Genomic DNA, 115,343 nt, shown 5'->3' on the forward strand with positions numbered 1-115,343 from the left:
AACGGCCCGGAATTACCGGGCCGTCGTCACTCTCGCAGCCATCGTTCTGTGGATGCGCTAGTGTCCACACCACCTAGGCGGTGTTGCCGGCGTCCACCGTCAGCACAGTGCCGGTGATGTTCCGGCCGCCTTCGCCCAGGAGATACTCGACCATGGAAGCGATGTCGTCGGCCTCGGGCAGTCGGCGCAACGCGCTGCGGCCGGCGATCCGCCGGCGACCGTCGTCGTCCAGGGTCTTGGTCAATTCGGTGTCGACGAAGCCGGGCGCAATCGCGTTCACGGTGATGCCGAGCTTGCCGACCTCGCGGGACAGCGAACGGGTGAATCCGCCCGCCGCTGCCTTGGACGCGGCGTAGACGGACAGGCCGTTGTAGCCGGTCGAGGCGATGATGGAGGAGATGTTGACGATGCGCCCGGCGCCGTCGGCCATCATATGGCGCACCACGTATTTGGTCAGAACGATCGGCGACAGCACGTTCAGGCGGATCAACGCCTCGATCTCGGAATTGCGCGTGTTGGCCAGCAGCCCTTCGGCGCTGATCCCGGCATTGTTGACGAGGCCGTAGATCGCGCCGAAGGCGTCGCGCAGCTCCTTCACGAAGGCGGGAATCTTGTCGGTCTGCCCGAGATCGAACGCCCTGAAGTGCAGACGGTCCGCTCCCGCCTCGCGGATGGCCCGTCCCAGCTCCTCGCTCTCGCGGCGCGCGACCGCCACCACGTTGTAGTCGCCGGATGCGGCAAGCCTGCGCGCAATCGCAAGCCCGATGCCGCGGCTGCCGCCAGTGACGAGGACGTTATGCATCGGCGCGCGTCAGTTTGCCGGCTGCCGTGAGGTCCAGCCGCTCGACGAAGCGGATCACGGCAGGCACCTTGTATGCTGCCAGCGAGTCGTTGCACCGGCTGAGAATCTCCGTACGGATCGTCTCGTGGCGAGCCGCGTCGGTGCCGTCGGCGAGGACGATGTCGGCGACCACGATGGCGCCAGTGATCGGGCTTCTGCGTGACCGCGCGCGCGACATTCGAACGGACTCGTGTCGATTGATCACGGTCTCGACCTCCTCGGGATGGACCTTCAGCCCGCCGATGTTGATGATGCCGGTGCGCCGGCCGACAAAGTAGTAGCGCTCGTCGCGCAGTTCGACCAAGTCACCGGTGTCGACGAAGCCCTCGGCGTCGGTGAGCTGCGGCGCGCCGGTGCCGACATAGGAGCGCGCCGTGCGGTGAGAGCGGATCCGAAGCGAGCCGTCGACGACCTTCATCTCGACACCGTCGCGGTTCCGCCCGATCAGGTCGGCGGGAAAACCCTCGCGCCCGTCGTTGACCGCGAAACCAACGCCGGCCTCGGTCGAAGCATAGGCATGGCCGATCGACGCATGTGGAAACGCCCGGGCGAGGCCGTCGAGCACCGCCTGGTCGGCGATTTCGCCGGACAGGCGGACATAGCGTGGCGAGAAGTCCGCGACCGCGCTGCTCATCAGGAGCTTGCGCCAGTGCGACGGTGTCCCGGAAATGTGGGTGACGCCGCCCGCGCGCAGCCGTGCCACGTGATCGACGGTGGCTTCCTTGGGCTCCGACAGCACCATCGATCCGCCGCCGATCACCGCGCGCAGGAAGATCTGCAGGCCGCCGTAGCGACGGATGTCGTAGAACGTCGCCCAAGTAGCGTTCTGGTAGCGCGCAGCACCGTCCGCGATGATCGCGCCAGCCAGCCCGTCGAGCGTATGGCCGACGATCTTGGGCGGCCCGGATGTGCCCGAGGTCAGCATCAGCCACTCGGTCGCGCGTTCGGTCTTCCATCCCGCACCCGGCCGTTCAGGCAGACCGGCGCCGACGACCAGATACGCGCCGTCATCGCGTCGGTGCAGCGGCCTGTCGGTCACGATGGCGTCGATCTCGGCATCTGCAAGCAGGGCCTCGATGTGATCCGGATTGAGGTCGGGCGGGCACAGAAGCATGCGGCGGGCGACGCCGTCGAGCTCGATCATCGCGAGCGCGGACTGCAGCTGTCCCGACGTCGCAAGCAGCACCGAGCGGCCGGACAGCTCGCGATATCTGCCGATCAGACAGCTGTACCCGAGAATGTCGGTCAGCGATATGACGTGCCGGGCATCGGAAATCGTGCGGCCCTTCAGCTCCGGGCCGAGATATTCGCGAAGCGCTAAGACGTCAGGCTGGGACATTCTCGTATGCTCTGATGAATTCGCCGACGGTCGACGGGAAGGCGGCGTCCTCCGCGATGGTGAACGGATCGATGCCGAGATCGTCCTCCAGCCGCGCGACCAGGATCGCGAACGCCAGAGAATCGAACCCGGTGTCCTGCAGCGGCAGATCGTCCTGCAGCGGCGGAAGGGTAACCTTTTGCTCCTCAGCGATCTGCTGCATCGCCGAAAAAATCCTCAACTTTACTGACATGAACACCTCACCTCTTCAAAAAACGGCTCTTCGAGCCGATGCTAAAACCTGATTCCGCCCTCAGCGACGCGCGCGTAAACGGCCCGGTCGATCGAACGATAGGCGCGGGTCGCCGGATCGCGCAGGAACAGCCGGTCGCTCACGACGGAAGGGTCGAATCCCTCGCGGATCAAACGCTGCTTGTTCCTCTTGAAGGTCTCGGTGGCGTCGAGTTCCGCGCAGAACCTGACGAAGACCGGAATGGCATAGACCGGGAGCCGGCGCGACAGGTGTTCCGCGAACATCCCAAGATCGAAACGCTGGTCCACGACCAAAGCCGCCATGCCGGCGCGGCCGTCGGCGCCGGGGACGGCGGCCCCGTAGGTGGAGGCGTCAAGAACGCCGGGGCAGTCCATGATCGCGTCGTTAACCTCGCTGGTCGCGACGTTCTCGCCCTTCCAGCGGAAGGTGTCGCCGACTCGGTCGACGAAATAGAAGTAGCCCTGCTGGTCCCGAAGCATCAGATCGCCAGTCCGGAACCAGGCATCGCCTTCCGCAAACACGTTGCGGAGAATCTTCTTCTCGGTTTCGGCCGGCTCCGTATAGCCTTCGAAAGGTCCGCCGCCCCGATCTGCGATGCCGATACGCCCGATTGCCTCGCCGACCTCGCCGTGGGTGCAGGCGACGCAGAGCCCGTCGTCGCCGCGGACCGGGCTGCCGCTGTCGGCATCGACCTTCACGATCGAGGCGGGAAAGCGATGCGCCAGCAGCGGCGGGATACGGCCGATCGCGCCGGGTCTTCCTTCGAAGTTGAATAGCGAAAAATTACCTTCCGTCGCGGCGTAGAATTCCAGGATCTGCGGAATCGCGAACCGCTTCGCGAACGCCTCCCAGATGTCGCCGCGCAATCCGTTGCCGACGGCCAGCCGCAGCCCGTGTCCGACCTCTAGCCCGGACGCCGGTGCGTTCAGAAGGTAGCGGCAGAGTTCACCGATATATTGGAAGACGGTGCAGTCGAAATACATGATGTCGTCCCAGAAGTCTTCCGCGGAGAACTTCTCGGCGATGACGACTGAACCGCCGGCGCGAAGCATGCTGCAAGGCGCGACGACACCGCCCACCGAATGATGAAGCGGGAGGCAATCGTAAAGGCGGTCGTGGACGGAAGCGTCTGTCAGCCCGGCAAACCATCCTCCCCAGCTGAGGATGCGGCGATGACTGACGTTTACCGCCTTTGGCAATCCCGTGGTGCCCGAGGTGTAGATGAGCAGGGCGCGTTCATTGATCGTGACGTCGCCGCGCTCGACGGAGGACAGCGGGCGCGGATCGGCGGCGGCGAGCGCCGCATCCAGGTCGGCGCCAGCGCTGCCGGGACCGAGTCTCCAGATTTGGGGCACGCGATCCAGGTGCGGACGTGCGGCTTCGAACGCACTCATGCAATCGGCGGCAAGAACGATGTGGTCGGCACGCGCAACGTCGATGCAATGGGCAAGGGACCGGCCGACCAGCCGGGTGTTGATTAGCGCCACCGTACCGCCAACGCTGCTGATGCCGAGCCAGCAGGCAACGTACTCCGGCCGGTTCGGCATCATCAGACCGACGGTGTCGCCGGCGCGGACGCCCAGGCTCCGCGCCCAACGCGCATATTGGCTGATCCGGGCGCTGAGCTCCCCGTAGGTGAAGGACTGGCGGTCCGAGAGCAGTGCAGGGCGTTCGGGTTGCCGTTTCGCCCATTCTTCCACGACGTCGGCGAATAGCCGTTGCGGCTCGGCCTCGATCCGCGAGGTCAGTTCGATGGCCTTCAGCCAGGCTTTGGTGGCAGACGGTCTGCGTCGCGGGTCACCGCTTTCAGTCGCCCGCTGAACTGCGCCTGCTTTCATGATCTGACCCAGATAATTTCGATCGTTGCTCGCGCCGACCAGGTCGCGAGGCGGTAGAGCTGCGGCGGAAGGAGTGACGAGGCGCACCGGACCGGGCGCGACCTTGCGATCACTGTCGATAAGGTTTCGCTCGATCGCCCAGAACGCATCTCTGTCCAACTTCCTTATCCCGTCCCGGGTCCGAGTTGGTTGAGGATCATAACTTCCAGCGTCTTCACCGATTGGAAGTTTTCGGGCGTGATCTCGGGCTGGGGAAGGGTGAGATCGAACTCGGCCTCGACCTTGAGCATCAGCGCGACCATATCCATCGAGTCGAGTCCGATATCCACCAGCCGGGATTCCGGGTGGACATCCGCAATGATAGCGTTCTGCGCGAGGACGTTCCTGACGACGGAAAGAACACGCTCTTGGACGTTGGCGGCAAAGTCTTGCATTTCAGCTCCACTCATCGCGTGACGGGGCAGATCATGATCGACGTCACGATACCTGACTGCAGCTCAGGTCAGTAGCTCCACTTCGGGGGTACCCCGCTTGGGAGCGCGTTCTCGGCAACATCCACCTTTGCGCCGCCGACTCCGCAACTGCGGTCGGTTAGATTGCCGCCATCGAACTCGTGCGGAATTCATCTCGACCCGGTTCGGGTCTCCGACCATCAAACCATCTAAATGGGAGCTGTTGGGCCATGAACGTGCAGGAAGTCCAGTTCCGCAGTCTCGCTCGGGAAGCCAGCCGAGTGCCATTCTCTCCCGATCGCGCTTCGTTCCAGCAGCGGGCTGCCGCCGTCGCGGAGGCTGCAGCGTCGGAGGCCGAAGCGGTCGACCGCGAGGCGCGTTTCCCGCAGAAGGCGATTGACGCTGCGCGCGCGGAAAGACTTCTAGGCGCCCAGATCCCGATCGAGTTCGGCGGCGACGGCGCGTCGATTTCCGAGGTGGCCGACATGTGCTACGCGCTCGGACGCGCCTGCGCTTCGGCCGGGATGATCTTCGCGATGCATCAGACCAAGATCGCCTGTCTGGTCCGTCACGGCGCGGGCAGCAGCTGGCACGAAAGGCTCATGCGTCGCGTGGCGGCCGAACAAATGCTCCTGGCGTCTTCGACCACGGAAGGCCAGAACGGCGGAAACATTCGCTTCAGCTCGGCCGCGGTGGAGCATGAGGGCGCCGAGATATCGCTGGTGCGCGACGCGACGGTGATTTCGTACGGCGCCGAGGCGGACGGCATCGTAACCATCGCCCGCCGCTCCGACGACGCCACCGGATCCGATCAGGTGTTGTTGGCCATCACACGTGACGACTACACGCTGGAGCAAACTCTCGCATGGGAGACGCTCGGCATGCGTGGCACCTGCAGCGCCGGCTTCAAGCTGAGCTTCAAGGGCTCGGCGGAACAGATATTCCCGGTGGCATACGAAAAGGTCCATGCGCAGACCATGACGCCCGTCGCGCACCTGTGCTGGTCGTCGGTCTGGGCGGGAATCGCGGCTGCGGCAGTGGACCGGGCGCAGCTCTTCATCCGCAAGGCCGCCCGCGGGGCCGGCGGCAACCTTCCTCCCGGCGCGCCGCATTTTACCTCCGCCAAGATGACTCTGACGAAACTGCGCGCCCTCATCGCCGCGAACCTCGATTCCTTTGCGGCCCGCGAACAAGACGAGCGCGCGCTTTCGTCCCTCGACTTCCAGTCCTCGATCAACCTTCTCAAGGTGGAGGCCTCGGAACTCGCGGTCGCGGTCGTCATGCATGCGATGCGCGCGTGCGGCCTGTCCGGCTATCGCAACGACACCGATGTCAGCGTCGGCCGCCATCTTCGCGACGTGCTGTCGGCTCCGATCATGATCAACAACGATCGCATCCTGGCCAGCATGGGTAGCGCCACTCTGATGAGCGCCGTCCCGGCGTCCCTGCGCGATTGATTTTTTTCTAAGAAATGGGGTTGATATGAACGTAGCCATGTTTGCTGCACCGGCGGAACCCACTCAGGCTGAGGCTGATCCGCTGGACCATCTTGCCGACGTGCTGTTCCACAAGATGGGCTCTCCGGGTGTCTATGCCCGCACCGCGCTCTATGAAGACGTCGTGGAGCGACTCGCGGCGCTGATCACGCGGCACCGCGAACCGGACACCGAGGTGATGCGCTTTCCTCCCGTCATGAGCCGCGCGCAACTTGAGAAGTCGGGTTATCTGAAGAGCTTTCCGAACCTGCTCGGCTGTGTCTGCGGCCTGCACGGCACGGACAGTGAGATCGACGCGGCGGTCAGCCGTTTCGATGCCGGCGGCGACTGGACCATGTCACTTTCACCGGCAGACCTCGTGCTGTCGCCGGCCGCCTGCTATCCGGTCTATCCGATCGCGGCGAGCCGGGGCCCTCTGCCGGCGGGTGGCTTATGTTTCGACGTGGCCGCCGATTGCTTCCGTCGCGAGCCCTCGCGCCATCTCGACCGGCTGCAGTCCTTCAGGATGCGCGAATACGTCTGCATCGGTAGTCCCGACCACGTCTCGGCGTTCCGCGAACGTTGGATGGTGCGCGCTCAGGAGATCGCCCGCGATCTCGGACTGACCTTCAGGGTCGATTATGCCAGCGATCCGTTCTTCGGCCGGGTCGGCCAGATGATGGCGGTGAGCCAAAAGCAGCAGTCGCTGAAATTCGAGTTGCTGGTGCCTTTGCGCTCCGAGGAGAAACCGACTGCTTGTATGAGCTTCAACTATCACCGCGATCACTTCGGCACCACCTGGGGCATTAAGGACGCGAACGGTGAGCCGGCCCATACTGGTTGCGTGGCCTTCGGAATGGATCGTCTCGCCGTCGCCATGTTCCATACCCACGGCAAGTCCGTCGCAAGGTGGCCGACTGCGGTGCGGGATCTGCTCGGCTTCCCGCGGAACGACCGGTAGCCGACGTCGGCATTCGAGGAACTGAAATGCACCAGCGAACTCCCGAGGTAGCCCGCGACCGAATAGCCGAAGGGCCAACCTCCATGAAAAGAGAGACCCTCGCCGTACACGGCGGCTTCGACAACGATCCGACCACCAAAGCCGTCGCCGTCCCGATCTATCAGACCGCCTCGTACGCCTTCGACAGTGCCGACCATGGCGCCGCGCTCTTCAACCTCGAAGTGGACGGCTTCCGCTACACGCGGATCGGCAATCCGACCAACGCGGTGCTGGAGAAGCGCGTTGCCGCCCTGGAAGGAGGCGTCGAGGCGATGAGCGTGGCGTGTGGCCAGGCCGCGGTGAACTATTCGGTGGTCAACATCGCGGAGATGGGCAGCAACATCGTCTCGGTCCCGCAGCTCTACGGCACCACGCATACGCTGTTCGCACACATCCTGCCGAGGCAGGGCATCACGGTCCGGTTCTCGGAAGACGACAGTCCGGCGAGCATGGAGAAACTGATCGACGACGATACGCGTGCGGTATTCTGCGAGAGCGTGGGAAATCCGGCCGGAAATGTTTGCGACATCGAAGCGATCGCCGAGGTCGCCCACAGGCATGGCGTACCGCTGATCGTCGACAACACGGTTCCTACCCCGATCCTGCTCAGGCCGATCGAGTACGGAGCGGACATCGTGGTAGAGTCGCTGACGAAGTTCATGGGCGGGCACGGCACCACGCTCGGCGGAATCATCGTCGATAGCGGCAGGTTCCCATGGGCGAAGCATCGCCGGCGCTTTCCGATGCTGAACGAGCCGGAGAAATCCTACCACGGGCTGGTCTTCACCGAGCGCTACGGGGCCGCCGCCTACATCGCCCGCTGCCGCGCCGTTTCCCAGCGGACCACGGGCTCCATCCTGGCGCCCTTTAACGCCTTCCTGCTGCTCCAGGGCATCGAGAGCGTCGCGGTGCGGATCGAGCGGCACGTCGAGAATGCCGAGAAGGTCGCGCGGTTTCTGCGCGACGACCGCCGCGTCGGATGGGTCAACTACGCGGGCTTTGAAGATAACCCCTATCACGCGCTGACGCAGAAATATCTGGGCGGCCGCGCGTGTTCGCTGCTGACCTTCGGCGTGGCCGGAGGGTTCGAGGCCAGCAAGCGGTTCTACGACGCGCTGAAACTGTTCAAGCGGCTGGTCAATATCGGGGACGCGAAATCGCTTGCCTGCCACCCGGCATCGACCACCCACCGGCAAATGTCGCCCGAGGAGCAGGAACGGGCCGGCGTGCGGCCCGAGATGATCAGACTGAGCGTTGGTATCGAGCACGCCGACGACATCATCGCCGACCTCGATCAGGCGCTCCGTGCCGCAGATTGAATTGAGGTCAACCATGAAGGCATTCCGATGCCCGTCCTAGTAAATATAGACTCGTACGAACACCACCTTTTCTCAAGAGCGCGGAACGGAAGCGGCGCTGAGTCCCCCGGAAACCGGAAGGAATGCCTCGACATCGGGCTGATCAACAACATGTCGGATGCCGCCCTGATGTCCACCGAGCGCCAGCTGTTCGACCTGCTCGGCGCGGCGGCCGGAGAGCTCCTGGTCAGGCTGCATTTCTACACGATGGAGACGACGCCCCGTTCGGACTGGGGGCGCGATTACGTGCGTCGCTACTACCGTGGCACCGACGATCTGCTGAACAGGAGCCTGGACGGAGTGATCGTGACCGGTGCCGAACCGAGAGCCGCCAGCCTGCCGGAAGAACCATACTGGTCCAGCTTCGTCCAAATCATCGACTGGGCCAGGGAGAGCACCGTGTCGTCGGTGTTTTCCTGTCTGGCCGTCCACGGGGCCGTCCTGCACCTGGATGGTGTGGAGCGCCACAAGCTGCCTGCCAAATGCATCGGCGTCTTCGCTCAAACGAAGACGAGAGATCATCCCTTGATGCGCAACGTTCCGGCGACCTTCAGAACACCGCACGCCCGGTGGAACGAGGTGCAGGAGGGGGCTGTCGAGAGCTGCGGATACTCCGTTCTCACCAAGTCGGCAGAGGCCGGCGTCGACTGCTTCGTCAAGCAACAGGGGAAGAGCCTCTTCGTCAATTTCCAGGGCCATCCGGAGTACGACACCCATAGCCTGTTGGCTGAATTCAGAAGGGACATGGGTCGTTTCCTCCGGAGAGAGAGCGAGGTCTGTCCGACGATACCGAGAGGCTATTTCGCCTCGGAGGCGGAGGAGATTCTGACGGCCTTCCGGCGGAAAGCCCTTTCCGAAGGAAGTCCGGAGCTTTTCGCCGATTTCCCGGTCGACCAAGTGGCGAAGGATCTGAGAAACGTCTGGCATCCGCCGGCCAGGCGCATTTACCGCAACTGGCTGCTGTACATGGCCTCGCAGCGAGCTGGACGCTCAAAGCCGTTTGCCTTCAACGGAAGCTATCGAACGAGGCCCAGGCCTGCCGCGGCGTAGATCATGGGTGCGTCCGGGCAACATGGAGAACCGGTGCAACGGCCGCGATCCGCTAGCCGGGCTCTCGCTCGCCGACCTGCCGGCGAAGAAGCGGGAGCGGATTGTATGATGGAGTTCGGACCGTGATCCGGTGCCGCGAGATAGGACCAGCGGATCTTGCTGCGATCGCCGACCTTCTGACGCGTGGCTTTGCCCGCCGTTCGCGCGACTACTGGATGGACGGGCTCCGGCGCGCTTCCGTGCGCGAGGTACCCGATGGTTTCCCCCGCTTCGGGTACATGCTCGACCATGAAGGGATGCCGGTCGGCGTTCTGCTGTTGATCTACACGGAGCGGAACGATGACGGCGGGACCTCGATCCGCTGCAATCTCTCCAGCTGGTATGTGGAACCTGCCTTCCGCAACTACGCCCCGATGCTGACAAGCGTCGCGCAGCGCCACAAGCGCGTCACCTACGTTAACATCAGCCCGGCGCTCTGGACCTGGCGGACCATTGAGGCCCAGGGATTCCGCGCCTATTGCGGCGGCTTGTTCTTCTCTTTTCCGATGCTGTCGCGTCCGGCGAAGGGTATGCGCGTCGAAATCGTTCAGCAGGGCGCGCATGGGGTCGACGGCTTGTCCGATGCCGACGTCGCGCTGCTTACGCGGCACGCGGCCTATGGTTGCCTAAGCCTGGTGTGCCGCGCGGGCGACGGCCGCGGCTACCCCTTCGTCCTGCAGCCGATGCGCAAACGCGGGATCCCCCTGCCAGCGATGCGGCTGATCTATTGCCCCGACGTGGCCGACTTTGTCGCCTGCGCCGGCGCCATCGGCCGCTTCCTGCTCCGGCGCGGCCGGATCCTGCTCGCCCTCGACGCCAACGGCCGCATGAAGGATCTGGTCGGCTTCTACAGGGGACAGCGCGGCCGCAAATACTTCAAGGGTCCGCAGTGTCCCCGGATTGCCGATCTGTCGGATACCGAGCTGGTCATCTATGGACCCTAACTCTGCTGCCCAATGGAGAGCCGTCATGATTCCCAACAGCAAGTCCGTCAGCCATTCGCAGACATGGACATTCTTCCAAGGCCAGTGGCACGAGGGCAATGTGCCGATCATGGGGCCACGCACCCATGGGCTTTGGCTCGGCTCGACCGTGTTCGATGGCGCCCGCGCCTTCGAAGGTGTTACGCCCGATCTCGACCGCCATTGCGCCCGCGTCAATCAATCCGCGCTCAACTTCGGGCTCAAGCCGATCGTCGATCTCGACACGTGGCTGGGTCTGGCCCGCGAAGGCATCGCGCGCTTCCCGGCCAATGCCGAACTCTACGTCCGCCCGATGTACTGGCCGCAGAATGGTGTGGGCGGCGGCGTGCTCTTCGATCCGGAGACGATGGACTGGTGCCTTTGCATCTACGAAGCGCCGCTACCGAAGCCTGTCGGCAACGCGATCACGCTGTCGCCGTTCCGCAGACCGACCGCCGAATGCGCGCCGGTCGATGCCAAGGCCGCCTGTCTCTACCCGAACTGTTCGCGTGCGCTGATCGAGGCCGCCTCGCGCGGCTTCCAGAACTGCCTGATGCTGGACATGCTGGGTAACGTCGCGGAGTTCGGCAATGCCAACGTGTTCATGGCGAAAGACGGTGTGGTCTACACGCCGGCGGCGAACGGCACCTTCCTGAACGGCATCACCCGGCAGCGGGTGATCGAACTCCTGCGCGGTTCGGGCGTCACCGTGGTGGAGGCCACGCTGCGCTATGCCGATTTCCTTGCCGCGGACGAAATCTTTTCGTCCGGCAACTTCGCCAAGGTTGCGCCCGTAATTCGGATCGACGACCGGCAGCTCACGCCCGGGCCGTTCTATGCGCGTGCGCGGAAGCTGTATTGGGAATTTGCACACGCGGTAAGGCTTGCGGCGTGATGATGATGACCTTCCAACCGAGATCGTCTCGCATGGGTTTTCGAGTTGCCGATCTACTCGTGGATTCCCTGATCGCGCACGGCGTCGACCGGGCATTTAGCGTACCCGGCGAAAGCTTTCTTGCGCTCCTTGACGCTCTGTACGAACGCGACGAGATCGATCTCGTGACTTGCCGCCACGAGGGAAGCGCGAGTCTTGCCGCAGTTGCCGACGCCAAGCTCACCGGCCGGGCCGGCGTGGTGATGGTGAGCCGCGGGCCGGGCGCATCCAACGCGGCGCTTGGTCTGCATGTAGCTTCCCAGGAGGCCATACCCCTCGTATTACTGGTTGGTCAGGTCGGTACGTCTGAGCTGAATCGTGACGCAGTGCAGGAGATCGACACGGGTCGGGCGTTCAGTGGCCTTATCAAGTGGTCCACTCGAATCGATTCGGCGGCCCAGGTGCCCGAGATGATGGCGCGCGCATTTTCCGTGGCGCTTGGCGGCACGCCCGGGCCGGTGGTGATCGAGCTTCCTGAAGACGTTCTCGAGATGGAGGCGGGTCTGCTCTCCGCCAGAGTTCACGGCATCGCGCGAGCCGAGCCCAGCCGAGCCGCCGTGGAGCAGGCGACCGTCATGCTTGGCAAGGCGGAGCGACCGATCCTGGTGGTCGGAGGTGAGTGTCGCACCGCGGAATTTCGCAAGGACTTGTTCGCGCTGAGCGAGCGCTGGAACGTTCCGGTCGCGGCCACCAACAAGATGCAGGATCAGTTTCCGAACGATCACCGGCTCTGGATTGGACAGCTTGGCATCTTCACGTCGCCGGCGCATGTTGCGCTCTTCGAGCGAGCGGATCTGATCGTTGCGATCGGAACGCGGCTCGGTGACCTGTCTTCCCTGGGCTTTCGGTTTCCGCGACAATCGCCGCCTTCCCAGCCTCTGGTTCACGTCTATCCCGATCCGAATGCGATCGGGACCCACTTCCATACGGATCTTCCAATCGTCGCGTCGGCGCATCCTTTCTTGAAATCCTGGCTCGACTTGCCGGTCGTGTCGCGCGAGCGCGGTGGGTGGATCGAAGCCGTGGCGAAAACTCGAGAGGCGGTGCACGCGTGGCCCGAGCCGGGTATCCCCAGCGCTGATGTCTTCGGGCATGCTGTTGCGGCCATCGTCAAGCGCTTCCCGGCAGATGGTATCGTGACGACCGATTCCGGCAACTTCGCCGCCTGGGTACACCGCATATTCCGCTTCCAGCCGTCGGCCCGACTGCTTGGCTCCGCCTGCGGCGCGATGGGCAGTGGTGTTCCTTCTGCATTGAGCGCGAGCCTTCGTTATCCGAACAATCTGGTGATCGCGTTTTGCGGAGACGGCGGTTTCCTGATGACCGGAAACGAGCTGGCGACTGCCGTCGCCCGCCGGCTCAATATCAAGATTGTGATCTCCAACAACCAATCATACGGCACCATCCGTTCGTATCAGGAGAAAGCATTTCCGAACCGTCCTTGCGGTACGGATCTGTCCAACCCCGACTTTGCGGCCCTTGCCCGGGCATTCGGCGCGCAGGGCTATACGATCACGGACGCGGCGCATGCAGACGATGTCGTCGCGGAAGCAATGTCGGCGAAGGGCCCCGTAGTGATCGAAGTTCGATCTGATGTACGGCAAACACTCGATCGATCCCTCGCTGCTGCGCGCGCTGATGCATCGGAGCGCCGGTAGGCTGTTCACCTGCAGTCCTCAGGCCGCGAGCGCCTAATGTGCTGATTGTCTCCGCTAGGTGTACCTCTGAAGGGTTACCTACGGATATCAGCTGCACATTGATGGAGCGCGGGAGCCGATACCCATTCGCACCATTGCATCTGTTTATATGATGAGCGCTCCGTGCAGAGCATAGCCCGGAAGGGTAGGTGTGATTCCCTCATGCAGGGAATAGGATGCGTGGGCGAAGTGCATGAAATCGCGCAACGACGGATTAGAAAAGGATATCACCATGGGACAGGTGATTGCGGTTGGGGCGCGGCACGCAAAGGCTGCGTTGCGCAAGCTGCTTGTGCTGACGGCGCTGGCCCCGCTGCTCACGGTCGTTCAGCCGTCCGACGTGGATGCACAGACGCAAGCTGCCACTCGTCAATTGCGACGTGAGGTACCGCCGCAAAAGCCGCAAGTGACGATGAACGCCTGGACGGTTGGCCTCGCCGGAGGTCTTCTCGAGGGCGCACCCATCCGCCTGGCGGCCGAAGTAGCCCGCGTCGTGGATGATGGTGACAAGCTGCACGTTCTTCCGATCGTGACGCGCGGGGCCACGGAAAACGTGAACTCACTGCTTTACTTGCGCGGCATCGATGCCGCCATCATCAATTCCGACGTGCTTGAGGAATACAAGAGCCAGGTGCCCGATATTCAGCAACGGCTGGCCTATGTGCTGAACTTGTTTCCGTCCGAACTTCATATCTTCGTTCGTCCCGAGATTCAGAACCTGAACGATCTCGTCGGCAAGAAGGTGAACTTCAATACCCAGGGCACCGCGGCAGCCTATTCGGGGCCGCTGATCTTCAGTCGTCTTGGCCTCGAAGTGGAAAAGACCTTCATCCCGCATCAGATCGCGCTCGAGCAGATGCGCAAGGGCGAGATGGCCGCGGTCGTCTTCATTACCTCGAAGCCGGTGGATGCTTTCGTGCGCGGCCGCTGGGAGGCAGGGTTCAAATTCCTACCCGTCCCCTATGACCGCAAGTTCGAGGACTATTATCTTCCCGCTGCGCTGGATGCCGCAGAGTATCCCAATCTGATCAAGCCGGGCGAACGGGTAACGACCATTGCGGTGCCGACCGCTCTCGTCGCCTTCAATTTTCCAGCCAAATCGAACCGCTACGAGCGGCTAGCGCGCTTCGTGGACCATCTGTTCTCCCGGATTGAAAAGTTGCAGCAGCCGGGCTTCGACCAGAAGTGGAAGTCGATCAATCTCGCGGCTACCGTTCCTGGTCTTGCGCGCTTCCCTGCGGCGCAGGCATGGCTCGATCGTGGGCCGCGTGCTGCGCATGCATCGCAATGAGACGCGCGGCCGGTCTGTTCGTGGCTGGAATCACGCTCGCAGGCGGCACTGCTTTGGCGCAGGGGACACAAGATCATCCGACAGCTCAGCATCACGATTGTTCCCCGGCGGAACGCGCAGCAGGCCTGGAGTGCCCCGAGAGGGCGCCGCGGACCATCGCGCCTCGTCAGGCGAACCAGGGAAACAACTGGATCATTAGCGTGACGATCTCACCCGTCGATTATTCACCGGTCGCTACCGCCACAACATCGTCACGCCATGGCGCAGGCGAATCCGGAGTGAAGCTTTCGATTCGCTGCCGCGGCGGGCGGAGCGAACTGGTGGTCGCCGGGCCCGGCGTTTCCGGTCGCGGCACCGATTATGCGATTTCCTATCGCGTCAACGACGGTCAGGGGCAGCAGATCGCGGCAGCCGTGCCGACGTCCGGAACCGGAGTCGCGTTCGGGGGCGACGTTGTTCGGTTGCTGCAGTCCCTTCCAGACAGCGGAAGCCTCAGTATTCACCTTGCATCCCGGATGGGGACTGCTCTGGATGCAGTGTTCTCGCTAGGCGGGTTGGAGGTGGTGCGTACGAAGATGGCCACAGTGTGCAGGTGGCCACATCCAGCCACGAAACCCAACGGATGAGTATTCCAATGACGTGTATTGATAGGAGAGACACATGAGCATGTTTCAATATATTGCGCGGGTAATCACCATGGCAGCCGCAACGGTACTGTTCGCCGCGCCATTCGCTGCGGCGGAGCAAGGCGGACGGTACTGGGTGCCGACAACGACGGAGCCCGCTACGCACCATCAGCGCATTGCGGCAAAGGCCACCACACAAAACAAAGCAACCAAACAAAAGAGGGCACGATCCCCTCTTGCCGCACGATCCCCTCTCGCCGCCAACGCTCGGCTTGCCGACTCCAAAGCGCACCGTTTGATCTTGCAGGTGAACACGAACGATCCTGCCGCCATGAATCTCGCACTCAACAACGCCACGAACGTCGCGCAGTACTACAAGGATGCCGGCGAGAAAGTGAAGATCGAGGTGGTCACGTTCGGGCCCGGCCTGCACATGCTGCGCGACGACACGTCGCCGGTAAAGGCACGTATCGAGGAGATGGCGCTGAGCACGCCGGAGGTATCGTTCAAGGCCTGCGGCAATACTCAGGAAAGAATGCACAAGGCCGAGAACAAGGACATCCCGATTGTTCGTCAGGCGGAGGTGGTGAAGTCAGGCGTCGTGCGCGTGATGGAGCTGCAGGAGAAGGGTTGGTCCTATGTAAAACCCTAACCCGAAAGGGGTGGGTCCCCCATGCAAATCCTAGGATTTGCGTAGCGGCGGAGCGCATAATAGCGCGACCTGAACGGGTCGCATCGCCAAGCGACGGGTGATTGCAGATGGGCCGCACGGTTATTCCCAGTGACGGATTAAATACCGTCTCCGAAATCGCAAGCGCGTCGCGCAACGATTCGGACACGACCCGGTTTGCGCAGAAGGCATTGCAAAGGACAACGAGGCAACTGCCTGTGCCCGGACGATCCGCGCCCCTGTGGATGGCCGCCGCCATGCTCGCAATGACATGGGCGTCGGAAACGCAGGCGTCCCCCGTTCGAGTGCGACCCTTGGCGGATGCGCAGCACGCGACGGCTGTCCGCAATCTCGATTCCGTTGGAACGGAGGGTAATGGCGATTTGCTAACCCTGCCGCCGAGCCGAGGCGGCTACGGCAAATCGGTGCAGGTTGTCCAAGCAACGATCGGCGACACGAGGCAGTCTCCGGAACAGGAGCGTCACTGGGCGGAGACCCTGTCCCGCGAACTCACCAATGCAAGGCGCGACATCGAGTTGCTGCAACGTCTCGAGCAGGAGCGCGATCGGGCCGAGAGGCTGGAGCAGGGTCTTGCGGCAGCGCGAAGGGATGTCGAAACCCAGAGCGCGCTAGCGGCTAAAGCGGCTGAAGAAACCGCGCGCGTGAGGCAGGCTGCGCCGAGCGGTGCGGCGGAGTTGCAGAACTCCCTGCAACAGTCGCGTGAGGAGGCGGAGCGGCTGAAGCAGGATCTCGCCGCGGCGCGACGCGATGTCGGGATCCAGACCGCATTGGCTGCAAGGGCAGGCGAGGAAGCTTCCCGGTCGAAACAGGCGGGGGAGAGCATCGCTGCGGAACTGCAGAAGTCCCTGCACCAGGAGCGCGAACGGTCGGCGCGGCTGGAGCAGGATCTGGCGAAGGTGCGGAATGATGTCGAGACCCTGACCGCGCTGGCGAAGAAAGCGGGTGAGGAAACTGCCCTGCTGAAAGCGGCGGGAGAGAGCGGCGCGGAGCTGCAGAGGTCCCTGCACCAGGAGCGCGAGCGGTCCGCGCGGCTGGAGCGGGATCTTGCGGCAGCGCGGGGTGATGTCGAGACCCAGGCCGCGCTGGCGGCAAAGGCAAGCGAGGAGGTTTTGCGGCGGAAGCAGGCGGCGGAAGCTGGGGCTGCCGAACTGAGGCAGTCGCGCGCAAGGGCCGATGCGCTGGCACAAGACCTCTCCCTGACGCGGAGCGCGATCTATGCATACGAGGCTCAGGCCCGCAAAGCTGGAGACGAAGCGGCGGAACTCAGGCAAGGAGCTGCAAACGGCGTCCCGTCGCCTGGCAAATCCGCTTCGGACGAGCGCGAGCGGTTCGCACGTCTGGAGCAGGATCTGGCGGTGGCCCGACGTGACGTCGAAACCCAGGCCGCGCTGGTGGCGAAAGCGGGTGAGGAAGCGTTCCGGCTGAAACAGGAAAGGGAGAGCGGCGCGGCGGAGCTGCAGAAGTCCCGGCAACAGGAGCGTGAGCGATCCACGCGGCTGGAGCAGGAGCTTGCAGCGGCGCGGCGCGCGACCGAGACCCAGACCGCGCTGGCGACGAAAGCGGGCGAGGAAGCTTCCCGGTTGAAAGTGGCGGGGGAGAGCGGCGCGGCGGAGCTGCAGAAGTCCCGGCAACAGGAGCGTGAGCGATCCACGCGGCTGGAGCAGGAGCTTGCAGCGGCGCGGCGTGATGTCGAGACCCAGACCGCGCTGGCGACGAAGGCGGGTGAGGAAACTTCCCGCCTGAAAGCGGCGGGGGAGAGCGGCGCGGCGGAGCTGCAGAAGTCCCGGCAGCAGGAGCGTGAGCGATCCACGCGGCTGGAGCAGGAGCTTGCAGCGGCGCGGCGCGAGGCCGAGACCCAGACCGCGCTGGCGACGAAAGCAGGCGAGGAAACTTCCCGGCTGAAAGTGGCGGGGGAGAGCGGTGCGGCGGAGCTGCAGAAGTCCCGGCAACAGGAGCGTGAGCGATCCGCGCGGCTGGAGCAGGAGCTTGCAGCGGCGCGGCGTGATGTCGAGACCCAGACCGCGCTGGCGACGAAAGCAGGCGAGGAAACTTCCCGGCTGAAAGTGGCGGGGGAGAGCGGTGCGGCGGAGCTGCAGAAGTCCCGGCAACAGGAGCGTGAGCGATCCGCGCGGCTGGAGCAGGAGCTTGCAGCGGCGCGGCGTGATGTCGAGATCCAGACCGCGCTGGCGGCAAAGGCCGACGAGGAAGCCACGCGGCGGAAGCAGGCGACGGTAGCCAGTGCCGCGGAGTTGAGGCGATCGACCCAAAAAGAGCACGAAACGGCCGATTTGCTTGAAGGCCTCTCGATGACGCGGAGCGCGATCTATGCGTACAAGGCGCAGGCCCGCAAAGCTGGAGGCGAAGCGGCGGAACTCAGAGAGGCGGCTGCAAACGGCGCGCCGTTGCCTCGCAGATCGGCACAGGACCAGCGCGAGCGGCCCGCGTGGTTGCAGCAGGATATTGCAGAGGCGCGTGCCGAGTGGGCACCAGCGGCGCCCTCGCGTGGCGATGCTCAGCTCGATTCCGAGCAAGCCGCGGTGGCGACAGGGTTGGTTGCGCGCGCGAGCGCGCTGCTCCGGCAGGGCGATATAGGCGCGGCGCGGCTTGTACTCGAGCGCGCCGTCGAGATGGGCAGCGCCCAGGCGAGCTTCGCGCTGGCGGAAACCTACGACCCATTGATCCTTGCGAAATGGAAAACTCAGGGCACGCGCGGCGATGCGAGCAAGGCGCAAGGTCTCTATGCCAAGGCCGACGCCGCGGGAATCCAGGAGGCGAAAGCGCGGCTGGAAGCGCTGCGTCGCTAGCGCATACGCCAATCGACTGGCGACATCCGCGCAATCGTCTCCACGGCCGGCGTCTCCCGGCAGGTGCTTCGTTCGAAAGCGGGTAGCGCCTTACGGGCAATTGTCCGCCGCCAATTACCCGTAAGGCTCACCGATGGTGTTCCGCTTCGTCTACCGCTCTCGCATCGACTCCTGCTTGTATCGCGCCAGCGGCGACAGAAGGTAGCTGATGATCCTGCGCGTGCCGGTCTTGATTTCAACCGTCACCGCCATTCCGGGGCCGAGCTTGACGAGCTTGTCCTCCACCTGCATCTCCGGACGGTCGAGTGAAATGCGCGCGGCATATTCCAGTTCTTGACCTTTCGGCTCACTGCTGCTCTGCGCTGTACCCGATCCCCGGTCATTCGAACCGCTTTGCGGCCTGTCGCGCGTGATGGCATCTGACGACACGCTGAGCACGTCGCCATGAAGGAGCCCATAACGCGTGAAGTTGAACGTGTCGACCTTGATCTCGGCCTTCAGTCCCGGATGAACGAAGCCAATGTCGCGATTGGAGAGCATGGCCTCGATCTCGAGCTGGCTGTCGCTCGGAACTACCACGGCCAGCGCCTGCGCCGGCGTCACCACGCCTCCCACCGTATGAACCGCAAGCTGCTGCACGATGCCGTCGACCGGTGCGGTCAAGCGCTGTAGTTTCGTGCGCCGATCCGCCTTGACCACCTCCTGCGCGGCGGTCGCAGCCTTCTGCTCGGCCTTCGCGAGCGCGTCATAGGTCGTGCGCCGATACTCCGCTGCGGTCCTTTCCTTTGTTTCCTTCAGCAACGCAGTGGCCGCGTCGGCTTCGAGCAGTCGACTTTGCTGCAAGAGGAAGTCCTGCTGAAGGCCGACCAGCTCCTGGTACTCCGAGAGGTAGATGACCTTCGAGGCCAATGCCTTCTCGACGAGGCCTTTGCGGATGTCGACGCGTTCCTGCAGCACCGGTATCGTCGCCTGTAGCTTCGCCGCGCTCGCCGACGTGGTCGCCCGTTCCGCTTCCTTCTGACCCAGCTGGCGCTCGATCTCCGCGAGCTTGGCGTTCTGTTCGGCGCGCTGGCTGATCAGGAACTGGCGATGCATTTCGACCTCGGCGGCGCTTGCGCTCTGCGGCGGCCGGAAGGCGGCGAGCGGATCAGCCGCCAGTGCCGCGCGCAGCCGCGCGACGTCAAGCTCGGCCGCAAGGAGATCGCTCTTCTGGCGCTCCTGGTCGGCTTCCGTCATCGTAGGGTCGAGCTCGATCAGGACGTCGCCGGCCTTGACACGCTGCCCGTCGCGAACCTGGATGGCGCGGACGACGCCCGTTTCGAACGGCTGGATCAGCTTTGTGCGCCCACCCGGCACGATCTTGCCCGTCGCGCTGGCGACGATATCGACGCTGCCGAGCGACGCCCAAGCCAGCGTGAGGCAGAAGAGAGCGATGATACTCGCCCCGATCGCACGACCGATCGGCGACGGGGGCGATTCGGTGATTTCGAGAGCTGCCGGCAGGAACGCGATTTCGCTCTCGCGCCGGCGAACTTCAGCTCTCGGAAATGCAACGACGTTTCGGTTAGCGGACGTCATGGATACCAGCCTGCAGATAATGGAGGTTCGCGTAACGACCGTTGGTGCGGATCAGCTCATCATGGCTGCCGTCCTCAACGATCCGACCATGCTCAATCGTGATGATCCGGTTCGCATTGCGCACGGTGGAGAGCCGGTGCGCGATGACGAAGACGGTCCGTCCGGCGGAAATCTGTTTCATGTTCTGCTGGATGGCGCGCTCGCTTTCGTAATCCAGCGCACTGGTCGCCTCGTCGAAGATGAGGATGCGCGGATCGGTGATAAGTGCGCGTGCAATCGCGATACGCTGGCGCTGTCCGCCGGACAGGCTGCTTCCGCGTTCGCCCACCACGGTGTCATAGCCCTCGGGCAGCTCAAGGATGAAGTCGTGAGCGCCGGCGAGCGATGCCGCCTCGATGACCCGCTCCATCGGCATGGCCGGATCGGCGAGTGCGATATTCTCGCGAACCGAGCGGTTGAAGAGCACGTTCTCCTGCAGCACGACGCCTATTTGTCGTCGCAGCCAGCTCAGATCGACCATCGCGAGATCGACGCCGTCGACCAGCACGCGTCCGCTCTCCGGCACATAGAGGCGCTGGATCAGCTTCGTGATGGTGCTCTTGCCCGACCCTGAGGAGCCCACGATGCCGACGACCTGGCCGGGCTCGACACTGAAGGAAACGTTGTGGAGCACCTCGGGGCCGTCGATGCGGTAGCGGAAGGTCGCGTGCTCGAATGTGACCTTGCCGCGGATCGCCGGCAGCGCGGCGCGGCCAGGATTGAAGCTCGGCTCGGGCAGGGTGTTGAGAATGTCGCCCAGCCGATCGACCGACAGCTTAGCCTGATGGAAATCCTGCCAGAGTTGTGCGAGCCGCAACACCGGCGTGCTGACGCGCGCGGCCAACATGTTGAACGCGACGAGCTCGCCGACTGTCAGCTCCCCGCCGATCACCAGCCTGGCGCCGAAGTAAAGGATTGCGGCGATGACCAGCTTGTTGATCATCTGGACTGTCTGGCTCGCCGTGTTGTTCAGGCTGAGCACGCGGAAGCTTGCGGCCACATAGCCGGCGAGTTGCTCCTCCCAGCGGCGTTGCATCTGCGGCTCGACTGCCATGGCCTTCAGGGTTTCGACGCCCGTGACGCTCTCGACAAGGAAGGCCTGATTCTCGGAGCCGCGATTGAACTTCTCATCGAGGCGCCGACGAAACAGCGGCGCAACTCCTACGGAGATCGCGATGTAGAACGGGAAGGACGCCAGGACAATCAGCGTCAACGTCGTCGAGTAATAGAACATTACCGCAAGGAAAACGACCGTGAACAGGAGATCGATGACCAGCGTGAGCGCCGAACTCGTCAGGAACTGGCGGATATTCTCGAGTTCGCGGACGCGTGCCACCGAATCGCCGACGCGGCGGGCCTGGAAATAGGCGATCGGCAGCGCCATCAGGTGACGAAACAGCCGGGCGCCGAGCTCGACGTCGATACGGTTTGTCGTGTGCGCGAACAGATAGACGCGCAGCGTTTCGAGAATGGCTTCGAAGACGGTGAGGGCGACCAGGCCCATGATCAGAACGTCCAGCGTGCTCATGCTTCGATGCACGAGCACCTTGTCGATGACCACCTGGAAGAACAGCGGTGAGACGACGGCGAAGACCTGAAGGAAGAAGGAGGCGACCAGCACCTCGCCGAGCAGGTGGCGATACTTGTGAACCGCGCCGACGAACCAGCTGATATCGAAGCGCCGGGAGAGGTCCGTCAGGGTCGCGCGCCGGGCCATCAGGATGATGTCGCCGTCCCAGATGGCCTCCAGCTCATCCTGCGTCATTGTTTCGGGTCGGGGGGACAACGGGCGCTGAACGAGGAGATTGTCGTCGACCACTTTGCCGAGGACCAGAAATCCGCCGTCGCGCAGCACGGCGATCCCCGGCAGCGGGGTAACCGCAAGCCGCTTCCAGTTCGTCTTCTGTACCCGTGCCTTGAGCCCAAATTCCTTGGCACAGCGCAGGATTTCGGTAACACCTACGCGCGCCGCGCCTATCCGATGGCGGATTTGACCCGGGTCGGCCGCGATACCATGGCTACGCAGCAATATCGTCAGCGCAACGAGCGCGGAGTCATCGGCACTGTCGGATTCGGGACTCGCCGCCGCGACTTCGGTGTTCACCGGCGGGGAAGCGATATCGCCTCGAGCGACGAAACGTCCACGCATCAAGGTATCGCGGGCTTTCATCAAGGTATCGCGCGTGCGCATCAAGGTATCGCGCGTGCGCATCAAGGCATCGGCAGGACGCATCAGGGCATCGCCAGGACGCATCAAAGGCTCGAGGGCACGCACCACGGCGTTCCCGGCACGGCGCGCCAGGTCAACTCCGCGGGTGTTGATGCCGGCGAGTGCATGAAGTACCCGATTGGCGACGTTCTGAGGGCCGGGCAGGATCAAGCGGCCGTCCCAGATTTCCTCGAATTCCGCGCGCGTCATCACCCTGGGATTTGACCAGGTCGGATGCAGCACAAGCGCACCCCTGTCATCGATCTTTCCGAGAAGCAGAAATCCGCCGTCATGTAGCGCTGCGATTCCTGGCAGCTGGATGCCCGCAAGTCGCTTCCAATGTGTCGTCCGCGAACCGAGGTCGACTCCAAACTCGCGCGCACAGCGCAGCATTGCGCGGATGCCGATTGCGTCGCCTCCGCATCGATCGCGGAGCTGCTCTGGCGTAGCGTTGACGCCATGAATCCGCAGGAACAGAGCCAGGGCTCGGAGCCCTAGATCTGCGGTGTGGGCATTTCCATTCTGGATCGCCATGTTTTCTACTCAACCCTTCGCGGCTACCGACCGCTTCCGATGTTCCTTCTCATGCATTCCCAAATTTCGATGTTGCCGCACCCGGGCGACGAGCGCCCGGGTGCGGAAGCGGATCATGAAGCTGGGGGTCTGGTGAGGAACGATTCCTGACCCCAGGTCGTGCCATTCGATATCGCCGATACAATCTGACCGGAATCGGCCCGGCCTGGGGTGGCGGCCATATACTGGTTTAGCAGCGCAAAGCTCTGGTTTGCCTGGGACGCCACGGCAGTGCTGGTCGCAGGCGCCGTGGTGGTCGCAGGTGGGCCAGCCGTCACGGTGATCGACTGCGGTGTGGAGGCCGTCAGCGTGCTGGTGACCGGGCTCGTGGTAGCGGTCGCAGGCGTCATTACGCTGGGGGTTTGCGGCGTCGTGGTGGTCGGCGTGGTTGGCGTGGTCGGAGTCGTGGTGGTCGCAGACGGAGCATCCGACAGGGTCATCCACTTCGTCGAGGATGTCGTAACGGCGCCGGTGACCGGGTCCTTGGCAGTTGCGGTCAGCGTGATTGTGTCGACCGGATCACGCGAGCCTCGGTAGTAGTTGTGCAGCGTCAGTCCGCTGTCAACCTGCGCCTTCGTCAAGGTGATGTTTCTACCACTGAACGTGTTACCGAGGCCGTCGGTGATCGTCTCGTACGACGCCAATCCCCTGATGTTCACGGTCACTCTGTCGTTGGGATCGGTCGTGGACACCTTCACCCCCAGGTCGACCGTGCCGCCCCTGCCGGCCACCGTGAGCGTGTGATCCGCGACGGCGAGGACCGGCGCGACCGAGGATGGAGACGTCGGGTTCGTCGGGTTCGTCGGTGATGTCGGGTTCGACGGCGAGGTCGGGGACGTCGGTGAGATCGGATCGACATCGACCTGGAGACCGGTGAAGGTCTTCAACGCGCCCGAAAGGTTCGCCGCCAAGCCACCAGCATCCCTGATGCTCGAGCCGGTCGGAGTATTGACGCCGGTGATGGCAAGCGCCGAGGTGTCGGTGTGGGTCGCCGCGACCGTCGTTTTGAAGGTGAGCGTATTCGTGCCCGACCCGCTCACATAGGCGGCCTTGGCGCCATCATTGAGCGACAGCGTAGGAATACCGGTGACGTTCACGGTCTCGCTGAAACGGAGCGTCAATGTGATGGTATCGCCGACATGCTCGATTCCCGTTCCCGGTAAAGCGGACGCCTGCAGCACTGTCGGAGCGATGTTTGGCGGGGTGATTGGCGTCGTGGGCGTGGTCGGCTGCGTCGGAATCGGCGCCGAGGTGACCAGAGGGGGTGGTGGATCAGCCTGCAAGCGCGTCGCACTGAGCGAAGTGAAATAGAGAGGTTGCCACTCAGTTGTCAGGTTGACCCAATTGTTCATCCCGACTCCGGGATTGTTTACGAACACTCCATTTTGCAGGATGAACGGAGCTGATTTGTCTCTCCACCAATCCGCGCCGATATTGGCCACGAGATTCGCGTTTGGATTGTCGGTCTTCATGAACGCTTGAACATAAACACCATCGACCGTTCCGGGCGTATAAGTTCCGCGTTCTCCGCCGGGCCAGAAGTGGTCGTTGTAGCCAGCTCCCGGCGCATTCACGCTTACGCTGCCGTCCGGCAATGTTGTCTCGGTCCAGGGAATGTTCGAGTTTCCAGAAAAGTCAGCGAGATACTGGGCTCCATCGATGGAGTCCGTCGCCTGGTCTTGCACCTTGACCCAGCCACCAGTGGTGAGATGCACCCACGTCTCGAAATGCGCTATCTGAACATCTGCGTTCGCATTGGCAGCGCTCGACGCACCGGCCTCGGAATAAATTTGTCCCCATCCCGTGACAGCCGAGAAACCGGCGGGAGCTGAGCTCTCTCCTCCAACCTTGCCAGTATACCAAGAATAGTATGTGGGGACGCCCTCCGGGTATGCTTCGCTATTGCCGCGCGTATTTTGATAGATGGTATCGGTCAACGCAGTCACTATGGTTCTCCATTGCTGGCGAAAGTTGAAGTCAGGAATTCCACTGCCGCGCATGGTGGGCGCGCGACATACCGCATGCTCGCAGCAACGCGCCGCGAACAGATTTGAAAGCATTGCAGCCTCGAACCGCGAGGATATTCCACTGCCGCGCACGATGGGGCGCGCGACATACCGCCTGCTCGCAGCTTGGCGCCACGAACAGATTTCAAAGCATTTCAGCCTCGAACCGCGAGGATATTTCAAAGCAGTGGGATTTTTGCCCCCCCGACTGCTGACTGCTGGTTGGTTAATAAGCAAAAATGGCGAAAAAACTTTCAAAATATGATTTATACCCACGTATGTCGGCCCAATACGTGGGCATATCGGGCCGGTTCAAGGCACGCGCGCGATTTTTCCATCGGATTGCCTCGTTGTCAGCATTGCGGGAACGGAAGCAGACGGAACCAGCCGAGAGGAACGCACGTAAGTATCGTTTGACGCGTGGTGTGAGGACGCTTCGTTCACGCTGAGGTCGGTGCCGAGAAATCCGGACTGCGCGACCTGTCGCCAGAACTCCCGCCTCGCATCGCTCGCCGCGCGCTTCTTCGCGGAATTGTCGTCTGCGCAGTCACGGTTAAGCACGCGCTCCGGCTGGCCGTGTTGGAACGTGGACAGGACAATGCGTCGTCGCTTGCCGATCGTTTTGGAGCGAGCGGTCTTGCACCTCAACTGAGCTGGATAGCGCAATTCTTCCGGGGCTGATCAAATCCCGCGCTCCGGGGTAGCTCGTAAGGGTTATTGAGATAACCTCGGATCCACGACACACTTGCTGGTGGAGATGATCGTGGGCGAGTCCCGCGCCCGTGCTGCGGAGGGTCCGCGCGAATCGGTCGCCACGGTCTCACACTAGGCAAAAGAAGCGGCCGCATGAATGGTGCGCGTGTGTTGACGAACCTGAAGCCTGACTATGCGGCGATCCAGCGGCGCCGGAAGGACACGCGGTCCCCCGAACGGCTGAGCGCGCACTACGAACTCGAACGCAGGCTCGCGGATCGGCTGCGGTTCGCCGGCCGCGACGAGCGCTCCCGGCTCTATACCGAAGTCTATTCGGAGCTGTTCGACAGCCTGCCGGACCATCCGCAAAAAACCGCAGTGGACTCGCGCGCGGACCGGATCGCCAAACAGGTCAGACTCCTCAAGCCCCGGGTCGAGCGGGGTGACGTATACCTGGAGATCGGCTGCGGCGACGCCCTGCTGCCTTTCGCACTGTCCGGATTCGCCGGGGAGGTGCTGGGCCTCGATGTCACGGACGCCCTGGTGGATTTCGCCGCCGCGCCGGCCAACTTTCGCTTCCTGAAGACGGACGGGGTCGAAATCCCGCTCGCAGAGAACTCCGTCGGTTTGGCGCACTCGGACCAGCTCATGGAGCATCTGCATGTCGAGGACGCCGAGGCCCAGCTCCGGGAGATCCACCGGGTGCTCAAGCCCGGCGGGCACTATGTGTGCAAGACCCCGAGCAGCGTCACCGGGCCGCACGACATTTCGGTGTTCTTCGACGACGTGGCGAAGGGCATGCACATGCGGGAATACGACTACGGCTCACTGCGTGCCCTGATGCTCAAATCCGGCTTCCGCTCGGTCGAATTCCCCCTGGTGGTCTCCGGATATCGGCTCGCCACGCCCCCCTACCAACTGCTGCGCGGCATCGAACGGGCGCTGCAGCAGTCTCCAGGTCGGTTGCGGCACAGTTACCTGGCCCGTTTCCTTATGGGCATCACTGCAGTCGCTACCAAGTAGCGGGCCGGACTACGGGCGCAGGGCGCGGCCGCGACGTCCAGGGCCTTGTCCCTCGACCTGACCCGCACCTTTTCTGTCAATCAAAGGAGGGAACAATGGCGAATGTCAGGGGGGCAGAGCTCATGCCAAGCGACCTCTATACCGGAAAAGGTTATGCCGAGGCCTATCCGGGCTGGCATGACGAAGATGCCGGTGGCAAGGCCGCGAAGATCGCCAAGATCGTGCGCGCCAACAACGTCACTTGCCAGAAAATCGTCGACATAGGCTGCGGCACGGGAGGCGTTCTGAATGCCCTTCTTCGGCACGATATCTTCCGCGACTCAACCGCCGTTGGCTACGATATTGCTCCCTACGCCATAAACGCCGCCAAACAGCGCGAGAGAGAGAACCTAAGCTTCCTCTGCGGCGATTTCCTGCAAACCAACGAAAGCTACGATTGTCTCCTGTGCATCGATGTCTTCGAGCACATCGAAGACTATATGGGCTTTCTGCGAAGGCTCAGAGGGCGTTCGAAATACTATGTGTTTCATATTCCCCTCGATATAAGTGTCCTCGGCCTCTTGCGCGGCATCCCCCTTCAGCGACGAAAGCAAGCTGGCCACCTGCATTACTTTGATCAGGCAACAGCACTGGCTACTCTGCGTGATACCGGCTTTGAGATCATTGACAGCCAGTACACCAGGATGGAAGATTTTCTCGATATCCATCCCGAATGGCGAACCGCGAAATCCACCCTCGCTAACGCCGCGCGGCGCATTGTACGGACGGTTGCCGGAGAGGACCTGTCTGTGCACGTGCTCGGGGGCGCCTCACTGATGGTCCTCACCAGCTAGCAGGGAACGGGTGTCGGCGGCGCAAGCCGCCTGGGCCACGGACGTTCACGAGAATGCTCAGCGCAAACGGGTGCACGCGGCTGAAAGGAGTTCGACTCGGATCCTGTGCAGGCTCTTCCTGGGCCGCGGCCAGATGAGGCCCGATCAGGAGATCGATGACCGCTTCTGAATCGCTCTCTTGCCGCCGCGCATGCGATAACCCTGGCGAGCGCGCCGCCCACGTGGAAGCGGAGGCTGTTGCGGCAGTGCCGAGCGGATCTGTCGAGTACCGAAGCACAGTTCAGCTTACCTCAAGGGTGGAGGCGGTTCGGCTTGAAGTTGCGATTTAGTCATGGTCGTGAAGAAGAAGTACTGGTACGTCGTCGTCAATCTGACCCAGCTGCCCATACCGATGCCGGGATTATTTACAAACACGCCGTTCTGGTAGAGATACGGAGCTGACGTGTTTCTCCACCAGTCACCTCCAAAGTTGGCGATCAGATTTGCGCTTGCGCTATCGGTGCGCAGCTGTGCCATCGAGAACACCCCGTCGACTGTTCCGGGATCATACGATCCCCTTGGTTCAATCCAGAAGTGATCATTGTGGCCGGATGGCGGCGAGTCCATTCTCACGCTTCCGTCAGACTGAACGTCGAGGCCCATTGCCGAAAAGGAGTTGTTGGAGAAATCGGCCACGTAGTGATAGCCGCCGATGGAATTCGTGGCTTGATCCTGCACAAGTTGCCAGCCGCCCCCCTTCAAGTGCACAAAGACGCGATAGTCCTTTATATAAATATTGGCAGCAACGTTCGAAGAACCGGCTTGCGGATAAATCTGTCCCCAACCCGTCAGTGAAGAAAAATCGGAAGGCGGAGCGCCGTTTCCCGTGGCAGCCGGGCCACCTGCATACCACGAGAAATAGGTCTTCACTCCGTGTGGATATATTCCGGTGTTGTATCCGGAATTTTGCGAAACGACACAATCGATAGACAAAGACGTGCAGGTGGTCGGAGCGGCTTGTGATGCCATCTTCCCCGCTTGCACGGCTTGACGAACCAAAGACCCTGCCTGAGCTGCCATTGCCTCGGCACTCGCCGATGAGACGAGGGCGCCCAGGAGCATGAGAGCCGTGAGCGGAACGGTAAGATACTTTTTCATATCTCGAACAGGCCGATGAGACATCAGCGGCCAGACTGCGGTTCAGGTAGTTCCTCGGCTTCCCAATGCTGCGATCCGCGACCAGCGGTCATCGCGATGGGCGAGTAAGGCGATCTGAAGTTACGTTCGGTGACGGCTTGAGGTTGAGCCAGCACGACAAACATACTGACGATCAGGTACGAGAACGCCAAGGTTTCCCTGTTGAAGCTGTCATCGAACAATGCAACCAGAGTCACGCCGGCAAACATGGCAAGCCAGAAGTGCAGAGTTCCAACTTCTGCTGATTGTCTGCCATAGGAGACGACAAGCTGCTGCCGGTCTGACATTGCGGCCAGCGGGAGACTGAACCAAAACACGGCAAAGGAGATCAGGCCGAGCACGCCCGTCTCGAAGAATGTTTCCACGAATTGACTGTGCGCCAGCAGGGAGAACGGGCTGTATAACACCACTTGACCGGGACCATATCCGATCATCGGTCGTTCCAATGCGAGCATGGATAGTTCGTACCAGTGGTGGATGCGCCAATGGAATGAGGTCGGCGCAGTGCGCCAATCCCACACCTTATATTCCCCGCTCAGAATATAATCCGGAACCGATCTCAGCTCCGAAAACGATTCTCCGAATGGAGATATCCACATGACAACAGCAAATGCTGCGGCGAACGCTGGCAGGAGGGAAGGTCTCTGAGCAAGAAGGAATATGCCGAAGGTCACTCCCAATAGCGCGACCCCGGTTCTTGAAGCAGCAAGGATCAGGGCGACGAGAAAGAACAGGTACACCAAAATGTGGAAGTGTCTAACGGGAAGGCGCAGTTTTCGGCGCGAGAGCTCGCAAATGCAAAAGGTCAGCACCAGTTCCAGGCTGAAGGATACGGGGTGCGCAGAAAGACCTGCTACACGTGCAACCTTGTCGTATGGCGAGGCGAGCTCGGCATGACCGGTCAGATGCTGGACTAGTCCGATCGCGGACATCAGAAACAGCAAAGAAATAAAAACGCGATGGACGTTCAGGCAAAAAGATGGAGATCGATAGACAGCAGAAACCAGTATCACAAACATGAAGAGATATGTGTACCTCAGGATCTCGTACGAGGCGGCATATCGGTCGAAAATGCTCCCGGTATCGAAGGCGTTGACGACAAACGACAGTCCGCAAGCGACGGCAAAGGCCGACAAGCACATCAACAGGGTAAACAGTCTCCTGTGTATTCGGACACGTCGCATGTGCCAGGCGACCACAAGGCCGACCACGATAGCGGTGAACGAAAGAGTCGATGAAAGGTTGATATTGTACAGGCGATCGACCCCATTCGAGAATGATCTCAAAAAGGTAAAGCCGAGAAAAAATACCAGGAGCGCATTCATTTTGAGCGGCGCCTTGGTTCGGCCGGCGGGCGGAATGCGGCCCGATTGTGGGACCGGCATCGCGCTTGCGGTGCGTGGTCCCAAAGCAGTGCTGTCATGACAGCTTTGCCGCCGCGTCGCGCGCGCGACCCGCTAGGCCGTGCGGGGCGGTACCGTCCGAGACCGCACATGCGGGCCCCCTCTGCGTGGCTCGATCGCTCTGCGATAGCACCCGAAGGTTCGTTCGGCGACGGAACTCCAGTCTTCCCGTTCGGCCAGCCAGCTGCGCGTTTGCTCGCGGCGTTCGGACGGCCACGGGTTGTGTGCAAACGACGCCAGACGTTCGGCGAGCGCTGATACGTCTCCCAAATGAAAGTAGTGCGCGTCATCCAATCTGATCTCCAAATGAGCAGGAATATCGCTCGCGACAACGGGCAGGCCGAAGCTCAAGGCTTCCATCAATGCGATCGGCAGACCTTCGTGCGAAGATGGCAAGACAAAAAGACCTGCATGGGCGTATAGCTCCTGCAGGGCGAGGCCGCACTGGAAGCCGGTCATCACCACCCCATTGGTCGCCTCAGCGCGTGCCGCCACCATTGCCGTATAGGCGTCGGCATGCTCGGCAGTCCCGACCAGCACGAGCTTCCATCCGTCGAGCGCGGCATCGGCAAAGGCCTGAATCAGGTCCATGTGCCGTTTCTCCGGTACCAGTCGGCCCACCATCAACACGTACCGTCCCGGCGCGAGCCCGAATTTCTGCAGTGCCGAAGTGCTGCTCGGCGCTTCCGGCAAGGCGATGCCGTTTGGAATAAGGACCGAACTCAAGCCGTACTTCTCCCGTACCAGCTTCCGAATGGTCCGGGAGATCACGATGCGGCCATTGGAAAACCGCATGCCCCAGGCCTCGCCGGCTTGCAGAGCCAGTCTGGCCAATGCACCCCACTTCTCACGTTCGTAATCCGGGCCGTGGTGCGTCACCACAACGTGCAGTCCCAGCAACCGCGCGAGCGGTACCATCAAAGCCGGCCCGATGGCCTGAATGTGCAATACGTCCGGCCGCTGCCATGCTGCCACCAGCACCCCGAGAAACGAATGAACGAGCGTCTCGAGACCCGAAATCCTCGGACACCACACCCGCATGTAGCGTACCCCGTGCCACTCATCACCTCGGTCTGGCGGCATGTACGAGGAGCGAACGATCACTTCGACATCGCAACCCAATTCCTTGAGGCGGGGGCACAATTGTTCTGCGTGAGTTTCCACTCCTCCCTGCACATTGGGGAATCCACGTAAGCCAAGCATCATCACCCGCAGCACCGGATGTTCCGCACTCACTACGCCCTCCTACTAGTCGTTAGTAGCTCGTGAACTCCTTGAGCGGGTATCGAGCGGTCGACAAAGCTTCTCCCGTGCACCAGTGACTGGTAGACGGCCATCAGCTCGGCGTTATGCTTCTCGAGAGAGAAGTCCCGTTCCGCACGGATCCTTCCGGCAGCTCCCATGTGCGCGCGACGATCGGCGTCACCCATAAGGCACTCGAGGTGGATGCAAAGCTCGTCTGCGTCTCCGGGTTCAAACAGAAATCCCGTCACGTGATCGTCCACGAGCTCCGGAATGCCGCCAATGCGGGTCGCAATGACCGGCTTGCCATGCGCCATCGCCTCCAGCACGGACATTGGGCAGTTCTCGGACCACTCCGAAGGCACAACCACCACAGATGCGTCAGCGATTGTCGTGGTCAACGCCTCCCCGGAAAGCTGGCCGACAAACTGTACATTCCGGGAAAACTGAGACTTCAAATCATCGGTTAGCGGCCCCGTGCCAGCAATGACGAGTGGCCATCGACATCCCGCAACCTCATGGGCGCGCAGCAGGGTTTCCGCGCCCTTGCCCGCTGCAAGCCGGCCGCAGTAAAGCACGAAGCCTTTGTCCCGGCCGCTCGGCGAAATGTTCGTGACATCCACGCCGTTGTAGAGCAGCGCCACCCGGTCCGCTGAGAACCGACGCAACACCGACTCCTGCATGAACCGGCTCGGAGCGATAAAGCGATCCACCTTCTCGTAGCTTCCCAGCCAGCGTTGCGTCACTGCTTCCAGGTAAAGCGCGGCGCTCTGTACCATCGAGCCGTCAGAACAACGATGGGTCAGCACATGGTGGAAATCGCCGCCAAGACATAACGAGCACAATTGGCCGTCCCGCGCTCGGCTGTGCACCGGACAGACCGGCTTCGTATCGTGCAGCGTCAGTACAACGGGAATTCCCCGCGACTTGGCGACGCCGATGATCGATGGTGTCAGCTGATGGTAGATGTTGTGACAGTGCATCAGGTCTGGTCGCGTTTCATCGATCAGCGATGCGAGTTTGCTGACGGCCTCGCGAGAGTGGATCAACGAAAGCGCGCCCTTTATCTTGGCAAGGTAGCCGCCGCTCCGATATTCCTGTCTGGACACAAAATGCGTGGCGTACGGCGATTGGATATTTCGCTCGTGCTGCATCGCGAAGTCGATAACGTCCGTCCCGGTCTTCGTCAGGAACTCTCGTTCCTGAAACAACACGGTCTCCGCGCCACCGTTGTTGAAGAGATACTTATTAGCGATCAGTACTTTCATAGGGGCCATTTCATCGACACTCACATCACAAAAACGCGGCATCGCTCGCGGCCCTGCGTTTTGTGTCAGACAGCGAGATGCTACCTGAAAGATGTCTGATGGAGACGGCGAATTCTGAGGTACCTACTAGTGAGTAGCGGTACGCGGTTGCGTGGACGAGGCAGTTCGTTGATAAATGTTGGAGTTCCTCTTCTTTCGTTTTCTGCCTTCGCATGCATAGGCGTTTATCGCGCTCACGAGGGGCATTTTGAAGATGGGCATTGGCAGGCCGCATGTGGAAATAAACGGACACCACAGTTGTGCGGCCGAGTCCTGTGCGAGTAGTGAGCCTGGGGAGCGCTTGGAATGAAGCAGATGCTCAAGAGAAGCATATTCCAAGCGGCTAGTTGGTCTGGATTGACGCCAACTCTCCGCAGGATGTTTGCCGGAAGGGCGGCCATCCTGATGTTCCATGAGATTCAGCGAGACTATCGCTCGGAATTGATGAGCGGCACTTCAGTTGAACTTTTTGAATATTTGCTCAAGTGGCTACGCCAGGAAGGATGGGAGATTGTCGATCTCGAAGCGTGTCTCGAGCGATTGGCCACGGATCCTCGACCGCGCCGCTATGCGGTGCTTACCTTTGACGACGGCTACCGAGACAACGTCTCCACTGCGGTTCCCATCCTCGAGCGAAACAACGCGCCGTTCATGGTGTACGTTCCGACCGGCGCCCCGACGCGGACGCTGCAGCCGTGGTGGCTAGGCTTACGCGAATTGTTTCGCTCGAGAGACACGGTTACGATCGACGCGATGGGCATCCGGTTCTGCTGTCCCGATTTGGATAAGAAGGCATCGGCCTTGCGGAAGGTAGGCGAGTGGGTTCACGAAGATTACCGCCGAGCCGCAATGCTCGCCCCAACATTCAGCAGGGCGGGTCTGTCACTATCGGCGCTGAATGATGCCTATTTCCTGGATGAACGCGAGCTTCAGAGCTTGGCGCAGCACCCTCTCGCGTCAATTGGCGGGCATACGGATTCGCATCCGGCACTGGCGTACTTGGATGCCCTTTCAGCACGCTCCGAAATGGTAGCTAACCGCAACTACCTGGAGAAATTACTTCAGCGCCCCGTTCGGCACTTCGCTTATCCTTACGGCACCTCCGGAGCATGTGGTCCCCGCGAAGAACATCTGGCAAAGGAAGCAGGCTTTTCGACCGCAGTGACGACGCGGCATGGGCATGTATCCGATTGCAAGCCGAATCAATTTGGACTTCCTCGCATCGGTGTCGGGGGGCAATTTGATACGAGAGCCGCGTTCGAGGCTCGAATGAACGGTGTTCAGTCCGCGGTCCAGATGCTGCTGGGTCGTACTTAGCAATGATTGTGTTCTGGTGATACCGAATAGCCGCTTGCGCGAAAAAGCCTCCCGGGCGAACGACTGAAGCGCCAGTTCGGGTCGGCGGAGGGCCGCTAGCCGGCCGAACCCATTCTGGCCGCTACGATCGCAATCCGGCGCAGCGCAACCACCAGAAGGGCTCGCGCAATACCATCTCTGGAAGACTAGCCACGGGACGTGGTCAGGAACCTGGGCGCATTGATTGCACGAGCATCCTCCCGGATCGCTTGCCGGCATCATCTCCGAGGCCGACCAAGTCCGAGCGGCAGGGCGCTCAGCACGACCTTGCGCTATCGGCAATTCCTGCAATCCACCGGTGGAAGCCGGACCCTGGAGGGCAGGTCACGAAATTGTAGCCTCTTTTCGGGTCCGCTTTCAGCCGATCCAGTGCAACGAGCTCCTTGATCTCCGTAATGGCCCCATCGGCAGTAATCGAAAAGACCGGAAATCCGAGCTCATCGAGCACGAACCTCGTGGTAGCGTGGCTCCGGTCCTGGCCATGATCTTCGAAAATGACCAGCGTGTCGCGCTTCAGTGCTCGGTGGGCGCCCTTTAGCGCCGAGATCTCAGCGCCCTCGACATCTAGCTTGACGATGATCCGATCGCTGTCCGTCAGCTGCAGTTGCCGCGCCAACGCATCAACCGATGTTGATATGACCGCTTCGAGGTGTGTTGAATTGCTGCTCTGCGGCTCCACAATGTGTCGGGCGGCATGAGGTCCGTTGGTAAAGAAGAGCAGCTTTTGTCCATCGGTCTCGCACAATGCCCTGCAGTAGACCGCGAAGCGCCGATCATTGGCGATACAGTTCTGCTGAAGAATAGCGAGCGTCTCCCGTGAAGCCTCGACGGCAACCGCGCGTTTACGGCCCAGCATTTCCGACGTGACTAGAACGGACCAGTATCCGATATTGGCGCCGCAATCAAAGAACACATAGTCGACATCCTTCAGCCGTAGCAGAAACTTCCCTATCTCCGGCTCGTACTCGGTGTCGGGCTGGCGGATGAACGAATTCCAGTAAGCGTCGTCCAGCCGAAAGAACATGCGACTGCCGTCCGCGAAATGGACGCAAGACAGCTGGGAGTTCAGAAGGGGGCGGATCGCCTGCATGGCGACCCCGATGCCGCGCCCGCTGATCCGCCCAATGGCGGTGTCGAGAAGTCTCACCAGCCCCATCGAAAGCCGGCTTCCTGAAACCTCGTAATCGAATGCGCCTCGATCCATCTTCATGCGACTATGCGTGTTGCACGCCTCCCGATAGTGATTAGCATCGTGGTGGGAGTGAGATCGATCCCTTCCGCCGCGTAGATGTGGGCCGCCATCCATGCCCTGTTCGCGACCCATACGACGACCAGAACGACCGCGGTTCCCCAAATCCCGAACATCCAGGTCGCGCCGACCATGGCCGCGACCCCCAGCACGGAAGTGGTGACCATGATGTTCATCGCGGCCCGCTGATGCCCGGTCATGTTCAGTGCGACACTGCCGACACCGAAGTATGTCGACGCTAGCATGCCGATCGCCAGGACCATCAGGACTCCGTGGGCGCGGACGAAATGCTGTCCAAAGGCCATCAGCACGATGTCGCCGACCAGAGCCAATACCACGACGCATCCAAGGACGCCGATAAAGGCAGCCAGTGTCCCACCTGACATGATGCGTGTGATCTCCGTGCGACGACCCTCGTCGAATAGCCGTGCGATGAGAGGTGCCGCGGGAATGCAGAAAGTCACCAGGAAGAAATCGAGAAGGAGCGCAATCCGGTTGGCGGCGTAATAAAGTCCGCCGGCTTCCGGACCGACGATGACCGAGACAATAACGATGTCAATTGTAGCAAACAGCATGCTGGCGATGCTGGTCACCCAGAACGGTCCGGAAGTGGAGATGACGTCGGCAACGCTGTCCTTCGATCGCTTCACCGCGTTGGTGAACAGCCTATGTCCTTGGGCGAGACGTCGCAGGTGAACCTGCTGAATGGCGATCAGCACGACCAGGATGCCGGTCGCGATCACGAAAACATCTGCCGCCGTGACCGGATGTCCATATGCTACAAAGAAGGCTCCGCCGAACAATATGATGAACAATCGCCACAGCACATCCTTCGGCATGAGTGCGAGGTTGACGGAACCGAGCGCGCGACCGACCGAGCTCTGCATTTCGATCAATGCCAATGGCAGTATCAAGAGCAGGCTCGTGGCGTACTCCCAGCGTCCGAATACTCCCCCTCGGCCGTGAGCGGCGACGAATATCAGCAGAGCGATCGCTGTCGCCGCAATGCTGCCCAAACATGCCACACGAACCCGTTTGGCGACGATCGAGCCGATCGACGTATAGTCTTTCCGCGTTGCGAGACTTGGTATTTCCCGCAATACGAGAAGTTGCTGACCGACGAGGCCAATCGTCGAGGCGATAAACCCGAAGGTCATCAGCGATACGAGGACGCCGTACTCCTCGATGCTCATCATCCGGGCGAAGCAGACGCCAAAGGCGAACGTGACCACCGCGCCGGAGCAACGATAAGCGAAAGCCAGTACAGACTTCCAGAAGAGGGATCCGAACATCCAAGGCTCTCGCATTCACTTGATTGAACTGCACAAAGCAAAATTGCCATGTACGTTTATTGTTTTGTACAGCTTCGTGCTGCGCCGAGGGCGTGCTCCACTACGTCAGTCCTTGGGTGCGGCTCCGCCCGCAAACGGGTAGGAGTCAAGGAGATCTGCCGTCGTGAACATCTGCGAAGAACCAAACGATGAGAATAAGGAGTGAGTTCGTTATATCGTGGACGGCCTATCGAGTATATTCGTGCTGTCGCATCGAGCCCCGACCCTTTTGGATTACCCCGTCCGGTTCGTGCCGAGGGGAGGCTGGCTGAGGCGTCGTCGCCTTGGACCCTTGCTGTCACCGCTGCGCCCGAGCCCGGCCGTGACGTCGTGATCCTCCTTCGCTCCATTACGCGTCCGGGCCGCGCCTGATCCCGCCGCCGTGCTCTGATAAAGCACCGGGCTCCTCCTTCGGGTTCTGGCGTCGAACCGTTGATAAGGCCGCGGGTGTATAGTTCTGTTTGGCGAGAGCCGCGTCACCCTGTTGAAGAACCACCACAGGCAGGGGGGCGCCACCGCTGGTGTGGATGCCCCGGTCTGCCAGATCGCGCATCACGCCGATGGCGATGCCAAGAAGCAACCCGCCAACGATCGACATTCCAAGCACGATCCCCACTTTCGGCGAGCTGGCCGCCAGGGGACGGGTCGCTTCGATGAGCAGATACACTTGTAACGTCGGCGAGGATTGCTGCTGCGCCTCCATGTGCCGCAGCACACGAAGAAAATTATCATGAGCCGATGCGGTGGATTCCGCGGCGGCTTCAAGTTCGGCGAGATCACCTTGCATTTTCCCCGTCGATTGCGATGGGGATGTTCCTGGATCGACAGGCTCTGCGGAATCGGCGATGCTGGTCCTGTTCTTACGATAATTCACCAGAGCGTTTTGGGCAGCTGACGCCTGACTGCCTAGTTCGTTTATCTGATCCTTGACCCACTTCGCGCTTCGCAACGACGATTTGATCTTTGCGTCCAGTTGAGACGCTATATGCGTCTCTGCAATGGTGTTCAAGATCTGCGCCGCGCGCTCTGGGTCGACGGAGTCGAAGGTAATCTCGACAATGTACGTTGTGCCGACGCGCTTGGCCGAAAGCTTGCGATCGAACGATTCCATGGCGCGACGCATCGCGCCGGACTCAGTTTCTGATTTGCCGAGTAGCCGGGATGCCGACCCGATCATACGTCGCAAGACTCCCCCGGAAAACTCCGGATCGTCTGCTAAACGGAGCTTCCGTATCACGGCACGCGCCAGACCCTCAGAGTTTATGATTGCGATCTGGCCTTCCACCATCGTTGACGCGGACGCAATGTCTCCTGGAGCCGCTTTCGCATCTACGACGAGTTTCGCGGTGGCAGTATAGGTTGGTACTGCAGCGACGAGATAGAGTACAGCAGTGCCAATCGTTACAAGGGCCGTCAGCAACAGGATCGAGAGGTGCCGCCGTATGAAGGCCACTCCATCTGTCAGGGACTCGACTGGAGAACGAAATTCAGGCGGCGCAGTGTCCTGAGTTACGGAGCTATCGTTTCTAAAACTCTGCAGCATTGTCTTGTACCAGTCCTACTAGTTGCATTACTGAGGCTCCGCACATCAACGAATATGGGATGCAACGGAGTTGCCCAACTCCGATGCTCCCCTGCGGTTTAACGAATAAACAAATGCCGGTTCGCTACCGCAGTCGGGGTCACGCTAGAAAGCGTTCCAATACACCTTTCTGGAAAAGAAGGTCATGACCAGGATTTTGAGATCGAGAAGAGGTGACCAGTTGTCGATGTAGTACAGATCATGCTCCACGCGGCGTTGCATTTTCTCGAGGGTATCGGTCTCGCCACGGTACCCGTTGACCTGAGCCCAGCCGGTAATGCCAGGCTTGACGTTGTGGCGGCGGGAAAATGACGAGATCAGCTCAGCGAACACTTCGTTCTGCGCGGTTGCGTGTGGGCGGGGTCCGACGAGCGACATGTTGCCGATCAGGACGTTGAACAGCTGTGGAAGCTCGTCGACATTGGTATGGCGCATGAGGCGTCCCAGACGAGTCACGCGCGGATCGTGTCTGGTGACAGGTTTGAAATTGTCGCCTTCCTCCATCACGGTCATTGATCTGAATTTCAGTACGCGAATGGGTTCGTTGTTGTAGCCGTGGCGCGTCTGGCGAAAGAACACCGGCCCACGAGAATCGAGCTTGATTGCGACCGCAACGATGACGAAGAGGGGGCTAAGCATAATGAGCCCGGCGATTGCAGCAGCGACGTCGAAGGCTCGCTTTATTGCCCGGTTGAAAGGAGTGAGGGGACACTGGAAGATCCGCATCGTCACCATGTCGCCGAACGGTGTGATCCGCGACACGGCCATCAGATCGATGGATCCAACAGGGAGGACATGAACGTCAACTGGGAGATCTGACAGGGCGCTGGCGAGCGCGAGAGCCGACGGAACATCCGCTTCTGAAGGCAAAATGACAATGTCATCTGCTCGGAGCGGCCGGCAGTTTGCGACAAGTTGGCGCGCATCCGGTCGCGCTTGAACCGCGCTGGGAGGCGCCGGTTTCGAGGCGTTGGTGCGTACGGGCGGAAAATCGAACGAGTGGATGGTTCGAATTCCGGTTTCCATTGCCCGAACGGAAAACTTCAGGCAGTGCCCCTGGTCTCCAATAAGAATGATGCGCCTTGCGTCGATCAGCCCCGTTGCAATGGCGCTGCGCAGTAATGAGAACCACACTGCCCGCGTGCCAAGTACCGTGAGGAGGACACTCACAGCTTGGGCTATGATGGTCGCGCGCGAGTAGCCTTCTGAGACTTTCAGAAGGAACAATGTCGAAATGAAGATGGCGAACACGAAGAAGACGGCGCTGGCCCCGCTCCACAGGAAGACGTGCCGGGTCTGCGTCTGGATTCGCGAGTATTGCCGGAGCCCCATGGAAACGAGCAACTGCAGCGCGGAAATCAGAAGGGATTCCTGAATGTACTTGGCGGCGTCCGGCGGGCTCAGGAGGACTACCCGATGGTAGAGGACGGCTGCGGAATAGGCCGCGACGGTTACGAGCAGGAATTCGGTAGCTGCGGCCAATACCAACAGGACAGCCAATCGGTTCCTGCCGACGCGTGCCGGGACTGCCCTGCCGGCGTCGACCGAACGTGCCGACGACTCGGTAGAGGCCGGCAAATTGGTAAAGGAGGCATAACTCATTTGTACTCTGCCACCCAGTCACTCGGTGGCCAAATCACTACCATCGGAGTCGCCGGTTCGAACTGGCAATAAATGGGTAGTGAGGGGTAACCACGATGGTCGATTGAGCTGCGGCAACGCAGGATTAGAATTGTCGGAAGCAATCCGCTCGCACGTTCAGCACTGATCAACAGATCAATCGAACAGCGAAGGAGGCATTGAGCGGCCCGGCCCGAATGAGGGGAACAGGAACAGTGCGTCTTGCGGATCGCGTCTCTGGCCGGTCGCTCGGAAGATAGCGATGCAGGCGCGCTGCCTTCCATCGAGAGATTTGAACAACTTCATCCATCGACCACGTCCATGCAGGGAATTGCTACCATGCCGAATTCTGGACTGCGCAATGTTTTCCATATCGATGTCTTTGGCGGCAGCTTCGGCCGCAGCATCAAATGGGGCTTGGTGGCCGTCGGTCTGACGATGTTCGTCCCTCAAGCAAAGGCCGAATATCGGGTAAACATTGGAGACGTGCTGGAGGTCTCGGTGGCGGGCGTGCCGGAGCTACGGCATCGTGCTGCCGTTCAAATGGACGGGAACATTTCGTTGCCACTGGTCGGAATGCTTCCAGTCGTCGGCCTGCCCTTGCCGCAGCTCCGCGCCAAGATTGGTGCAGCAATGGCGAGCAAGGTGTTTCGACTGCGCGAGGCCGTCATCGTGATAGACGCAGATCAAGTCACAACGATGGTGGCGGAATACAGACCGATATATGTAAATGGGGACGTGTCGAAGCCGGGCGAGTACCCTTATCGTCCGTCCATCACCGCGCGCCAACTCGTTGCTGTGGCAGGCGGCTACGACATCATGCGTATCAGAATGAATAATCCGTATCTCGAGTCGGCGGATCTGAGGAGCGAGTACGGATCGCTTTGGACAGAACTCGCCAAAGAACAGGCGCGTATGTGGCGCATCAAGAATGAGCTCGGAGAGGCGACGCAGCTCAATCCGGGCATTCTGACGGACGTGCCCATAGCCCGGTCGGCGATCTCGGAAATAGTCAATGCAGAAACGGAATATTTGAAAACGAAGCAGAGTGACTTTCAGCAGGAAAAGACATTCCTTCAAGGCGGCGTCCGGCGGGGAGATGACGAGATCCGCGTGCTCTCGGAGCAGCAGAAGAAGGAGGAGGAGGGGCTTCAGTCAGACCTCGAAGAACTGCAGAAAGCGTCCGATCTCTTCGCCAGGGGGTCCTTGACCAGCCCTCGCGTCACGGATGCCCGTCGCGCGGTGTTGCTGTCGTCAACCCGGAAGCTGCAGACCACTGCGCAGCTGCTGCAGGCCAGGAAGCAACAGGATGAGCTCACCAGAAAGCTGGCAAAGCTTGACGATCAGCGCAGGCTCGATCTGCTCCGTGAGCTGCAGGAGACCAGCGTAAAGCTCAACCAAATTCGCGAGAAGTTGCAGAGCGTCGGAGAGAAGCTTCTGTACACTACGATGGTTCGATCACAACTCGCACGCGGAAGCGGTAACAAAACGGACATTGCGATCATTAGAAAAGGCGACAAGGGCCCGGAACGGATCATCGCAAGCGAAGATACCGAGTTGGAGCCGGGTGACGCAGTCGAGGTCACCTTGCGATACCAAGACCGGCAGGAGGCTTCTCCCCGCAGCCTAAGCAGTTCAAGTATCCCGTCAACGATAGGCCGGGTCGACGCGACTGGGAACGACCCGCTGCGTGTCGGGAGGAGGTGACGAGGTTGCCGCAAAGGCGTTCATCTACGCGACGACACGCTTGGGCGGCTGCCGAAGCGTTTCGCAGAAACTGTTTTCGCGAGTCCGAGTCTGGAGAGCGTAGCCGGCGCCCAGGCAGGCATTGCACGGAAGCCGGTTGAATACGGAAAGTGGCCGAAATGATCTTGTTGACAGGCGGCGCTGGCTACATAGGGTCTCATGTTTGTATCGCCTTGATGGACGCCGGGCTCGACGTCGTCGTGGTCGATAATCTCTCCAACAGCAACAAGGCCTCTCTCCAACGGGTGCAATCCATCTGTGGGCGGTCGCTCGTCTTCCGGCACGCCGACATCCGGAATGAAGAGGCCATCTACGAAGTACTTCGTTCCTGCGGGGTGACTGCGGTTGTTCACCTTGCGGGGCTGAAAGCCGTGGGCGATTCCAACGTTCGGCCCATGACGTATTACGACAACAACGTCCTGGGAACGATGCGGCTCGTGTCGGCCATGAAGCGGGCAAACGTGAAGTCGCTCGTCTTCAGTTCGTCCGCAACTGTTTACGGCGTACCCGGCTATCTGCCGCTCGACGAGAAGCATCCGCTCGGACCGACAAATCCTTACGGCCGCACGAAGTTCTTTATCGAGGAGATGCTGAGGGATCTTTACAACTCCGACGACGAGTGGCGGATCGGTATCCTGCGCTACTTCAATCCGGTTGGCGCGCACGAAAGCGGACTCATCGGAGAAGACCCGCTGGGCGTTCCGAGCAACCTGTTGCCGTTTGTGGCGCAAGTGGCGATTGGAAAACGAGAAAAGCTCCTCGTTTGGGGAAACGACTATGACACTCCGGATGGCACCGGTATCCGCGACTTCATCCATGTCGTCGATCTTGCATCCGGTCACCTCAGTGTCTTGCGCCACCTGAAACGGCCCGGGGTGCTCACGATCAACCTTGGAACGGGCAGCGGCAGCAGCGTTCTGGAAGTCATTCGAACATTTGAGGCGGTGAGTGGCAGGTCGATTCGCTATGAAATCGGGGCGCGCCGGGCAGGGGATGTCGCCATCTGTTATGCCGACCCCACGTTTGCGAAGGAGGAGTTGGGTTGGAAATCGGCGCGATCGTTGGAGCAAATGTGCGCGGACCATTGGCGTTGGCAATTGCAGAACCCCAACGGCTATCGTGATATCGAGCTTAAGGTCCAGGAGCGGTCCAGGCATGCCGACCGTCACCGCCCGCGCGTCCGCTCCAGGGGGTGAGCAAGCACGGAATGGCCCGACCGCATGAGCGGGCTTGAGGACGAGTTGCGGCCCATCAGAGGTAGCCCGTTAAGACCCGAAATCTCCATGCCTCGCAGCGTAACTTGCAGATAAAACGGTGACGGTAGGGACAAACGATGCCGCATTATCGTGTCTACGTTTCGGACGAACACGGCCGGTTGGTGGGCGTGGTCAACTTTGACTGTACCGACGACGACGCAGCGAAAGAGCGCGCCCAGCAGTTAGGGAACGGCCACGAGGTGCAGCTTTGGCGACAGGTCACGCAGTTCAAATTCGAAAATCCGCCGGACCGACCCAAGCGGCGACGAGGCGCCCTCACGCACTAGGACCAGCGCAATCACGCGCCTGTGACGCTGAACCGCACACCAATGCCGATTGTGCCGTTGCGATAACTTCAGGGATCGTCTGATGGAACGATCCCAGCTCCAGCCAGCATGGTCCCGGCGCATCATGGACGATCCGGCCACGGCCGAGATCACCGAGAAGCAGGCGCACGCGATCACATACCAGCTCACCATCGCCAGGCGGTGCACGCGACCCTGAGCCCCAGCCAGGCGGCCGCGTTCATCGGTACGGTCTTCGGGTAGCGGCGGATGCCGTCCGCTTCTCGGGGCCGGCCAAGCCCGGCTTCGAAGGCCTCATCTCAAGAAGAGGCGGGCGCACCGTGGCGGTCTGAACGCAGCGACGGGTGGTCGAGGTCAAGCGCGTGCAAAGGGCGGCATTTCCGGTCGTCGCTTGTGAAGGATCCGACCGGCGTCGCCGTCCTTCGCCTGGCCAAGAAGAGGGGCGCTACCCGACCTAGGTCGGCATCGACGGCTCCAGGTGGTCGCGCACGGTCTCAAGCCGGATCGCCTTCTCCAGCGTCTCGGTGCCGATGTGTCCGTGTGACAGTGCAGGATTCCGTGCAGATCGAGATCGGCCACCAGCTTCGGCCGCCTGCCCGTCAGCGCCCGCTCGATTTCGCTGCGACCTTCGCGTGCCATTCTGGCTCGATGTCGGCACGCGGACATCGCGCAACGCGAAGACGTCGTGGCGGCACGTTTTGTTCTTGCGCATGCAACGCATGCGAATCGCGGCGGCACTGACTTTCAAATCCCGCCGCGATCGCCGGTTATTTACCTAACCGCGCTGCGCCAAGAGACCTTGGGTGGTTGATGTCCTTGCGGATCAGGCCGTCGTAGCGCGCTACCTCGGCATGATTTGTCTCGTGGTTAAGCACTTCCACAGGCGCCGGCCCCCCGATTTGCTTGATTTCGGAGATTGCTGCGATGGGGGTCGGATGTCGCTCGCTCACATTTGCGATTGAGGGCTGAAAGCTGCTTGCGCGATTGTTCATCCCCCAAATCGCCGCTTGTGTCCGGTTCTGGACCCGGATCTTGCGCAGGATTGCCTTGACGTGGACCTTCACGGTCGCCTCGGCGATGTCGATTTTTCGCGCTATCGATTTGTTGGACTCGCCTTCGATCAGGCCGCGCAGAATAGACTTCTCCCGAGGGGAAAGCTGCGGCGCGATCGTGTCCTCGGTTGCAACGAGGATTGCCTCGCCGCTTTCGTCGCTCGGCGCCGCCTCAGGCGGGTGGTTGCCTTTGGAGTCGAGAAACAATGACAGGAATGCCGGCGGGAAAAATGTTTCACCCATCATCACCAATTCGACGGATTTGATGAATACATCACACCTCATTACGTCGACGAAAAAGCCGTTGGCGCCGGCCCGAAATGCCGAAACCAGTTCATCCAGCCGATAGTGATCGGCCACGATTGCAAAGCGGCCGCCCGGATACCTCTGTCGCAAGATTTCGATCTGTTCGAGGGCGACGCTGAAATCGTCACCGGTGTGGACAATGAGAAATAGCAATTGGTGTGGTTGGAGTTTGCCGGGCGGCAAATCATCAGCGCACGATACCGAGGCGGATGTGCGACAATTTGCTGCGCGTAGAATTCTGGCAATTCCTTCCCTAACTAAGATGCTTCTGCCAACGAGAACCGTTGTAAAAGATTTTTGCCTCCGCATTTTACTCTCCCGCCAAACGCAATTGTTTGAACTAAATGTAAATGATTGGCTTGTTCTTCAGTCGGTCGTCTTCTCTGGTCGCCTTGCTCCTTCGTTCAGAGGATTTTTGTTGGCGGATTTGAAATGCCCCGAATCTGTGATGCTTGTTTTCCTACGTTCGCAGAATATCGGCTTGGCAGGTTTCGAGGGATCCGCGTTAGTAAAGTCTTTACGAATGTTAGATTCGAATTCTCCGTATCCCTATATACCTTTGGTTATAGTGCCCGCTTGGGCAGCTGGATGTCGTTCATAATGGCTAACGCCCCCTTCCTCCGCATTCTCTGAGCGAGTTGATAGCGCGACGCTAATCAAGCGTTGTGAGGTTTTTTTAGCTGCTGACGGTGTCGCCAAGTGCGGATGCACTGGTGCGAGACTTCAAATGATGAAAGGCGAAAGCGAAGTAACACGTCACTCGAAACCAATCCGTACTTCTACGGAAGGGGTACGTCTTTTGAGACGCAGACAGGCTGAGAGGACGCGGGTTAACCTCGTTTTGCGTTGCGGCATCAGATGCGGTGCATTGTTGGAAATTTGTCTCGAACTCGTTTAGGTTAGCAATGAAACAAGCGGGGGCGAGTGGGGTTTAAGTTATTGGGGGGACAGGCTGAGGAACCGCTCGATGCGTTGTACCAGCGTAGTGATCGCAGACCGGCATCCAATCGTTCTGCAGGGGTTGAGCCGCCTGCTTGGCGCCGACGGCGACTTCAACATTGTTGCGAGTTGCAGTGATGGTGCGAGTTGCGTCGAGGCGCTGCGGAAGTTCGGGCCGGACATCGCAATTCTTGGCGTTTCAATTCCCGGCGTGACCGAGTCGGAAATTCTCTCCATCATCAATTCCGAGAATCTTTCTACGCGACTGGTGTTTTTCACCGCATCTGATGAGGACTGCGAACTGGTGATGGCAGCTGCGGCCGACGGCTACAGCGTCATTTCGAAGGATACGGAGTCCGAAGCTCTGATGCAGGCCTTGCGCGAGGTTGCGACAGGTCAGCGGCTGTTGCCGCTGCTTTCGCCAGAGCAAACGATGGCTCGGGAGCCAAGCGCAGTCGCTGAGAATGCGCTGACAACGTTGACGGACCGTGAGCGCCAGATCATGCGCCTGGTGTCCGAAGGATTGTCGAACAAGGAAATTGGTCGACGGCTGAGTATTACCGACGGCACCATCAAGGTGCATCTTCATCACATTTTTCAGAAGCTCGAAATCAGTAACCGGACGGTGCTTGCAGCGCTCGCAATTTCGCAGAGCGATCGCGCGGGTACCCCTGAGGACAAGCCGGCGCAGCCCATCTCTTCCGATTGAGCGGAAGGTGGGGACAGGTCGAGGGGAAACCCGTGCCTGTCTTGATCAATAAAGCTAACCCTAAAAGTACCAAGTCATCGGCGACGTCGATGCCGAATTGAACGCGTCGTCCGCACGGCTGGCCATTTTCGCATTAGACGATAGCCTCATCGGTATCGGTGGCGCGCTCTATCGCAATCGGGCGAGGCGAAATTCTCGCTTTCAGTGCCGCTTTGCCAGGCTGTCTCGTCCTGTGTCCAGGGCTGGCGGCACGACTTCAACGTATTCGCGATGAATTGTGGTCGGCGATTTATTGCCATCGAACAAGACGCTGACGCTGTTAACGTAGACGCTCCCTCCAACAATCGTGCCCGTCTTGTTGGCAAGGCGCGCGCAGCGTGACGCACCAAGAGCGCTCATTCGAACGCGAACGCCCATCGGTAGATTGGACTTCATTGGACAGTCCAGGCTGCAATCGACTCAGTGCTGCTAACACATGACGATATTCGGCTGGATGCGGCGCGACCGGAACACTTCCTTGGCGCAGAAGCGGTTTTTAAGGGGTACCCCCATTGGGTGGTAGACTTGGCGCGTCGTCTGGCGACAGTCTAGGTGCGATTCGTGCAGCTCATGATCAGCGCGGGCTGTGCCGTCCGCCGCGCGGCTATCGAAAGCCTCAATCAGGGCGACACGAACGAACGTTATTCAAATATTGTTCACCCGTCTTGGTTTCGTGCGTTTTCGAGCGGAGGAAAAATGCGTATTGCTCTGCCATACACGGCTATTGTCTGGTGCATCGCTGTTGCGGTTTGGATCGCCTTGGGCGCGGCGCCATAGCAGGCGCTTCGGGTATCTGGCAGTGACGTCGCTGTCCAGGCATAGGCTAAGCCTGTTCGAAATTATAGAGCGCGGCCTTATTGTCCCGGAGAGTCTTCCGATAAGAGTCCTCGTCGCCAAGCCGGCTGGCAAGAGCGCGAACGCGCGATAGTATCAATCGGCTCAAGCCTGACGGATCACCTTTTCGGCGCACTTCAGGAAATTCCGGACTAACGGATTGAGAGAATCCCGGCGCCAGCAAACCGCGACATCGATGGCGTCGTCGGCATCCAGGAAAGGCCTGAACACGACGCCCGTTGGACATCCGAGTTCGGCGCAGGCTGGAAGGATCGCCAGGCCTTCTCCGGCGAGGACCATGCTGAGAGCCGAGTGGACCGTTTCGACCCGGTTCGCAACCGGCATACCGACCTGATGCCGCCTCAGCAGCGACGTCACAACGGAGGTCGCGGGATCTTCGGTGGGCCAGGGCAAGCTGATAAGCGGACGCCCTTGCAGTCTTTTTACCGGCACTGCGGCGGAGCGCGCCAGCGGCGAACCGGCCGGCATGGCCAGCATCAATCGCTGCGTTCCGATCGTGGAGGCGTCAATCTCGCTGTGGCGAATTGCTGGCATGCACAGTGCGACAGTCACGCTGTGGTCCAGCAATCGCGCCTCCCGCGTCGATGCGCTCAGTTCTATGAACTCGAGGTCGACCTTCGGAAGTGACCTTCGGAGTTCCGGAACCAGCTTGGGCAACACGGCGTGGGCGAGCGCGAACATGTATCCGACTGACAATCTTCCCCGGCGTCCCGCCGCCACCGCGCGGGCTGCCTCGAAACCTTCAGCCGTCAAGGCCAGCGCTTCGCGCGCGCGCGACAGCAAGGCGCGACCGGACGCCGTCAGCTCCATTCCCCGGGTGTCCCGACGAAACAGCGAAGCTCCTACTTCCGATTCCAGTTTGCGAATCTGAACCGACAATGGCGGCTGCGCCATACGAAGGCGGACGGCCGCCCGACCCACGCTGCGTTCTTCTGCAACGGCAACGAAGTAGCGGAGACGGCGGAGGTCCATTATTGGCATACCGAAATCACGTGCCATACCGAAATCGTATGGCTCGGTTGTGCGATGGTATTGGACCTGAAGTCAATGCGAATGTCATCTTTGCGTCAAATCGATCCTGGGGCTTTAGCGTGATGAGCGACGAACTGTGCCTGCTGCCCGCCACCGAACTCCGCGCGCGGATTGCCCGCAAGGACGCCTCTCCGGTTGAGATCATGCGTGCCGTGCTTGCGCGCGCCGAGCGAATGCAGCCCGAGTTGAACTGCTTCATCACGCTCTGCGGCGATGAGGCGATGGCCGAGGCAAGCAAGGCGGAGCATGCGGTCATGGCCGGGGAGCCGCTGGGTCTTCTTCACGGCATTCCGTTCACCGTGAAAGATCTGGTTAATACCAGGGGGGTGCGAACGACTTTCGGAGCGGTCCCCTACAAGGACAACGTTCCTGATCATGATGCGGTCGCCGTGGCGCGAATGCGGGCAGAGGGTGCCATTCTCATGGGCAAGACCACGACGCCGGAGTTCGGCACCAAGTGCCTCACGGATTCGCCGTTGTTCGGCCGCACGCGCAATGCCTGGAGCGGCGCGCGCTCGAGCGGTGGCTCAAGTGGGGGAGCGGCGGTTGCCGTCGCCGGCGGCATCGCGCCTCTGGCGATCGCGACGGATGGCGGCGGCTCGACGCGGATTCCGGCGGCCTGCAACGGCGTTGTCGGGCTGAAGCAAAGCAACGGCGTTATTCCCCACAGCCAGGTGCAGGACGCGTTCGGCAACCAGACCTATGTTACCCCGATGACGCGCACCGTCGCGGACACCGCCTTGATGATGCAGGCAATGTCGGGAGAGGATGCTTCCGATCCGTGGTCGATGGGATTCCCGCAATGGAATTTTGTGGAGGGATCGGCTCCAAACGGCGATTTGCGCGGGCGCAAGGTTGCATTCTGCCTTGCGCCTTCAGGCCGGCCGGTTGCGGCCGATGTCGCAGCCGCATTCAAGGCGGCGCTTGCCAGACTGGAAGCCCTTGGGGCCGAGGTCGAGGAGATGTCCGCCGACGGATTTGAGGTGGAGCCGATCTGGCGGGCCATCAATCACACCGCCTGGCGCGCACGATTCGAGAAGCTCGCGGCCGATCATGGCGATGTGCTGAGCGAGACCTTCATGAAGCAACTGGCGCTGGCCACGAAGGTAAGCGGTGTTGACTATCAGCAGGCGATGTTTGACCGTACGGCTCTGTTCCGGCGGATTCAGAGTTTGTTGCAGAGGGCCGATATTCTCGCGATGCCAACCATCACCCGCACCGCGCTTCCGATCGATCAGGACCTGTTCGGCACGATAGAAATCGACGGGCGGGTGTTGAGCGACGTCCGGCCAAGCTGGTTTCCCTGGACGATGCCGTTCAACATGACCGGCCATCCGGCGGTCAGTCTGCCCTGTGGCTTTGACGCGGACGGCCTGCCGATCGGCATTCAACTCGTCGGCCAATTCCGTGGAGACATCGAACTGCTGCGTGTCAGCGCGTTGTTTGAGGGCTCGCAAAATCTGCTCGGCCGGTGGCCGGGCCTGGACGGCTAAGCGAACATGCGGCCGCCATCACACCTGATCGCTGACAAGGGACTGGCCGCCAACAAGGGAATCGAGACTTGAGCGTCTTCCTTTTCCGCCGCTTTCTGACGCTGATCGCGACGCTGGTCGGCGCGTCGCTCATCATCTTTCTCGTTCTGGATGCCTTGCCCGGCAACGCCGCACAGATGCTGATGGGCGCGGATGCCTCGCCTGACGCCGTCCGGGCGCTGACGGTCAAGCTCGGGCTGGATCAGCCGCTGTACTATCGCTACGTCCATTGGATCAAGGGGATGCTGACCGGCGATCTAGGCAACAGCTATGCCTATGGCACCCCTGTCGCCGGCCTGATTGCGGAGCGCCTCACGCTGACGATTCCGTTGGCAGTCATGTCCATGTCCATGACGGTCGTGCTGGCCCTTTCTGCCGGAATCTATACGGCGGCAAATCACAACAAGCTCGGCGATGTGGGCGTGATGTCGCTGACGCAGTTCGGCATCGCGCTTCCCAATTTCTGGTTCGCCATCCTGCTGATCCTGCTGTTCTCGGTGAAGCTGCAATGGCTTTCGGCCGGCGGATTTGCCGGCTGGGACGAAAGCATCATTGCCGGGATCAAGTCGCTGCTGCTGCCTGCGATCTCGCTATCGGTGGTGCAGGCGGCGATCCTTGCGCGGGTCACGCGTTCGGCGGTGCTGGAGGTGCTGCGTGAGGATTTCGTGCGCACCGCACGCGCCAAGGGTTTGAGCAAGCGCGACGTCCTGTGGCAGCACGTGCTGCGCAATGCGATGATCCCGGTGATGACGATCATGGGCCTTCAGTTCGCAAACTTGCTGGCGGGGACGATCGTGATCGAGAACGTGTTCTATCTGCCGGGTCTCGGCCGGCTGATCTTCCAGTCGATCGCCAATCGCGACCTGATCGTGGTGCGCAACTGCGTGATGCTGCTGGCGGCTGTGGTCGTCATCGTCAACTTCGTGGTCGATGTGCTCTATGCCTTCATCGATCCGCGCATCAAGGTACACAGCCTATGAGCACCCCGCTGAGCGCCTCAGTCGAGGTTGTGGCCGCCACCGCGCGTCCGCGGCTTGCGAGCGGCTTCTGGCGCCGCGCGCTGCGCCACCGCAGCTTTGTCACGGGCGGCACGCTGAGCCTGATGGTGCTCTGTGCCGCTTTGCTGTCGCTGGTTTGGACGCCGTGGTCCGCCTATGAAATCGACGTGGCCTCCAAGCTGCGACCACCGTCGGCCGCGCATTGGCTCGGCACCGACGTGCTCGGCCGCGATATCGTCTCGCTGCTGCTGGTAGGCGCCCGTTCCACCATCATGGTCGGCATCATCGCCGTCGGGATCGGTCTCACTTTCGGGGTGTGCCTTGGACTGATCGCCGCCGCGCGCAAGGGCTGGACCGAAGAGATCATCATGCGGATGAGCGACTTCACCTTCGCGTTTCCCGCGGTGCTCTCGGCCATCATGCTGGCGGCGGTCTTCGGCCCGGGCATGGTGACCTCGATCGTCGCCATCGGCATCTTCCAGATTCCGACTCTCGTCCGGTTGACCCGTGGATCGGCCAATGCAATCTGGGCACGGGAATTCGTGCTGGCCGCGCGCGCCTGCGGCAAAGGCGGCTTCCGCATCACGATCGAGCACGTGCTGCCCAATGTCCTGCCGATCCTGATCGTGCAGTCGACGATCCAGTTCGCACTCGCAATCCTGGCCGAAGCGGCGTTGTCCTATCTCGGACTCGGCACGCAGCCGCCGCAACCGTCCTGGGGCCGCATGCTGAACGATGCGCAGACGCTGCTGTTCCAGTCGCCGATGCTGGCGGTCTATCCGGGCGCTGCGATCGCCATCGCTGTGCTTGGCCTCAATCTGTTCGGAGATGGATTGCGCGATCTGCTCGATCCCCGGCTGGCGCGGGAGCGTTGAACATGACCGGGTCCGACAACGCGCCTTTGATCGAAGTCAGCGACCTCGGCGTGCGGCTCAACACCAGCCGCGGCCCCGCACAGGCCGTTCGCGGCGTCAGTTTCTCGCTGAGGCGGGGCGAGACCCTGGGTCTCGTCGGCGAATCCGGATGCGGCAAATCCGTCACCGCGCTGGCGCTGATGGGCCTCTTGCCCGACAGCGCCGTCATCAGCGGCAGCATCCGCCTCGACGGGAGCGAATTGGTGGGCCTGCCGGATGCGAATTACTGCAAGCTGCGCGGCAATCGCATCAGCATGATTTTCCAGGAGCCGATGACCGCGCTCAATCCGATGCACACGATCGGCCGCCAGGTGGCCGAGCCATTGCGGCGCCACACCAATTGTTCGGCGGGAGAGGCGCGCAAGCAGGCCATCGCCTTGCTCGATCGTGTCGGGCTTCCCGATGCGGCGAAGCGCGTCGATGCCTATCCGCACCAGTTCTCCGGAGGGCAGCGGCAGCGCGTTACCATTGCCATGGCGCTGGCCTGCCAGCCCGACGTGCTGGTCGCCGATGAACCGACTACGGCCCTCGACGTCACCATCCAGGGACAGATCCTCGACCTGATCGCGGACATCGTTGCCGAGCGCGGCATGTCGATGATTCTGATCTCGCACGATCTCGGCGTCATCGCCGAGAATGTGCAGCGCATGATGGTGATGTATGGCGGCACCGTCGTCGAAAGCGGCGCGACGGATGCGGTGTTCACGCGCATGGGACATCCCTATACGCAAGGTCTGTTTCGCGCGCGCCCGCGCCTTGGTGCGCGCAAGGGCACCAGGCTGAAGACCATCGCCGGCACCGTGCCCGAGCTTGCCGATCTGCCCTCCGGTTGCACTTTCGCCGACCGCTGCGCAATCGTCGAGGATCGTTGCCGCGTGGCGCCGCCGGCCGCGGTGGACGTCGGCGCCGGCCACGGCGTGCGTTGTCTCAGGACGGATGTTTCGATGGCCGAAGCGGTCGGAGTTTTGGGCGCATGACCATGCTGGACCAGGTGTCATCGTCCGCCGAACTGCCGCTGCTCGATGTGAAGGATCTGGCGCAGCGCTACACCTTGCCGCGCGAAAGCATGTTCAAGCCGGCCGGACAGGTGCATGCGCTCAACGGCGTCACGGCAAAGGTGACGGCGGGCCGAAGCCTCGGTGTGGTCGGCGAGTCCGGATCAGGCAAGTCGACCTTCGCAAGGCTGGTGATGGCACTGGAGCGGCCGTCGTCGGGTTCGGTGTCGCTCATGGGCCGCGACCTGAACCGGCTGCCTGCTGACGAGTTACGCCGCGCCCGGCGTGATTTTCAGATGGTGTTTCAGGATCCGTACGGCTCGCTGGACCCGCGACAGACCATTGCGCGCATCGTCGCGGAGCCCTTGACCGCGCTCGGACGCATGGATCGCGCCACGCTGCGTCAGCGCGTTGCCGACGTGCTGCGGCAGGTTGGGCTGCGCGAGGCCGACATGGACAAGTTCCCGCACGAATTCTCCGGCGGCCAGCGCCAGCGCATCGCGATCGCTCGCGCGCTGATCACCCAGCCAAAACTGATCGTCGCCGACGAGCCGGTCAGCGCCCTCGACGTCTCCGTGCAGGCGCAGGTGCTCAATCTCCTGCAAGACCTGCAGGATCAGTTCGGGTTGAGCTATGTCCTGATCAGCCACGATCTGGCGGTGGTGGATTATCTCTGCGACGAAATCGCGGTGATGTATCTCGGTCGGATCGTCGAGCAGGGGAGCCCTGAGGATCTGTTCGCGCATTGCGCCCATCCCTATACGCGGGCGTTGCTTGAGGCGGTGCCGCGCGCCCGGGCCGGCGGCGTGCGCCGGCGTCGCGGTGCGCAAGTGATCGCTTCGCATTCGGTGGGTGCAAGGGGATGTCCCTACGCGTCACGCTGTTCGCTGGCAGACCAGCACTGTCGCGAGGTCGCGCCAAAGCTGCGCAAGGTGGGTCCGGCGCAATCAGCCGCCTGCCACCGCGCCGAGACGGTCATGGCATTGCCTCCGGTAGCGTCGGAGGAGAGTTAGCCTTTTATGCGGGACTGGCTTAGTCTGGTCGCGCGATATGTCAGGGGAGCAAGCGATGTTGAGGAAGTTAGCCATTTTTGCAGTTGTGGCCGCGTTCGCCGCCGCGCCGCTGCCGAGCCTGGCGCAGGGCAAGAAGGACAGCGTCGTCATGGGCATGACGCTGGAGCCGCCGGGGCTCGATCCCACCAACGCAGCCGCTGCCGCCATTGCCGAGGTCACGCTCTATAACCTCTACGAGACGCTGACCAAGATCAACGAGGACGGTTCGGTATCGCCCTTGCTCGCCGAGAGTTGGAAGGCGTCGGAAGACCTGAAGACCTATACGTTCAAGCTCCGCAAGGGCGTCAAATTTCACAACGGCGAGCCGTTCGATTCCGCTGCGGTAAAGTTCTCCTATGATCGCAACGCGGCGCCGACCAGCACCAACAAGGACAAGAGCCTGTACCAGGCGTTTGAGTCGGTCACCGCGCCCGACGCGGAGACGGTCGTGGTCGTGCTCAAATATTCCGAACCGAACCTGCCGTTCCTGATCGGTCAGGCCGGCGGCTCGATCGTCGAGCCCAAGAGCGCGCCGACCAATGCGACGCAGCCGGTCGGCACCGGACCCTATACGCTCGGCGCCTGGGCCAAGGGCTCGTCGATCACCCTGAACAAATGGCCGGATTATCGCAACGCCGCCGCGATCAAGCTTTCCAAGGTGACCATCCGCTTCATCGGCGATCCCGCCGCGCAGGTAGCGGCGTTGCTGTCGGGCGACATCGACGTGTTTCCGCGCGGCGCGGTGGCGCGCAGCGTGGCGCAGTTCAAGAGCGATCCGCGCTTCAATGTCCTGATTGGCGGCTCCAGGGCCAAGACCATCGTCGGCATCAACGAACGGAAGAAGCCGCTCGACGATGTACGCGTCCGCCGCGCCATTCTCGCGGCCATCGATCGCAAGGCGATGATCGACGGCGCCGTCGATGGCTTTGGCACGCCGATCGGCAGCTTTTATACGCCAGGATCGCTCGGCTATGTCGACACGACAGGCATTAATCCATACGACCCGGAAAAGGCCAAGAAGCTGCTGGCAGAAGCGGGCGTCAAGACGCCACTGGAGCTCAGCCTCAAGCTGCCGCCACCATCGTATGCGCGCAACGGCGGGGAAATCCTCGCGGCCCAGCTCGCCAAAGTGGGCATAACAGCCAAGATCGAGAACGTCGAATGGGCGCAGTGGCTGTCACAGGTGTTTGCCGGCAACGGCCCGCACAATTTCGATCTCACCATCGTCTCGCATGTCGAGCCGTTCGATCTCGTGAAGATAACCGAGCCTGACTATTATCTTGGCTACAACAACGAGGCTTTCAACGCGCTCTACCAGCAGATCAAGGCGACACCGGCCGAGGCCGAGCGCGCCAAATTGCTTGGCGACGCGCAGCGCATGCTGGCGACCGACGCGGTTGCCGGCTTCCTGTTCCAGCCGCAATGGATCACCATTGCGAGCAAGAAGCTGAAAGGCGTGTGGAAGGAAGTCCCGCAATTCGAGAACGACTTCTCCGCCTGGTCCTGGGAATAGCCGCCTCGCGAGGGGCAGTTAACGGACCTGTCGGAAGCTGTTGCGACGACCATTGCGCGCCCGATCGGGTGAGATCATGGGGCGGCCGCTAGTATCGCGTGCTGACGTCCGCCTCTCACCTCGATCGCGGCAACGCCGATGATCGCGCCGACGCGGCGGGCGAGCCTTTCGACGGCCTGGCGGTCACGGACGTCGATGGAAGCCTGTATTTTGTATTCGCCGGCTTCCTCGCGGGCATCGACGGCTGCCAGCCGAAGGTCGGCGACGCGCACCTGGTCGAGAAGGCGACCGAGCGCGGCATGTAGATCGCTTGCGTGCAGCTCCAGAATGAACACGGTGTCCCCATTCAAATTTGGAGAAGTTGTATCCGTGTTTCCCGAGAAGAGGCTTCCTTTCGTATGGCAATTTGGCAAGTTAGCGATATAATTATCCTCTGAAATTAACGAATACCCAGAATTGAGTTCTCGGTTATGAAGGCGACGCAGCGGAAGGACTCTCTGCGACTTGACGAGACTGACCGGCGCATCCTGCGGGCGATGCAGGCCGATGCACGGCTCACGACGGCGGAGCTGGCCAACAAGGTCGGGCTATCCACGACGCCGTGCTGGAACAGACTCAAGCGACTGGAGAAGCAGGGTTACATCGACGGCTATGTTGCGCTCCTCAACCAGGAGAAGCTCGGTCTGCCGGAAACAGTGATCATCGAAATCACGCTCGACCGTCACGATGAGGAGGTGCTGGAGCGGTTCGGAGAATTGCTCGCTGGTTTGCCCGAAGTGATCGAGGCCTATCTCACCACAGGAGATTACGACTATCTGGTCAAGGTCGCCGTCGAGAGTACGGCCGGCTACGAACGCTTCCTGCGTGAAAAGCTCTATCGCATTCCGGGTATCCGCCACAGCCGATCGTCGTTCGCGCTGCGGTGCCTGAAGAAGCTGACCTCGATTCAGGTCTGACCTTCAGCTGTGCGGCTCGCGATCGCCTTCGCCCCAGACATGCCGCGAACGTTCGAGGTGGCGGCGCATCACCGCAACGGCGCCGGCCTCATCCTGTTTCGACAGCGCGTCGAGCAGTTGGAAATGCTCGCTGGCCGACTGCGCGATATGCTCCCGGGTCGAACCATTCTTGAAGCCGTGAAGCCGAACGCGATCACGTAGCGTCTCGACCAGGTCGGCGAGGGGCTTGTTGCCGAGTGTGGCGATGAGCCCAATGTGGAATTGGCGATCGGTCTCCAGGAACTCAATGAGATTGCCATCATCGGCGGCGCGTTTCGTGGCTTCGGCAAGATGGCGCAGTTGCTCGGTCTGCGCGGGCGTGAGGCGAGCCCGCGCGATCTCGGCGACAACAGGCACTTCCAGCAGCAGGCGGATCGCGAAGATATCGTTGAGTTCGCCGGGCGACAGCGAGACCACGCGGAAGCCGCGATTTCGTACGGGTTCGAGCAGGCCTTCGCGCGCGAGATCGAGCAGAGCTTCGCGTACGGGTGTCGCCGAGACGCCGAGATCGATCGCAAGACGCGGGACGGAATAGAGCTGATCGGGCTGCATCTGTCCCGTGATGATCAGCCCGCGGATCACCTGCCTCGCTTGCTCCCGCAGGCTGGGTCCGGAAACCAGGCTCGATGCACCGATTTGTCGAAGATCCATGGCTTTTACTAGCCGAAACCCCCGGATGAGTAAATGTAACGTGTGACATACTACCGTTGACGCCTTCCAAGTGATATGTGATATATTACTATAAAAGGAAGGCAGAAAAAGGGGAGGTTTGCCGTGGTGGAGCGCATTTTGATGATCGTATCCGACACTGTCCGCTGGGACATGCTCGGCTACAACGGGGGCCACGTCCGAACTCCCAATCTCGATCGGCTCGCTGCGCGATCGATGGTCTTCGATCGTTATTATGCGTCGAGCTTTCCGACGGTGCCTGCGCGCTACGACTATCTCACCGGCAAACCCGCCTTTGCCGGAGTCGGCTGGGGTGCGCTGCCGCGCGCGGATCGCTCGATTGCAACCTCATTGACCGAAGCGGGTTACACGACGCTCGGCGTGGTGGACACGCCGTTCTACCAGGTCAACGGCTATTCATATGATCGCGGCTTCAACTTCTTCTACGACATGAAATCCCAGCTCTTGGGAACGCCGCATTACAGCTCCTACACCGCACCCAACAAGACCAAGCGCCAGGGCGAAGGCAAGCTTCCGCAATGGCCGATCACCGGCAAGGTGAAGCCCGATCCGCGCACCGGCGAGATGGATTGCCCGGCGCCGCTCACCATGGTGCAGGCAGCCAAGTGCCTGGAGGAAATCTACCAGGATAAATTCTTTGCGCTGGTCGACACCTGGGATCCGCACGAACCGTGGGACCCGCCGGCCTACTACGTCAGACACTATCTTCCTGACTATGACGGCGAACGCGTGCACCCGCCCTATGGCGACTGCAAGAAGCACGGCATGACGGATCGCGACATCGCGGTGGCGCGCGCGCTTTATAGCGGCGAGCTCGAACTGGTCGATCGCTGGATCGGGCATCTGCTCGACCAACTTGTCTATCTCGGCATCGAGGACTCCACCGCCATCATCTTCGTCTCGGACCACGGCTTCCTGCTGGGAGAGCACGGGCTGATGGGCAAGATGGTCCGCAGGGCGCCCGGCGAAGCGACGTGGATGCGTTCGCCGCTCTATGAGGAGATCGCCAGGGTGCCGCTGTTGATCCATGTGCCGGGCGCAAAGCCCGGACGAACCAACAAGCTGACCTGCGCGCTCGACCTCGCTCCCACGATCTGCGACATGGCCGGCCTGCCGCGCCAGGCGGAGATGCAGGGGCTCTCGCTGCTTCCCGCCGTCCACGGCCAGCCCTTCGAAGGGCGCGATCACGTGCTGACGGCTCTGCCGCTCGCCAATCCCGGCGAGACGGTCGAAGTGGTCGACGACCTGATGCGGACGGTGGTCGAATGGCAACCTGTCACCATCACGACGGAACAATGGTCGCTGCTCTATGCGACACCGAGCGAACCGGTCGAACTCTACGATTTGAACGCCGATCCGAAGCAAACGACCAACGTGGCGGCAAAGCATCCCGATGTCATCCGTTCTCTGCTGGAGTTGTATGCGGAGGACCTGCGCCGTGCTGGAGTCGCCAAGAAGTACAGCGATCCGCGCCTTGCCGGTTTGCTCGAACGCGCATGACGGTTCGCGCTATCGCTCGGAAGGGCTCGACGCCCAAGCTGCCGAGGCGGCATCGTCGAGATCGCTGAGGTGCCGCGGAAGGCGTCGCTGAAAGCGTCCGTCAAACAGCGCAAAGGATGGGACAGCGAATTGCTGTCCCATTCTCTTTTGCCTGCATCAAGCGAACCATCAACCTGCAAGAATACGGTGATGATGACGGCCGTATCCTCGGCTGGCTAATCAGTCGACCCTCACCATCAGGGTGCGGCCGTTGACGTAGCCGATGGCATAGGTGCGGCCGTTCATCGTTTTATAGTGAAACTTGCGGTGACCGCCGACGACGGCATTGGGTTCGTTGTCGCCGAGTTGGCTGTGGGTGTTGCTGGGCCGGGTGATCATGACTTCTCCATTTCGTCCGACCGGCAGCGGTTATCGCTGCCCTCACGTCGGCGGTACAGAATAGGGGACGGCGCTTTACCCCGCTGTTCCCTGGGGAACAGCTCAAGGCAGCGAGCATTCGAGTGTTTGCGTGCCCGATAACATATTGGAAATAAGGAACTATATAGGAGTGAAGTGAGCTGGCGGGGCTGGCAATTGTTAAGCCCTCGAGAGCCTTGGGGGCTGTTCGGCGTCTCTCTCCCGCATGCGGGTGACATAGATTCAGACTTGAGGAAGCCGGCGCTGCAATTTGTCGCAGCGATTTGTCGCGGCAGCATCCAAACGCGCTCGATGCGGGCTCGAGAACATCGGTCGCGGCCGCGTGTCATCCATTTGGTTTACGATTGCTCCTGAGCTGATCGGCAGTTCGGTAGTGAGATCACACTGGAAGCCTGCCATTGTGGCTTCCGGTTGCCTGGACTTGGCTGCTCCGCTAGCATCAATCCCGCAATAGAGCGGATTGTACGATGCGTTTCATGCTTCAGGGATCGCGGCGATACTTCGGGCATCCGTTCGATCGACGAGAGGTCTTGGGCTTCGTCGGCACGCTGCTTGCGTCAGCAGCCCTCAGTTCGCCAGTGCGCGCCGCCGATCCTGCCGGCCGCGTCGAAGAGGTGAAGGGCGAGGCGTTTGTCGATGCGAGCAGCCAGCAGCGGCCTTTGCAGAAAGCATCCTCGCTTTTTGTCGGTGATCGCGTCGGGACGGGGCCATCCTCCCGGCTGACGATGTTGATGGGCGAGGACACGACGATCAAGCTCGGCGAAAAGGCGCAACTGGTCATTGACCAGTTTCTTTCGACGACCGGAGGCGAAATCTCGCTGCAGTCTGGTCCGATGCTTTTTGACCGGCCGAGTGGGAGCCGGCCCGTCCCAATGAAGATCAGGAGTTCCTACGGACTCATAGCCGTCCGCGGCACGAAATTCTTTGCCGGGCCGAGCAATGGCGTTTTTGGCGTGTTTGTCGACCACGGCACGGTCACTGTTTCCGGAGGTGGGAGCGAGGTCGTGCTTCAGGCGGGAGAGGGGACAAACCTGGCCACTCCGGGTTCGAAACCCTCCGCGGCCACCAAGTGGGGCACGGAGCGGATTCGCGGCGCTTTGGACAGCGTTAGTTAGCTTCTCTGATCAATTCGCACGGCATGCAGGAAAACTTCACGATGGAGATCCTGAAGACGCGGTGAGATTTTCCGGTCTGACGTCAAATCATTGCAAACCGAGGCCTTTCATTCAGGCGACAAATGTCCAGCAAAGATACTCTCGTTTCTCTTCTGTCGAAAACCGAACTCTTCAAGGGTCTGGCTGTCGAGGATCTCGAGGCCTGTATTCCGTCCTTTCGCGAAGCCAAATTCAAAAAGGGACAGGCGCTGTTTACGCGCGGCGAGCGCGCGACGGGCCTTTACCTCGTCGCGGAAGGACGTGTGCGACTGGCGATCGCCACCGAGGATGGTCGCGAATTGAGCTTTCGGCATGCGACAGCGGGCGAATTGCTCGGTGAAATTGCGGCGCTTGATGGCGGCACAAGGAGCGCCGATGCTACCGCCCTCACGGCGGTGACGACCTATCGGCTCGACAAGGAGGATTTTCGCAAGCTTTGGACCGCGCGGCCGGTGCTGTCCGAGCGGCTGATATCGTTTCTCTGCAGCCGGCTGCGGGACACCAGCGGACAACTTGAGTCGATCGCGCTTCATCCGATGCATGTTCGGCTGGCGCGCTTTTTCCTGGTCGCGATTGGCGACCGCAAGCCGGTGCCGGGAAAGCGGCTGCCGCTTGATCTCGGCATGTCACAGGGCGAACTCGCCTTGCTGCTCGGCGCCAGTCGTCCCAAGATCAACGAGGCGCTGGGCAAGCTGGAGGAAGTCGGCGCTATTGGCCGCACGCTAGACCGAATCTTCTGCGATCCGCTCAAGCTCGCCGAAGTTGACGGGTCTCATGCTTAGCCGGCTGGGCAAGACTCATTCAGGCCTGATTGCCGGACTTCTAGCGCTCGCGCTGTTCCTCGCCGCCCTATTGTTGATGCCGAGGGAATGGCGGAACGTATCTCGTGAAAGGGCATTCGACGTGGTGCTTGCAGCCGACCGGCAGATCCGCCGATCGAAGCCGCAAGAGACAGCAAGCGCTGTTCCGGTCGTCGTTGTCGATATCGACCGGCGCACGCTCGACGATTTGGGGCCGTGGCCGTGGCCGCGCGAGACGATGGCGCGCCTCATCGAAGCGGTGGCCAGTGGCAAGCCGGCCGTCGTTGGAATCGATGTCCTCTTTACACAGGTGGATACCCGCTCTCCAGCGGCGCTGGCGCGACAGCTCGGCTCTCTCACCGGTAATCAGGATATCAGCGCGCTCGCTGGCGGTCTTCTCGACGGCGACAAGCATCTCGCCGCGGCGATGAAGAGCGTTCCGGTGGCGCTCGGATTTGTTCTCGATGCCGACAAGGCCGACGCCGTCCCAGGGGTGCCGGTTCTCGCACGCCACCCGGTCGTGCTGGATGGCCTCTGGCGCATGAGCGGCGGCCTTGGGCCGGTGTCGCCGCTGGTCGACGCGGCGAAAGGGCTTGGCGCGCTTTCGTTGCCCGGAGACGCAGATGGCAGGATCAGGCGCGTGCCGCTCCTCGTCGGCGCCGGCGAAGCGACGCGACCGGGCCTGGCGCTGGAAGCGATCCGGCTGTTTGAGCGCTCGCCGGCCTATTCCGTCGATGCCAACCCGCAGCGGATCATCGTCGGCGATCTCGAAGTGCCACTGCCCGCCGACGGCCTGTTGCGATTGGCCGGCGCCGATATCCGCAAACGCGAGGCGCGCACGATCTCCGCGGCTGACGTCGTCAACAACAACGCTGTGCAACGCGCGCGGCTTGCCGGCGCTATTGTATTGATCGGCGGGTCGGCGCCGGAGCTTGGCGGATTGCGCGAAACGGCAACGGATCCGCTTGTCCCATCGGTCGAGATTCAGGCCGATGCCATCCAGCAGATTTACGCGCGCCGGGCGCCGCAAGCCGTCCCGTTAGGTTTTGCTTTGACCCTGATCATGGGATTGATAGCCGTGGTCGCGGCGTCCGCTTTGTCGCCGGTGTTGGGTGCCTTCGTCGGCCTGACCGCTTTGGCGGCTCTCTGGTCGGGGGCGATCCTCGCGTCTCTGGTCGGGGATCGGCTGATCGATCCCATGATGCCGTCCATAGGAGGCCTGTTCGTCTTCATGACATCCTCCGTGAGCTCTTACGCGCTGGTGGCCCGTCGTGAAGCTCGTATCCGGAGCCGCTTCGAGCAACATCTGGCGCCGGCGGTTGTGAAGCGGATCGCCGAGAATCCGGGCCTCCTGAAGTTGAGCGGCGAGAAGCGCGAGATCACCGCGCTGTGGACCGACATCGAGGACTTTACCGCGATGACGCATCGCGCAGGACCCGAACAGCTTGTCGCCGTGCTCGACGAATATATTGAAGGGATGGCGGCCATTGTGATGAAGCATGGCGGGATGGTCGACAAGATCGTCGGCGACTCCGTGCACGCGTTCTTCAACGCGCCGCTCGATCTCAGGGATCACCCGCAACGCGCGCTCGACTGCGCCGAGGAGATCCGGATATGGGCGAAGGAATTCCAGTCACGGAACGAACCGTCCCACATCGGCTTTGGCCGCACGCGTATCGGTATCGAAACCGGTGAAGCCATTGTCGGCGATATCGGGATCAAGTCAAAGCTCGACTACACTGCCCACGGCGATTCCATCAACTCGGCGGCGCGCCTGGAGGCGCTCAACAAGCGCTATGGATCGACCATCTGTGTCGGCCCATTCGCGGCCGCGCGCTGCACGACAACCCTGTTCAGGCCGCTCGGTGTCGCGTCACTGCGCGGCCTTGACGTGCCCGTCGAGGTTTTTGAACCCTGGCCGCCGGAGGCCTCGGCGGATTGGCGCGAACGATACATTGCGGCATATCGGTTGATCGAAGGCGATAAGGCTGGCGCGGCGCAGTTGTTTGAGGGCTTGGCCGCGGAGTGTCCCGGCGACCCCGTTCCGCGCCTGCTGGCCGCGGAGTTGCGGGCTGTGCTGTCGACGTAGACAGATGCGGCACTCACAGCCTGGTCGGCGCACCGCTTCCAAGAATGGCGGCAATAGCGGAATTGCCCTCCGCTTCGAGCGCTGTGATGCGCTCCCGCGCCCAGAGATAGGCTGAGTCGAAAATCTCGGTGTGGCGTTCGAATTCGGTTACGCCTACTCCGGCCGGAATCGGTGGCCGCATGACGTGATCGAGCGGTGCGGCCGGGATTGTATCATAGCGCTGATGGGCGACGAGGCTCCGCCACAGCACGTTGACCGCGTTGGGCGCCGCCGGAAGCAGCTTCTTGCGGAACGGCACGAGCATCGCGGCAGCCAGTTCCAGCCGGCCGGGCAGCGCCGCGTAGTCGACGTCAAACGTCTCGACCTCGGGTTCGCCGAAATGCACGACCAGATTGGGGCCGCTCTTGAGTTGATGCATCGGGTCCAGCGGGACGTTATCGATCAGGCATCCGTCGACCAGCATCGCACCGTCCTTGGTGTAGAAGGGCGGCAACAGCCCGGGTATGGCGCTCGATGCGCGCACCGCCTCCCAGAGCAACCCCGACTGGATCAGTTCGAGGCAGTGCGTCGAAAGGTTGGTTGCGACCGCCGCGAAAGGCCGCCAGCAATCCTCGATCCTGCACTCCGCCCCGTATTGTTCGGCGAGCGCGCGATCGAACGCCTTGTGATCCAGCAGCGCGTATCGCGGCCAGGTCGGGCGGCGGAAGCTGCGGCTCTTCACGAAGATCTCGTGGGCGCCGCGTTCGAGACGGTCAGCCTCGAAGTTCTTGGCGAATCCGGCGGCCATGGCGGAGCCGACGCTGGTGCCGGCAAAGATGTCGAACGTCACGCCGAGTTCGCGAAATGCCTTGTAGATGCCGGCATGGGCGAATCCGAAGCTTCCGCCCCCCGCGGCCACGAATCCGATCGCACGCCCGGACAGAAAACGGATCAGGCTGTCGATGTCGAGCTGATCCTCGAGCGCGACGTGGTGGTGCATGAAGCAGGGCAGGCGCGCGAGCCACGCCGTGGTGCCGCTGACTTCGCCGCTGCGCCGGTCATGGATGCGCACGATCCGCCGGGCCGACACCGGATGCACCTGGCAGGCGAAGGTTTCGATTTCGGTCAGGCCTTCCGCAGGCGCATCTCCGCGACATGCCAGCACCACCATGTCCGCCTGCCGGATCGCCTTCCGCGTCCAGGCCGGCACCTCACCGCTGCCGAGATAGATCACGAGCGGCGAAACCTGTTCGAGCTTGTTGAGCCAGTCGGTGACTTCGGGGGCATCCAGTGCCCGGCCGGGAAACATCGAGCTGACGCGGGCTGGGTCGACGATCTGGGCGTTGGTCCCGCCGAGGCTCTCGCGCATGCGTCGATAAAAGGCGGCTGGAATCGGCTCATAGCCACCATCGATCAGCGCCACCGTGCGCGCCATCGGCGAGGTGCGCGTCGTTGGAATCTGTTCCGTTCGCTTCGCAAACCGAAGCGCGAGCGCTGCAAGCAGCGCCTCGGCAATCGCCGGCGTGTTCTCCGCGAGGCTTTGGTAGGCGGCGCGCGTCAGCACGAGCACGCTGGTGTCGCGGATGGCGATCACATTGGCGGTACGGGCAAGGTTGGCGAAGAACCCGATCTCACCGACCAGTTCTCCGGCGCGCAGTTCGGCGATCGGGAGGGAGTCGCCGGTTCGGCGTACCGCGAGGGCGCCGTGCAACACAATGTAGAGCGAGTCGGCAGGGTCGCCCTGCGCCACCAGCATTTCGCCGCGGACGAGGTCTTGCCGGACCATGGCATCAAAGGTCTTGAATCGCTGCTCCGGCGAGAGCGCCTTGAACAACGCGAGGTCCTCCGACAGCCTTCCCCACGCAAATACCGGACCTGGCTTACTCATCGGCGCCTTCCACTGCGAGGCTGTGATGCTATCGCCGAAGGGGCTGGACTGCGAGCGATATCAAGGTCCGCGTCGCTTGCTGCGGCAACTGTCGATGGCTGGGCGTGGCTCCGGACAGGCGGTAAAGGCCGATCGTTGCTGCGCAGCAAAACGCGATGCGGCACTGCAACGACCGTTCAGAACAAAAGAGACCGCCTGTGGAGGCGGTCTCTTCCGTACTGTCAACGCCTTCAGCGTTTAGAAGGGGAAGATGTTGCGGATGAGGTTACGGAGCCAGCCGAGGCCGTCGCCCCCGCCGGTGCCGTTGCCGCCGCCGCCGCCGGTGCCGCCACCGGTGCCGCTGCCGTGCCCGCCGGCAGGTTTGCCGCCGCTAACGATGGAAAGCGCTTCGTCGTTGAGAAGGTCGTGGTTCATGGTCGTCTCCTGTTTTGTAGCGAAGGGATGATCCGCTTCGTCTATGGTCAGGAGATTAGGATCCGCGCGCGGCCTCGCGCAGTGACTGGCGTCACGCTGCGAAACGACGTTCCCGCCGGGTGATTCATATCACTAAAGCAACTGGCGCTTGGCGAATGAAGCAAACATTCCCGGCGTGTTGCTGAGCTCGTCATAGCTTCCGGTCTGCACCACCTTGCCATCGACCAGCACGATAATGCGATCCGCCTGGCGGACCGTGGAGAGCCGGTGCGCAATGACGATCCGCGTCACATTGAGGTTGCCGAGCGAGTTGCTGACGATCGCCTGCGACTGATTGTCGAGCGCGCTTGTCGCCTCGTCAAACAGCAGAACACGCGGCCGGCGCGCGACCGCGCGGGCGATCATGATGCGCTGCCGTTGGCCGCCGGACAGCGTATTGACGCCTTCGGCGACCACGGTGTTCATGCCCATCGGCATCGCCTTGATGTCGTCCTCCAGACCGGCGAGCCGCGCCGCCTCCCAGGCCTGGTCGAGCGGCAGCTGGACGCCACCGCAAATATTGTCGTAGAGGCTGCCGGTTGCCAGCTTGCCGTTCTGCAGCACGACGCCGAGCTGACGGCGCACCGCGCTGATGTCGAGCGTGTCGATGGCCTTGCCATCGAGGAATACCGTGCCGGATTCCGGCTTCTCGAACCCCAGCAGCAGCCGGAACAGCGAGGACTTGCCGCTGCCTGACGGACCGACGATGGCGACGTATTCGCCTTGTGCGATTCGCAACGATACATTCTCGAGCACCGGCGGGCCACTTTGCGTATAGCGGAAGGTCACGCGCGACAGCTCGATCGTTCCGGACAGTTCGCCGGGAGATTTCCGCTCATCCGACAGTTCGGCTGCCCCCGAAATCAGGGGCCGAAGGCGGGTGATGCGGGGGATGGCGATCAGGGATTCGCTGATGCCGGACGCCCAGGCGCCGATCGACGCCATCGACTGCCCGAACGCGGAAAAAAACGCCAGGAAGCCGCCGACATCCAGCAGCAGCTTGCTCTTCAGATAGGTCGCCGCCGCGAAGATGATGAGGGTGGCGATCAGCGGATACGCCGTCTCGAAAACGCCAAGGGCATTGGAGGCCTTCTGCGACGAAATGAAATTGCGCTTCTGCCCGGCGAATTGCTTTGACCATACGGCGAGCGCACGCGCGGTCGCGTCGGCGACGCGCAGCTTTCCGATGCCGGCGATCAGTTGCAGCACGAAGCCGTCGATCTTGCCCTGCTGGGTAAAATACTTGTTTTCGTAATAGAGGCGCAGCGCGCTGGTGGCGATGATCAGCAGCGCCCGGATCAGCGTCAGCAATAGCGCGATCAACCCCAGCTTGACATCATAGTAGAGCATCAGGCCGATGCTGAACCAGGCGAACACGCCCATCAGCATGCTGCGCAGCGCACGCCCGGTGAAGACCCGGCGCGCCGCGTCGATGCCCATCGAGCGGTCGACGAAATCGCCGACAGTGTATTCGCGAAACAGCGACGTCGGCAGCCTGAGTACCCGATCGATCACCGCGGCCTGCAACCGCCAATCCATCAGGCCTTCCACTCTCAGCATCGCGAGCCCCTCCATCGTCTGGATACTGGCGATGGCGATGGCCGTGACGGCGAGGGCGAGGGCGCAAAACGTGAGTTGATCGAGTTCGCTGCGGGGGATCACCGAATTGATGAGGACGTTGGTGATCAGCGGCGTCACCAGCGACAACAACCCGATCGCGACGATCGCAATCGCGATGCGAAGGAAGCTGCCGGTGGAGTGCCGGAACGAGAAGGTCAGCAGATCCCGGAACCGAAGTGGGCGGGCCGGAAGCGCCGGATAGAACGATACCGCCTCCGGCGCCAGTTCCATTGCGACCGAGCGATCGACCGGCCGCTGCGTTCCCGTTGTTGTGTCGAGCATGACATAGCGGCGGTTTCCGCGGCGAACGAGCGCGACCGGATTGCGTGCCTCGCCGTGCCATGCGACCAGCGGCCCCGCGTCCTCGGTCCACCACTCGCCCCGCAACAGGGTCCGGCGCACCCGCAGCCGTGCCGCGCGCGCAATCTCGACAGCGCCATTGAACCCGCCCTGGGCCAGTACGGAGCGGGCAGGGACGGAGAATGGCATCCGGATCGCTTCCACCACGATCCGGCAGGCGTTGAACAGGGGGTCCGCCGAGTCCGTCGCCATCTCGGTGTGGGTGGAGCGCTGCACGACGACGTCGGAAAGGCGCTCAAAGGATTCCGCTGTCTGCGTTGTGATCAATTCGGTGCGAAGCACGAGACGCCGTGCCTCCCGCTCGACGTCGCGGGCCAGATATTCCCTGATGCAGCTGGCCACGCTGAGATGGAACTGGTCGATGGCGCGCCACAATTGGTCGGCGTCCGGCATCGTTTCACTGCCGAGCGTGCTGCAGCCCGATTGACCCGCCTCGATCCACATGCCCGACGTCAGCGGCAGCGGCGGTCCATCAGCGGCGCTCGACGGTTCAAGCCCCATCGGCTTTGCCGTCCCGGCTTGCAGGGAGACCCAGACAATGCTGCGCGCCGGACCACGGCGTCGTTCGCCCGCCGGGATTTCGGCCGCGCCATCGCTCGCGACTTCGAGCATGTCCCAGCTCGGGTTGGGTCCGGCGATCAGCCGCGCAAGCCGCCTGATCCAGGTGGTGACCGGGTCGAGGGACTGAACGTCCATGCGCGGCACAAGCAGGGCTTCGGTGCCGGGGCTTCCGACCGCGAGCACTTGAATTTGCGGATCCGACCGGTTGAAGCCTTCCTGCAGATCGAGAATGATCTCGCCACTCTCGGCTCGAAACAGATGGTGCCGGGCGCCGTCGGTGCTGCCTTCGACAAGCCGGACCGCGAAGACATCGACATGCCCCGCGGTGATCTGGAGCGCGTAGCCGCGGTGATCAAGCAGCTTTGGATGCCGTCCATCGAATGCGATGTGGCCCGCCGGATGAGCGGTCCCTTCCTGATTGGCCATCGCGTGGGCCTGCTGGAGGAGAGATTCACTCATTCCTGCGCCACTAGTCTTGCGTACGTGCCCTGAAGGCCCATCAGTTGTTCGTGGGTGCCCCGCTCGACGATCTTGCCCTGCTGCAGCACAATGATCTCGTCGCAGTCACGGATGGTGCTGAGGCGGTGCGCGATGATGATGCAGGTGCAGCCGCGCCGCCGCAGATTGTCATCGATGATCTTTTCGGTGATCGGATCGAGCGCGCCGGTGGCCTCATCGAGTACCAGGATGGAGGGGTTGGAAACCAGCGCCCGGGCGATCTCGATCCGCTGACGCTGGCCGCCGCTGAAATTGGTGCCGCCCTCGTTGATATAGCAGTCGTAGTTTCCCGTTCGCGTCGCGATGTCTTCGTGGATGACGGCATCCTTCAATGCCTGCGAAAGGTCGGCCTCGGTGATGGTCGAGTCCCACAGCGTGAGGTTTTCGCGTGCCGTCCCCTCGAACAGGAAGATGTCCTGGTCGACATAGGTGATCGAGTTCGCAAATACCTGCGGCGGAATCTCCGGCAAATTCCATCCGTCGACGCGAACCTCGCCAGCCCAAGGTTTGTAGAGACCGCAAATCAGCTTTCCGAGGGTCGATTTTCCACTGCCGGAAGCGCCGACAAGGGCTACCCGCGAACCCGGATGGATATCGATCGAGATGTTGTCCAGTAGCGGCGGCTCCAGGATCGAGTAGCCGAACTTGATATTGCTGAGCTCGACCCGGCCTGTCAGTTTTGGCGGAAAGCGCTCGGGCGCGATCGTTGGCTTGTCCGACTTTCCGAGCGGATAATTGTAGACGTCTTCGAGGCGCTCCAGCCCGCCCTTGATGGTCTGCACGTTGCCGAAATAATTGACGAGTTCGGTCACCGGTTCGGAGAAGCTTGCCATCAGCGACTGGAAGGCGACGAGGCCTCCGAGGGTCAGCGATCCCTCGATGACGCGCAGGCCGCCAACGCCGAGAATCGCGGCCACCGTCAGTCCCGTGAACAGCGTCGGCAGCATATCGAGATAGATCGACGAGGCGCCGAGTTCCTGCTCGGCGTTCAAGGCCTTGGCCTGGATGCCGGCCCATTGGCCGAACGCCTCGTCCTCCAGTCCGCTGGCCTTGAGGGTTTCGATGCTGCGCACCGCGCTGACGGTGGAGCCGACGAGCTTGCCTTGCTCCAGCGCGAGACTGCGGCTGAGGTCTTCGCGACGCCCTCCGATGAACTTCAACGCCAGCACATTCGCCAGCGTCATGCTCACGCCAATGATGGCCAGCGGGAGATCGTAGATGGCCATCGCGGCGGCGAAGAAGATGATCGACGTCAGATTGAGCGCATTCGATGCGACGCCGCTCGAGAGCAGGCGGCCGATCTGCTCGTTCGCGCCCACGCGGTTGGAGATATCGCCGGCGTGACGCTGGGTGAAGAACTCGACCGGCAGCGCCATGACATGCCAGAGAAAGCGGCTCACCATCACGACCGAAAGCTTGGTCTGCAGCCGCAGCAGCAGCGATTGGCGCACCAGCGTCAGCAGCGCGCGGATGATCGCGGTCAAGGCCATGCCGATCAGCAGTGGAATGAACCAGCTGCTGGTGCGCTGGATCAGGATGTTGTCGATGAATATCTTTGAAAAGCCGGCAGCGACGATGGCGGGCACCACCAGCGCCAGGCTTACGAGCACCAGCAGGCCGACGGGGGTCTTCGAGGAGCGCAATTCGCGCAGCAGCAATCGCAACCCTTGCGGCTTGCTGCCCGACCGCTGGAATTCAGCCGTCGGCTCCATGGTGAGCGCAACGCCGGTGAAGGCGAGATCTAGCTCGGCCATGTCGGTGCGCCGGCGTCCGGTCGCGGGATCATTGATGTAAACGTCGTTGCCGTCGATCCCCTCGAGCACCACGAAATGATTGAAATTCCAATGGATGATGCAGGGCATCGGCAGTTCGTGCAGCGTCGTCGGCTCCTTGCGAAAACCCTTGGCATCGAAGCCAAAGGTGCGCGCCGCCCGGACGATGTTGCTTGCCTTGCTGCCGTCGCGCGAGACACCGCACGAAACGCGAAGCTGCTCCAGTGGAATCCACGCGCCGTGGTGCGCGAGCACCATCGCCAGCGCCGCCGCGCCGCACTCGACGGCTTCCATCTGAAGGATGGTCGGCGTCTTCTTGACGTTCCTGCGCCAAAACAGCCTTCGGAACCGGTGCCAGAGGGAAGGCGGCCGGAACTGCGGCGGAAGCGGTTGCTGCGGCGGGGCGCTATCCATCAATTCCGGTCAACCGCCTGATGAGGGGCACCACCAGGTCGAGCGGGCGTTGCCGCCGTGTGGTGATTTCCGCGCGCGTCAGCGTTCCGCTGGAGAGGCGGATCGGCGGCCCCTGTCCAACCGCCCAGCGGTATCCGCTGACGGTTTCGGGGTCCTGCTCCAGGCTGACCGTTGCGGCGTAGGCGGCTCCTTCCTTTGAAAACCGGGTAACCAGATTGTCGTTGTGGAGGACGGCTGCCATGCCCTGCGGCGTCATCGGGAAGTCCGAGATCGTCACCACGGTGCCGACCATGGTCCCGAATTCCTCGCGCTTTACCGTGCTTGGCTCGATGCGGACCGGCATCCCGAGCTTGACGTTCTTGCCGCGCTCGGCGGGAATATAGATCAGGGCTTCCAGCTTCTGGCCTTCGCTTTCGATCGCGACGACGGGTGCGCCGACCGCAAGCACGGCGCCCGCCGAGACCTTGATTTCGAGCACGCGACCATCCACCGGGCTGATGATCTGGGTGTTCTGGGTCAGCAGTCCCGCCGCGGATTCCATCTGCCGGCGGGCGTCATTGAGGGCAAACTCGGATGTCTGGCTCTCGCGTTCGCGCTGGGTTTCCAGATCGGTCTGAGTCGTCCGGATCTTCAGGATTTCATTGAACGTGTCTTCTTTTCGCTGTTGGGCGTCGTTGAGATCCCGGCGACGCTCCTCAAGCGTGCGCCGCGTCGTCAATCCCTTCGCCATCAGATCCTCGAGGGTTTTGACGTCGTTCGACAGATAGTCGATGCGCTGCGTGGTCGCCTTGATGACCTGGTTGAACGCGGCTTCGAGCTTCGCAAAGTTCTGTGCCTTTGACGCGAGCTCGCGCTTGGTTTTGTCGATCAGGTCAGCGTGCTGGCGTTCCTTCTCGCGGAAAACTTCGACGGCAGCCTGGTGGCGTTGCTGGATGTCGGTCTGAACGATCTCTGCGATCGGTTGCCCCTGGGTGACGCGGTCACCGACCATGACGCTGATGGTTGCCAGCCGGCCGGAGGCGGCAGAAGACGCCTCGACGACGCGGCCGCCACCGCTGATCAGAATGCCCTGGCCTTCAGCACGGGTAGGGACGCGGCCCACAATGCCCCATGTGACGGCTGCGATAAGGGCGATGCAAATGGCAAATACCAGCATCCAGTCAAACGGTCTGGTAATGCGGACGAGATGATCAAGCTGTTCGGGCGAAGCGGCGCGCTGCAGCGCGACGGCGCGAAATGTCCGCTGCGAGAGATCGGTCATTTTCCCGGGTCCGTAACCAAACCGGGGACGGCCTCCCCAGCCGCGAGCAGTCGCTGATTTTTCTCATCACGCACAGCTCTATTCCTCTCGGGGCAGATAATACACAAAAGCCGATGCAGAACAACCAAACGGGCCTGCCCACTCACGCCGGAACGCGCGTTCGTCGTGCAAAAATGACGCAGGCCAGGTTCGGTCCGCCCTAGCAGCGCACGCAATCGCGAACTATGCTTGGCGACCAGGTCCGAGGCTGATCCAATGGGCGTAACCGCCGTCTGGAAAATGATGGGCAGAGTGGTGGGGGGCGGCAAGAAACCCGCTTGCGCGGCCAATGGTCGGTCCATAACCCGCCTGCGTCGCGGATGGGTGCGGCCGCTCGCCCTCGGCGTCACGATGCTCGTGCTGGCGCCGAACGTGTCCAGCAGCGGCGTCCTCAGCGAAAGCGATTTCAAAAAGGTCGAAGCCATAAAGCCGCTATTCCAGAACTTGATGGGTGATCTCGTTCAGACCGCCAAGCGACCCGATATTTCCACTGGCGACGCCGATTGCATTACGTCGACAATCCGGGAACTGCTTCAGATTTCCGAGGAGCTTTCGAGTTACGAATATCTCATCACGATCGAAAAGGAGATCACCGACTTCGGCGAAAACAGCCCGGTGAAGGGCGTCGTCAAATTCGCGATCGAAAAGACGAATACGATCCTTGCCGAGGAGCGGAGACGATTGGTTCAATTGTCGGACCGCTGTTCGCGCTTCCCGCTGGCCTTCGGTAAAACGCAGCAGGCGCTGCAGTTCATCGATACGACAACCAATCTTCTCAATTCCATTCAGGTACGCCTGTGAGTGAGTGGCGTTCATTGCCTGTCCCCTTATTCTGTGATTGCCAGAATAGGTTTGCGCGTTAGCTTCACCGTGACGGACGTCACAAAGCGCCGACACGGCTTAAGGCGCTGCGCTGCTACTGCGTGAGACGTCCGCGCTTTGCCGCCAGCGAGCAGAACGCGCAGCCGCCGGGAGCGGGCGTGGTTCGGCGGATTCCACATCAGCTCGAATCCAGCACGTGCATCGCCACGCCGTTGACGCGCGTAGCGTTGGCAACGCCGGTGCTGAATCCCTGGCCGGTGCCCGCCGCCGGGCCGCATGGAGCTTCGATTTGGTTAGCGCCGCCATCGGGGCGGGGACCGCGCTGTCCGGCGCCAGCCGTCGCAACGGCAAGACCGCCGAGCCGCAACAATATCGGCACCGATCCAGCGAGACAGGTTCATCCGCCGGCCATGCCGGCAACAGGCCCGGGGAATGGCGCGTCAGCGACACCCGTTATGTCGGCCCGCCCGGGGGTGCGGACTTGGCGGCCCGTGCGGGCCAACGCCCAAAATACTGCGCTCCGCGGGGCGAGCCCCTGGCTGAACCGTTGGCATTTCACCCCTAAGATTCTCTTTGCATATCTTTGTATACATAGTTATACGTAGCGGAAAGCTCCGATCTGGCTTTCTGGGAGGCCGCGATTTCCAACACTGCTGAGGACGACACGCTTGTGATCTTTCCGGGCTCCGCGTCATCGCGGGCGGCCGGCGGGCTCGCCGAGCATGCCTATCGGGCCATCCGCAATGCGATCCAGGAAGGCCAACTCGAAGCCGGCCAACGTGTTCTCGAACTGGAGTTGTGCGCCTGGCTCAAGGTCAGCCGCACACCCATTCGCGAGGCGATGCGCCGCCTGCAATCCGACGGCATGCTGGTCCATGCGCCGGGCGGCGGGCTGTCGGTCGCGCAACACGACCTTCGGGCGGTGGCCGAACTCTACGATGTGCGCGAGCGGCTTGAAGGTACTGCCGCGGCACTGGCTGCACGCTTTGCCGACGCGACCGAAATCCACATGCTGCAGGCGATGCTGGATTCGCATCGTCAATTGCCTGATGACCCGAAAGTCCACGCCCGGGAAAACACTCTCTTCCACGAGCAGATCTACCGCGCCGCTCACAACCGGTTCCTGATCAAGAGTCTGCAGGACCTGCATGACTCTGTCGTACTGCTGGGCCGCACCACCTTCGCGGCACCCGGCCGTATCACGGAAGCGCTGGGAGAGCACCAGGCGATCGCGAATGCCATCGCGCGGCGCGACGAGGCTGCCGCCGAAGAGCTGGCCCGCCGTCACGTCCGCCGCGGCTACGAACTGCGCCTCAGCGCGATGGCCGAGACCGCCCGCGCCGGATCGCAACATCGGATCGATAGCCGGAAAGAAACGCCCGACAAAAGATAATTCCGAACAAGAGGCGGCAAAGGCACGCGCCGCAATCGCCGCCTCGCTGCGATCCACACCAGGTCAATCCCACAGGAGTTGAGTAATGAACAAGTATGACGTCATCGTCGTTGGTGCGGGCAACGCCGCTCTGGCTGCCGCGGTGTCCGCCAAGGAGAATGGTGCCGAGCGCGTCGTTGTGATCGAGAAGGCGCCGCGGGAAATGCGCGGCGGCAACACGCATTGGAGCGGCGGCGTGCTGCGCTTTGCGTTTGACGATCCCCGTGAGATCGGTGAATTGCTGCCTGACGTCGAGGATGAATACGAGAACTTCTATGACGGCGTATCGCCGTACTCGAAGGAGGATTTTCACGGCGACCTGATGCGCGTCACCAGCGGACGCACCGATCCGGTGTTGTCGAAGCTGCTCGTCCACAACTCGTTCGACACCGTGAAATGGATGAAGAAGGTCGGGGGCATCAAGATGGAGCCGGCGATCACGCTTTCCGCGGTCAAGAAGGACAACGTCATGGTGTGGGCGCGCGGCCTGGTCGTGCGCGCCGAACACGAAGGCGTTGGCCTGTCGCGGAGCTGGTTCTCGACCGCCGAGCGGCTCGGCATCGAAATTCGCTATGGAACTGCGGCGACCGAGCTGCTGGTAGGCGACGATGGCAGGATCAACGGCGTCAAGGTGCGTGATGACGACGGCGTCTCGGTCCTGAATGCCAGGTCGGTGATCCTGGGCTGCGGTGGATTCGAAGCCAACGTACAGATGCGCACCCAGCATATCGGTCCGCTGGTCGGTGCGGCGAAGGTGCGGGGCACGCCGCACAACCAGGGCGACGGTTTGCGGATGGCGATGAACATCGGCGCCATGCCGTGGGGACAGTGGAGCGGCTGCCACGCCACGCCGATCAGCGCGGATTGGGGCGAGTTTGCACCACGCGAACTCACAGATCGCAGCAACCGGCTAAGCTATGTCTATGGCGTCATGCTGAACCGCAAGGGACGGCGCTTCGTCGATGAAGGCGAAGACGGTGCGCTCTTTACCTATGCCAAGTTCGGGCGCGCGATCCTGGCCGAACCCGGCGCCAAGGCCTGGCAGATCTTCGACTCCAGAGTCGTTCACCTGCTGGAGCCGCGCTACCAGACCAGCAAGCCGATCACTGCCAACACGCTGGAAGATCTCATTGAAAAACTCGACTTCGACGACAGGGATCAGGCGCTGAAGACGCTCGACGAATATAATTCGTGCGCCCGCGATATGGACGACGGCTTCGATCCGACCAAGAAGGATGGTCTTTCCAGCAAGGGGCTGGCGCTGGAGAAAACCAACTGGGCGCTTCGAATCGCAAAACCGCCGTTCTACGCCTACAGCGCCACCGGCGGCATCACCTTCACCTTCGGCGGACTGAAGGTGAATGAGACGGCGCAGGTGATCGGCACCGACTGGCGGCCGATCAAGGGCCTGTTCTGCTGCGGCGAAATGGTCGGCGGCCTGTTCTACGACAATTATCCGGCGGGCACCGGTCTGGTGTCGGGCGCGACGTTCGGGCGGATTGCAGGACGCAGCGCGGCAGCGGCGGACTGAAGCCTACACGGGAGAACCGACATGAGTGACGCGTCTGTTGCATCGTCGAAGGCAAGTTCGGCAGAGCACGCTTCGTCCGGAACCACGCTGCTCCAGCATCTGGCCCAGCGGGTGTTGGCCTTCGAGAAGCGTCAGCTCACAAAGGGAGCGGTCGCGTCGGCAAGAGCCTGCATTCTCGATGCGATCGGCGTGACCCTGGCCGGCTATCCGGAACCCTGCACGCAGATCCTCCTCAAGACCCCGGGTGTCGCGACGGCGCCCGGACCCGCGCTGATTTTCGGCTCAGCGCGGCGCACCAGCGCACTCGACGCCGCGCACGTTAACGGCACGGCGTCGCACGCGCTCGATTTCGATGATTTCAGCGGCATCATGGGCGGTCATCATTCGGTGCCGCTGGTATCGACGCTGTTTGCGCTGGCAGAGGAGCGCGGCGGGACCGGCGAAGACCTGATTGCCGCCTACGTGATCGGCGTCGAGGTTGAGATCAGGCTGGCGCGTGCTGTCAATTTTCATCACTACGACAAGGGCTGGCATCCGACGGCGACGCTCGGCATTTTTGGCACCGCGGCGGCCGCCTGCCATCTCATGAAGCTCGATCATGCCAGGACGACGATGGCGCTGTGCATGGCGGCCTCGCTCGCAGGTGGCCTCAAGGCCAATTTCGGCACCATGACCAAGCCGCTCCACATCGGTCAGTGCTGCCGCAACGGCCTGCTTGCGGCCCTGCTGGCCGAGGGAGGGTTTGACGCCGCCACCGACGTGTTCGAGCATCAACAAGGTTTCCTCAACGTCTTCAACGGGCCCGGCACGTTCGACCCCGATAAGCTCTTTGAGAACTGGGGCGCGCCGTGGGAGATCGAGGCGAAATCGATCGCGCTCAAGCAATTCCCTTGTTGCGGCAGCACGCATCCAGCGATCGCCATGGCGCTCCAGTTGCGGCGCGAGGACAAGGTCAAAGGCGCGGACATCAGCCGCATCGAGGTGCTGCCGCATGGCCGGCGCCTGCGCCATACCAACAATCCGCATCCGCAGACGTCGCTGCAAGCCAAATTCAGCGTCCAGTATGTCGTCGCGCGCGCGCTTCGCTATGGCGTGCTTCGGCTGAAGGATTTTGAGGGCGACGCGCATTTCGATCCGGAGATCACACGGCTGCTGGATCTCACGACCGCAAGCCCGCATCCCGATATGGCCGACGATGCCGAGGACCAATGGGGCGCGGAAGTCATCGTGACGCTCAAGGACGGTACCCGCCTCTCGCGGCGCGTCGACAATCTTGTCGGTCGCGGCGGCGACAATCCGATGAGCAGCAGCGAATTGTGGGACAAGTTCAACGATTGCGCCGCCCGCAGCCTTCCGCGCGAGAATATCGCGCCGCTGTTCGAGCGGCTTGAAACCCTCGAAAAAGTCACCGAGATCGCACAGGTCACGCGCCTGCTCGAAGTCAGCGAATTGCACAAGGCGCCGGCGAAGAAGGTCGTCTTCGCGCCGCGTGGCGCGCAGGAAGCGCCGGAGACGACCTGGGTGCCTTGAGCGAGGCCTCCAACGAGCTGACGGTATCAGGCCGGCTTCGCCCAGTTCTGATACATCTTCAGCAGCGCCACGATATCCTGGCCGCGAAAGCCCTCGGCCAATGCCAGCGCATAAAGTTCGCGCGTCGCGGAGGCCGACGGCGTCGGCATCCGGGTCATTCGCCCGAGTTCGACCGCAAGTGCGAGGTCCTTCTCGCCCAGCTCCATTTTGAATCCCGGCGAGAAATCTCCCTTGATCGCGTTCGGAAAGCGCTTGGTGAAGTGATGCGAGCGGCCGCCGCTGACCGACAGCACGTCATAAAGCTTGTCCGGCTCGACGCCTGCGGCCACGCCGAGCGCAAAGGCTTCCGCCGCGACCAGGACATTGCCCATCGACATCATGTTGTTGACGATCTTGACGACCTTCGCGGTTCCGACCGGGCCGGTGTACTTCCATTCGTCGCCGAGCAGCTTGAGGATCGGCTCGGCGCGGGCCACGTCGGCTCGCTCGCCGCCGGCGATCAGGATCAGCTTGCCGGCGCGCGCCTCGTTCGGGCTGCCGCTGACCGGACAATCGACCACGGCGATTCCCTTGGCGGCCGCTGCCTCGGCGGCCTGCCGCATCGTCTGCGGGTCGATGGTGCTCAGCTCGATGCACAGCGTGCCCTTGGCCGCATGGGAGACAATTCCATTGGCGCCGAGCCAGGCTTCCGTCACGGCTTTCGGATCGGGCAGGCTGGTCAGCACGATGTTGCGGCCCTCGAGCGCTTCCGCGATGCTCGATGCCATCCGAAAGCCGTCCTTCGTGAGGCGCGCGCGCTGATCGGCGTTGACGTCATAGCCGACGACGTCGAGGTTGGACTCCCTCAGTCGTCCTGCCATCCCCGATCCCATCTGCCCCATTCCGATGACCGCGACCTTCTCAGACATGTCGTTCTCCCGATTCTTTTGTTGCGGGGTCGTGCCGAGCTATCGCTGAAGCAGACTCATCGCTCGACTCTATACAGAGGCGCCGGTGCCAAGGCGACGGCGCAGCCCCGCAGGCGGTGCAACGGCGTGCACCGGTGCCGCATGATGAAAACTGTAGACAGTTTGGGGCGAGGGCGGTAGCGTCCGTGCAATTCGGTCGGGCACCGCCGCGATGCTCGCGGCCACCGGCCTGCATCGGTCCAACAGATGATCAACGGGAGCGAGACTTGAGACAGCCTGTGCAGTTTGCCGCGATGTGTGAGCGTCCATGAAGATCGCCCAAGGAAAATTTGTCGTGACCGGTGGCGCCAGCCTGATCGGATCGCATGTCGCGGAACAATTGCTGAGTCAGGGGGCGCGGGAAGTCGTACTGCTCGACAACTACGCGCTGGGCAGTCCCGATACAGTCCGGTCGCTATTGGGAGACCCCAGAGTAAAGCTCGTGCGCGGCGATATCCTGCGCATCAACGAACTTTATGACGCCTTCGAAGGCTGCGACGGCGTGTTCGCGATCGCCGGTTTCCTGACGTTGCCGCTCAGCCAGAATCCGAGCCTCGGGCTTGCGGTCAATGTCGAGGGGCAGGTCAACATCTTCGAGGCGTGCCGCTATCGCAACGTCAAGAAGGTGGTGTTTTCGTCCTCGATCGCCGTGTACGGCGATCCGGCACCGGGCCTGATCGACGAGTCAGCCCCGGCGCAGCTCGGCACCTTCCAACCCGCGACGGCGCTGTACGCGTGCACCAAGCTGATCGGCGAAAATCTCTGCCGTCTGTACAGCGCCAAGCACGGCATCCAGGGAATCGCGCTGCGATACGCAACGGTTTACGGCGAACGCCAGCACTATCGCGGCGTCAATGCGCTCTACATCATGGAGAATTACGACCGCATCATGCGCGGCGAGCCGCCGGTGATTCCGGACGACGGCAGCGAGGTACATGACTATGTTCACGTCGCTGACGTCGCCCGCGCCAACGTGATGGCGATGGCGTCCGACATCACGGCTGAGAGCTTTACCGTCGCATCGGGTGTTGCGACCGATCTCAATCGGGTGGTGGCGCTGTTGCTGAAGTTCACCGGCAGCGACCTCAAGCCGGTCTACAAATCGGCTACTTCGAGCGTGCGATCGAGCGTGACCAAGCAGCTCGATTTCAGCATCGCCAAAGCCGAGAAGATGCTGGGCTGGAAGCCCGAGGTTTCCATCGAGGAGGGTATCCGCCGGCTGCTGGAATGGCGCAAGGCGCAGGACACTCCAGCAAGCTAAGGGGAGCGCATGTCGGAATACGAGATTCTGGCGGTCCGTTACGCCCATAATGCCGAACGGCGCATTTCGGAAAATTTCCTCGGTGGCGATGCGCATGACGGGCCGATGCCGATGGATTTCTTCGTCTGGGTGCTGAAGGGCGACGGCCAGACCATCATCGTCGATACCGGCTTCGACGCTGACATGGCCAAGCGCCGCGCGCGCAAGATAACGCGCCCGGTTGTGGAAGGCCTGAAGGCTGCGGGCGTCGATCTTGCCGGTGTCAAGGACGTCGTACTGACCCATATGCATTACGACCACGCCGGCAATCACGAGATATTTCCGAACGCGCGCTATCACATTCAGGATCGCGAAATGGAATACTGCACCGGCCGGTGCATGTGCCATTCCAGTTTGCGGCATCCGTTTGAGGCTGACGACGTCACCGCGATGGTGGGCAAACTGTTCCAGGGCCGCGTGAAGTTTCATAATGGCGCGAGCGAGATTGCCGATGGTGTCACGGTGCACCTGGTCGGCGGGCATTCGCGCGGTCTGCAGTTTGTGCGCGTCCGAACCCGGCGCGGATGGGTCGTACTCGCCTCGGACGCGTCGCACTATTATGCGAATTTCGAACAGTACCGGCCTTTCCCGGTCGTGGTCGACGTCAGCGAGACGCTCGAAGGTTATGACGCGATGCGCCGGCAGGCGTCGTCGCTGGCGCACATCGTGCCCGGCCATGACCCGCTCGTGCTACAACGCTATCCGGCGCAGCCGGGCGGTCCGGCAGACATCATCCGCCTGGATGCCGAGCCGCTGAAATAAGGACAGGGATCGGCCATGGCAAATGCTCGACTTCGTGCGGTGTTCATGCGGGGCGGCACTTCCAAGGCGGTGATGTTCCGAAGGGACGATCTGCCGGCCGACCCGAAGGCTTGGGACCCTATCTTTCTGGAGGTCATGGGCTCGCCCGACCCCAATGGCCGGCAACTCGACGGCATGGGCGGCGGCATCTCGTCGCTGTCGAAGATTTGCATCATCGGCCCGCCGAGCCGGCCGGATGCGGATGTCGACTACACCTTCGCGCAGATCGGTGTGCGCGACACTTTTGTCGACTATGGCGCTAATTGCGGCAACATGTCCTCGGCGGTCGGGCCGTTCGCGCTCGACGAAGGGCTGGTGACGGCGCCAGCCAATGGCGAAGCCACGGTCCGCATTCACAACACCAATACCTCGAAGATCATCGTTGCGCGCTTTCCGGTCGAGGATGGTTCGCTGGCGGCCACCGGCGATATCGAGATCGATGGCATCGCCGGGAAGGCGGCGCCGATCCGGCTGGAGTTCCTTGAGCCCGGCGGCGCGCGGACCGGCAAGCTGCTGCCGACCGGAAACGCGGTTGACGATCTCGACATCGGCGGCGGGGAAAGCGTGAAGGCGTCCTGCGTCGATGCCGCCAACCCCTGCGTCTTTGTTCCGGCAAGCGCAGTCGGCAAGTCGGGCGATGAACTGCCTGACGTGCTCGACAATGATTCTGTCTTTCTGCAGCGCATGGAAGCGATCCGCTGCGCGGCATCGGTCAAGATGGGGATTGCACCGGATCTCGAGCAGGCGCGGCGGATGACCGGTATTCCCAAGGTCGCGATGGTGACGGGCCCGCGGGCCGGACGAACGCTGTCGGGGCGCGAGCTCGCGCCGGCGGATGCCGACATCTGGGTGCGGATGATCTCGGTCGGGCTGCCGCATCGCGCTACACCCATTACCGGAGCGATTTGCCTTGCGGTGGCGTCGCGCATTCCCGGAAGCATTCCGGCCGAACTGTGCAAGGCGAACGGGCCCATTCGTATCGCGCATCCGTCGGGCGTCACGCTGGTCGACGCCGGCGTTTCGCCTGCCGGCTCCGGCGCGGTGAAGGCGGACTATGGCGCGGTCTACCGCAGCGCCCGCCGCCTGTTCGAAGGCAATGTGGTTTATCGAACGGCCATCGCTTAGTTGTATACAGTTGCGGGAACGCAGGTTTCCACGATTGATTGTCCTTCACGAAGGGACATACTAGAGCGTTTTCCAGCGAAGTGGACACCGGTTCGCGTCAAGAAAACGCGTCAAAACAAGAATTTAGAGCCCCGTTCCGATTCCATCGGAACGGAAAAGGCTCTAGTAAGTACAAGGGCTTGGCCGAGAAGCGAGCCGGCAGGTGTCTGTGCGGGCTCCCACGGGAGCGGTATCGAAAGGCTTTCATGAACGGCATCTTGAGCAACAAGGTCTCTGCCCAGTCGCTGGTGGATGCGCTCGCCGAGCGGATCGAGGCGGCGATCATGAGCGGGGACCTGCAGCCGGGCAGCAAGATCAGTGAGCAGGCGCTGGCCGCGTCGCTCGGCGTCAGCCGCGGGCCATTGCGCGAAGCCATCCGCCGGCTCGAAGGCCGGAAGCTGCTGCAGCGGACGCCGAACATCGGCGTCCGCGTCGCAAGCCTGTCGCCGAGCGATCTGTATGAAGTGCTGCAGGTTCGTGAGGCGCTGGAAGGGATGGCATGCGGGCTCGCGGCCCAGCATATGACGGACGATGAACTGGAGGCGCTTTCCGAACTGCTGGACCAGCACCAGCAGCAGAAGAGCGTCCAGGAAGGCACCGGCTATTATCAGGAATCGAAGGATTTCGATTTCCATTTCCGCATCGTCAAGGGCAGCCGCAATGCGCGGCTGGTCCAGATGCTGTGCGAAGACCTCTATTATCTGCTTCGGGTCTACCGCTACAAATCGAGTACAAAACCGGGGCGCGCCAAACAGGCTCTGCGTGAGCACAAGGACATCGTCGCGGCGCTAATGCGGCGGGATCCCGTGGAAGCCGAACGCAAGATGCGGCTGCACATCAGCAATGCCCGCCAGTATGTCGAGGAGCAGATGAGGGAAGCGGCCGCCCGGCAAGAAGTCGCGCCGCCCGTCCGGAAGCCGAAGGCAGGTGCGGCGTGGACAGGCAAAAGCAAGGCCGCGGTTCAGTCGCGCAGATAGCCTCCAGCCGCCGCTTTCATCGACCGGTTTGCTTTTGCGGCATTCCCTCGGGCGTGATCGACGTGATGATCGATGAATCGAGGGCCTCGTATTCGTGATAGCCGATGGTCGCGTATAGTTCGGCCCGCGTTTGCATGCGATCGATCAGGCGGTGGGTGCCGCCGTCTTTGCGGATGCCGTCATACAGTTCGGCCTGCGCCTTTGCGGCCACGCGAAGCGCGCTGACCGGCCAGATCACCATCTTATAGCCGAGCGCCTCGAACTCGGACGCCGTCATGAACGGCGTTCGTCCAAACTCGGTCATATTGGCCAGCAGCGGCACCTTGATGGTTTCGGAAAATTTGCGGAACGCTTCCGGGTCGTGCAGCGCCTCGGGGAAGATCGCGTCGGCGCCGGCTTCGACATACAGCCGGGCCCGGTTGATGGCGCTGTCGAGCCCTTCATCCGCGGCAGCATCGGTGCGGGCCACGATGTAGAGATGCCGCCGCGCCTTGGCGGCGGCGGCGATTTTGGCTGCCATATCCTCGGGCGCGATCAGCTTCTTGTCGTTGAGATGGCCGCACTTCTTCGGCAGGATCTGATCCTCGATCTGGACGGCCGCAGCGCCCGCGTCTTCGAACGCCCGCACCATGTTCATCACGTTCAGCGCTTCGCCAAAGCCGGTATCGCCGTCCACCAGCACGGGAAGTTGCGACGCGCGGGAAACCTGCCGGACGAAGAAGCAGACGTCGTCGATCGTGAGGATGCCGAGGTCCGGAAGCCCCATCGATGCGGACATCGCCGCTCCCGACAGATACAGCGCTTCAAACTGCGCGGCCTTCGCCTGCAACGCGGCGAGGCCGCAATGGGCCCCGGGAATCTGCAGGATGCCGGGACGCTGCAATAGCTTCCTAAAGCGATCGCCGGCGGCCAGCGTCGGCAGGTCAATGGCGACGAGATATGTCATTTGGCTCCCGCCTGTTCTGTTTCGTTCCTGATCATATCCGTCATGCCTGCTTGCGTCGTGGCCCGAACGGGGCGGCAGGAATGTTTCCTGCATGGGCCTCAAACTGTCAACAGTTGACTTTAGTCAATTCCCTAAGATAGGTTCCGCCATCCCGTCGCCCGATAGGGCCCGGACGAAAGCAACAGAAAAATCGAGAGGGGTTGGCAGCAAGCTGCTCCCCGACATCAGGGAGGTAGCCATGCGTGGATTTTTGAAGGTCGCGCTTCTTTCGACGGCCTGCGCTGTTTCCTCATATTCGGCGTCAGCGCAGACATTGAAGCTCGGCGTTCTGGCGACGCTTTCCGGCGCCGGAACTGCGTGGGGGATGGCGATGCAGGGCGCGGCCGAACTCGCCGCTGAAGACGTCAACAGCAAGGGCGGACTGGAGGTCGGCGGCAAGAAGTACAATGTCGAGATCGTCGCCTATGACGACCACTACAAGGCGGCGGACGCGCTGACCGCGTTCAACCGCATGGTGTTCGACGACAGCATCAAGTTCGTGGTCGGTCCGCTCGGATCGGCGCCGGCGCTGGCGCTTCTCCCCGTCAGCACGGAAAACAAGGTCATCACCATGACCATGGCCTTCACCCCGAAGGCGCTGTCGGCCGAATACAAGTACAGCTTCCGTCCGGTGATCCCGTCGGACGTGTTCTCCGATCCGCAAATCAAGTGGGTGGTGCAGAAGTTGGGCGCCAAGAAGATCGGCGGCTTGTTCCCGAACGACGAGTCCGGTCAGCAGGTCGGAGCCGCCAACGAAGCTGCCTATGAGGCGGTCGGTGCCAAATTCGTTGCCAAGGAGTTCTTCGAGCGCGAGCGCGTCGATTTCGTGCCGCTGCTGACGCGCGTGCTGGCGAAGGGCATCGATGCCTTTGAACTCAACGGCAACGCGCCGCAGACCGCAGGATTGCTGGTCAAGCAGCTTCGTGAGCTTGGCTTCAAGGGGCCGATCATCCGGACCGGCGGCGACGCCACCGCTGATATCCTGAAGGTTGCCGGCAAGGATGCCACCGAGAACGTCTACGTCCATCAGCCGATCAATACGGATTCCCCGGCGATCCAGGAATACACCAAGCGCTTCGAGACAAAGTACAAGACGCCGCTGAACGCCTTCAGCCCGTTCTTCTACGCCAACGTGCAGATGGTGTTCGCTGCGATGCAGAAGTCGGGAACGGTGACGGATAGCGACAAGGTACGCGAAGCGTTACTTGGCCTGAAGGATTTCGAAACCGTGCTCGGCAAGGTGAACTGGATCGGCGAAGCGCAGTGGAAATCGAACCAGCAGCTCGACGCGCCATTCTACGTGGCGCAGCTCAAGGGCGGCGTGGCGCAGGTCGTGGCCAAGTGCACGCCCAAGGTCTGTGAATGAGCGTTGCAGGCATCTCCTGGAAAATAGACGCCGCCTGACGCGGGAGAACGGGTTTGGACTATTCGATACTTCTTGCGCAGGCTGTGCTGAACGGTCTCGTCATCGGCGCGATGTACATGCTGATGGCGGTCGGTTTCACGCTGGTGTTCGGGATCATGCGCGTGGTCAATTTCGCGCATGGCGAATTCTACATGCTCGGTGCCTTTACGGGATTCTTCACCTACGTCTATTGGGAGATCCCGTTCGTCGTCTGCCTTTTGATCGCGGCGCTGACGATCGGCATACTCGGCATGCTGGTCGAACGCGCGTTGATCCAGCCGTTTCGTTCGGATGAGATGTCGGGAATGATCGCGACGCTCGCGATCTCGGTGATCATTCAGAACGGCGCCGTGCTGCTGTGGGGACCTCAGCCGAGGGCGATGCCCGATATCGTGACGGGCACGCTGGCGATCGGTCCGTTCAGTTTTCCATGGTCGCGGCTTGTCGTCATCGCCGCAGCCGCGCTGATCTTTACCGCGTTCTGGCTTTTCATGCAGCGGACCCGGCTGGGACGGGCGATGCGGGCGGTCGCCCAGGATACCGAGACCGCGCTGATCCAGGGCATCCGCGTCAACTACATCTATCCGCTGGCGTTCGGCATGAGCGTCGCGCTCGCGGCGCTGGCCGGGGCGCTGATGGGGCCGGTATTCTCGGTCTCGCCCTTTGTCGGTCTCACGCCGATGCTTAAGGCCTTCGTGGTCGTCATTCTCGGCGGTCTTGGCTCGGTCCCGGGCGCGGTGGTCGGTGGCCTTCTGCTCGGCATGATCGAGAGCTTCACCGCCACGATCTTCGGGTCGCTGGTGTCCGACATTCTGCAGCTTCTGCTGGTCATTCTGATCTTGCTGGTTCGGCCCGCCGGCCTTTTGGGACAAAGGGAGGCCTGACTTGGAGGGATCATCCACCGCCGCCATCGGCCGCGATGGGCCGCGCCTCGCGCCACGTCGCCGTTTGCTGCCAGGTATCGCGCTGGTCGTGGTGCTCGCGGCGGCTCTCGTCCTGCCGCAGCTCACGACAAACCAGTTCTACATCCATCTGGCGAACCTGATGCTGCTCAATTCGATCTTCGCGGTCAGCCTGGGCCTGATTGCGTCGGTCGGGCAGATATCGCTCGGACACGCGGCGTTCGTGGCCGCGGGCGCCTACGTCTCGGCCCTGGCCGCGCTGAGCTTCAAGCTTCCGCCGATCCTCGGCATCGTGCTGGCCGGGCTTGTGACGGGGCTGGCGGCGGTGCTGCTCGGCAAGGTCTTGCTTCGGCTGCGTGGCGTTTATTTCGTGCTGGTCACGTTTCTGGCGGGGCAGGTCTTCACGCTGATCGTGCTGAACTGGGAAAGTGTCACCCACGGCGCCAACGGGCTGCTCGGGATTCCCGCCATATCTATTTTCGGCCTCCCGCTCTCGACGCGCCTGCGCTTCTACTATTTCGCGCTCGCCGCCTTCATTATCGTCGTGACGTTCGTCTGGGCCCTGATGCGGTCGCAGTACGGACGGGCGTTTCGTTCCATCGCGGAGAACGTGCGCCTCGCCGAATCGAGCGGCATCGATGTGAGCCATTATCAGATCGTGGCCTTTGCGCTGGGTAGCGGCATCGCAGGGGCCGCCGGTGCGGCGATGGTCCACTATATCCGCTTCCTGTCGCCGGATAGTTTCACGTTCAACGACTCGATCGCGTACATCACCATGCTCGTCGTCGGCGGGCGTCACACGATGATCGGCGGCGTCCTTGGCGCTTTGTTCCTGACGCCTCTGCCGGAGCTGTTGCGCGGCTTCGTCGGTGCGCAGCACATTATCTACGGCGTGATACTGCTTTGCGTATTGCTGTTCATCCCGAACGGTCTCGTTTCGATCGGACGATCCTTCTTCAGCAAGGGCTCGGAGACGGAGACGCCGAAATGAGCGCTGCATTACTGGAAGTGGATGCGATCAGCCGGCGGTTCGGCGGCCTGAATGCGCTGAAGGACGTTTCGTTCTCGATCAAGTCAGGTGAGATTGTCGGGTTGATCGGCCCCAACGGCGCCGGAAAGACAACCTGCTTTAATGTCGTCAGCGGGGTCATGTCGCCGTCGGCGGGCGCCATTCGCTTCGAGCAGCGCAGCATTGTCGGCAAGAAGCCGAGCGCGATCGTCAGCGAGGGATTGGTGCGGACGTTCCAGGCCACGACGATCTTCCCGGATGCCACGGTCATCGAGAATGTCATGCGTGGCGCGTTTGCGACCACGCCGGTCTCGATGCTGGGTTCGATTTTCAACACCCGCGCCGCACGTGCGGCGCTGTCGGCGACCCGAAGCCGGTGCGAGCTTTTGCTCGAACGCCTGTCTCTGCTTCAGTTCCGCCAGCGCCGCGCTGGAGAACTGTCCTATGGTGGTCAGCGTCGGCTCGGTGTTGCCATCGCGCTTGCCGCGCGTCCCAAGCTGCTGATGCTCGATGAACCGGTGGCGGGATTGAACCCGGAAGAAGCCGCCGATTTCGGCCGGTTGATCAAGGAACTGCACAAGACGGAGAACATCTCGGTGCTGCTGGTCGAGCACCACATGCGGCTGGTGATGGGGCTGTGCGACCGGCTTGTCGTGCTGGACCACGGCGAGAAGATTGCCGAGGGAGTTCCTGCGGAAATCCGCGCCAATCGCAGCGTGATACAGGCCTATCTCGGCGCCGAGGAAGCAGCATGAGCAAAGCGCTTCAGGTACGTGACATCCACGTCGAGTACGGCCATCGGGTCGCCATCTCCGGCATCAGCCTCGATGTCGCGCCGGCGCAGATCGTCTCATTGGTCGGCAGCAACGGCGCCGGCAAGACCAGCACGTTGCGGGCGATCATGGGGTTGCGATCGCCGAGCCAGGGCGAGATCAGTTTTGGTGGTGTGCGGATCGACAAGATGTCACCGCCGGATATCGTCTCGCAAGGCATTGCGTTGTCCCCGGAGGGACGCCGCGTGTTCCCGCGGATGACCGTCCACGACAATCTGCTCGTGGGCGGGTATTTGCAGCCGCAAGGCAGCAGCCTGCATGCTTCCGTGGAACGGATGTTCGGCTTCTTTCCAAAACTCAAGCAGCGTCGCGACCAGATGGCAGGCCTGCTGTCCGGCGGCGAGCAGCAGATGCTGGCGATTGCGCGGGCGTTGATGGCCGCACCCAAGGTGCTGTTGCTCGATGAACCTTCGCTCGGGCTCGCGCCCATCATGGTGCAGGAGATCGGCCGCCTGATCGAGACGATCAACCGGGAGCAGGGCCTGTCGATCGTGCTGGTCGAGCAGAATGCGAACCTTGCGCTCCGGCTCTGCCACTACGCCTATGTGCTGGAAAACGGGCGGATCGCGTTGAGCGGTCCCGGCGCTGAGCTTGCCAAGAGCGATTACGTTCAACGCGCTTATCTCGGCGTTTAGGCGACCGGTTCGGTAGGCCTTTAGGGCGTGGACCCATTGGTGCGCAGCCAAATCCGGATTGACGCGGCTTTGATGAAGGCCGACCTCCGGGATGACCGCTAACCGAACATGCTGGCGACATGCCAAAATCGACACGATCGCCCCAATGGATGTGAACCAGAACGCCAAATTCCGACACATATCCCAGGACATCAAGGTTCGCCCAGGGAAATGGCATGAGGCCGACGGATTGGAGATTCTGGAGCGCGCTTTTTGCCGCCACGATATTCGTGGGTTATTCAGCCGCATTCCTGGGTTATTCAGCCGCCGCTGACCAGTGTGATTCTGCGCAGGACCCCGAGGCTGCGATCGCTGACTGTACCCGGGGCATCAAGTCGGGGAAATCGAAAGGGCGCGATCTGGCGGCTTACTACAACAATCGAGCTGTCGCTTATCGCGCCAGGAGCGACAACGACCGCGCCATCGCCGACCTGAATGAGGCGATCCGGCTCGATCCTAAATTGGCCATGGCCTTCAACAATCGAGGTGCCGCATACAACGAACAGGGCGACAACGACCGCGCCATCGCCGACTTGAATGAGGCGATCCGGCTCGACCCAAAATTCACCATGGCCTTCAACAATCGAGGCAACGCCTACAACGCCAAGGGCGACAACGACCGCGCCATCGCCGACTTCAATGAGACGATCCGGCTCGACCCCAAACTCGCCAGGGCCTTCCAAAATCGGGGTAGCACCTACCACGACAAGGGCGATAACGACCGCGCCATCGTCGACTACAATGAGGCGATCCGGCTCGAACCCAAACACGCCAAGGCCTTTCTCGGTCGAGGTATCGCCTTCGGCGCCAAGGGTGACAACGACCGCGCCATCGCTGACTTCAATGAGGCGATCCGACTCGATCCCAAATCCGACATGGCCTTCGACAAGCGAGGCAACGTTTATCTCGAACAGGGCGACCTCGACCGCGCCATCGCCGACTACAGTGAGGCGATCCGGATCGATCCCGAAGATGCCAGCGTCTTCAACAGCCGAGGTGCCGCTTATCGCGCCAGGGGCGACCATGACCGCGCCGTCGCCGACTACAACGCGGCGATCCGGCTCGATCCAAAGTCAGTCAAGGCTTTCGTCGGCCGAGGTGTTACTTATCACGCCAAGGGCGACTTCGACCGCGCGATCACCGACTACAATGAGGCGACCCGGCTCAATCCGAAATCACCCCTGGCCTACTTTGCTCGCGGGCGCTCATATCTCTTTGCTGGTTCGGCCGAAGAGGCGCTGGCCGATCTTACCCAGGCAAGTGCGCATGCACCGGACAATGCCTATCTGGCCCTGTGGGTCGAGATCGCCAGTCAGCGAAACAATCTCCCGAGCCGCCTGGCGCAAACCAGTTCCCGGATCGACATGAACGTCTGGCCGGCGCCTGTCATCAGATTGTTCATGGGCCAGATAACGCCCGCTGCTGCACTTGCTGCCGCAGACCATCGTGACGCCAGCAGGAAGAGGGGTCAGGTCTGCGAGGCGAATTTCTACAGTGGCGAGCTCTCGTTGACGAAGGGGTTGAAAGACGAAGCAACTCGCCTGTTCCGTCTGGCGGCAAGCGATTGCCCGCACAGTTTCAACGAGTGGGAGGCCGCCAACGCTGAGCTGAAGACGCTTGGCGTGGTCCCATGAGCAAGTTTGACCCGGCTTCCAGATTGCGCTTGCGAGTCAGAACCGGACAGTCAGTTTGAATCCCACCAAAGGGGAAATTACATGAAATTTATGGCCCTAGCTTTTTCATGCCTCTTAGTTCTTTCAATGCCTGCCAATGCAAATGAAGCGGATTCCTTTAATGCGATGGTCGCATTGGCCAATAAAGGAGATGCAGAGGCGCAATACCATGTTGGCATGATGCATAATAATGGCATCGGCACCCAAAAGGATCCGACGCAGGCATTTGAGTGGTTTCAAAAATCCACTGCATCTAACGACCCGCTGGGAGCCTATAAGCTTGGTTGTTATTACGCCGGGCAAGGCGCGGTCATTGTAACGTCTGACGCAGATGAAGCATTAAAATACAAACTTGTTGCTGCCAAAGCCGGTTATGCGCTTGCCCAGCACGATGTTGCTATCCTGTATGACAGACAGGGAAATTCAGAAGAGGCGCTGAAGTGGTGGAAGTTGGCAGGCGACCAGGGATTGCCCGAGGCCCTCTATAGTTTATCCATGTCGTATTCAGCAGGAAAAGGAACGCCAAGAGACTTGTCGTTATCGTATGCGTATTTTAAACTCTCAAAACTGGCGCCCAAAAAGAATGTGAATGAGATGGCTGCCATGTTGTCCAAACCAGAACTTGAGAAGGCAGAAAAACTGGTTTCCGAATGGAGCCCGCAACCAACAGCTCTGACACTCAAGGCAAAGAGCGGTGTCAGCAGGGCAAAAGAACTCTTAAAAGCCACCAGGAATTAAGTGTCCTCTGCCGATTGCTTCCATGTCCGTTGTCGGGGGAACATCGGACGTCGCCGACCCGACGTTAACTTCCCTTGATGTTCTCCCTGCCTGGAGATCCCGGCGAGGATCATCGCACGCTTGCAGCCACCAGGTCGCTTTAGCAGTAGAGCGTACATCACCGAAATCTATGGGTTCACGCCCTAGTTCACCGTCGCGCCGGACGACTGGATGATCTTCGTCCATTTCGCGGTTTCCTCGCTGAGGAATTGTGCAAAAGCGGTACCGGAAATGTTGCCGGGCTCGGCGCCGAGTTCGGTGAACCGCTTCTGCACGTCAGGCATTTTCAGGATCGCGTCAACCTCGCTTTCCAGCTTCGCAAGCACCGGCGCTGGCGTTTTCGCCGGCGCCACCAGGGCGAACCAGGCGGAGGCTTCGAAGCCGGGCACGCCGGATTCTGCGACCGTGGGCACATCGGGAAGGGCGCTCGCGCGTTTGGCGCCCGCCACCGCAATCGCCTTGATGGTCTTGGCCTGAACCTGCGGCAGCACCGCGGGGATATTGTCGAACATCATGGGGATGTGCCCCGCGATCAGATCGTTCATGGCGGGTGCCGCGCCCCTATAGGGGAGGTGAACGATATTGATGCCGGTCATGGTCTTCAGCAATTCGCCCGCGAGATGATTGGTCGAGCCGTTGCCCGACGATCCGAAGTTGATGGTGCCCGGCTTCGCCTTGGCGAGCGCGATGAGTTCCCTGACGTTGCTGGCTTCGACCGACGGATGCACCGCAAGCACGATCGGCACCGAGGCGACCAGCGCCACCGGAGCGAACGCCTTTGCCGGATCGTAAGGCAGGTTCTTGTAGAGCGCTGCGTTGATCGTAAGCGGCGGCGGCGCCGTCAGCAGCAGCGTGTGACCGTCCGGCTCCGAAGTTGCGACCGCATCCGCGCCGATATTTCCGCCGGCGCCGGCGCGATTTTCGATCAGGAATGTCTGGCCGGTCCTCTCGCCAAGTTTTTGCGCCAGGATGCGGGCGATGATGTCGTTGGAGCCGCCGGCTGGAAACGGTACGACGATCTTGACGGGGCGGGATGGATAATCCTGCGCCGTGGCGGTGCCGCCGAACAGGAAGGCGCTGAAGGCGACAAGAATAGCGCGACGACTGAATGGCCCCATGCTGCGTTTCCTCATCCCTGGCATCAGTCTTGCTTTCGCAAGATCTTATTGGTCGCTGATGGAGAATTACAGGATCAGCATGAATGTCAACCATGCGTTGTCCCGCACCGTATTGCCAACAGCCTTCGAACTCGCCGAAGGCACGGTTCGGACTTCCCAGATTGCATTCGCGATGGCGCGGGACGACGATGACATCGCCGATTCACGATTGTGTGGCTGACGAACATGGCTCCATATTGGCTCGTTCGGTTGAATGATCTGCTGGCGTGGCTCAATCCAGCGCTGGGCGCGGTTGCCGCCATTCTGGCGTTGCTTGTCATCGCAACTGCCGCCGAACGTTTGCCCCGGAATGGGTCCAGTGCAATCGCTCAGGCGGCTCGCCCCGTCAGTGCAGTTGCGCCGGCCGAATGTGTTCGCGCGGCCTTGCCGCCCGAATGGCGGGATCTACGACTCCACGACTAGGGGTGCGTGCTTTTGCGCCGGAGTCTTTTCCCTGCGGGGGATCGTTCCGATTGCGATGCCTCCCAGGATCAGGAGCATCGCGACCACCAGGTCGGCCGTGACCACTTCACCAAGAACGATCGCTGAACTTGCGACCCCGACGACGGGTGTCGCGAGCAGCCCGAGCGATGTGACGACGGCGGGCAAGCTGCGATTGGCAGTCGACATTGCCCAATTGGCCAGTGCGGTTCCGATGATCCCGCTGAACAGAAACAGCCCAGCCAGCTGAGCACTCCATGCCGGATGCGGCACGCCGTCCTTGAGAAGCGCCAACACGGAGACCACCACCGTGGCCAGCAGCATCTGCCAGAAGACGAGCTGAAACGGCGTTGATATCCAGCGATGGGCGCGCACATACACAATGCTGACTGCCCAACACAGGGCGGCCAGCAATATGGCGCCGCTTCCGGCCAGCGTGTTGACGTCGGCCCAATTGAAGGCAAGCGGATTGAACATGACGGTAAGGCCAGCCAGACCAAGCGCCATTCCCAGCGAGCGCGATGGTGTCATTCGCTCACCCAGAAACAGCCAGGCGGCCGGCATGACCCAGAGTGGCGTCGTGTAGCCGAGGACGATCGAACGGCCGACGGCGGCGAACTGCAGGCCGTAGGCGACCAGCGCCGAAAACGCCACCAGATGGAATATCGACGTGACGAATACCACCGGCAGGTCGCCGCGGCGCGGCACGATCATCTCGCCGCGTGCGAAAAGAAGCGCGGCCAGCGCCACCGTGGCGATGCCGGAACGGAATGCCGTCGTCCATAGCGGCGTGACGCTTTGGACGAGGGTCTTGGTAATCGTCCAGTTCAGGCCCCAGGCGATCACGATCACCGCGAACAGCAGGAATGCGCCGCGGCGCGACAGATAGGTTTGCATGATGATCCCGATTGGCGGTCTGGGCTGCACAAACCATAACCTTGACTGGTATGATTGATAGGTCCATTTTAAGGAAAATCATGGAGCCAGTTTTGTCCAGCCTGCTGTCCGGAACGATCGATCTGAAGTTCGTCCCGCAGGATGGCGGGAGCCTGACACGCCAGATCTACGATCGCCTGCGCACCGCAATCCTGTCGGGCACCCTGCCGCGGGGATACCGGCTGCCGTCCAGCCGGGGGCTCGCGGAAGATTTCGGGGTCTCGCGAAACACGGTCTCAACTGTCATCGATCAGCTGGCGGTGGAAGGTTACATCGTCGTCGCACGCGGACGCCGGCCGGTGGTCGCGGCGGTCGAGAAGATGCAGCTGGTCTTCGCTGATCAATCTCCGGATCAAGAGCCTTCCGGCTTCATGCGGGTCTCCCGTTGGGCGCGGCAGGTCAGCCGGTCGGACTGGCACTTCACGAACGAAGGAGGGAGTCCGCGGCCATTTGCTCCCGGGCTCGCCGATGCCCGCGAGTTTCCACACGAGGTGTGGGCGCGCTGTCTGCGCCGCGCGGCCCGCAGCCGGCATGCGGCGGGAATCAGGGCCAACCATCCGGCGCTTCGCGCGGCGTTGCTCAGCCATCTCGTGGAGCATCGCGGCGTCAAGGCCGACGCGCGAAGGCTGATCATTACATCGTCGGCCCAGGCGGCCATCGAATTGATCTCGCGGGTCATACTCAATGAGGGCGATCTGGCGTGGATCGAAAGCCCGGGATATGGCGGCGCGCGCGTGGCGCTTGAGGCGACCGGTGCACGGGTCAAGGGAATGACGCTGGATCGGAGCGGGTTGCGGCTGGCGGGGCGGACTGATCGTCCGCGGCTGATTTTCTGCACACCCTCGCATCAATACCCGACGGGCAGGCTGATGCCGATCAAGCGCCGGCAGGAACTGCTGGCATTCGCCGCGGAAGCGGGCGCGGCTGTTATCGAGGACGACTACGACAGCGAGTTTCATTTCGACGGCCGGCCGGTGGTCGCGTTGCAGGGCATCGATACGGCCAGCAACGTCTTCTATGTCGGGACCTTCTCGAAACCGATGTTGCCGGATATCCGCGTGGGCTACGCGATCGTGCCCGACGGCCTCGTTGCGACATTCGAGAGGATGCAGCGGCATACCGGCCAGATGGTGATGGGGGCGATGCAGCTCGCGCTGGCGGAGTTTATCGGCGACGGCGATTTCGCCGCCCATATTCGCCGGATGACCCGCATCTATCGCGGCCGCCGTGATCACCTGACGCATGCGCTGACTTCAGCGGCCGGAGACAGGCTCGCGATCACGCCGCCGGCCGGCGGCATGCAACTTCTCGCCCGGCTGGAACCGGGATCGGATGACTGCCGTCTCGTGGCCGATCTGGCGAGGATTGGAGTCACGGCGCGGCCGCTTTCCCGTCACTTTACCGGAAAGACCGCCGAGCACGGGCTGTTTCTTGGATTCGCCGCCTGGAATGAAAGCGAAATCGATGCCGGTACTGAACTTATCGGCAAGACGATCGCAAGGAATCTCCGCGGGCGATGATTCAGGCCGCAGGCCGGAAATGCCCGGGTGAATGCTTGGTATCGCGCCGGATCAGGCGGCGAAGGGTGGACGGCTCCGCATAGCCCACTTGCCGGGAAATTTGATCGACCGACAGGCGCGTGGTCTCAAGCAGGTATCTTGCGGTCTCAAGCCGGATGCGTTGAACGAACTGAATAGGCGAAACGCCGCAGGTCGCCGCGATGCGCCGGGCAAATGTGCGCGGCGCGAGCGCGACGGCCCCGGCGAGTTCCTCGATCGCAAAATCGCGCGCGATATTTTCCCGCACCCATTTTTCCGCCCTGGCGATTTTCGGGTCCTGGCTCGCCAGGTAATTGATCGCCATGAACGGCACCTGGGAGCGCCGCTCATCCAGCAGCAGATAATTGGCGCAGGCGCTGGCCAGCTTCGGTCCGGCGAACTTGCCGACGATTGCAAGCATCAAATCCATCTGCGCCATCGCCGCGCCGCCGGTCGCAATTGGCCAATCGGCGACGACAATCCGGTCGCTCGCCAGTTCGACCATCGGATAGCGCTCGCGGAACAGCGGGCCGAGCCACCATGTCGTGGTCGCCCGCCGGCCGTCCAGCAGTCCGGTTTCCGCGAGCAGGAAAGTACTTGCGCACGCCGCGGCGAGCGCGGCGCCTGCTTCGAACGATTGAGCGAGCATGTCGCACGCACGGCGGCAGGCCGGGCTCTTCAGTTTCGCGTCGAGTTCGTCCGCTGACGCAACTCCGAGGCCAAGGCCCGGGACAATGACGAGGTCGGCGCCACGCAGCCTTTCTCGTTTTCGGCGCGGGCCCAAGCGCACCGTCGTGACGTCGAACGGTAAGGTACGTTTGGCCGTCTTGCTGATCTGGTTGGCCGTCGCCATCACGTCATGGGTGATGGCGGCGCCGGAAGCCAGGCAGCCCTCGATTTCAATGACCGTCACTCTGGTCATGTCCAAAAATCCCCGATCAATGTCATTTTTGACACTATGCGATCCGGCGCGGAATCGCAATGATCGGCACGAAGGCTGATGCGGCGTCGCTAATTCCGGAGGCGCCGATCGTTGCGCGCGCGGGGAGTGACGCCAGATGCCAAAACGATCCATGAAGCACGCTGACCCGCTCGAGGATTTCACGCGCCGCGAGATTGCGCTCGACGGCGTCAGCAAGGCGGTGCATGTCGCAGGCAGTGGACCTGCGGTCATCGTGATGACCGAGATGCCGGGCATCAGCCCCTATGTCGCGCGTTTCGCCCGCTGGGTACGCGACGCCGGGTTCACGGTCTACATGCCTTCGCTGTTCGGCCGCGACGGCGCTGTTCCCAATGTGGAAGAGGGCACCGCCGTGTTTCAACGCGCCTGCGTGAGTGCTGAGTTTCGTGCGTTGGCCGCCAATCAATCAAGCCCGGTGACGCAGTGGCTGCGGTCGCTGGCGAGATTTGCGCACGGGGAGTGCGGCGGTCCCGGCGTCGGCGCCATCGGGATGTGTTTTACGGGAAATTTCGCGCTGACGATGATGCTGGAGCCGTCGATGCTGGCGCCGGTTCTCTCGCAGCCGTCACTGCCGCTGAACGATCCGGCAGGCATCGAAATCGCGCCGGACGAAGTCAGGGCCGTCCGCGAACGGCTCGATCGGGAAGATCTGACCGTGCTGGCCTATCGCTTCGAGGGCGACAAGTTTTGCATGGCGCAGCGCTTTGCGGCCTATCAGGAGGCGCTCGGCGAGCGTTTCATCGGGCGGGTGCTTCCCGACAACGCGGCGAGCACCGATGTTCCCGAGTTCTTCGAGCGCTACGTTACGACGCCGCATAGTGTCGTGACCGCCCACCTGATCGACGAAGCCGGTCAGCCGACCATCGCAGCCCGCGACGAGATTTTGGGGTTCTTCAAGCAGCGTCTAGCGCCCTGACGTGCCAGCGCCGCACACTGCCGCAAGGTCAAGGGAGGAGCAATCGACAGCGCTTCGGAACGTCTCGACCAGCCCGTCAATTTGCATCAAGCTGACGCGTCAGCGTAATGTCACGCACATAAAGTCGGCAGGATGCAATTGCAGCTTGTCATCAGGCATTGTGAGAATTCTCCATGAGCGCTGAAATCAAACCCTATCGCATCTCGGTCGGCGACGATGTGCTCGACGATCTGAAGTCACGGTTGCGGAACACGCGCTGGCCGGAGGCTGAACTGGTCGACGACTGGAGCCAGGGCGCGCCGTTGAAATGGATCAAGGAGATTTGCCGGTATTGGGCCGACGAATATGACTGGCGCGCCCGCGAGGCACGCCTCAATCGCTTTACGCAGTTTACGACCGAAATCGACGGCCTCGATATTCACTTCCTGCATGTCCGCTCGCCGCATCCGCAGGCGATGCCGCTGATCATCACCCATGGCTGGCCGGGCTCCGTGGTCGAGTTTCACAAGGTGATCGAGCCGCTCACCAACCCGACCGCATACGGCGGCAATGCCAGCGACGCGTTTCACGTCGTCTGTCCGTCGTTGCCCGGCTTCGGCTTTTCGGCCAAACCCACCGTGACGGGCTGGGGCGTCGATCGCATTGCCTCCGCCTGGGCGGTGCTGATGGACCGTCTTGGCTATACGCGTTACGGCGCACAAGGCGGCGACTGGGGCTCGGCGGTGACGACCGCGCTGGGCGCGCAGGATGGCGAACATTGCGCCGGCATTCACATCACGCTGGCGATGTCGGCGCGGCCCAACGTGGACGGGCAGCCGACGCCGGAGGAGGCGCGGGCGCTGCAGGGCATCAAATACTATGCCGACTGGGATTCCGGCTATTCCAAGCAGCAATCGACCCGGCCGCAAACCCTGGGCTACGGGCTGACGGATTCGCCGAGCGGCCAGGCGGCGTGGATTCTCGAGAAATTCTGGGCCTGGACCGATTGCGACGGGCATCCCGAGAACATTCTCGGCCGCGACGAACTGCTCGACAATGTCATGCTGTACTGGGTGACGGCGACCGCGGCCTCATCGGCGCGCCTCTATTGGGAGAGTTTTGGGCCGAAGCGCCGGACGCCCCACAAGGTCACGATCCCGAGCGGGGTTGCCGTGTTTCCGAAGGAGATCGTCACACCGGTGCGGCGGTGGATGGAAGGAAGCTACACCGATATCCGGCACTGGCGCGAATTGCCGAAGGGCGGTCACTTCGCAGCCTTCGAGCAGCCTGAGTTGTTTGTGCGCGAGGTGCGGGACTTCTTTGGGACGTTGCGTCAGCCTATGGCGCGTTGATCCGATCGTTCAGAGATACCAGGCGAGCACGGCCTTGAGCTGGGCGCTCTCGATCACCGGCAGCACGACGATCTGATTCATCCCGGCCGCACGCGCTGCCTGTGATGCCACTGACTCATCGACCTTCAGATGCTCGTTGATCGCCGGCATGCCCGTTGCCCAGGCCCCACCGATGCTCCCTTCGCCTTTGCCGATGCTCTTTGACGCGTAGATCGATTCAAGCTCGGTATTCCTGCTGCAATCGCCGGAATGAAAGACCAGTGCCGATCGCGATGGATTGGGTACCCAGATTTCAAAACGCTTGGCGATCGGGGTGGCCTGTGCTGACAGGAACGTCATCACCCAGGTTTTTTCAGGTGACGTCGTGTAGGGAATTCCGACGCCGCAATTGATGCCGATTTCGGAAGCTTCTTCCCAGCGCAGGAAGCGCTTGGAATTGTGCAGGTCCTTGATGATCAGCGGCATGCCGGCTTTCCAGGTCCGCCCGGGCAGGCCAAAGCCCCGCGGAAACTTGGTGTGCCGTGAGTTGAACTCGAACATGTCGGCCGTGCCGTAATAGCCGTCGACAAGCCCCATTTCATGGCTGACGTCGGCATCATTGTGCCAGAGTTCGATGGCGCCGACGTGCTTCTCGTCGTCGCCGCAGAACAGCACCATGACCGCCATCAGGAATTCACCGGCGAACACCGGCAGCGCCACGCCACAGGTCAGTCCGGCTTCGATCGCCTCGTCGGTGCGTTTGAAGTAGGAGTTGGCAAATTTGGTGAGGATGACCGGATGGCCGGAGGCCCAGGCCTTGCCGGGCAACCCTTCGTCGAAGGCGAACAGCGCATTTTCGCTGACCGCCTTGAACTCCGAATACTCCTCACTGCAAAGACTGCCGCCGAATTCCAGGCGCGTGCGGGTCCGGTCCGGTACCCACAGTTCAACCACTCGTATGAACGTCTTCATCGGGACGCACCTATCGCCTCATCGGCGATCAGCATCGGCGATTTAGCGATGATATGTGCGATCAAATTACAGGCAACGCCCGCCCAAAGTTCGTGCGAAGCGTCAACGGCCGGGACGGAACCTCAATTGCGATAGGACGGATCGGTGCGGTCCAGCTTGCGCAGCAGTGCGGGCCAGGCGAGCTCGCCATTCCGGGCGGGCCGGTCGATCCGCGGCCGCATCTTGTCGTAGGTTTCTTCGAGGACGTTTTGCGGCGGATAGATCAGCTTGGTGTTGCAGGATAACGCCATGATCTGCACCTGGCAGGCGCGCTCCAGCCGGAACAGCACGTTGAATGCGGCCGGGACGGTCCGGCCGACGACAAGCAGGCCGTGGTTGCGCAGGATCATGGCTTCATGATCGCCAAGGTCCCGCACCAGCCGCGCGCGCTCGTCGACGTCGTCAGCGATGCCTTCGAAATCGTGGTAGGCGATGTGGAGGAAGCGCATCGAAGTCTGCGCCAGAGGAAGCAGTCCGCACTCCATTGCCGAGACCGCCATGCCGGCCGGGGTGTGCGTATGCGCCACGCAATCCATGTCGTGCTTGGCCATGTGAATGGCGCTGTGAATGACGAAGCCGGCGACATTGACGTCATAGTCGGATGCATTGAACAGCGTATTGCCGTTGACATCGACCTTGATCAGGCTGGAAGCATCGATTTCTTCGTACAGCATGCCGTATGCGTTGATCAGGAACTGGTCCGTAGTCCCCGGCACCCGGCAGGAGATGTGGTTGGCGACCATCTCGGTCATCCCGTACATCGACGTCAGGCGGTAGCAGGCCGCCAGATCCACTCGTGCCTGCCATTCCTCCGCACTGACCTGCTCGCGAACCGATCTCACGACCTTGATGGCAGGCGAACTGACGGGGGGATTCATGGCGTTTCTCCACTAGGCGGAATTTATTGGGTCGGGCAGGGCCCGATCATTCAGGCGCACGATAGCTGCAGAACTCGCTGCGCCGCAAGGCAAGCCATGCCGGTTTATTGCAGGGCTGACGGGCGAAATCCGAATGCGCCGGTTGGCGCAAATCCGCCTCGATGTCAGTATCGCGTGTCCGGCGTTCAGCTTGGGACGATCGAGGGACTACCATGACTGAAGGCCGCTATCGGCTGATCGGATCGACGGCGTCGCCTTACGCCATCAAGCTGCGCGCACTGATGCGTTATCGCCGGATACCTTTCGACTGGGTCATCATGACCAAGGCGCTGCGCAAAGCGACCGAACATCTGCGGCCAAACCTGATCCCGGTGCTGCAGTATCCAGACGGCTCGTTTCGTGGTGAGACCACGACTTTGGCTTACGACCTGGAGCGGCGTCATCAGATACGGTCCGTCATCCCCGACGACAAGGCGGTCGCATTCGTGTGCGACCTGTTGGAAGATCTCGCCGACGAATGGGCGGTCAAGCCGTTGTTTCTGTATCGATGGTGGGATCCGGAGGATCAGGCGTATGTCTCGCGCTGGGCCGGCGAGGAGTGGTCGGTGTCGGAGGCTGCGACCGGCAGCCCTGGGGAGATCGAGCAATTCCGCCAGCGGCAGATTTCACGGATGGTGATTCTCGGTGCGACCGCGGAGAACAAGCCGCTGCTGGAAGAAAGTTACTTGCGGATGCTTGCGGCGTTCGAGCCGCATGTCGGCATGACGAATTATCTGTTCGGCAGCCGGCCCTCGCTTGCCGATTTCGCCTGGTTCGGCCAGCTCAGCGAGATGGCGACGGATCCGACGCCGATGCGGATCATGCGCGAGAAGGCGCCCTTTACCGATCATTGGGTACGGCGTCTGGACGACGCTTCCGGTGTCGAGGGCGAATGGCATTCGCGCGCGCAGGCACTCGGCGAAATGGCGGAGGCGCTGTTGAGAATTGCAGGCGAACTCTATTTGCCGTTCCTCGTCGCCAACGCGAAAGCTTTTGAAAATGGTCTCGATCGGCTGGAGATCAACGTCTGGGGCCTGCCTTATACGCTGGCGCCGTTCAAATATCAGGCGAAGTGCCTGCAACAGCTGCGCGACAAATTCGCCGCTCTAGATGCGGGCGATCGCGCGGCGTTGCGGCCGGTACTGGAGCGCACCGGATGCTGGGAGCATCTCGTAGCCGAGTAATAGGTGCTGACCCGTCATCCTGAGGTGCGAGCCTTGCGGTGCACTTGCACCGCTGGGCGAGCCTCGAAGGATGAATCGGCCATAGTCGGGCCGTCGCCCTTCGAGGCGCGCAAGAGCGCGCACCTCAGGGTGACGGGACTAACCCTTCGGAAAATCCTTGCGCATCGCGATTTCGGCGGCGTCACCGGGTGAAAGTACGTTGCCGTCGAATGCCGGCTGGCGTTCGGTGACGATGTCGTAGAGCGAAATCTGCTTGATCGGCTTAGCCATCAATTGCCGGATGCAGTCCGCCAATGTTCCGTTGTAAACGAGATACGGCGTCTTGCTGGTGACCCGCTCATTCCTGAGCGAGGGCCACTTTTTCAGGTCGGCAGGCGCATCGTAAGCGATCGGGAGGCTTTCTCTGAACATGCCCCGGTTCCGGCGTTTCTACCACCAGACAGGTTAGCCAAACCTGGTAAACAGATTGAAAACAGGAAACCGTGCGCGATCATTTCCGGTGTCGGCTGCCCAGCGCAGTCGCAATCGATTCAGGGTTCTGGATACGCTCGATCAACAGGTCGATGCGGTCGCCGCCCCAGAACAGTTCGCCGTTGAACACCATGGTCGGTACGCCGAACACGCCGAGTTCCTCCGCCTCGTCGATGATGCGGTCATGTTCGGCCCGAGCCGGACCGTGGACGTAGGCTTTGAATTCCTCGGCCGAACCGCCAATCGATGCAATCACGCCGGCAATATCCGACAGTTCGTCGATCTCGAGATCATGGCTCCAGAAGCGCTGGAACACGGTGTCGTGGTAGGAACGAAACAGTCCATGACGCTGCGCGAACAGCATGCCGGCGCTGGCATAGAAGGCATCATAGATGCGCCGCGGGCCCTTCATGGTGAGACCCTGGGCGTTGGCATAGCGCCGCGCGTCCATATAGGCGTAGCGAACCTTGCGCCAGAAATGCGGTGTACGCTCTTCCACGGTGCCCATGAACTCGGCGACGCGTAGCGTATAGGGCAGCCATTCCAGCTCGACGCCATATTCATCTTCGAGTTCGAACAGCCGCTTGTTGGCGACGAACGCGTAGGGGCTCTTGTAGTCGGTGTAGATCCGCACGCGCGGCTTTGTCATCGCCAGTTCCCTGTCCCGATGGGCAATTGTTTCCGATCCGAACGGTGGAGGCAATCGGCGGATGCTGCTTGATCGTTGGAAGACTATGATTGAGTCAAACGAATGGAATGGATTGAGCCAAACGAATGGGCCCCGGTGCATTCAAGCAGCGCGGGGCCCTACATCTTCGTTATAGGCGAAGGATTATCTGGTAGACACCAGTGCATCTTCAAAATCGAAAAGCGCTTGGCCTTTGCGCTCCGATCTTGCGCATATGTTTGAATTTTTAGGCGGCGCAACGGGGCTAGCAGCTGCTGTTCACCCAATTTGCGTCGAGACCTTGCGGTTGAGCAAGGTCACTGGCTTAGCCGGTGGCGTCATGCTCCTCTCCAAGAGTGGGCCCTACGGACTTACGTCCGCATCCGCTGCTTGCAGGTCGATCACATGATCGGTCGCTATTCCCGCGAAGGAGGGAGCCCAAGGCTCCGCTACGCCGACAGGTGCAGCGTTTGAAATGCTGCGGCAGATATCGTCAGGTGTCAAGTTTATGCTGAGAAAAATCGCACTTGGGTTCCCGTGCATACGCCCGCCGGATGGAAGAGGGTTCCGCTCTTGAGCGCCATTTTAAAGCGATGAACTCATGCTTTTTAAAGCGATGAACTCATGCTTTGGTCTGCCGATACTGGTTGAAATCCGGATCGTGAGTCATCGCCCAGTAATCGACGAACCGCCATGGCATCGCCGAGAACACCCGACCCTGGCTGTTGCGGTAGTAAGTCGTCATGCCCGGATGAGACCAGATCAACTGCTCATGCTCGGCGTCGACTTTTTCGATGTACTGATCGTGCGCGTCCCGGCGGACATCAATCGCGGCGATGTCGCGCTCGATCATCTCGACCAGGCAGGCACTGATGTAACGGCTCTGGCACTCCGACTGAAAGATCACACTGCCGCCATGCGCGGGCCCGGAGTTCGGGCCGAGCATGACGAAGAAGTTCGGAAAATCCGGCACGGTGAGTCCGAGATAGGCGGTCGGGTTATCGTTGGCCCAGGCCTGCCTGAGGTCCTTGCCGTCACGCCCGGTGATGTTGAGGCGCGCTGCCATCTCGGTGACCTTGAAGCCGGTCGAGATCACGATGATGTCGGCCGGCCGCGATTTGCCGTCCGACGCGACAATACAGTCACTTGTGAAATGGTCGATGCTGTCGGTGACCAGTTCGACACTCGGTTTTGTCAGCGTCTTGAACCAGTTGTTGTCGAGCAGGATGCGCTTGCCGTAGGGCGGATAAGTCGGCACGCATTTCTCGATCAGGTCGGGACGGTCCTTGAGTTCGGACAGGATAAAATCCGTCAACTCCTCGCGGTGGCGGTCGTTGCCCTTGTTTACGGCGCGCTCGGGATGCGGCCAGTTCGGATCCTTGCGCAGGAACGGCAGCAAGCCGTCGCCGTAGCGCCAGAACATGTTGAAGCGGTACCACTGCACATAGAAGGGCAGATGGGCGAGCAGCCACTGCGCACCGTCGCTGATCGGGTCGGAATAGCCCGCGACCGGTCGTGCCCATTGCGCGGTCCGTTGATAGACGGTCAACGATGCCACCTGGCCCGCGATCGACGGTACCAGTTGCATCGCGGTGGCGCCGGTGCCGATGACAGCGACATGCTTGCCGTCGAACTTGACGTCGTCCGACCACAATGCGGAATGCAGGGTCTGCCCTTTGAAATTTTCTTCGCCCTTGAAATGCGCGGGCGAGGGGTCGTTGAGCTGACCGATCGCGCTGACAAGGGTCGTCGATTCAAAGATCTCTTCGCCATTTGCGGTCTTGAGCGTCGAAATCCAGCGCCGCTTGCTCTCATCCCAGCGCGCAGACGTCAGTTCGGTGTTGAGGCGGAGGTGCTGTCGAATGTCGTATTCGAGCGCGACCTTCTTGAGATAGTCGAGCAGTTCCTGGCGCTGGGCGAAGTAGCGCGTCCATGGATTACGGGTGCCGAACGAGAAGGAGTAGGAGTGGTTCGGCGTATCGACACCGCAGCCGGGGTAGCGATTGACATACCAGGTACCGCCGAGTTCCGCGTTCTTCTCGACGATGGTGTAGGGAATGCCGAGGCGGCCCAGCGCGACGCCAAGGGCGATTGCGCAGACGCCGGCGCCGACAATCAGCACATGGTGCTGCGCCAGTTTGTCGTCGGCCGGAGGTTTGGTCCAGCTGATGTCGCGGGGGATAAAGCCCATTTCCTCGCGCATCAGCGGCGCATACTCCGGCGTGACGTTTTCGCCGAGCGTCGCGCGCATCATCTTCAGCATCAATTCGTCGCCGGGGTCTGATATCACAGGCTTGGGCTCGCCATTGGCGAACAGCTTCACGACAGCAGCGCGGATTTCGTCCTGCACTTCGCGGGGCAGGCCGGCCTCTGGGTCGGGGATCAGGCGAACGTCGCGCCTCGGCTTGTACGGTGGCTCCAGCCAGCGTTCATCGCCGGTCATGTGGACCAGCACCATCAGCAGCACGCGGATATCGCCTTCGGCGATGGCCGATGCGAGATCGAGTTTCTTGCGGGGCATCTCGATATTCATGCTCGTATCCTTGTTACGTGCCAGGCGCTTCGCGCAGGCCGCCATAAGCGGCCCAGGTGGTGCCGGCGATATATCCGGCGTCGACCGGCAGGTTGATGCCGGTGACACCGCTGCTCATCGGTGACAGCAACCACGCAATCGCCTGCGCGACCTCGATCGGCTCGACCAGCCGGTTCATCGCAGTCGGGTTTTCGAGCAGGCGCTTGTTGAGCGCGCCGGAGGCAATGCCGGCTTCGAGCGCCGCGGTGCGGGTGAAGCCGGGAGAGACGGCATTGACGCGCACGCCGGCGCGGCCCCATTCGGCGGCAAGCGTCTGCGTGATCTGAATGACGCCGGCTTTGGCGGCGGTGTAGGCGTGGATCGGCCCTGACGTCATGCCCGCGACCGATGCGACATTGACGATGGCGCCGCGCCGGCGCTCGGCCATTTTGACACCAACGCTGCGGGCGACCAGAAATGTCCCCCGCAGATCGATGTTGACCTCGCGGTCCCATTGATCCATCCGCACCCGCTCGACCGGATGCATCTTGCCGAACACGCCGGCGGCATTGACGAGGCCGGTGATCGGGCCGTGGGCCGTCTCGATATCGGCGATGCCGCTGACGACGGCGCTCTCGCTGGCGACATCGAAAGGGGCAGGCCACAGGATCGTCCGGGTGCCGGCCAGTGGTTCCGGCGCAATGTCAGTGATCACAACACGCTGGCCGTGTTCGGCCAGAAGCGTCGCGGTCGCCGCGCCAATGCCGCGGCTTCCGCCGGTGACGAGTACGATACCCTCAGCGCTCATGGTCGTTGCCTTTGCCGGCTGAATTGAAAAGCCCGCGCGTCATCAGCTTCTGGTAGGCGGAGATGACATGGTCGGGCACGGCCGTGACCGCACCATCCGAATAGGAATACCGCCGGCTCAGATAGCCGCGCGCGCCCATCAATATTTGAACGATCGCTTCGAACTCCTCGTCGCTATAGCTGTCAACCGTGCCGGCAAGCCGCGCACGCTTGAGGATACGGACATAGGCCGTCGAGATATTGTCAAAATGCTTCTGGTAGCCGATCGGCGCAAAGAACTCGGCCTCGTTGAGGATGCGCAGGAATTCCGGCACCTCGCGGATGAAGTCGAAGAAGGCGCTGAAGCGTTCGACTTCCTGCTGCGCGGTCTGCGCCGTGCCGGTGCGCGCACGGATGAAGCGGACCATGTCGATGCCGATTTTCGGCAGCAATTGATCCAGCAGTTCCTGGCGGTTTTCGAAATGATTGTAGAACGTGCCCTGCGCGACGCCGGCTTCCTCGGTGATGCGGGCGACGGAGGCTTCGGCATAGCCGTATTTGCCGACGATCTTGGTCGCGGCATCGAATATCTTGCGCTTGGTCCAGGCGTTGCGCTCGACGCGGTTGAGTTTTGTGACCTTGCCGGAATTGGCTCGCGTTGCCTGCGTCATGAAGCCTCCAGTTCGGCGCGCAGCACGCGCTTGAGCACCTTGCCGGACGGGTTACGCGGCAGGCTTTCGCGGATGATCAGTTGCTTCGGCACCTTGAAGCCGGCGAGCCGCGCGCGGCAATGATCGGTCAAAGCAGGCAGCTCCAGCGCGGCGCCTTCTCCCAGCACCACGATCGCAACAGGCTTCTCGCCCCAGCGAGCGTCCGGCATGCCGATGACGGCGCATTCGCGCACCTGCGGCAATTCATAGATCACGCGTTCGACTTCGGACGACGCGATATTCTCTCCACCGGAGATGATCATGTCCTTCTTGCGGTCGGTGAGATAGAGGAAGCCGTCTTCATCGAGATAGCCGACGTCGCCGGTGCGGAACCAATCGCCGAAGAAAGCGGCTGCTGTTTTCTCGGGATCTTTCCAGTAGCCTTGCGTGACCTTCGGTCCGCGCAGGCAGATTTCGCCGTTTTCGCCGGGTGGCAGGCGATCGCCGGCATCGTCGCGGATCTCAATCTCGACATGCGCGATGGCGCGGCCGGTCGAGCCGATCTTTTCGATCTCACGGCCGGCTTCCATGAAAGTGTCGCCGCCGCAGGTTTCCGTCAGGCCATAGGCGTCGATGTAGCGGGCGTTCGCAAAATATTCGGAGAAGCTGCGGATGCGCGCTTCCGGTGTCTTTTCGCCGCCGCCGATCGCCCAGCGCAGGCTGGAGACGTCAAAGCTGTCGCGGGTCGGGCAGGTCAGAATCGCCGTGGTCATCACGGGCGCGAACCAGGCTGCGTTCAGTTTCTCGGCTTCGATCGCCGCCAGCGCCTGCTCGGGTTCGAAGTTGCGGTGGATGGACAGCATGCCGCCGTGCCACAGCACGGCTATACCCGGCAGATCGAGCGCGCCGACATGGTAGAGCGGGCCGACCACCAGCAACCGCGTCTCCGCGTTCAGTCCCAGCGCCAGCGTCTGGTCGGTCGACTTCCAATAGATGTTCTCATAGGTGAGCATCACGCCCTTGGGGCGGTCGGTGGTGCCCGACGTGTACATCAGCCGCATCAGGTCGCGCGGTTGTCTTGGATGCATCGGGGCGGGGGCGACGTCAGGTGCGAGCCGCGAGATGGCGGATTGCGCGGCCCCTTCGAGCAGCACCACGGGAACGTTACCTGCTGCGATGCCTGCCAGTTCTTCGTCCGCAATCAGAATGCGCGCGCCGGAATTGCCAACGATGTAACCGACCTCGTCGGCCGACAGCCGATAGTTGATCGGCAGAAACACCGCGCCGATGTGGCTGGTCGCAAATACCAGTTCGAGAAACGCGGTGCTGTTCTTCATCAGCACCGCGACGACATCGCCGGCACCGATCCCGCGCGAGGCGAGCCAACCGCCCACGTGGCCGATGCGGCGGTGGAAGTCGGCGTAGCAGATCTCCTCGCCGCGGTATTTCAGCGCACAGCGGCCCGGCGTCCGCCTGGCGTGAAACGCGATGAAGCTCGAAAGGTTGATCATTTCTCGGCTCAAAAGGCCGGATTCCGGCCCGATCTCCCGTTAGATGAATTATGACTCGTAATTCATATTTGGCTTGACGTCACCCCCTTTGCTCTGAAATCTTGTGAGGACGGGGGCAACACGATCCCCGGCTGGGATTTGGGCAGGAAACTGGGAACGCAAACCCGAGAGGGAGGGAATAATGACGAGAACCCGCAAACCGGGCATCAGCCGCCGTTCAACGCTGGCGCTGATGGGCGCCGGTGCCGTGACTTTCGCGACACCGTGGGTGGCGCGGGCGCAGGCCAAGACCATCAAGGTCGGCATGCCGACCATTCTCTCCGGCCGCGTGGCGCAACTCGGAACGTCATCGCGCAACGGCGTGATGCTGGAAGTCGAGAAGGTCAACGCCGCCGGCGGTCTGGCCGGACGGCAGATCGAGATGGTGATCCGCGATTCCAAGGGGCAGCCGCAGGAAGCCGCCCGCGTGGCGCGCGAACTGGTCAACACCGATGGCTGCGAACTCCTGATCGATGCCGAGGCCTCATCCGGAGCCTTCGCCGTGCACGAAGTCGCACGCGATCTCGGCGTGCTCTGCATTCACACCAATTCGGAAACCTCGGCGCTGACCGCCGATCCCAAGCAGCACATTCCCAACGCGTTCCGCACCGCGCGCCAGGGCGTGCATGACTCGATCGTCGGCGGCAGCTACGCGGCGGCGATCTCGAAGGCGAAGGGCCTGAAGAAATGGGCCACCTGCGCGCCCGATTACGCCTATGGCCGCGACACCACGGGCGAGTTCACGCTGTATCTGAAGCGCTTTGCGCCTGACGTCGAGATTATCAGCGAGTCCTGGCCAAAGCTGTTCCAGCCTGATTACACCGAGGTGGTGACAAAAATCCTGCAGGCCAAGCCGCAGGCGCTGTATTCCTGCCTGTGGGGCGGCGACCTGACCTCCTACATCGATCAGGCCAATATCTACGCGCTGTTCACCCAGATGGAGGTGTTTGCGGTCAACATGGCCGACTACACCGCGCTCACGGTGGTGAAGAATTTGCCGAAGGGCATTCATTCCGGCAACCGCTACATCAAGACCTATCCTGCAACCGCGGAGAACGCGGCCTGGGGCGATGCCTACAAGGCGAAATACAACGAGTACCCGACCAACTGGTCGTGGGAGAACGCAACCGCGATCATGTTGCTCGCCGAGGCCTCGAAGAAGGCGAATTCCGCCGACGGCAAGAAGATTGCGGAGGCATTGCGTGGCCTCAAGATCAAGTCGCCGTTCGGCGCCGACGGCACCGTGACGATGCGGGCCGAGGACCAGACCCTGATCGGCTATGCAATCGGGTGGGGCACGACGATTCCGCAAGAGCCTTACGTGCCGGAGGTCAAGCCGGGCGACTGGAAGACCATTCTCGAACTCGAAGCCGAGTGGAAGAAGAGCAAGGGCTACACCTGATCTACCTGCGAAACGGAGGCGGCGCAGGCCGCCTCCGTTCACCGCCCCATGGTTCTTTCGCGCGCCGATCTTCCGGCACGCCGTAACGGATATTTCCCTTGGATCTCGATACACTCACCGGCTGTCTCGCCAGCTCCGCCTGTCTGGTGACGCAAACCACCAGCGGCTTCATCATCGGCATGTTGCTGTTTCTCGTCGCCGTCGGGCTGACGCTGATTTTCGGCGTGCTCAAGGTGGTGAATTTCAGCCACGGCGCTTTCTATATGTTCGGCGCCTATTTCGCGATGACGGCCTATCAGCTGTCAGGCAGTTTTGCGCTGGCGATGCTGTGCGGTGCGGCCGGCACCGCGCTGCTGGGCTTGATCTTCGAGCGCGTCTTCATGAGCCGGGTCTACGGCCGCGACGTGTTGATGCAGGTCCTCGTCTGCTACGCCTTCGTGCTGATATTTGACGATGTCGTACGGATGATCTGGGGACCGGAATTCAAGTCGATGGGCATGCCGGCGGCGTTCCAGGTGCCGCCGCTGTTTATCGCCGGCGGCGTGGTGCCGCCCTATTATTTGCTGCTGATCAGCGTCGCGCTGCTGGCCGCGATCATTCTCGGCCTCGGTCTTTCGCGCACCCGGATCGGCAAGGTGATCCGGGCCGCGGCGCATAATCCGGGCATGGTGTCCGCGCTCGGCATCAACACCGGCCTGATCTATGGCGGTGTGTTCGCGCTCGGCGGCATGCTGGCGGGATTGGCCGGCGCGCTCGCGGCACCCGTGCGGTCACTGACACCGGGGATGGGATTTTCGGTGCTGATCGAATCCTTCATCGTCACCGTGATCGGCGGCATGGGCTCGATCCTGGGCGCGCTGATCGGCGCGCTCCTGATCGGCATGATTCGCTCGTTCGGTTCGCTCGGCTTTCCCCTGTTTACGGAAGGCCTGATGTACCTGTTCATGGTGATCGTGCTGGTCTCCCGCCCGACCGGCCTGTTCGGCAAGGAGGTCGCGTGACCGAATTGCAGGCCGAACAGGCGAGCAAGGTGCTCGACAACTCTCTTACCCAGGCCAAGCCGCGCCCCAACCGGGATGCGCTGATTGCGCTTGCGGTCTTTGTCGTGCTTGCCCTGCTGCCGATGCTCACCAGCAGTAAATTCCTGCTCGACTTCGTGATCCGCTGCGCGGCCTATGGGCTGTTCGCGACGTCGCTCAACCTTCTGGTCGGCTACACCGGCCTGACGTCGTTTGGCCACGGCATGTTCTTTGGCCTCGGCGCCTACGGTTTTGGCCTCATGATGCAGAAGACCGGTGTTGCCGTGCCGGTGGCGTTCGTCGCAACGCTTGCGATCACGTTTGTCGTCGCGCTCGTCATTGGCGCCATTTGCGTACGGCTGAAGGAAATCTATTTCGCCTTTGTGACACTGGCATTCCAGATGCTGATCCATTCGACCATCCTGTCCTGGGTGTCGCTGACCGGCGGTGATCAGGGATTGCGCGGCGGCATTCCACGGCCGCCATTCCTGGGCATTGATCTATCGAACCATCTGCATCTGTACATTGTCAGCTGCGCGCTGCTGGTGATCGGGCTGTTTCTGATGCACCAGATCGCGCAGTCGCCGTTCGGCTACACGCTGCGCATGATCCGCGACAACGCCACGCGGGCGAGCTTCATCGGCATCGACGTCTGGCGCGCCAAACTGACGATCTTCGTGCTCGCGGCACTGTTCGCCTCGACCGGCGGCATCATCATGGCGCTGTTCGTCTCCGGCGCTTATCCGGAGTTTGCCTATTGGACGATTTCGGGCGAGGGCATCTTCATCAACATGCTCGGCGGCGTGACCACATTCCTGGGGCCGATGGTCGGCACCGCGCTGTTCCTGATCCTCAACGATACCGTCACCCGTGTGACCGAGTATCACGGCATCGTTCTCGGCATCGTGATCCTGTTCTTCGCCATCGGCCTGCGGAAAGGCCTGATGGATTTCGTGATCGAATGGTACGCGCAGCGCCGCGAGCGTTCCGGGGAGCGCGCATCATGAGCCCGGCGGCAAAGGCGCGGGTCAGCGTGGTAACGGGAGGTGCCAGCGGGATTGGCGCAGCTTGCGCGCGGGAGTTGGCCGCAAGCGGCGATCTCGTGATGGTCGTCGATCGCGATTTGGCGAAGGCAGGGGATGTCGCCGCGGAATTTGGCGGCAAGGCCTACGTCGCCGATGTCGGGGACGAGACCAGCGTCGAGGCCTGCGCGGAAGCCATTGAACGCGAATGCGGGCCGGTCGATGTGCTCGTCAACAGTGCCGGGATCATCCAGGTGCCGGTGCGGCCGCACGATTTGCCGATGTCGGCCTGGGACGACGTCGTTCGTGTCGACCAGCGCGGTACCTATGTCGCCTGTCTCGCCTTTGCCCGGCGCATGATCGCGCGCAAGCGCGGCAGCATCGTCAATATCGCCTCGATCGCCGGCATGCGCTCGATGCCGTTGCACGCTTACGCCCCGGCCAAGGCGGCCGTGATTGCGATCACTGAATGCCTCGCCGCGGAGTGGGGCCCCGCCGGCGTGCGGGTGAATGCCGTATCTCCGGGCTATACGCTGACGCCGGCGCTGAAGAACGCCATTGATAAAGGCGAGCGGGATGTCTCCGCGCTGACAGCCAATGCCGCGCTGCGCCGTCTGGTCGATCCTTCTGAAATCGGCCGTGTGGTCGCCTTTCTTGCCTCCGATGCCGCGTCCGCGATCACGGGCGCCAATTTGCCGGTCGATTGCGGCTGGTTGGCCGGGACATCGTGGAGCACCTATGGCGGACTTCGGGAGGCGAATGGCTAGCCATGCTGGAAATTCGCGCACTCTCGAAATCTTTCGGCGGCGTCAAGGCGACCGACAACGTGACGCTGGACTTTGCTGACGGTTCGTTGACCGCTGTCATCGGCCCCAATGGTGCCGGCAAGAGCACATTCTTTAACCTGATCACCGGGGCGCTGAAGCCGGATTCCGGTCAGATCCTGCTCAATGGCGTTGATCTGGCCGGGCGCTCGCCGCCCGAGATCGTGCGTCATGGCATCGGCCGGGCGTTCCAGGTCGCAAGTATTTTTCCCTCGCTCACGGTGCAGGAAACGATGCTGGCGGCCGTCGGCGCCGATCAGCGCCGCGCCGGTGTTATGCATCGAAGATTTCCGCTGGCTGAAACCCGCGACCGCGCCGAGCACGCGATGGAATTACTTGGGCTTGCCAGCAAGCGTAACCGGACGGCGGCCACGCTGTCGCATGGCGACCAGAAGCTGCTCGATATCGCGCTGGCGCTGGTGCTCGATCCGAAGGTCCTGCTGCTCGACGAGCCCACCGCCGGCATGGGCACCGAAGAGCGCTGGCGCATGATCGACAAGGTCAGGGAGCTCTGGGAGAAACAGAAGATCACGGTCGTCTTCATCGAGCACGACATGGATATCGTGTTCAAGATCGCGCCCGAGATCGTGGTGCTGTGCTACGGCCGGATTCTCGCCACCGGCAAGCCCGATGCGGTTCGCCGCAACGAGGCCGTCATCGAGGCCTATCTCGGCACCGAACATCACGCGGAGGCTGCGATATGAGCGCGCAGCCGGTGGTGCAGGTCGAGGACCTCGACGTTTTCTACGGCAGCAGCCAGATCCTGTTCGGCGTCGGCCTGTCGGTGCGGCAGGGCGAGACCATGGCGCTGCTCGGCCGCAACGGCGCCGGCAAGTCGACCACCATGAAGGCGATCATGGGCCTGGCGCCGGCGCGCCGCGGCAAGGTCACCCTGCGGGGCCGGACCGTATCCGGGCTGAAGCCGCATCACATCGCCCGCGCCGGTCTCGGCTTCGTGCCTGAGGATCGCCAGATTTTCCCCGAGCATACGGTGGAAGACAATCTGGAGATCGGCGCCAAGAAGGGCCCCGATGGCCAGGACGAATGGTCGATCCGGCGCATCTACGACGTATTTCCGCTGCTGGAGCCCTTGCGGCACCGGATCGCGGGACGTCTCTCGGGCGGCGAGCAGCAGATGCTGGCAATCGCACGCACCCTGATGGGTAATCCGGCGCTGCTGCTGCTGGACGAGCCGAGCGAGGGGCTGGCGCCGATCATCGTGCAAAGGATCGGCGAATTGCTGCGACAACTTCGCGGCACCGGCGCCACGGTGTTGATCGCCGAGCAGAACATGCATTTTTGCCTTGGCCTTGCGAGCCACGCGACGGTTATCGACAAGGGCCAGATCGTCTACACATCCGGTATCGAAGAGCTGAAAGCCAACGAAAACATTCGTCAGCGCTATCTGGCGCTGTAGGCATCGGCTCGAGCAGGAAGCGCACACGTCATCCTGAGGTGCGAGCCTTGCGGTGCACTTGTACCGCTGGGCGAGCCTCGAAGGATGGGCCACGGGCCGTATCCTTCGAGGCGCGCAAGAGCGCGCACCTCAGGATGACGGCAGACACACCTTGATCCGGTCCGGGAGAACAAATGGCAGTCAGACGTACGCTTTCGCCGACGCATGAGGCACCGTACCGGGGTCTGCGTGTGCTTGATTTCGGGCAGGGCATCGCCTCGCCCTATTGCGCGATGCTGCTCGGCGTCTACGGTGCTGACGTCATCAAGGTTGAGCCGCCGGAGGGGGATTGGTCGCGTTTCCTGGGTACGACCTATGGAAACCATACGACGCTGTCGGCGGTCTATAACCGCGGCAAGCGCAGCCTCTGCCTCGATTTGAAGCACAAGGACGCGATCGCAATCGCCCGGAAACTGGCCAAAGACTGCGACGTCCTGATCGAAGGGTTTCGCCCCGGTGTCGCCGCCCGGCTTGGAATTGGCTACGAGGAGCTGTCGCGTGACAATCCCGGCCTGATCTATCTCTCGGTGAGCGCATTCGGACAGAGCGGACCTTACTCAAAACGGCCCGGCTCGGATTCCGTTGCGCAGGCGTTTTCCGGCCTGGTGTCGATCAATGTCGGCAACGACAAGACCCCGCACCGGGTGGGCACCACAGTCTCTGACGTCGTAACCGGCGTCTACGCCTTCCAGGCGATATCAACCACGCTGTTCGCGCGCGCGACCACCGGCACCGGCCGCTGGATCGACGTCAATCTCTGCCAATCGACGGCGGCGCTGCTCGGCCACAAGGTCGCCGAGCATATTCTGGAGGGCGGTGCGCCGCGGGCGCTTAACGTGCCGGCAGGTTCCTATCAGACCAGCGATGGCTGGATGATGGTGACGCTGGTGAACGAGCCGCAATACAAGCGCCTGTGTGCCGCCATCGAGCGCGACGATCTCGCCGGCGATCCGCGCTTTGCGGACTTCGCCAGCCGGGCCGACGCGGCCGACACGCTGATGTCGCAGCTGCGCGAGGTTTTCCTGGCGCGACCGACTGACGTCTGGCTGTCGCGGCTGCATGCGGCCGATATCATTGCCGAACGCATCCTCAATCCCGGGGAGTGGCTGCGCAATCCTCACGTCGAAGCGACCAACGCGTCGGTGTGCCAGGATACCCCCGGCGTCGGCCCGGTCTACACGCCGCGCACGCCGGGTATTGCCAGCCTTTCCGAAGACGCACTTTGCCACGCGCCGGATATCGGACAGGATAGCGTTGCGGTCCTGACCGAGGCCGGACTCGATCGCAGCACTATCGATGATTTGATCGCGGCCGGCGCGGTGCGTCAGGCCAGACAATAAGGAAGCGGCATCATGAGCGCTGAACTCGTTCGCTACACCGTCTCGGACAAGATCGCGGAGATCATGCTGGACCGGCCGCCAGTCAACGCGCTGAGCATGCCGCTCATCGATGCGTTGCTGGCAGCGCTGCAGAAAGCAAAGGACGATCCGTCGGTATCATCAGTCATCATCGGCAGCCTGCACAAGGTGTTTTGTGCCGGGCTCGATCTCGACATCGTCAGGGGCAAGCCCGGGATCGAAACCAAGAAATTCCTCGAGCGGCTGTATTTCGCGCTGAACGACACCCAGTATCGGATGGGCAAACCGACCATTGCCGCGGTCGACGGCGCGGTGCGGGCCGGCGGCATGACGATTGCGATCTCCTGCGACATGATCATCGCCGGCGATGCCTCGACCTTCGGCTATCCGGAGATCGATGTCGGATTGATCCCGGCGATCCACTTCGTGCAGCTGCCGCGGCTGGTCGGAAAGCACCAGGCGTTTGGCCCGCTGTTTCTGGGCGAGCCCTTTGATGCCGCGACTGCATTCCGTATGGGTCTTTTGAGTGAAGTGGTGCCGAAGGGGACCGCGCTCGACCGCGCCCGGGATATTGCGCGGAAGCTCGCCGCCAAGTCGCCGATCGTGATGAAGATCGGCCGCGATGCCTTCATGCGCGCGGTCGATTCCGATTTCCGTCGTTCGGTCGAGAACACGGCCGAGAGCTTTGCGCTTGTGGCAACGACGGAAGATTGTCAGGAAGGGTTGAACGCGTTCGTCGAGAAACGGACGCCAAACTACAAGGGGCGCTGATGGCCGGATTGTATTTCGAGGAGTTCGAAGTCGGCCGGGAATTCCATCATGAGTTCAGCCGGACCGTCACCGAGATGGACAATACGATGTTCAGCCTGCTGACGATGAATCCGCAGCCG

At 61.8% G+C, this 115,343-nt stretch carries 98 protein-coding genes and 1 pseudogene (1 of these 99 running past the window's edge); 58 read left to right on the forward strand and 41 right to left on the reverse strand.

The window, feature by feature from the left end:
- Positions 1 to 73: 73 nt before the first annotated feature.
- The 5 genes from JQ629_RS19910 to JQ629_RS19930 form a co-directional block, all read right to left on the reverse strand.
- Entirely contained in the window at positions 74 to 802 is a 729-nt protein-coding gene (locus tag JQ629_RS19910; protein WP_212414109.1) for an SDR family NAD(P)-dependent oxidoreductase, read from the reverse strand.
- Positions 795 to 2,180: an AMP-binding protein gene (locus JQ629_RS19915; protein ID WP_212414110.1), complete on the reverse strand. Its 1,386-nt coding sequence runs from the start codon at positions 2,178 to 2,180 to the stop codon at positions 795 to 797. The genes JQ629_RS19910 and JQ629_RS19915 overlap by 8 nt, the downstream gene beginning before the upstream one ends.
- The gene (locus tag JQ629_RS19920) at positions 2,167 to 2,412 is read right to left on the reverse strand and encodes an acyl carrier protein (RefSeq protein WP_212414111.1); all 246 of its coding nucleotides are present in this window, start codon (positions 2,410 to 2,412) and stop codon (positions 2,167 to 2,169) included. Before JQ629_RS19920 ends, JQ629_RS19915 begins: the two co-directional genes overlap by 14 nt.
- Before the next feature lie 41 nt (positions 2,413 to 2,453).
- Positions 2,454 to 4,271: a long-chain-acyl-CoA synthetase gene (locus JQ629_RS19925; RefSeq protein WP_212414185.1), complete on the reverse strand. Its 1,818-nt coding sequence runs from the start codon at positions 4,269 to 4,271 to the stop codon at positions 2,454 to 2,456.
- 164 nt (positions 4,272 to 4,435) lie between these two features.
- Positions 4,436 to 4,705, reverse strand: a complete 270-nt coding sequence (locus JQ629_RS19930; protein ID WP_212414112.1) for an acyl carrier protein — start codon at positions 4,703 to 4,705, stop codon at positions 4,436 to 4,438.
- A 248-nt stretch (positions 4,706 to 4,953) separates the two neighbouring features.
- Here JQ629_RS19930 and JQ629_RS19935 point away from each other — a divergent pair, with 248 nt between their 5' ends.
- The 10 genes from JQ629_RS19935 to JQ629_RS19980 all read left to right on the forward strand — a co-directional run bounded on the left by JQ629_RS19935 (position 4,954) and on the right by JQ629_RS19980 (position 18,650).
- Positions 4,954 to 6,180, forward strand: a complete 1,227-nt coding sequence (locus JQ629_RS19935; RefSeq protein WP_212414113.1) for an acyl-CoA dehydrogenase family protein — start codon at positions 4,954 to 4,956, stop codon at positions 6,178 to 6,180.
- Positions 6,181 to 6,205: 25 nt separating this feature from the next.
- Complete coding sequence (locus JQ629_RS19940; RefSeq protein WP_212414114.1) at positions 6,206 to 7,159, forward strand: amino acid--[acyl-carrier-protein] ligase; 954 nt, start codon at positions 6,206 to 6,208, stop codon at positions 7,157 to 7,159.
- Positions 7,160 to 7,242: 83 nt separating this feature from the next.
- On the forward strand, positions 7,243 to 8,517 hold the full coding sequence (locus JQ629_RS19945; RefSeq protein ID WP_212414115.1) for an O-acetylhomoserine aminocarboxypropyltransferase/cysteine synthase family protein: 1,275 nt from the start codon (positions 7,243 to 7,245) through the stop codon (positions 8,515 to 8,517).
- A 27-nt stretch (positions 8,518 to 8,544) separates the two neighbouring features.
- Positions 8,545 to 9,606 (forward strand): homoserine O-succinyltransferase MetA, encoded by a 1,062-nt coding sequence (gene metA, locus JQ629_RS19950; RefSeq protein WP_212414116.1) that lies wholly within the window; start codon positions 8,545 to 8,547, stop codon positions 9,604 to 9,606.
- A gap of 101 nt (positions 9,607 to 9,707) precedes the next feature.
- Positions 9,708 to 10,589, forward strand: coding sequence for an acyl-CoA acyltransferase (locus tag JQ629_RS19955; RefSeq protein WP_212414117.1), 882 nt, complete (start codon positions 9,708 to 9,710; stop codon positions 10,587 to 10,589).
- 25 nt (positions 10,590 to 10,614) lie between these two features.
- Complete coding sequence (locus JQ629_RS19960) at positions 10,615 to 11,502, forward strand: branched-chain amino acid aminotransferase (RefSeq protein WP_212414118.1); 888 nt, start codon at positions 10,615 to 10,617, stop codon at positions 11,500 to 11,502.
- A 32-nt stretch (positions 11,503 to 11,534) separates the two neighbouring features.
- Positions 11,535 to 13,199 (forward strand): thiamine pyrophosphate-dependent enzyme, encoded by a 1,665-nt coding sequence (locus JQ629_RS19965; RefSeq protein ID WP_212414119.1) that lies wholly within the window; start codon positions 11,535 to 11,537, stop codon positions 13,197 to 13,199.
- Positions 13,200 to 13,530: 331 nt separating this feature from the next.
- Entirely contained in the window at positions 13,531 to 14,529 is a 999-nt protein-coding gene (locus tag JQ629_RS19970) for a TAXI family TRAP transporter solute-binding subunit (RefSeq protein WP_502753198.1), read from the forward strand.
- Positions 14,530 to 15,189: 660 nt separating this feature from the next.
- Positions 15,190 to 15,807, forward strand: a complete 618-nt coding sequence (locus JQ629_RS19975) for a DsrE family protein (protein ID WP_212414120.1) — start codon at positions 15,190 to 15,192, stop codon at positions 15,805 to 15,807.
- Positions 15,808 to 15,914: 107 nt separating this feature from the next.
- The gene (locus JQ629_RS19980; RefSeq protein ID WP_212414121.1) at positions 15,915 to 18,650 is read left to right on the forward strand and encodes a hypothetical protein; all 2,736 of its coding nucleotides are present in this window, start codon (positions 15,915 to 15,917) and stop codon (positions 18,648 to 18,650) included.
- A gap of 150 nt (positions 18,651 to 18,800) precedes the next feature.
- Here JQ629_RS19980 and JQ629_RS19985 read toward each other — a convergent pair whose 3' ends face one another.
- The 4 genes and pseudogenes from JQ629_RS19985 to JQ629_RS19995 form a co-directional block, all read right to left on the reverse strand.
- Positions 18,801 to 20,228 (reverse strand): HlyD family type I secretion periplasmic adaptor subunit, encoded by a 1,428-nt coding sequence (locus JQ629_RS19985; protein ID WP_212414122.1) that lies wholly within the window; start codon positions 20,226 to 20,228, stop codon positions 18,801 to 18,803.
- The gene (locus JQ629_RS19990) at positions 20,215 to 22,416 is read right to left on the reverse strand and encodes a type I secretion system permease/ATPase (RefSeq protein ID WP_502753199.1); all 2,202 of its coding nucleotides are present in this window, start codon (positions 22,414 to 22,416) and stop codon (positions 20,215 to 20,217) included. The genes JQ629_RS19985 and JQ629_RS19990 overlap by 14 nt, the downstream gene beginning before the upstream one ends.
- A gap of 222 nt (positions 22,417 to 22,638) precedes the next feature.
- Positions 22,639 to 23,010, reverse strand: a pseudogene (locus JQ629_RS37155) (cysteine peptidase family C39 domain-containing protein); the annotation flags it as partial.
- 113 nt (positions 23,011 to 23,123) lie between these two features.
- The gene (locus tag JQ629_RS19995) at positions 23,124 to 25,109 is read right to left on the reverse strand and encodes a hypothetical protein (protein ID WP_212414124.1); all 1,986 of its coding nucleotides are present in this window, start codon (positions 25,107 to 25,109) and stop codon (positions 23,124 to 23,126) included.
- A gap of 792 nt (positions 25,110 to 25,901) precedes the next feature.
- Here JQ629_RS19995 and JQ629_RS20000 point away from each other — a divergent pair.
- Both JQ629_RS20000 and JQ629_RS20005 read left to right on the forward strand, forming a co-directional pair.
- Complete coding sequence (locus JQ629_RS20000) at positions 25,902 to 26,771, forward strand: class I SAM-dependent methyltransferase (RefSeq protein WP_212414125.1); 870 nt, start codon at positions 25,902 to 25,904, stop codon at positions 26,769 to 26,771.
- A 95-nt stretch (positions 26,772 to 26,866) separates the two neighbouring features.
- Positions 26,867 to 27,604, forward strand: coding sequence for a class I SAM-dependent methyltransferase (locus JQ629_RS20005; RefSeq protein WP_212414126.1), 738 nt, complete (start codon positions 26,867 to 26,869; stop codon positions 27,602 to 27,604).
- Between the two features lie 285 nt (positions 27,605 to 27,889).
- Here the strand turns inward: JQ629_RS20005 and JQ629_RS20010 are convergent, their stop codons facing one another.
- The 4 genes from JQ629_RS20010 to JQ629_RS20025 all read right to left on the reverse strand — a co-directional run bounded on the left by JQ629_RS20010 (position 27,890) and on the right by JQ629_RS20025 (position 32,693).
- Positions 27,890 to 28,741, reverse strand: coding sequence for a hypothetical protein (locus tag JQ629_RS20010; protein ID WP_212414127.1), 852 nt, complete (start codon positions 28,739 to 28,741; stop codon positions 27,890 to 27,892).
- A gap of 23 nt (positions 28,742 to 28,764) precedes the next feature.
- Complete coding sequence (locus tag JQ629_RS20015) at positions 28,765 to 30,165, reverse strand: O-antigen ligase family protein (protein ID WP_249135161.1); 1,401 nt, start codon at positions 30,163 to 30,165, stop codon at positions 28,765 to 28,767.
- Between the two features lie 72 nt (positions 30,166 to 30,237).
- On the reverse strand, positions 30,238 to 31,419 hold the full coding sequence (locus tag JQ629_RS20020; protein WP_349628804.1) for a glycosyltransferase family 4 protein: 1,182 nt from the start codon (positions 31,417 to 31,419) through the stop codon (positions 30,238 to 30,240).
- Complete coding sequence (locus JQ629_RS20025) at positions 31,419 to 32,693, reverse strand: glycosyltransferase family 4 protein (protein ID WP_212414128.1); 1,275 nt, start codon at positions 32,691 to 32,693, stop codon at positions 31,419 to 31,421. The genes JQ629_RS20020 and JQ629_RS20025 overlap by 1 nt, the downstream gene beginning before the upstream one ends.
- 345 nt (positions 32,694 to 33,038) lie before the next feature.
- On the opposite strand from JQ629_RS20025, the gene JQ629_RS20030 reads away from it, so the two are divergent.
- Positions 33,039 to 34,049, forward strand: a complete 1,011-nt coding sequence (locus JQ629_RS20030) for a polysaccharide deacetylase family protein (RefSeq protein WP_249135162.1) — start codon at positions 33,039 to 33,041, stop codon at positions 34,047 to 34,049.
- A gap of 295 nt (positions 34,050 to 34,344) precedes the next feature.
- Here the strand turns inward: JQ629_RS20030 and JQ629_RS20035 are convergent, their stop codons facing one another.
- The 4 genes from JQ629_RS20035 to JQ629_RS20050 all read right to left on the reverse strand — a co-directional run bounded on the left by JQ629_RS20035 (position 34,345) and on the right by JQ629_RS20050 (position 39,852).
- Positions 34,345 to 35,298: an FkbM family methyltransferase gene (locus JQ629_RS20035; RefSeq protein ID WP_249135163.1), complete on the reverse strand. Its 954-nt coding sequence runs from the start codon at positions 35,296 to 35,298 to the stop codon at positions 34,345 to 34,347.
- Positions 35,295 to 36,629 carry an oligosaccharide flippase family protein gene (locus tag JQ629_RS20040; RefSeq protein WP_212414129.1) on the reverse strand — a complete coding sequence of 445 codons (1,335 nt, stop codon included), beginning with the start codon at positions 36,627 to 36,629 and terminating at the stop codon, positions 35,295 to 35,297. The genes JQ629_RS20035 and JQ629_RS20040 overlap by 4 nt, the downstream gene beginning before the upstream one ends.
- Positions 36,630 to 37,017: 388 nt before the next feature.
- On the reverse strand, positions 37,018 to 38,211 hold the full coding sequence (locus JQ629_RS20045) for a Wzz/FepE/Etk N-terminal domain-containing protein (protein ID WP_212414130.1): 1,194 nt from the start codon (positions 38,209 to 38,211) through the stop codon (positions 37,018 to 37,020).
- Between the two features lie 144 nt (positions 38,212 to 38,355).
- The gene (locus JQ629_RS20050; protein WP_212414131.1) at positions 38,356 to 39,852 is read right to left on the reverse strand and encodes an undecaprenyl-phosphate glucose phosphotransferase; all 1,497 of its coding nucleotides are present in this window, start codon (positions 39,850 to 39,852) and stop codon (positions 38,356 to 38,358) included.
- A 240-nt stretch (positions 39,853 to 40,092) separates the two neighbouring features.
- Here JQ629_RS20050 and JQ629_RS20055 point away from each other — a divergent pair, with 240 nt between their 5' ends.
- Both JQ629_RS20055 and galE read left to right on the forward strand, forming a co-directional pair.
- On the forward strand, positions 40,093 to 41,577 hold the full coding sequence (locus JQ629_RS20055; RefSeq protein ID WP_249135164.1) for a polysaccharide biosynthesis/export family protein: 1,485 nt from the start codon (positions 40,093 to 40,095) through the stop codon (positions 41,575 to 41,577).
- A gap of 158 nt (positions 41,578 to 41,735) precedes the next feature.
- Positions 41,736 to 42,812, forward strand: a complete 1,077-nt coding sequence (gene galE / locus JQ629_RS20060) for a UDP-glucose 4-epimerase GalE (protein WP_212414191.1) — start codon at positions 41,736 to 41,738, stop codon at positions 42,810 to 42,812.
- Positions 42,813 to 43,631: 819 nt separating this feature from the next.
- Here the strand turns inward: galE and JQ629_RS20065 are convergent.
- Complete coding sequence (locus JQ629_RS20065; protein WP_212414132.1) at positions 43,632 to 43,889, reverse strand: hypothetical protein; 258 nt, start codon at positions 43,887 to 43,889, stop codon at positions 43,632 to 43,634.
- 55 nt (positions 43,890 to 43,944) lie between these two features.
- Positions 43,945 to 44,844: a LuxR C-terminal-related transcriptional regulator gene (locus JQ629_RS20070; protein ID WP_212414133.1), complete on the reverse strand. Its 900-nt coding sequence runs from the start codon at positions 44,842 to 44,844 to the stop codon at positions 43,945 to 43,947.
- Between the two features lie 658 nt (positions 44,845 to 45,502).
- Between JQ629_RS20070 and JQ629_RS20075 the strand changes: the two genes are divergently transcribed.
- Positions 45,503 to 46,183 (forward strand): LuxR C-terminal-related transcriptional regulator, encoded by a 681-nt coding sequence (locus JQ629_RS20075; protein ID WP_212414134.1) that lies wholly within the window; start codon positions 45,503 to 45,505, stop codon positions 46,181 to 46,183.
- Positions 46,184 to 46,384: 201 nt separating this feature from the next.
- Here the strand turns inward: JQ629_RS20075 and JQ629_RS20080 are convergent, their stop codons facing one another.
- Positions 46,385 to 46,618 (reverse strand): hypothetical protein, encoded by a 234-nt coding sequence (locus JQ629_RS20080; protein WP_212414135.1) that lies wholly within the window; start codon positions 46,616 to 46,618, stop codon positions 46,385 to 46,387.
- A 165-nt stretch (positions 46,619 to 46,783) separates the two neighbouring features.
- Here JQ629_RS20080 and JQ629_RS20085 point away from each other — a divergent pair, with 165 nt between their 5' ends.
- Complete coding sequence (locus JQ629_RS20085) at positions 46,784 to 46,999, forward strand: hypothetical protein (protein ID WP_212414136.1); 216 nt, start codon at positions 46,784 to 46,786, stop codon at positions 46,997 to 46,999.
- 162 nt (positions 47,000 to 47,161) lie between these two features.
- Here the strand turns inward: JQ629_RS20085 and JQ629_RS20090 are convergent, their stop codons facing one another.
- A complete protein-coding gene (locus tag JQ629_RS20090) occupies positions 47,162 to 48,049 on the reverse strand; it encodes a LysR family transcriptional regulator (RefSeq protein WP_212414137.1) in 888 nt (295 codons plus the stop codon).
- 122 nt (positions 48,050 to 48,171) lie between these two features.
- Between JQ629_RS20090 and JQ629_RS20095 the strand changes: the two genes are divergently transcribed.
- The 8 genes from JQ629_RS20095 (at position 48,172) to JQ629_RS20130 (ending at position 56,069) form a co-directional block, all read left to right on the forward strand.
- On the forward strand, positions 48,172 to 49,602 hold the full coding sequence (locus JQ629_RS20095; protein ID WP_212414192.1) for an amidase: 1,431 nt from the start codon (positions 48,172 to 48,174) through the stop codon (positions 49,600 to 49,602).
- A 68-nt stretch (positions 49,603 to 49,670) separates the two neighbouring features.
- Positions 49,671 to 50,621 carry an ABC transporter permease gene (locus JQ629_RS20100; protein ID WP_212414138.1) on the forward strand — a complete coding sequence of 317 codons (951 nt, stop codon included), beginning with the start codon at positions 49,671 to 49,673 and terminating at the stop codon, positions 50,619 to 50,621.
- Positions 50,618 to 51,514 carry an ABC transporter permease gene (locus JQ629_RS20105; RefSeq protein ID WP_212414139.1) on the forward strand — a complete coding sequence of 299 codons (897 nt, stop codon included), beginning with the start codon at positions 50,618 to 50,620 and terminating at the stop codon, positions 51,512 to 51,514. The genes JQ629_RS20100 and JQ629_RS20105 overlap by 4 nt, the downstream gene beginning before the upstream one ends.
- Positions 51,515 to 51,516: 2 nt before the next feature.
- Positions 51,517 to 52,530, forward strand: coding sequence for an ABC transporter ATP-binding protein (locus JQ629_RS20110; RefSeq protein ID WP_212414140.1), 1,014 nt, complete (start codon positions 51,517 to 51,519; stop codon positions 52,528 to 52,530).
- Entirely contained in the window at positions 52,527 to 53,561 is a 1,035-nt protein-coding gene (locus JQ629_RS20115; protein ID WP_249135165.1) for an ABC transporter ATP-binding protein, read from the forward strand. The genes JQ629_RS20110 and JQ629_RS20115 overlap by 4 nt, the downstream gene beginning before the upstream one ends.
- 55 nt (positions 53,562 to 53,616) lie before the next feature.
- On the forward strand, positions 53,617 to 55,113 hold the full coding sequence (locus tag JQ629_RS20120) for an ABC transporter substrate-binding protein (RefSeq protein ID WP_212414141.1): 1,497 nt from the start codon (positions 53,617 to 53,619) through the stop codon (positions 55,111 to 55,113).
- Between the two features lie 98 nt (positions 55,114 to 55,211).
- Positions 55,212 to 55,418: a hypothetical protein gene (locus JQ629_RS20125; protein WP_212414142.1), complete on the forward strand. Its 207-nt coding sequence runs from the start codon at positions 55,212 to 55,214 to the stop codon at positions 55,416 to 55,418.
- A gap of 165 nt (positions 55,419 to 55,583) precedes the next feature.
- Positions 55,584 to 56,069 (forward strand): Lrp/AsnC family transcriptional regulator, encoded by a 486-nt coding sequence (locus tag JQ629_RS20130; RefSeq protein WP_212414143.1) that lies wholly within the window; start codon positions 55,584 to 55,586, stop codon positions 56,067 to 56,069.
- Positions 56,070 to 56,072: 3 nt separating this feature from the next.
- On the opposite strand, the gene JQ629_RS20135 is transcribed toward JQ629_RS20130, so the two are convergent.
- Entirely contained in the window at positions 56,073 to 56,759 is a 687-nt protein-coding gene (locus JQ629_RS20135) for a GntR family transcriptional regulator (RefSeq protein ID WP_212414144.1), read from the reverse strand.
- 141 nt (positions 56,760 to 56,900) lie between these two features.
- Here JQ629_RS20135 and JQ629_RS20140 point away from each other — a divergent pair, with 141 nt between their 5' ends.
- A complete protein-coding gene (locus JQ629_RS20140; RefSeq protein WP_212414145.1) occupies positions 56,901 to 58,298 on the forward strand; it encodes a sulfatase family protein in 1,398 nt (465 codons plus the stop codon).
- A 219-nt stretch (positions 58,299 to 58,517) separates the two neighbouring features.
- Here JQ629_RS20140 and JQ629_RS20145 read toward each other — a convergent pair whose 3' ends face one another.
- Positions 58,518 to 58,676, reverse strand: coding sequence for a hypothetical protein (locus JQ629_RS20145; RefSeq protein ID WP_212414146.1), 159 nt, complete (start codon positions 58,674 to 58,676; stop codon positions 58,518 to 58,520).
- 506 nt (positions 58,677 to 59,182) lie between these two features.
- On the opposite strand from JQ629_RS20145, the gene JQ629_RS20150 reads away from it, so the two are divergent.
- The 3 genes from JQ629_RS20150 (at position 59,183) to JQ629_RS20160 (ending at position 62,758) form a co-directional block, all read left to right on the forward strand.
- Positions 59,183 to 59,830, forward strand: coding sequence for a FecR family protein (locus JQ629_RS20150; RefSeq protein ID WP_212263860.1), 648 nt, complete (start codon positions 59,183 to 59,185; stop codon positions 59,828 to 59,830).
- A gap of 122 nt (positions 59,831 to 59,952) precedes the next feature.
- Positions 59,953 to 60,651 (forward strand): Crp/Fnr family transcriptional regulator, encoded by a 699-nt coding sequence (locus JQ629_RS20155; RefSeq protein ID WP_212263861.1) that lies wholly within the window; start codon positions 59,953 to 59,955, stop codon positions 60,649 to 60,651.
- Positions 60,644 to 62,758, forward strand: coding sequence for a CHASE2 domain-containing protein (locus tag JQ629_RS20160; RefSeq protein WP_212414147.1), 2,115 nt, complete (start codon positions 60,644 to 60,646; stop codon positions 62,756 to 62,758). Before JQ629_RS20155 ends, JQ629_RS20160 begins: the two co-directional genes overlap by 8 nt.
- Positions 62,759 to 62,771: 13 nt before the next feature.
- Here JQ629_RS20160 and JQ629_RS20165 read toward each other — a convergent pair whose 3' ends face one another.
- From JQ629_RS20165 to JQ629_RS20185, 5 genes are all read right to left on the reverse strand, one after another.
- Positions 62,772 to 64,625: a patatin-like phospholipase family protein gene (locus JQ629_RS20165; RefSeq protein WP_212414148.1), complete on the reverse strand. Its 1,854-nt coding sequence runs from the start codon at positions 64,623 to 64,625 to the stop codon at positions 62,772 to 62,774.
- A 237-nt stretch (positions 64,626 to 64,862) separates the two neighbouring features.
- Entirely contained in the window at positions 64,863 to 65,039 is a 177-nt protein-coding gene (locus tag JQ629_RS20170; RefSeq protein WP_211998660.1) for a hypothetical protein, read from the reverse strand.
- 132 nt (positions 65,040 to 65,171) lie between these two features.
- Entirely contained in the window at positions 65,172 to 68,078 is a 2,907-nt protein-coding gene (locus JQ629_RS20175) for an NHLP bacteriocin export ABC transporter permease/ATPase subunit (protein ID WP_249135166.1), read from the reverse strand.
- The gene (locus tag JQ629_RS20180) at positions 68,075 to 70,303 is read right to left on the reverse strand and encodes an NHLP family bacteriocin export ABC transporter peptidase/permease/ATPase subunit (protein WP_212414149.1); all 2,229 of its coding nucleotides are present in this window, start codon (positions 70,301 to 70,303) and stop codon (positions 68,075 to 68,077) included. The genes JQ629_RS20175 and JQ629_RS20180 overlap by 4 nt, the downstream gene beginning before the upstream one ends.
- Entirely contained in the window at positions 70,296 to 71,564 is a 1,269-nt protein-coding gene (locus JQ629_RS20185; protein ID WP_212034809.1) for an NHLP bacteriocin system secretion protein, read from the reverse strand. The genes JQ629_RS20180 and JQ629_RS20185 overlap by 8 nt, the downstream gene beginning before the upstream one ends.
- Positions 71,565 to 71,819: 255 nt before the next feature.
- Here JQ629_RS20185 and JQ629_RS20190 point away from each other — a divergent pair, with 255 nt between their 5' ends.
- From JQ629_RS20190 to JQ629_RS20205, 4 genes are all read left to right on the forward strand, one after another.
- Positions 71,820 to 72,404, forward strand: coding sequence for a hypothetical protein (locus JQ629_RS20190; RefSeq protein ID WP_249135167.1), 585 nt, complete (start codon positions 71,820 to 71,822; stop codon positions 72,402 to 72,404).
- A 691-nt stretch (positions 72,405 to 73,095) separates the two neighbouring features.
- On the forward strand, positions 73,096 to 73,818 hold the full coding sequence (locus tag JQ629_RS20195) for a GntR family transcriptional regulator (protein WP_212414150.1): 723 nt from the start codon (positions 73,096 to 73,098) through the stop codon (positions 73,816 to 73,818).
- 85 nt (positions 73,819 to 73,903) lie between these two features.
- Complete coding sequence (gene tcuA / locus JQ629_RS20200) at positions 73,904 to 75,388, forward strand: FAD-dependent tricarballylate dehydrogenase TcuA (RefSeq protein ID WP_212414151.1); 1,485 nt, start codon at positions 73,904 to 73,906, stop codon at positions 75,386 to 75,388.
- 21 nt (positions 75,389 to 75,409) lie between these two features.
- A complete protein-coding gene (locus tag JQ629_RS20205; protein ID WP_212414152.1) occupies positions 75,410 to 76,918 on the forward strand; it encodes an MmgE/PrpD family protein in 1,509 nt (502 codons plus the stop codon).
- 26 nt (positions 76,919 to 76,944) lie between these two features.
- On the opposite strand, the gene JQ629_RS20210 is transcribed toward JQ629_RS20205, so the two are convergent.
- Positions 76,945 to 77,826: an NAD(P)-dependent oxidoreductase gene (locus JQ629_RS20210; RefSeq protein ID WP_212414153.1), complete on the reverse strand. Its 882-nt coding sequence runs from the start codon at positions 77,824 to 77,826 to the stop codon at positions 76,945 to 76,947.
- Positions 77,827 to 78,133: 307 nt separating this feature from the next.
- On the opposite strand from JQ629_RS20210, the gene JQ629_RS20215 reads away from it, so the two are divergent.
- The 4 genes from JQ629_RS20215 (at position 78,134) to JQ629_RS20230 (ending at position 82,107) form a co-directional block, all read left to right on the forward strand.
- Positions 78,134 to 79,126, forward strand: a complete 993-nt coding sequence (locus tag JQ629_RS20215; RefSeq protein WP_212414154.1) for an NAD-dependent epimerase/dehydratase family protein — start codon at positions 78,134 to 78,136, stop codon at positions 79,124 to 79,126.
- Positions 79,127 to 79,135: 9 nt separating this feature from the next.
- A complete protein-coding gene (locus tag JQ629_RS20220) occupies positions 79,136 to 79,927 on the forward strand; it encodes an N-acyl homoserine lactonase family protein (RefSeq protein WP_212414155.1) in 792 nt (263 codons plus the stop codon).
- Positions 79,928 to 79,942: 15 nt separating this feature from the next.
- Positions 79,943 to 81,091 carry a 2-methylaconitate cis-trans isomerase PrpF family protein gene (locus JQ629_RS20225; RefSeq protein ID WP_212414156.1) on the forward strand — a complete coding sequence of 383 codons (1,149 nt, stop codon included), beginning with the start codon at positions 79,943 to 79,945 and terminating at the stop codon, positions 81,089 to 81,091.
- A gap of 245 nt (positions 81,092 to 81,336) precedes the next feature.
- The gene (locus tag JQ629_RS20230; protein ID WP_212211139.1) at positions 81,337 to 82,107 is read left to right on the forward strand and encodes a GntR family transcriptional regulator; all 771 of its coding nucleotides are present in this window, start codon (positions 81,337 to 81,339) and stop codon (positions 82,105 to 82,107) included.
- Positions 82,108 to 82,123: 16 nt separating this feature from the next.
- On the opposite strand, the gene prpB is transcribed toward JQ629_RS20230, so the two are convergent.
- Complete coding sequence (gene prpB / locus JQ629_RS20235) at positions 82,124 to 83,053, reverse strand: methylisocitrate lyase (RefSeq protein WP_212414157.1); 930 nt, start codon at positions 83,051 to 83,053, stop codon at positions 82,124 to 82,126.
- Positions 83,054 to 83,291: 238 nt separating this feature from the next.
- On the opposite strand from prpB, the gene JQ629_RS20240 reads away from it, so the two are divergent.
- The 7 genes from JQ629_RS20240 (at position 83,292) to JQ629_RS20270 (ending at position 90,326) form a co-directional block, all read left to right on the forward strand.
- On the forward strand, positions 83,292 to 84,458 hold the full coding sequence (locus tag JQ629_RS20240; RefSeq protein WP_212414158.1) for an ABC transporter substrate-binding protein: 1,167 nt from the start codon (positions 83,292 to 83,294) through the stop codon (positions 84,456 to 84,458).
- 53 nt (positions 84,459 to 84,511) lie between these two features.
- On the forward strand, positions 84,512 to 85,381 hold the full coding sequence (locus JQ629_RS20245; RefSeq protein ID WP_212414159.1) for a branched-chain amino acid ABC transporter permease: 870 nt from the start codon (positions 84,512 to 84,514) through the stop codon (positions 85,379 to 85,381).
- A 1-nt stretch (position 85,382) separates the two neighbouring features.
- Positions 85,383 to 86,390 (forward strand): branched-chain amino acid ABC transporter permease, encoded by a 1,008-nt coding sequence (locus JQ629_RS20250; RefSeq protein ID WP_212414160.1) that lies wholly within the window; start codon positions 85,383 to 85,385, stop codon positions 86,388 to 86,390.
- Positions 86,387 to 87,163 carry an ABC transporter ATP-binding protein gene (locus JQ629_RS20255; protein WP_212414161.1) on the forward strand — a complete coding sequence of 259 codons (777 nt, stop codon included), beginning with the start codon at positions 86,387 to 86,389 and terminating at the stop codon, positions 87,161 to 87,163. Before JQ629_RS20250 ends, JQ629_RS20255 begins: the two co-directional genes overlap by 4 nt.
- On the forward strand, positions 87,160 to 87,876 hold the full coding sequence (locus tag JQ629_RS20260; protein ID WP_212414162.1) for an ABC transporter ATP-binding protein: 717 nt from the start codon (positions 87,160 to 87,162) through the stop codon (positions 87,874 to 87,876). Before JQ629_RS20255 ends, JQ629_RS20260 begins: the two co-directional genes overlap by 4 nt.
- A 215-nt stretch (positions 87,877 to 88,091) precedes the next feature.
- Positions 88,092 to 89,549, forward strand: coding sequence for a tetratricopeptide repeat protein (locus tag JQ629_RS20265; RefSeq protein WP_212414163.1), 1,458 nt, complete (start codon positions 88,092 to 88,094; stop codon positions 89,547 to 89,549).
- A gap of 81 nt (positions 89,550 to 89,630) precedes the next feature.
- A complete protein-coding gene (locus tag JQ629_RS20270; RefSeq protein WP_212414164.1) occupies positions 89,631 to 90,326 on the forward strand; it encodes a tetratricopeptide repeat protein in 696 nt (231 codons plus the stop codon).
- A gap of 182 nt (positions 90,327 to 90,508) precedes the next feature.
- Here the strand turns inward: JQ629_RS20270 and JQ629_RS20275 are convergent, their stop codons facing one another.
- Entirely contained in the window at positions 90,509 to 91,483 is a 975-nt protein-coding gene (locus JQ629_RS20275) for a Bug family tripartite tricarboxylate transporter substrate binding protein (protein ID WP_212414165.1), read from the reverse strand.
- On the opposite strand from JQ629_RS20275, the gene JQ629_RS20280 reads away from it, so the two are divergent.
- A complete protein-coding gene (locus JQ629_RS20280) occupies positions 91,482 to 91,703 on the forward strand; it encodes a hypothetical protein (RefSeq protein ID WP_212414166.1) in 222 nt (73 codons plus the stop codon). The genes JQ629_RS20275 and JQ629_RS20280 overlap by 2 nt on opposite strands.
- A 224-nt stretch (positions 91,704 to 91,927) precedes the next feature.
- On the opposite strand, the gene JQ629_RS20285 is transcribed toward JQ629_RS20280, so the two are convergent.
- Entirely contained in the window at positions 91,928 to 92,860 is a 933-nt protein-coding gene (locus JQ629_RS20285) for a DMT family transporter (protein ID WP_212414167.1), read from the reverse strand.
- An 80-nt stretch (positions 92,861 to 92,940) separates the two neighbouring features.
- Between JQ629_RS20285 and pdxR the strand changes: the two genes are divergently transcribed.
- Positions 92,941 to 94,419, forward strand: coding sequence for a MocR-like pyridoxine biosynthesis transcription factor PdxR (pdxR, locus tag JQ629_RS20290; RefSeq protein ID WP_212414168.1), 1,479 nt, complete (start codon positions 92,941 to 92,943; stop codon positions 94,417 to 94,419).
- Position 94,420: 1 nt separating this feature from the next.
- Here the strand turns inward: pdxR and JQ629_RS20295 are convergent, their stop codons facing one another.
- A complete protein-coding gene (locus JQ629_RS20295; protein ID WP_212414169.1) occupies positions 94,421 to 95,359 on the reverse strand; it encodes a GlxA family transcriptional regulator in 939 nt (312 codons plus the stop codon).
- A gap of 136 nt (positions 95,360 to 95,495) precedes the next feature.
- Between JQ629_RS20295 and JQ629_RS20300 the strand changes: the two genes are divergently transcribed.
- Together JQ629_RS20300 and JQ629_RS20305 are read left to right on the forward strand one after the other, a co-directional pair.
- Positions 95,496 to 96,314: a dienelactone hydrolase family protein gene (locus tag JQ629_RS20300; RefSeq protein ID WP_212414170.1), complete on the forward strand. Its 819-nt coding sequence runs from the start codon at positions 95,496 to 95,498 to the stop codon at positions 96,312 to 96,314.
- Positions 96,315 to 96,487: 173 nt separating this feature from the next.
- On the forward strand, positions 96,488 to 97,645 hold the full coding sequence (locus tag JQ629_RS20305; RefSeq protein WP_212414171.1) for an epoxide hydrolase family protein: 1,158 nt from the start codon (positions 96,488 to 96,490) through the stop codon (positions 97,643 to 97,645).
- Between the two features lie 9 nt (positions 97,646 to 97,654).
- On the opposite strand, the gene JQ629_RS20310 is transcribed toward JQ629_RS20305, so the two are convergent.
- Both JQ629_RS20310 and JQ629_RS20315 read right to left on the reverse strand, forming a co-directional pair.
- Entirely contained in the window at positions 97,655 to 98,596 is a 942-nt protein-coding gene (locus JQ629_RS20310) for a GAF domain-containing protein (RefSeq protein WP_212414172.1), read from the reverse strand.
- Between the two features lie 122 nt (positions 98,597 to 98,718).
- On the reverse strand, positions 98,719 to 99,513 hold the full coding sequence (locus tag JQ629_RS20315; protein ID WP_212414173.1) for a class II aldolase/adducin family protein: 795 nt from the start codon (positions 99,511 to 99,513) through the stop codon (positions 98,719 to 98,721).
- 212 nt (positions 99,514 to 99,725) lie between these two features.
- On the opposite strand from JQ629_RS20315, the gene JQ629_RS20320 reads away from it, so the two are divergent.
- A complete protein-coding gene (locus JQ629_RS20320; protein ID WP_212414174.1) occupies positions 99,726 to 100,736 on the forward strand; it encodes a glutathione S-transferase N-terminal domain-containing protein in 1,011 nt (336 codons plus the stop codon).
- Between the two features lie 138 nt (positions 100,737 to 100,874).
- Here the strand turns inward: JQ629_RS20320 and JQ629_RS20325 are convergent, their stop codons facing one another.
- The 6 genes from JQ629_RS20325 to JQ629_RS20350 all read right to left on the reverse strand — a co-directional run bounded on the left by JQ629_RS20325 (position 100,875) and on the right by JQ629_RS20350 (position 107,333).
- Positions 100,875 to 101,147, reverse strand: a complete 273-nt coding sequence (locus JQ629_RS20325; RefSeq protein WP_211998675.1) for a hypothetical protein — start codon at positions 101,145 to 101,147, stop codon at positions 100,875 to 100,877.
- Between the two features lie 79 nt (positions 101,148 to 101,226).
- Positions 101,227 to 101,856, reverse strand: coding sequence for a 2-hydroxychromene-2-carboxylate isomerase (locus JQ629_RS20330; protein ID WP_212414175.1), 630 nt, complete (start codon positions 101,854 to 101,856; stop codon positions 101,227 to 101,229).
- Between the two features lie 640 nt (positions 101,857 to 102,496).
- Positions 102,497 to 104,407, reverse strand: a complete 1,911-nt coding sequence (locus tag JQ629_RS20335; RefSeq protein ID WP_212414176.1) for a flavin-containing monooxygenase — start codon at positions 104,405 to 104,407, stop codon at positions 102,497 to 102,499.
- 13 nt (positions 104,408 to 104,420) lie between these two features.
- Complete coding sequence (locus tag JQ629_RS20340) at positions 104,421 to 105,194, reverse strand: SDR family NAD(P)-dependent oxidoreductase (protein WP_212414177.1); 774 nt, start codon at positions 105,192 to 105,194, stop codon at positions 104,421 to 104,423.
- Positions 105,184 to 105,843: a TetR/AcrR family transcriptional regulator gene (locus JQ629_RS20345; RefSeq protein WP_212211181.1), complete on the reverse strand. Its 660-nt coding sequence runs from the start codon at positions 105,841 to 105,843 to the stop codon at positions 105,184 to 105,186. The genes JQ629_RS20340 and JQ629_RS20345 overlap by 11 nt, the downstream gene beginning before the upstream one ends.
- On the reverse strand, positions 105,840 to 107,333 hold the full coding sequence (locus JQ629_RS20350) for an AMP-binding protein (RefSeq protein ID WP_212414178.1): 1,494 nt from the start codon (positions 107,331 to 107,333) through the stop codon (positions 105,840 to 105,842). Before JQ629_RS20350 ends, JQ629_RS20345 begins: the two co-directional genes overlap by 4 nt.
- Positions 107,334 to 107,514: 181 nt before the next feature.
- Here JQ629_RS20350 and JQ629_RS20355 point away from each other — a divergent pair, with 181 nt between their 5' ends.
- From JQ629_RS20355 to JQ629_RS20395, 9 genes are all read left to right on the forward strand, one after another.
- Positions 107,515 to 108,774 (forward strand): ABC transporter substrate-binding protein, encoded by a 1,260-nt coding sequence (locus JQ629_RS20355; protein WP_192738689.1) that lies wholly within the window; start codon positions 107,515 to 107,517, stop codon positions 108,772 to 108,774.
- A gap of 98 nt (positions 108,775 to 108,872) precedes the next feature.
- On the forward strand, positions 108,873 to 109,775 hold the full coding sequence (locus JQ629_RS20360; RefSeq protein WP_212414179.1) for a branched-chain amino acid ABC transporter permease: 903 nt from the start codon (positions 108,873 to 108,875) through the stop codon (positions 109,773 to 109,775).
- Positions 109,772 to 110,800 carry a branched-chain amino acid ABC transporter permease gene (locus tag JQ629_RS20365; RefSeq protein ID WP_502753196.1) on the forward strand — a complete coding sequence of 343 codons (1,029 nt, stop codon included), beginning with the start codon at positions 109,772 to 109,774 and terminating at the stop codon, positions 110,798 to 110,800. Before JQ629_RS20360 ends, JQ629_RS20365 begins: the two co-directional genes overlap by 4 nt.
- Positions 110,797 to 111,582, forward strand: coding sequence for an SDR family NAD(P)-dependent oxidoreductase (locus JQ629_RS20370; protein ID WP_212414180.1), 786 nt, complete (start codon positions 110,797 to 110,799; stop codon positions 111,580 to 111,582). The genes JQ629_RS20365 and JQ629_RS20370 overlap by 4 nt, the downstream gene beginning before the upstream one ends.
- 2 nt (positions 111,583 to 111,584) lie before the next feature.
- Positions 111,585 to 112,343 (forward strand): ABC transporter ATP-binding protein, encoded by a 759-nt coding sequence (locus JQ629_RS20375; protein WP_192738686.1) that lies wholly within the window; start codon positions 111,585 to 111,587, stop codon positions 112,341 to 112,343.
- A complete protein-coding gene (locus JQ629_RS20380) occupies positions 112,340 to 113,056 on the forward strand; it encodes an ABC transporter ATP-binding protein (RefSeq protein ID WP_211998685.1) in 717 nt (238 codons plus the stop codon). Before JQ629_RS20375 ends, JQ629_RS20380 begins: the two co-directional genes overlap by 4 nt.
- Before the next feature lie 173 nt (positions 113,057 to 113,229).
- Positions 113,230 to 114,435, forward strand: a complete 1,206-nt coding sequence (locus tag JQ629_RS20385) for a CaiB/BaiF CoA transferase family protein (protein ID WP_212414181.1) — start codon at positions 113,230 to 113,232, stop codon at positions 114,433 to 114,435.
- A gap of 12 nt (positions 114,436 to 114,447) precedes the next feature.
- Positions 114,448 to 115,224, forward strand: coding sequence for an enoyl-CoA hydratase/isomerase family protein (locus JQ629_RS20390; protein WP_212414182.1), 777 nt, complete (start codon positions 114,448 to 114,450; stop codon positions 115,222 to 115,224).
- Positions 115,224 to 115,343: the 5' end (the start) of a MaoC family dehydratase gene (locus tag JQ629_RS20395; RefSeq protein WP_212414183.1), read on the forward strand. 336 nt of this gene lie beyond the right edge of the window; only the first 120 of its 456 coding nucleotides appear in the window; it begins with the start codon at positions 115,224 to 115,226; the stop codon falls past the right edge of the window. The genes JQ629_RS20390 and JQ629_RS20395 overlap by 1 nt, the downstream gene beginning before the upstream one ends.

It is taken from the genome of Bradyrhizobium sp. AUGA SZCCT0222, from assembly GCF_018130205.1.
Lineage (GTDB): Bacteria > Pseudomonadota > Alphaproteobacteria > Rhizobiales > Xanthobacteraceae > Bradyrhizobium.

Excerpts from the sequence above, each read along its gene's own strand:
- JQ629_RS19910 (WP_212414109.1), bottom strand. The coding sequence starts at position 802 with ATGCATAACGTCCTCGTCACTGGCGGCAGCCGCGGCATCGGGCTTGCG.
- JQ629_RS19915 (WP_212414110.1), bottom strand. The coding sequence starts at position 2,180 with ATGTCCCAGCCTGACGTCTTAGCGCTTCGCGAATATCTCGGCCCGGAG.
- JQ629_RS19920 (WP_212414111.1), bottom strand. The coding sequence starts at position 2,412 with ATGTCAGTAAAGTTGAGGATTTTTTCGGCGATGCAGCAGATCGCTGAG.
- JQ629_RS19925 (WP_212414185.1), bottom strand. The coding sequence starts at position 4,271 with ATGAAAGCAGGCGCAGTTCAGCGGGCGACTGAAAGCGGTGACCCGCGA.
- JQ629_RS19930 (WP_212414112.1), bottom strand. The coding sequence starts at position 4,705 with ATGCAAGACTTTGCCGCCAACGTCCAAGAGCGTGTTCTTTCCGTCGTC.
- JQ629_RS19935 (WP_212414113.1), top strand. The coding sequence starts at position 4,954 with ATGAACGTGCAGGAAGTCCAGTTCCGCAGTCTCGCTCGGGAAGCCAGC.
- JQ629_RS19940 (WP_212414114.1), top strand. The coding sequence starts at position 6,206 with ATGAACGTAGCCATGTTTGCTGCACCGGCGGAACCCACTCAGGCTGAG.
- JQ629_RS19945 (WP_212414115.1), top strand. The coding sequence starts at position 7,243 with ATGAAAAGAGAGACCCTCGCCGTACACGGCGGCTTCGACAACGATCCG.
- metA (WP_212414116.1), top strand. The coding sequence starts at position 8,545 with ATGCCCGTCCTAGTAAATATAGACTCGTACGAACACCACCTTTTCTCA.
- JQ629_RS19960 (WP_212414118.1), top strand. The coding sequence starts at position 10,615 with ATGATTCCCAACAGCAAGTCCGTCAGCCATTCGCAGACATGGACATTC.
- JQ629_RS19965 (WP_212414119.1), top strand. The coding sequence starts at position 11,535 with ATGGGTTTTCGAGTTGCCGATCTACTCGTGGATTCCCTGATCGCGCAC.
- JQ629_RS19975 (WP_212414120.1), top strand. The coding sequence starts at position 15,190 with ATGAGCATGTTTCAATATATTGCGCGGGTAATCACCATGGCAGCCGCA.
- JQ629_RS19980 (WP_212414121.1), top strand. The coding sequence starts at position 15,915 with ATGGGCCGCACGGTTATTCCCAGTGACGGATTAAATACCGTCTCCGAA.
- JQ629_RS19985 (WP_212414122.1), bottom strand. The coding sequence starts at position 20,228 with ATGACGTCCGCTAACCGAAACGTCGTTGCATTTCCGAGAGCTGAAGTT.
- JQ629_RS19990 (WP_502753199.1), bottom strand. The coding sequence starts at position 22,416 with ATGCGTGGACGTTTCGTCGCTCGAGGCGATATCGCTTCCCCGCCGGTG.
- JQ629_RS19995 (WP_212414124.1), bottom strand. The coding sequence starts at position 25,109 with ATGCTTTCAAATCTGTTCGCGGCGCGTTGCTGCGAGCATGCGGTATGT.
- JQ629_RS20000 (WP_212414125.1), top strand. The coding sequence starts at position 25,902 with ATGAATGGTGCGCGTGTGTTGACGAACCTGAAGCCTGACTATGCGGCG.
- JQ629_RS20005 (WP_212414126.1), top strand. The coding sequence starts at position 26,867 with ATGGCGAATGTCAGGGGGGCAGAGCTCATGCCAAGCGACCTCTATACC.
- JQ629_RS20010 (WP_212414127.1), bottom strand. The coding sequence starts at position 28,741 with ATGAAAAAGTATCTTACCGTTCCGCTCACGGCTCTCATGCTCCTGGGC.
- JQ629_RS20015 (WP_249135161.1), bottom strand. The coding sequence starts at position 30,165 with ATGCCGGTCCCACAATCGGGCCGCATTCCGCCCGCCGGCCGAACCAAG.
- JQ629_RS20025 (WP_212414128.1), bottom strand. The coding sequence starts at position 32,693 with ATGAAAGTACTGATCGCTAATAAGTATCTCTTCAACAACGGTGGCGCG.
- JQ629_RS20030 (WP_249135162.1), top strand. The coding sequence starts at position 33,039 with ATGAAGCAGATGCTCAAGAGAAGCATATTCCAAGCGGCTAGTTGGTCT.
- JQ629_RS20035 (WP_249135163.1), bottom strand. The coding sequence starts at position 35,298 with ATGAAGATGGATCGAGGCGCATTCGATTACGAGGTTTCAGGAAGCCGG.
- JQ629_RS20040 (WP_212414129.1), bottom strand. The coding sequence starts at position 36,629 with ATGTTCGGATCCCTCTTCTGGAAGTCTGTACTGGCTTTCGCTTATCGT.
- JQ629_RS20045 (WP_212414130.1), bottom strand. The coding sequence starts at position 38,211 with ATGCTGCAGAGTTTTAGAAACGATAGCTCCGTAACTCAGGACACTGCG.
- JQ629_RS20050 (WP_212414131.1), bottom strand. The coding sequence starts at position 39,852 with ATGAGTTATGCCTCCTTTACCAATTTGCCGGCCTCTACCGAGTCGTCG.
- galE (WP_212414191.1), top strand. The coding sequence starts at position 41,736 with ATGATCTTGTTGACAGGCGGCGCTGGCTACATAGGGTCTCATGTTTGT.
- JQ629_RS20065 (WP_212414132.1), bottom strand. The coding sequence starts at position 43,889 with ATGCGCAAGAACAAAACGTGCCGCCACGACGTCTTCGCGTTGCGCGAT.
- JQ629_RS20070 (WP_212414133.1), bottom strand. The coding sequence starts at position 44,844 with ATGCGGAGGCAAAAATCTTTTACAACGGTTCTCGTTGGCAGAAGCATC.
- JQ629_RS20075 (WP_212414134.1), top strand. The coding sequence starts at position 45,503 with ATGCGTTGTACCAGCGTAGTGATCGCAGACCGGCATCCAATCGTTCTG.
- JQ629_RS20080 (WP_212414135.1), bottom strand. The coding sequence starts at position 46,618 with ATGAAGTCCAATCTACCGATGGGCGTTCGCGTTCGAATGAGCGCTCTT.
- JQ629_RS20090 (WP_212414137.1), bottom strand. The coding sequence starts at position 48,049 with ATGGACCTCCGCCGTCTCCGCTACTTCGTTGCCGTTGCAGAAGAACGC.
- JQ629_RS20095 (WP_212414192.1), top strand. The coding sequence starts at position 48,172 with ATGAGCGACGAACTGTGCCTGCTGCCCGCCACCGAACTCCGCGCGCGG.
- JQ629_RS20105 (WP_212414139.1), top strand. The coding sequence starts at position 50,618 with ATGAGCACCCCGCTGAGCGCCTCAGTCGAGGTTGTGGCCGCCACCGCG.
- JQ629_RS20110 (WP_212414140.1), top strand. The coding sequence starts at position 51,517 with ATGACCGGGTCCGACAACGCGCCTTTGATCGAAGTCAGCGACCTCGGC.
- JQ629_RS20115 (WP_249135165.1), top strand. The coding sequence starts at position 52,527 with ATGACCATGCTGGACCAGGTGTCATCGTCCGCCGAACTGCCGCTGCTC.
- JQ629_RS20120 (WP_212414141.1), top strand. The coding sequence starts at position 53,617 with ATGTTGAGGAAGTTAGCCATTTTTGCAGTTGTGGCCGCGTTCGCCGCC.
- JQ629_RS20130 (WP_212414143.1), top strand. The coding sequence starts at position 55,584 with ATGAAGGCGACGCAGCGGAAGGACTCTCTGCGACTTGACGAGACTGAC.
- JQ629_RS20135 (WP_212414144.1), bottom strand. The coding sequence starts at position 56,759 with ATGGATCTTCGACAAATCGGTGCATCGAGCCTGGTTTCCGGACCCAGC.
- JQ629_RS20140 (WP_212414145.1), top strand. The coding sequence starts at position 56,901 with ATGATCGTATCCGACACTGTCCGCTGGGACATGCTCGGCTACAACGGG.
- JQ629_RS20145 (WP_212414146.1), bottom strand. The coding sequence starts at position 58,676 with ATGATCACCCGGCCCAGCAACACCCACAGCCAACTCGGCGACAACGAA.
- JQ629_RS20150 (WP_212263860.1), top strand. The coding sequence starts at position 59,183 with ATGCGTTTCATGCTTCAGGGATCGCGGCGATACTTCGGGCATCCGTTC.
- JQ629_RS20155 (WP_212263861.1), top strand. The coding sequence starts at position 59,953 with ATGTCCAGCAAAGATACTCTCGTTTCTCTTCTGTCGAAAACCGAACTC.
- JQ629_RS20160 (WP_212414147.1), top strand. The coding sequence starts at position 60,644 with ATGCTTAGCCGGCTGGGCAAGACTCATTCAGGCCTGATTGCCGGACTT.
- JQ629_RS20165 (WP_212414148.1), bottom strand. The coding sequence starts at position 64,625 with ATGAGTAAGCCAGGTCCGGTATTTGCGTGGGGAAGGCTGTCGGAGGAC.
- JQ629_RS20170 (WP_211998660.1), bottom strand. The coding sequence starts at position 65,039 with ATGAACCACGACCTTCTCAACGACGAAGCGCTTTCCATCGTTAGCGGC.
- JQ629_RS20175 (WP_249135166.1), bottom strand. The coding sequence starts at position 68,078 with ATGAGTGAATCTCTCCTCCAGCAGGCCCACGCGATGGCCAATCAGGAA.
- JQ629_RS20180 (WP_212414149.1), bottom strand. The coding sequence starts at position 70,303 with ATGGATAGCGCCCCGCCGCAGCAACCGCTTCCGCCGCAGTTCCGGCCG.
- JQ629_RS20185 (WP_212034809.1), bottom strand. The coding sequence starts at position 71,564 with ATGACCGATCTCTCGCAGCGGACATTTCGCGCCGTCGCGCTGCAGCGC.
- JQ629_RS20190 (WP_249135167.1), top strand. The coding sequence starts at position 71,820 with ATGGGCGTAACCGCCGTCTGGAAAATGATGGGCAGAGTGGTGGGGGGC.
- tcuA (WP_212414151.1), top strand. The coding sequence starts at position 73,904 with ATGAACAAGTATGACGTCATCGTCGTTGGTGCGGGCAACGCCGCTCTG.
- JQ629_RS20205 (WP_212414152.1), top strand. The coding sequence starts at position 75,410 with ATGAGTGACGCGTCTGTTGCATCGTCGAAGGCAAGTTCGGCAGAGCAC.
- JQ629_RS20210 (WP_212414153.1), bottom strand. The coding sequence starts at position 77,826 with ATGTCTGAGAAGGTCGCGGTCATCGGAATGGGGCAGATGGGATCGGGG.
- JQ629_RS20215 (WP_212414154.1), top strand. The coding sequence starts at position 78,134 with ATGAAGATCGCCCAAGGAAAATTTGTCGTGACCGGTGGCGCCAGCCTG.
- JQ629_RS20220 (WP_212414155.1), top strand. The coding sequence starts at position 79,136 with ATGTCGGAATACGAGATTCTGGCGGTCCGTTACGCCCATAATGCCGAA.
- JQ629_RS20225 (WP_212414156.1), top strand. The coding sequence starts at position 79,943 with ATGGCAAATGCTCGACTTCGTGCGGTGTTCATGCGGGGCGGCACTTCC.
- JQ629_RS20230 (WP_212211139.1), top strand. The coding sequence starts at position 81,337 with ATGAACGGCATCTTGAGCAACAAGGTCTCTGCCCAGTCGCTGGTGGAT.
- prpB (WP_212414157.1), bottom strand. The coding sequence starts at position 83,053 with ATGACATATCTCGTCGCCATTGACCTGCCGACGCTGGCCGCCGGCGAT.
- JQ629_RS20240 (WP_212414158.1), top strand. The coding sequence starts at position 83,292 with ATGCGTGGATTTTTGAAGGTCGCGCTTCTTTCGACGGCCTGCGCTGTT.
- JQ629_RS20255 (WP_212414161.1), top strand. The coding sequence starts at position 86,387 with ATGAGCGCTGCATTACTGGAAGTGGATGCGATCAGCCGGCGGTTCGGC.
- JQ629_RS20260 (WP_212414162.1), top strand. The coding sequence starts at position 87,160 with ATGAGCAAAGCGCTTCAGGTACGTGACATCCACGTCGAGTACGGCCAT.
- JQ629_RS20265 (WP_212414163.1), top strand. The coding sequence starts at position 88,092 with ATGAGGCCGACGGATTGGAGATTCTGGAGCGCGCTTTTTGCCGCCACG.
- JQ629_RS20270 (WP_212414164.1), top strand. The coding sequence starts at position 89,631 with ATGAAATTTATGGCCCTAGCTTTTTCATGCCTCTTAGTTCTTTCAATG.
- JQ629_RS20280 (WP_212414166.1), top strand. The coding sequence starts at position 91,482 with ATGCTGCGTTTCCTCATCCCTGGCATCAGTCTTGCTTTCGCAAGATCT.
- JQ629_RS20275 (WP_212414165.1), bottom strand. The coding sequence starts at position 91,483 with ATGGGGCCATTCAGTCGTCGCGCTATTCTTGTCGCCTTCAGCGCCTTC.
- JQ629_RS20285 (WP_212414167.1), bottom strand. The coding sequence starts at position 92,860 with ATGCAAACCTATCTGTCGCGCCGCGGCGCATTCCTGCTGTTCGCGGTG.
- pdxR (WP_212414168.1), top strand. The coding sequence starts at position 92,941 with ATGGAGCCAGTTTTGTCCAGCCTGCTGTCCGGAACGATCGATCTGAAG.
- JQ629_RS20295 (WP_212414169.1), bottom strand. The coding sequence starts at position 95,359 with ATGACCAGAGTGACGGTCATTGAAATCGAGGGCTGCCTGGCTTCCGGC.
- JQ629_RS20300 (WP_212414170.1), top strand. The coding sequence starts at position 95,496 with ATGCCAAAACGATCCATGAAGCACGCTGACCCGCTCGAGGATTTCACG.
- JQ629_RS20305 (WP_212414171.1), top strand. The coding sequence starts at position 96,488 with ATGAGCGCTGAAATCAAACCCTATCGCATCTCGGTCGGCGACGATGTG.
- JQ629_RS20310 (WP_212414172.1), bottom strand. The coding sequence starts at position 98,596 with ATGAAGACGTTCATACGAGTGGTTGAACTGTGGGTACCGGACCGGACC.
- JQ629_RS20315 (WP_212414173.1), bottom strand. The coding sequence starts at position 99,513 with ATGAATCCCCCCGTCAGTTCGCCTGCCATCAAGGTCGTGAGATCGGTT.
- JQ629_RS20320 (WP_212414174.1), top strand. The coding sequence starts at position 99,726 with ATGACTGAAGGCCGCTATCGGCTGATCGGATCGACGGCGTCGCCTTAC.
- JQ629_RS20325 (WP_211998675.1), bottom strand. The coding sequence starts at position 101,147 with ATGTTCAGAGAAAGCCTCCCGATCGCTTACGATGCGCCTGCCGACCTG.
- JQ629_RS20330 (WP_212414175.1), bottom strand. The coding sequence starts at position 101,856 with ATGACAAAGCCGCGCGTGCGGATCTACACCGACTACAAGAGCCCCTAC.
- JQ629_RS20335 (WP_212414176.1), bottom strand. The coding sequence starts at position 104,407 with ATGAATATCGAGATGCCCCGCAAGAAACTCGATCTCGCATCGGCCATC.
- JQ629_RS20340 (WP_212414177.1), bottom strand. The coding sequence starts at position 105,194 with ATGAGCGCTGAGGGTATCGTACTCGTCACCGGCGGAAGCCGCGGCATT.
- JQ629_RS20345 (WP_212211181.1), bottom strand. The coding sequence starts at position 105,843 with ATGACGCAGGCAACGCGAGCCAATTCCGGCAAGGTCACAAAACTCAAC.
- JQ629_RS20350 (WP_212414178.1), bottom strand. The coding sequence starts at position 107,333 with ATGATCAACCTTTCGAGCTTCATCGCGTTTCACGCCAGGCGGACGCCG.
- JQ629_RS20355 (WP_192738689.1), top strand. The coding sequence starts at position 107,515 with ATGACGAGAACCCGCAAACCGGGCATCAGCCGCCGTTCAACGCTGGCG.
- JQ629_RS20370 (WP_212414180.1), top strand. The coding sequence starts at position 110,797 with ATGAGCCCGGCGGCAAAGGCGCGGGTCAGCGTGGTAACGGGAGGTGCC.
- JQ629_RS20375 (WP_192738686.1), top strand. The coding sequence starts at position 111,585 with ATGCTGGAAATTCGCGCACTCTCGAAATCTTTCGGCGGCGTCAAGGCG.
- JQ629_RS20380 (WP_211998685.1), top strand. The coding sequence starts at position 112,340 with ATGAGCGCGCAGCCGGTGGTGCAGGTCGAGGACCTCGACGTTTTCTAC.
- JQ629_RS20385 (WP_212414181.1), top strand. The coding sequence starts at position 113,230 with ATGGCAGTCAGACGTACGCTTTCGCCGACGCATGAGGCACCGTACCGG.
- JQ629_RS20390 (WP_212414182.1), top strand. The coding sequence starts at position 114,448 with ATGAGCGCTGAACTCGTTCGCTACACCGTCTCGGACAAGATCGCGGAG.